This window comes from Cypionkella sinensis, assembly GCF_042646385.1.
Classification (GTDB): domain Bacteria; phylum Pseudomonadota; class Alphaproteobacteria; order Rhodobacterales; family Rhodobacteraceae; genus Cypionkella; species Cypionkella sinensis.
This window is the reverse complement of record NZ_JBHRTO010000001.1, coordinates 452,328-564,873: the sequence shown is the minus strand read 5'-3', so window position 1 is coordinate 564,873 and position 112,546 is coordinate 452,328. Positions and strand designations below refer to the sequence as shown.

Genomic DNA, 112,546 nt, shown 5'->3' with positions numbered 1-112,546 from the left:
AGTCAACATCCTGCGCCCAAGCCGGAGCTGCCATCAGCCCCGCACAACATCCCAGCCAAGCCAACCGCATCCCGTCCTCCTTTGACGAGGCCGCTTCAGCCGCCCGTCACCTTGCGCTGTAGCCGTTTGGCATTGGCGCGAGTTTTCGCCCGCACCGGCTTCATCGCCGCCATTGCCACATCGGAAATGCTACCGCCCGCCATGCCGCTGCGCAACGCGGCATGTGCCGAATCCAATCCCGCCGAAAGCTTTTCCGACATCATGCGGTTGGTTTCAGAGGGGGCCATCGGCCACAGCCCCGCCATCCCGGCAAGCCGCATACCGATCACCATCTGCGATTCTGCCATGATCCGGCTGGCTTCCAGCACCGGCACCATGAAATCAAACGGAGTCATAAACTTCATCGCGCGCTCCTGGACCACTTACCGCCCATCATGTAGTCCTATGCCGCGCCGCAGCAAGAGATTTTGTGCCGTAGGGCTCTGCGCGGCAAGCATAGCGCGCAAATGGTGCCGCAAGCTGTCGCAGGCCTGAGACAGGTTCGCGCGAAACCGCCCCTAGAGAATCATCCGCCCGTAGTCTATCTGGGTCGCCATGACACAAAGCTTCACGCTTCGCCGCCCCGATGACTGGCACCTGCACCTGCGCGATGGCGCGATGCTGCATGGGGTGCTGCCCGAAACCGCCCGGCATTTCGCCCGTGCCATCATCATGCCCAATCTGGTGCCGCCAGTGGTGACAGGTGCGCAGGCTGAGGCCTACCGCGACCGTATTCTTGCGGCTTTGCCAGCTGGATCGGCGTTCGAGCCGCTGATGACGCTGTATCTGACCGAAACCACCGACCCCGCCGATGTGGCAGCCGCAGCCGCCTCGGGCCTGGTCAAAGCAGTCAAACTCTACCCCGCCGGGGCCACCACCAATTCGCACTCGGGTGTGAAGGATTTCGACAAGGTGCAGGGCGTGCTGGAGAAAATGGCCGAAATCGGCCTGCCTTTGTGCCTGCACGGCGAAGTCACCGATCCTTTGGTGGACATCTTCGACCGTGAAGCCGTGTTCATCGACACCGTGCTGGATCCGCTGCGCCGCCGCATCCCCGGTCTGCGGGTGGTGATGGAGCATATCACCACCGAAGACGGCGTGGCCTATGCCCGCAGCGGCGGCGATGATCTGGCGGCGACCATCACCACGCACCATCTGATCATCAACCGCAATCACATCCTCGCCGGGGGTATCAAGCCGCATTACTATTGCCTGCCGGTCGCCAAACGCGAGAAACACCGCCTTGCCCTGCGCGCCGCCGCCACCTCGGGCGATGCGCGGTTTTTCCTTGGCACCGATTCCGCCCCGCATGTCGATGCGCTGAAAGAACATGCCTGCGGCTGCGCGGGCTGTTTCACCGCCACCAACACCATGCCACTCTTGGCACATGTGTTCGAGGAAGAAGCCGCGCTTGACAAGCTTGAGGCATTCACCAGCCTGAACGGTCCCGCCTTTTACCGCCTGCCGGTGAATGAAACCACGCTCACCCTCGTCAAACATGAACTGCCGCAAAGCTTCCCCGAGAAAATCCTCACCGAAGCTGGCCCCGTCACAGTCTTCAACCCTGGCTTTCCCGTGCATTGGCACGTCGAAGCCTGAACCGACGCCAAGCCATTTCATCTGTCGTCAAATATCCCCGCCGGAGGCTCCTGTGGCCTGCTGCAGAAGCCTCCGGCGGGAGTATTTAGGCCAAGATGAAAGCCCCAGAAAGGAACCGTCATGATCCCCACCAGCTTTCCCGCGCGTGAAGAAATCGCCCGCCTCACCGCCCGCGCACTGCTGGAGATCAAGGCGGTGCATTTCAATGCCGAGACGCCCTTCACCCTTGCCTCTGGCCTGCCCAGCCCGACCTATATCGACTGCCGCAAGCTGATCTCTTACCCGCGCATCCGTGCGACGCTGATGGATTTCCTGACCGTCACCGTGATGCGCGACGCCGGGTTCGAGGCGTTTGACAACATCGCGGGCGGTGAGACCGCAGGCATTCCGTTCGGCGCTTGGGTGGCTGAACGGCTGGCGCTGCCGATGACCTATGTGCGCAAAAAGCCGAAAGGCTATGGCCGCAACGCCCGGATTGAGGGCGAGATGCGCGAAGGCCAGCGCGTGCTGCTGGTGGAAGATCTGACCACCGACGGCGGCAGCAAACTGTCCTTTGTCGATGCCATCCGCGAGACTGGGGCCACTTGCGCCCATACCGCCGTGATCTTCTATTACGGCATTTTCCCCGAAACCACCCAGCGCCTTGCCGATCATGGCGTAGCGCTGCATCACCTCTGCACCTGGTGGGATGTGCTGGCCGAGGCGCGGGCACAAGGCGCGTTTGACGCCAAGACCTTGGCCGAGGTGGAGGCTTTCCTAAAAGACCCGCGCGCTTGGCAAGCTGCACGCGGCGCAAAGTAATCCACAGAAATCTTTTGCCCCGCGCAAGGCAGCGGCCTGTGGGTGGGATGTGAATAACTCTGCCGATTCTGGCCTGTGATGGGGGAATCTCCGCTATCACACCGCAAGATGTGGTAGAATGCCCTGTCGCCACGCGACTCAATTCAGACTTATCCACCAACCTATGCCTGCCTATCGCGGCAGGCCAATATGGGGCAAGAACGCCCCCTGCCCGGTTCCTCCGGGTCAGAGCATGAGGCACCCGATGAACGAAATTGCCACCCTGCGCCAGATGCCCCCCGCCGTGGCAGCCGCCGCCCCGGAAACCGAAGCGCTGCCGCATAATATCGAGGCCGAACAGCAGCTTCTGGGCGCGATCCTGACCAACAACGATGTCTATGACCGCATCGCAAGCCTCGTGAAGCCCGAACATTTCTTCGACCCCGTGCATCAGCGCATCTTTGAACGCGCCGCCGCCCGCATCCAGAAAAACGCCCTCGTCTCTCCGGTGACGCTGAAGGTGTATTTCGAGGATGACGACGGGTTGAAAGAGCTTGGCGGCGCCTCTTACCTTGTCCGCCTCGCCGGGGCTGCGATCTCGTCCTATGCCGCGCGCGATTATGCGCAGATGATCTATGATCTGGCGGTGCGGCGCGAGTTGATGTCGCTGGGCCGCGATCTGACCGCCAAGGCCGCCAAGGTCGAGATTGATTCCGAACCCAAGGATCAGATCATCGAGGCCGAACAGCGGCTTTACAAACTCGGCGAACAAGGCGTGGCCGAGCGCGGCTTTCAGTCGTTCCTGAAAGCCGTGACCGAAGCTGTCAACACCGCCAACGCCGCCTATCAGCGCGGCGGCGGCTTGGCGGGGATCTCTACCGGGCTGATTGATCTCGACAAGAAACTTGGCGGCTTGCACGCCTCTGACCTTCTGATCCTCGCTGGCCGTCCGTCGATGGGCAAAACCTCGCTGGCCACCAACATCGCCTTCAACGTCGCCAAAGCCTACAAGCGCGGGCGCACCCATGAGGGCCACGAAGGCGCTGTCGAAGGCGGCGTCGTGGGCTTCTTCAGCCTTGAGATGAGTTCGGAACAACTCGCCGCCCGGATTCTGTCCGAAGCGTCGGAAGTGCCCTCCGAGCAAATCCGCCGTGGCGACATGCAGGAATTCGAGTTCCGCAAATTCGTCGAAGCCGCGAAAGAGCTAGAATCCTGCCCGCTTTACATCGACGACACCCCAGCGCTGCCGATCAGCCAAGTTGCCGCCCGTGCCCGCCGTCTGAAACGCACGCATGGGCTGGATGTGCTGATCATCGACTACCTGCAACTGCTCAAAGGCACTGGCAAGGGCGACAACCGGGTGCAAGAAGTCTCGGAAATCACCCAAGGCCTGAAGGCCATCGCCAAGGAACTCAACATCCCGGTGATCGCCCTCAGCCAGCTTTCGCGTCAGGTGGAAAGCCGCGAAGACAAACGCCCGCAACTGTCCGATCTGCGCGAATCCGGATCGATCGAGCAGGACGCCGATGTGGTGATGTTTGTGTATCGTGATGAATATTACAAAGAACGCGAAAAGCCCGGCGATCACGAGTTGGAAAAGATCGCCCAATGGCAGGTAATCATGGAGCAGGTGCGCGGCAAGGCCGAAGTGATCATCGGCAAGCAGCGCCACGGCCCTATCGGCTCGGTGGAACTGTCGTTCGAAGGTCGCTTCACCCGCTTTGGCAATCTCGCTAAGCAATGGCAAGGCTCTGGCCCCGGCGACGACGTGGGGTTCTGACCCCATGCGCCCTGCGGCTTCATCTTGGCACAAATACTCCCGTCGGAGACGCAGGTCAGCCGCCGCGTGCCGTTGCAAAGGTCTTGCTGCGGCAGCGCGGGCGCGGTCCCCTCGATGGGGACAAGCCTGCACCACCTAGGCCGACTCCCCCCGCAATTGCCAAAATCGCCGGCTTGCCACTTGGCAAGCCCATGCGCAGCGGTCAGCATAACGCGACAATTTGGACAAGAGGCAACGATGGATCTGGGGCTGAGAGACAAAGTGGTGATCGTCACCGGCGGCGGTGCGGGCATTGGCGCTGCGATCAGCGAAACGCTGGCCGAAGAGGGCGCGATCCCGGTGATCTTTGCCCGCAATGCTCCGTCAGACAGCTTTTTGAGGCACCTGGCATCGCTCTGCCCGCAGGCAGGCTGGGTGCAGGCCGATCTTGCGCGCGATGAAGATTGCCGCCGCGCCGTTGCACAAGCGCAGGCGCAATGGGGGCGCATTTATGCTTTGGTGAACAACGCAGGCACGAATGACAGCCTTGGCCTTGATACCCGGCCGGATGAATTCCGCGCCTCGCTCGATCAGAACCTTTTGCACTACTACACCCTCGTCCACCTGTTGCAAGCCGATCTGAAGGCAAACAGCGGGGCGATCGTCAACATCGCCTCGAAAACCGCTGTCACCGGCCAAGGCAGCACCTCGGCGTATGTCGCGGCAAAAGCTGCGCAACTGGGGCTGACGCGGGAATGGGCCGCAGCCCTTGCGCCTTGGGGCGTGCGGGTGAATGCAGTGATCCCCGCCGAAGTGCTGACCCCGATGTATGAGGCTTGGCTACAAAGCTTCCCCGACCCTGCCGCGCAAAAGGCGCAGATCACCGACCGGATCCCGCTGGGCCAGCGCATGACCGAAGCGCGCGAGATCGCCGCCACCACGGTTTTCGCGCTGTCTCCGCGCGCCGCCCATACCACCGGGCAATGGCTGTTCGTCGATGGCGGCTACACGCACCTTGACCGCGCCATCGGCACTTGAGCGCAAAAGCGCCAGCTTTTGCAGGCAAGTTCTGCGGCAGCGGCGATCAATCGAGGCCTCGATGGCCCCCGAGATCGCCGCACTATCGCGCTTGCCCACGAATTCCCCCTTGACCCCGCGCATGGCCCTGTCAAAACCACGCTATGTCTACAGCAACCCTCTCCATCGACCTCGACGCCATCGCCGCCAACTGGCGCGCCTTGGACAAAGCCTCTGCTTCAGGGGTGCAAACCGCTGCTGTGGTGAAAGCCGATGCCTACGGGCTTGGCATCACCCGCGTCGCCCGTGCGCTGGCGCAGGCCGGGGCGCGGCGGTTCTTCGTGGCGGTGGCCGAAGAAGGTGCCACGCTGCGTCAGGTTCTGGGGCCGGGGCCGCAAATCTGCATCCTGTCGGGCCACATGCCCGGCGATACCGACATGATCGGCGATCTTGACCTCACGCCAATGCTGAACAGCCTCGATCAAGTCACCCGCCATCTCGAATCACTGCCCGGCCATGCCTTTGGCGTGCAGCTTGACACCGGCATGAACCGGCTGGGCATGGAAGAACCCGAATGGGAGGCGATTGCCCCCTTCGTGCTGGAGGCCGGGCCAGAACTGCTGATGTCGCATCTGGCCTGTGCCGATGATCCTGACCACGCGCTGAACGAAACCCAGCTGGCGACCTTCCTTGCCATGACCAACGGCACAGGTATTCCGCGCAGTCTGGCCGCTACGGGGGGTATTCTGCTTGGGCCGAAGTATCATTTCGACCTGACCCGCCCCGGCATCGGCCTTTACGGTGGCCGCCCATATGAGGCCGCGCGCCCTGCCGTCACTCTGTCGCTGCCGGTGATCCAGACCCGTGCGGTCGCCGCGGGCGAGGCTGTGGGCTATTCCTGCGCCTGGATTGCGGAGGCCCCATCAATGGTGGCAACGCTATCGGCAGGCTATGCCGATGGCCTGCCGCGCACCCTGTCGAACAACGCCATGCTGTGGGATGGCGACACGCCCTGCCCGCTGATTGGCCGGGTGTCGATGGATCTGATCACCGTCGATATCAGCCATCTGCCGCAGATCCCGCGCTATCTGGATATCATTGGCCCGAACCAGTCCGCGGATGATCTGGCCGATATCGCAGGCACCATCGGCTATGAAATCCTGACAAGCCTCAGCCATCGCTACAACCGCCGCTATTATGAGGGCGCGGTGTGAGCCTGCTTGCCCTGCCCGCATCAGCACTCGCCAGCCTTGGCCGCGCCACCTTCAACGCGCTGGCTGCCTTGGGCCGGGTGGCGATCTACGCCGCCGTCACACTCTATCACCTCGCCCGCCCACCGTTTTACCGGCGCGAGTTCTTCACCGCCTTGCTGCAAGTCGGCTGGCTGTCGCTGCCTGTCGTCGGGCTGACCGCGATCTTCACTGGCGGGGCTTTGGCGTTGCAGATCTATGCTGGCGGACAACGCTTTTCCGCCGAAGCGGTGGTTCCGCAGATCGTCGCCATCGGCATGGTGCGCGAACTTGGGCCGGTGCTGGTCGGCCTCATGATCGCGGCCCGCGTCACCTCGTCCATCGCGGCTGAAATCGCCACGATGAAGGTGACGGAGCAGATCGACGCGCTGACCACTTTGTCCACCAACCCGATGAAATACCTCACCGTTCCGCGCGTGCTGGCAGGCTTTCTGACCGTGCCGCTGTTGGTGGGGGTGGGCGATATCATCGGCATCATGGGCGGCTTTCTGGTGTCCACCGAGCAACTAGGCTTCAACCGCGCCAGCTATATCAAGAACACCGTGGATTTCCTGCAAACCACGGATGTGGTGTCATCGCTTATCAAAGGCGCGGTGTTCGGCTTTATCGCCACGCTGATCGGCTGCTATTACGGCATGAACTCGGGGCGCGGCGCGCAGGGCGTGGGGTCCGCCACCAAAAACGCGGTGGCCACGGCCTCTATCCTGATCCTTGCCGCAAACTTCGTGCTGACTTCGGTGATGTTCGGATCATGATAGAGCTTTCCCGCGTCGCCAAGACCTTCGGCAAGAACCACGTGCTGCGTGGCGTCAATCTGACAATCCCACGCGGTCAAAGCATGGTGGTGATTGGTGGCTCTGGCACCGGAAAATCGGTTCTGTTGAAGTCGATCCTTGGGCTGGTCACGCCCGATTCTGGCCGCATCACCCTTGACGGTGCCGACGTGCGCGAGGCCAATCGCGATGCGTTCCTGGCCCGCTTTGGCATGTTGTTCCAAGGCGGCGCGCTGTTTGACAGCTTGCGTGTCTGGGAGAACGTCGCCTTTCGCCTGATGCGCGGCGCCACCAAGCGCCCAAAGGACGATGCGCGTGCCATCGCCATCGAAAAGCTGCGCCGCGTCGGGCTGAAACCAGAGACCGCCGACCAGTTCCCCGGAGAGCTGTCGGGCGGCATGCAAAAGCGCGTCGGCCTTGCCCGTGCCATCGCTGCCGAGCCCGAGATCATCTTCTTTGACGAACCCACCACCGGGCTGGACCCGATCATGTCGGGCGTGATCAATGCCTTGATCCGAGAGATCGTCACCGAAATGGGCGCGACCGCGATGACGATCACGCATGATATGTCCTCGGTCCGCGCCATCGCCGACCGGGTGGCGATGCTGCACGACGGGCTGATCCGCTGGACCGGGCCTGTCGCCGATATGGATCAGGCCGACGATCCTTACCTGCAACAGTTCATCCATGGCCGTGCCGACGGCCCAATTGAATCAGTGCGATGATCGACCTGCTTGGCCTTGGCGCACAACTGATCGCCTTGACGCAGCGCCCCTTGGTGGCGGTTGCCATCGCCACGCTTCCCGCCGCCATCGCCGTGGCCGGAATCGCCAGCCTGAACGCGCGATCTGATGACCGGATTCTGGCTTGGGTGCAGGTGATCACCTCAATCGCGCTGACGTTGTGGATGCTTGCACCATGGCACCCGACAGACGCAGACCTTCTTGGCATGAACCGCTCGATGACGCTGTTTACCTTTGGCTATGTGCTGCAAGACTGGCTGCGCGAGGCTTGGCGCTCGGGTCTGCATCCCCGCTGGGCGCATCTGTTGGTGATTCTCTCGGGTATCCTGGTGCTGGCAGCTTTCGCCTACAGCGCGCTTTCCGCCTAAGGCTTCCGAATTCCCGCAACGGTTGTGCAACTGTTGCCGTCTCGGAAACAACTCTCGCAATCCTCGGCGATTTGATCGCTAAGATACTGCGATTTCAGCAAAATGTTTGCAAATTTTCGTCAATTCGGAAAGGTATTCTTTGAAAGCAAGTCGCAAAGCGGCGTGGCTGGTCGGGGGTATCATGTCAGTGAATTGGCGCGAGACGGCGCAGACAGCGCGCATCGTGGTGCAAACGGCAGCACAGGGGATGATCGTGGCATTGGCGCTGATCCTGATCGCCGCCAGCGTTGCTGCCGCCCTTGGCCTATTGCCTTGGCCACAGATTGCCTTGTTCTTCGGCGGCACCGCCCTGCCCAATGCCGGGATGTGGCTGCAACTGGGGCTGACGCTGATGGTCGTGTTAATGACCTTCTATCTGCCCGCCAATTCCCGCATGTCCCGGCTAGAGCGCAGCCACCGCAGCTTTGCGATGGGGCGCGAGGATGTTGCGCAAGCCTACCGTCAAGCCCATGCAGCCGACCGCGCCGGGGCCTTCGCGCTGTCAGGCGAGTTTGAGGCAATGCGCGCCCGGATGGAGCATCTGCGCCAGCACCCGGATTTTCAGCATCTGGAACCGGAACTTCTGCAACTCGCCGCACAGATGAGCGTCGAGACCCGCGATCTGGCGCAGGCCTATTCCGATATCAAGGTCGCCCGTGCTAAGAACTTTCTGCAACAGCGACAAGAGGAAGTGCAGCAGTTGACTGACCGTCTGGTCATCGCGCAGCGCACCTGTGACGAACTCCGCCGCTGGATGGGAGATGTGCAGGCCGAAGAAATGCAGGCGCAGGTGCAACTGAAACGGCTTGAGGCAGATCTGAAGGAAATCCTGCCGACCTTGGGCTATGATTTCGATCTGGAGGATCACCGCGACGCCAATGTGGTGGCCCTGCCGAAACCCGGCAAATAGTGCCCTTGCGCCAGAAGTTTGGCGGCGTAACACTGCACGGCGAACCAACCTGAGCCGCACATGCCCCGCCCGCCCCATCGCCAAGCCGATACGCCCACGCCCAGCCGCGCCATCGGCCCCAGATCGCAGGTCCTGCGCCGTGCGCGGCTGATCGCAGCGCATCACCGCGCGGCAAGCTCTGACCGCGCGCTTGCCCTGATCCTTGCCGCCATCGCCGGGTCGGCCAATGCGGGCGGCTTTATTCTCTTGGGCAGCTATACCTCGCATATGACCGGCTATCTTTCGGCGATCGCCGATAACCTTGTGCTGCAAAATCTTGCCCTTGTCGGGCAAAGCCTTTTGGCGATTAGCCTGTTCATCTGCGGCGCGGCCAGTTCGGCCATCGTGATCAACTGGGGTCGTGCTCACAAACCTACGCATCAGTATTCCCTGCCCATCGGCTTGCAAGGCGCGTTGCTGGCAGCCCTTGCCGCCTTGGGGGCGACACCGCTGCCCGAAGCCATCGCCCATCCGCTGAGCCTTGGGCTTTTGTGCTTCATCATGGGCCTGCAAAACGCCACCATCACCAAAATCTCGTACGCCCGCATCCGCACCACCCATGCGACTGGCATGATCACCGATGTCGGCATCGAGCTCGGCCGTGCCGTCTATGGCCGCGCCTTTCATGCCCCGATCCATGCCGACCGCGCCAAACTGGGCATCCTGTTGCAACTGTTGGGCACTTTTCTGCTGGGCGGCATCATCGGCGCGCTGGGATATGGGCTGATCGGATTTGCGTTTTCTCTGCCGCTTGCCGCCATCCTTCTGACGCTGGCCTTGCTGTGAAGTACCTTAACCTCGCGCTGCTGATCCTGTTCCCGGTGGCATGGTTCGCGCCCTTGCTGCGCGCCGCTTTGCTGCCGATCTTTGGCATGGATGAAATCTCGGTGATCACCGGGCTGCAATCCCTTTGGGGCAGCGACCCCGCCTTTGCGCTGCTGGTGACGTTTCTGGCGATCTTTGCCCCCTTCGCCAAAACCCTTGGCCTTGCGCTGATCCACTTTGGCTTGCTGTCGCCGAAAACCCTGCCCGCACTGCATATCCTGGGCAAACTTGCGATGGCCGAAGTCTTCCTGATCGCCCTTTACCTGATCATCGCCAAGGGTGCCGGCTATGTCACGATTGAAACCGGCTGGGGCCTTTACCTGTTCACCGTCTGCATCATTGTGTCGCTGTTCATATCGCACAAAACGGAAACATCTTGAGGCTGGGCCGATTTCCGGGCATGGAAAGCCATGAGCAAGAACTCCCCCACCTTCACCTGCACCACCTGCGGCGCATCCCATCGCAAATGGATCGGCAAATGCGAAGGTTGCGGCAGCTGGAACACCTTGGTCGAGGAAGCCCCGCTGTCGGCTGGCCCGAAAGCCTTGGGCGGCAAGGGCCGCGCCATCCACCTTACCGACCTTGCCACGGTGGGCGAGGCGCCGCCGCGCGCATCCTCGGGCATTGACGAATTAGACCGTGTGCTGGGCGGCGGCCTTGTGCCTGCCTCGGCCATCCTTGTCGGCGGCGATCCGGGCATCGGCAAATCCACCCTGCTTTTGCAAGCCGCCGCATCCTTCTCGCGTCACGGCGTCAAGTGCCTGTATATTTCGGGCGAGGAAGCCACTGCCCAAGTGCAAATGCGCGCCGCCCGTCTGGGCCTTACACAATCGCCCGTTGCCTTGGGTGCGGAAACCAACCTGCGCGACATCCTGACCACGCTTGATAACGAACGCCCCGGCTTGGCGATCATCGATTCGATCCAGACCATGTGGCTCGATACGGTCGATAGCGCCCCAGGCTCGGTCTCCCAAGTCCGTGCTGCCGCACACGAGCTCGTGACCTTCGCCAAACGCCGTGGCGTGGCGGTGATCCTCGTGGGCCATGTCACCAAAGACGGCCAGATCGCTGGCCCGCGCGTCGTCGAACATATGGTCGATACCGTGCTCTATTTCGAAGGCGAGCGTGGCCACCAATTCCGCATCCTGCGCGCGGTGAAAAACCGCTTCGGTCCGGCGGATGAAATCGGTGTGTTCGAGATGACCGGCGACGGGCTGCAACAAGTCCTTAACCCCTCGGCGCTATTCCTGTCAGAGCGCGGCCAGCCCACCCCCGGCTCGGCGGTTTTTGCAGGTATCGAAGGCACCAGACCCGTGTTGACCGAAATTCAGGCCCTTGTCGCGCCCTCGCCGCTTGGCACGCCGCGCCGCACCGTGGTGGGTCTCGACTCAGGCCGCCTCTCAACCATCCTCGCCGTGCTGGAAGCCCGCTGCGGCATCCCGTTTGCGGGGCTTGATGTGTTCCTCAACGTCGCAGGCGGGATGCGCGTGACCGAACCCGCCGCCGATCTTGCCGTCGCCGCTGCGCTGATTTCGGCCCGCGAAGACGTCAGCATCCCGCCGGAAACAGTGTTATTCGGAGAAATCAGCCTTTCCGGGGCACTCCGCCCGGTCAGTCAGACCGAAAACAGGTTGAAAGAAGCCGCAAAACTTGGTTTCTCACAGGCAATCGCGCCCAAGGGGTCTAAACTTGGGCAGGTCGAGGGCATGAAGGTGCGGCAAATGCCGGATCTGACCGCCTTTGTCGGTGAAATGTTCGGGGCCGGCTAACGCCTCGGGGAAATGTTTGGGGCGGGCTAAGCCTTTAGGAGCGGAAGATGGAAGGTTTTACCCTTGTTGATGCAGGCGTCGCGGGCATCATCGTGCTATCGGCGATCCTCGCCTATTCGCGCGGCTTCGTGCGCGAAGTGATGGCGATTGTCGGCTGGGTCGGCGCCGCTGTGCTGGCCTACATGTTCGCGGCGCAGGCGCAGCCGCTGGTCAAGGAAATCCCCGCTGTCGGCAAGTTTCTCGAAAACTGCGAGTTGTCGCTGATCGCAGGCTTTGCCGCCGTCTTTGCCGTCGGCCTGATCATCGCCGCTTTGTTCACGCCGCTGTTCTCTTCGGTGGTGCAACGCTCGGTGCTGGGCGGTCTGGATCAGGGTCTGGGCTTTCTGTTCGGCGTCGTGCGCGGCGTCTTGCTGGTCGGCATCGCCTTTCTGGTATACGACCGCGCCGTCGCCGCAAACACCGTGCCGATGGTGGATAATTCGCGCTCGGCCAAGATCTTCGCCTCGTTCCAAGGCGACATCAACTCGGCCGTGCCGACCGATGCGCCCAACTGGGTGGTAGCGCGCTATAACGAGTTGACCGCCACCTGTGCGCGCGAAACCACTGTAACGCCGCAAATCGCGCCCACGACCGCGCCAGAAACCGCACCGTCGAACTGATTGCACAGCCTCTCTGCCGCAATGCAGCATAAAGACGGGTAACAGGGGGGTGACATTGCCCCCCTTTCGCCCTACATGAGGGGCGCGAACGAACCCGGATTCGGAGGCTCCATGCAACCCTTCTATGCCCATCCTTTCGACGATGATAAGCTGAAGGAGGAGTGCGGGATTTTCGGCGTGATCGGCGTCTCTGATGCCTCGAACTTCGTCGCCCTCGGCCTGCACGCCCTGCAACACCGCGGGCAAGAGGCAGGCGGCATCGTCTCCTACGATCCGAAAACCGGCTTCAACTCGGCCCGCCGCTTTGGCTATGTCCGCGACAATTTCACCAAAGCCGATGTGATGGAAACCCTGCCGGGCAGCTTGGCCATCGGCCATGTCCGCTATTCCACCGCCGGATCAAAAGGCGCCACCGCCATCCGCGACGTGCAGCCGTTCTTTGGTGAGTTTTCCATGGGCGGGGCCGCCATCGCCCACAACGGCAACCTCACCAACGCCGCCGCCCTGCGCCGCGAGTTGATCGAGCGCGGCAGCATTTTCCAATCCTCGTCGGATTCCGAGTGCATCATTCACCTGATGGCGCGCTCGATCCAGAAGAACATCTCGGAACGCATCAAAGACGCGCTGCGCCGGGTCGAAGGCGCGTTCTCGGTGGTGGCGATGACCCGCACCAAGCTGATCGGCGTGCGCGATCCCCTGGGCGTGCGCCCGCTGGTTCTGGGCCGCATCGGCGATTCCGCTTGGGCGCTGTCCTCCGAAACCTGCGGCCTCGACATCATTGGCGCCGAATTCGTGCGTGAGATCGAACCCGGCGAAATGGTGGTGATCGAAGACGGCAAGGTGCAATCCACCCGCCCCTTCACCCCAGCCAAATCGCGGTTCTGCATCTTTGAACATGTCTATTTTAGCCGCCCCGACAGCATCCTCGGCGGTCGCTCGGTCTATGAAACCCGCCGTCAGATCGGTGTGGAATTGGCAAAAGAGGCCCCGGTTGACGCCGATCTCGTTTGCCCCGTGCCCGATTCCGGCACGCCCGCCGCCATCGGCTACAGCCAGCAATCCGGCATCCCCTACGCCATGGGCATCATCCGCAACCAATACATGGGCCGCACCTTTATCGAGCCGTCGGAATCCATCCGCAACATGGGCGTGCGCCTGAAACTCAACGTCAACCGCGCGCTGATCAAAGGCAAACGGGTGATCCTGGTCGACGACTCAGTCGTGCGCGGCACCACAAGCCGCAAAATCAAAGACATGATCCTCGAGGCCGGCGCGGCCGAAGTCCACTTCCGCATCGCAAGCCCGCCCACCGCTTGGCCATGCTTTTACGGCGTCGATACCCCCGAACGCTCCAAACTCCTCGCCGCGACGATGACCGAGGATGAAATGCGCGACTGGATCGGCGTCAACAGCCTCAAGTTCATTACCCTCGACGGCCTCTACCGTGCCGCAGGTGAAGCTGCGGGCCGCGATGCCGCATCGCCGAAATATTGCGACGCCTGCTTCTCGGGCGAATACCCGATCGCCCCTTCGGACAAGATCGAGGAAGGCTTCCAGATGAAAGCGGCAGAATGAGCGCAGAGGTAGACAGCTACCTTTCCGCCCTGCCGCCAAGCTTCCGGGCCGCAGCCGAAGCGCTGCGCGCCCAACTCAAAACCCTGCTGCCCGACCATATCGAATGCATGTCCTACGCCATGCCTGGCTTCCGCGCACCGGGCCCAAAAGGCAAGATGGTCGCAGGCTACGCCGCCTTCACCCACCACCTCGGGCTTTATCCGCACTCTGGCAACATCATCGCCAAGATCGACTGCACCCCCTTCAAAACCTCGAAATCCGGCGTTCTGTTCACCCCGGATCACCCCCTTCCCCCGGCGCTGGTCGCGAAAATCATCCACGCCCGCCAAGCTGAACTGGCCCCATGACCCAAGTATTCGTCCTTTGCACCGGCCGCTGCGGCTCAAAAACCTTCACCCGCGCAGCCGAACATATGACAAACTTCACCGCGAAACACGAATCGCGTACACACCTGCTGGGCACCAACCGTTTCGCCTATCCGGACAACCACATCGAGGTCGACAACCGTCTCGCGTGGTGGACGGGCAAGCTCGATGCCAGCTTCGGCGACACCCCGTTCTATGTCCACCTCACCCGTGACCGTGACGCCGTTATCCAATCCTACGTCGCGCGCAAGAACTACGGCCTTGTGAAAGCCTATCGCGACACCATGCTGTGCAATCTCGTGCTGCGCAAACCCAAGACCGATATCACAGCGATTGCCGAGGATCTGGTCGATACGATCACCAGCAACATCACCTACTTCCTGCGCGACAAGACCAAAGTCATGCAGATGCAGGTCGAAACCATGCAGCAGGATTTCCCGAAATTCTGGGATTGGATCGGTGCCAAAGGCGATCTTGACGCCGCGATGGCCGAATGGAGCGTGCGCCACAACGCCACGGAATAACTTCGCCACCCGGCTATCCCCGCCTCTTGCCCTTTCACATTGGCTCAAATACTCCCGCCGTAGGCATCCAACGCCACCGCCAAACCCGCGCTTGAAGGACAAACCATGACAGACCGCCTCGCCCTGATCACCGGAGCCTCGCGTGGACTGGGTGCCGCTATGGCCGAACAACTCTGTGCGCGGGGCTGGCATGTCGTGGCAGTGGCGCGCACCGTGGGTGGCTTGGAAGACCTAGACGACCGTATCAAGACGCTGGGCTTGCCCGGCATGGGGGCCGTCACACTGGCGCCGATGGATGTCACCAATGACGATGCGATGCGGCATCTTTGCCTGTCGATCCATCAACGCTGGGGTAAACTGGACCTCTGGGCGCATACTGCGGTGCATGCAGCGCCGCTCGCCCCGGCAGGATCGCTGGATGTCAAGGATTGGGACAAAAGCATCGCCACCAACGTCCGCGCCACCGGCACGCTGATCCCGATGATCGAGCCTTTACTGCGCGCAGGCGAAGGTCAGGCGATGTTCTTTGAGGATCCGCGCGCGGGTGAGAAATTCTTTGGCGCTTACGGTGCCAGCAAGGCGGCGCAAATCGCACTTGCCCGCAGTTGGGCTGCTGAAACTGCTGCCATCGGCCCAAAGGTGCGCATCGAAACCCCTGCCCCGATGCCCACCGCCACCCGCGCGCGGTTCTTTCCGGGCGAAGACCGCGCCCCGCTGATCGCACCGCGCGACGAGGCTGCGCGGCTGATCAACCTGCTCTGACGCGCGCGACAGGCTTCGGAATTTTACAAAAATTCCGTGCCGATTTCTGTCCCAGAAATCGCGCGGCGTCAGGCGTTCAGCGCTGCTTCCATCGCGCTCCACAGCGGCTCCAGCGGCTCGATCCCCACCGACAGCCGGATAAAGCCGGGGTCAACTTTATCACCCCAGCGCGCACGCCGCTCGCCCGAAGTATGGGTGCCGCCAAAGCTGGTCGATTGCACGATATAGCGGCAATCCGCCAGAAACCGCTCGGCCCGGGCCTCATCTGCCAGCTCAAAGCCGATTAGAAAGCCAAATCCCTGCATCTGCGCTTTGGAAATCTGGTAAGACGCGTCGCCCTCCAGACCCGGATAGCGCAGATTTCTCACCGCGCCATGCGCCTGCAACCGCTCGGCGATCACGTGGGCAGAGGCGCACATCCGTTCCAGACGGAGTTCCAGCGTCTCGATGCCGCGGTGGACTTGCCATGCCTCGAACGGGCCAGGGACAGCGCCTGACAGGCGGCGCCAATCCTTCACGCGGGCCATCAAGGCCGCATCCCGCCCGGCGACATGGCCGAACAGCACGTCGGAATGGCCTGCGGGGGCTTTGGTATCGGCGGCCACGACCAGATCGGCACCGAGGTCGAGGGGGCGTTGCAGCAACGGGGTCATGGTGGTGTTGTCCACGATCACCACCGCCCCGGCTGCGCGGGCGCGGGCAGAGACGGCGGCGATGTCGATCACGTCGAGACCTGGGTTCGACGGGGTTTCCAGATAGACCACGCTTGCGCCGGTGAAATCATGGGCGGCGTAGGCGGCGGTGGCAATCTCGACCACCTCGACGCCGAACGGGGCGAGAAACCCCTCGGACAGCACGCGGGTCACGTAGTAGCCGTCGGCGGGGATGATCAGCTTGGCCCCGACTTTCAGCGTGGCCATCAGGGCCGCCGAAATCGCGGCCATGCCGGAGGGGAAGCTGATGCAGGGGGCGTCCTCCAGCAAGGCGAGCTGATCTTCGACCGCCTCCCACGTGGTCATGCCGTTGCGGCCGTAGAAATGGCTCGCCCCCGCTACCTCGGGCAGATGGAAGGTCGCGGCGGGGACGATGGGCAGGCTGATTGGATCGCCTTTTTTCAGGCCAGCGCTGCGGTGATGCAGCAGTTGGGCGGCGCGGGTCTGAGAGGCTCTATCCATCGTTCTTTCCATGGTCCCAACTCGGGACCAAAAAACCTTTATCCATTTCCAAGGCTTAGGGTGGTGACTTTAAGACATTTTTAACAGTTTCGCCGAAAAGTCCCCCCGTCTGCAAGCCGCTATTCCAACCGTGCCGGGAAACCTTCGGCGCGCAGATCGGTGCCGAGAAGGTCTTCCAGCAGCTTGGCGATCATCGGCGATTGCGCCTCGCCCCCATAGGCCGCCTTCGCCGCGATATAGGTCTGGTTGGTCATCGAGGCGAGATCCAGCGGCACGCCAAATTCCTTGCCAAAGCCCAAGGCAAAACCCAGATCTTTCAGCGCCAGATCGACGTTGAACGCCACATCATACGACCCGTTCAAAATCAGCGCGCCTTCGGTTTCATGCACGAAACTGTTGCCGGACGAGGCCGCAATCGCATGCCAAGACTGCGCCAGATCAAGCCCGCCGCGCTTGGCCAGCATCAATGCCTCGGATGTGGCTTTCAGATGGATGAAGGCCAGCATGTTGGTGATCACCTTGATAATACAGGCTGATCCCAGCGGCCCCATGTGGAAAATCTTGTCGCCCATGGCCTGCATCGCCGCGTGGTGCAAATCAAACAGGTCTTTGTCGCCCCCTGCCAGCATGGTGATCTTGCCCTGATAGGCCAGATGCACGCCGCCCGTGACGGGAAGTTCCATCATCCGCACACCTGACTCCGCGGCAACGGCTGCAAGTTTCAGCACATCATCGCGGCCCAAGGTGGACATCTCAAGCCACGAAGCCCCCGGCTTCATCTGCGGCAGGATACCCCGCAGCACCCGTTCCGACACGGCGGGCGATGGCAGGCAGGTGATCACATGATCAACCGACGCCGCCAAAGCCTCGGCACTGGTGGCCAGCACCGCGCCTTGCGCGACCAAAGGGGCGGCCAAGGCGGGGTTCAGATCGTAAACCGTGACCTGAAAGCCAGCTTTCAGCAAACAGCCCGCACAGGCGGCCCCGAGGTTGCCGAGGCCGATGTATCCGTAATGCATGGTAAGTCCTATGGAATGGGGGGCGGCAGCACCCGCCCCCGGTTTACGCGCCTCAGTCGCCGTAGCCGACGATGCCCTTGATTTCGCAGAAGTCGTGGATGCCCCAATCGGCATATTCACGGCCGTTGCCCGACTGTTTGTAACCGCCGAAAGGCGCTGACGTGTCCCAATCGGGGTAGTTCAGGTTGACGGTGCCGGCACGCAGACGGCGGGCGACGGGTTTGGCGTCTTCCACCGGGCCTGCGATATAGGCGGCTAGGCCGTAAACCGTGTCATTAGCCATGCGCACGGCATCATCCACAGTGTCATAGGGCAGGATCGACAGCACCGGTCCGAAGATTTCTTCCTTGGAAATCGTCATCTCGTTCTGCACATCGCCGAAGATCGTCGGCTTGGCGAACCAGCCGTGGTTAAGCCCTGCGGGACGGCCCAAGCCGCCTGTGACCAAGGTTGCACCTTCGTCAATCCCGGCCTGGATCAGGCGCTGCACCTTCTCCCACTGGGTTTTCGAGATCAGCGGCCCCATCGTGGTGGTCGTAAGCGTCGGATCGCCGGGGATGATCGCCTCAGCGGTTTCCTTGGCGACGGCCAAGGCTTGCGCCTGCTGATCGCGCTGCACGAACATCCGGGTCGGCGCGTCGCAGGATTGGCCGGTGTTGGACATGATGGCATTGACGCCCGCCGCCACCGCTGCGGCAATATCTGCCGAGGGAAGGATGATGTTGGCAGATTTCCCGCCCAACTCCTGCGCCACACGCTTGACGGTCGGGGCAGCGGCAGCAGCCACAGCAGTGCCTGCGCGGGTCGAGCCGGTGAAAGAGACCATATCCACCTCGGGGTGCGCCGACATCCGCGCGCCAACCTCCGGGCCGGTGCCGTTCACCAAGTTGAAGACGCCCGGTGGCACGCCCGCCTCGTGGCAGACTTCGGCGAACAGCACGCCCGACAGCGGGGCGATTTCCGACGGTTTCAGCACCATGGTACAGCCTGCGATCAGCGCAGGTGCCACTTTGCAGGCGATCTGGTTCATCGGCCAGTTCCACGGCGTGATCAAGGCACAAACGCCGATGCCTTCATGCACGATGCGGGTGGTGCCGCGCGAATATTCCCAAGCCATTTCCTCGGCGGCCTTGATGGTCGCCTCGATATGCACCTGCCCTGCCCAAGCCTGCGCGCCCCGCGCCCATTCAATCGGCGCGCCCATTTCGGTGGACATGGCTTGCGCGAAATCCTCGTAGCGGGAATTGTAGACCTCAAGGATGCGCTTCACGAGGTCGATGCGCTTTTGCACCGGCCAGACGGTATAGGCATCAAACGCGGCGCGGGCGGCGGTGATGGCGGCGTCAATGTCGGCTTGGTTGCCCAAGGCGACTTCGGCCACGATTTCCTCGGTCGCCGGATTTTCCACACCCATCCGCGCGGCAGAGTTCGGCTGAACCCACGCGCCGTTGATGTAGAATTTGGTCATGTTGGCAGAGATCATGGCATCCTCACTGGAAGTAGATGTTGTATTTGGCGCGGATGATGCGGTCGATCTCGGGATCAATCACGTTTCCAGCCTTGGCGAGGATACTATTCTTGCGCGCAATCGCGGCGTCAAGCAGCAGCGGCTTGCCGGCCTCGTTCCACTCTTTCGGCGACATACGGTTGCCGACAGCGGGGTAGATGTATTCGGTCTGCATCAGTTTCAGGGTCTGATCGCTGCCGAGGTAATGGCCGGGGCCGCCAAGGCAGACCTCCTTCATCGCCTCGATGCTGGTGCTGTCGGGGGTGACATCAATGCCGCGCACCAAGCGCATGGCTTGACCAAGCAGGTCATCGCCCAGAACAAGGGATTCAAGGCAGAACCCGAGAAGGCTGGCGTGCATGCCCACCGCTTCGTAGCACATGTTCAGGCCAGCGAGGCCCGCGAGCGAGTTGGTGATGCCCTGCTCCCACCCGGCCTGCATGTCGGGCAGTTTGCTGTCGGAAATGCCGCTGGCAGCGCCGCCGGGCAGGTCGTAGAAATGGTGCATCTGCGCACAGCCAGCGGTCAGCAGCGCCTGTTCGGCAGAACCACCCGACATCGCCCCGGTGCGCAGATCGGACACGAAAGGCCAAGTGCCAAAGATGCAGGGCGCACCTTTCTTGATCGCGTTGGCATAGACCACACCGGCAAGACACTCCGCCATCGCCTGCACTATGGTCAGCGCAATGGGCGCCGGAGAGGTCGCCCCCGCCTGCCCTGCTGACAGCAGCAGCATCGGCATGCCACGGCGGATGCAATCCTCCATCGTGATGCAGGATTCCTCGGCGAATTTCATCGGCGGCACGACGAAGCAGTTGGAATTGCTGACAAAGGGGCGTTCGCGCCATTTGTCTTCGCCACCCGCCACGGTGTAGATCATATCGAAACAAGCCGCGACATGCGACGGGTCAGAGAAGCTGGTGCCGACGTGTTTCTTGGTGCCCGCAAGGCAACCATAAAGCGTGTTCAGGTCCATTTCCTGATTGTCCACCACATCGCGGCAAACCATCGTGCGCTGGTAGAAGTGGATATTGTCAAGGTTATCCACCAGACGCGCCGCGTCATACAGATCCTGTGCGGTGGACTCACGATAATCAAGGCTGACAGGGTCCACGATATGCACCGCCGCCCCGGCTGTGCCGAAATGCACATTGTTGCCGGTCAGGTGCAGGTCATGCTTAGGATCACGGGCGTGCAGGGTGATGCCACGCGCGGCGACGGCCAGCATATCCTCGACCAAGGCGCGCGGGAAGCGAATGCGGCCATCGTCGCCCTGAATCGCCCCGGCTTCGGTCAACAGCTTGACGCCCGAGGGCGGGGCCTGCGAAAGGCCGATCTGCTCCAGCGCGTCAAGCGCTGCGGCGTGGATCTGTTGAATCCCGGCGTCGGTCAGCGGTTTATACTGCCCGCCCGCCATACCGCCGCGCACCGGCCTCACGTCATCGGCCAAAGGTGCAGCCCGCAACGCCACCCGTGCGGTGCGCCCCCCCGAACGCCGCGCGCGCGCGGGTTCACAAACTTCGCCCATCTCTGCCATATCGCTCATCTTATGCCCTTTCACTTTGGCACAAATACTCTGGGGGTCTGGGGGCTAGCCCCCAGCCGTAACCTTTCAAACAGCGCCGCGCGCCAACATCTCATCCACCGCATCACCCGACATCGTTGCGGCCAAGGGCGCAAAAGACCCCTGCCCCAGCATTGCCGCCACCGCATCCCGGATCACCGCATGCGTTGCCCGCGCGATCTGGCTGCCCGTCGAAATCCGCCGCACACCCATCGCAGCCAGTTCGGCCACGCTAAGCGTCTTCAGCGGCCCCGCCGCCAAAGCGTTGACCGGCTTTGACACCGCAGCCAAAACCTGCGCCAGTTCTGCCTTGCCCGGCGGCACCGGCAAATAAAGCAGATCCGCCCCGGCCGCTTCAAACGCCTGCAAACGTCGGATGCCCTCGGCCAGGTCATAGGTGCCGTTCATCACGCCATCGGCGCGGGCGCAGAACACGAAAGGCCGCCCCAGCGCGCGGGTGGCAGCAACGGCCGCGCGCACGCGCTCCAGCGCCAGATCAAAGGCGTAGGATGAGGCATCGGCAGGGTTGGTATCCTCGACAGAACAGCCCGACAGGCCCACTTCGGCGGCAAGCCGAATGGTCTCGGCCACGCCGTCAGGATCATCGGCAAAGCCATTCTCGAAATCGCCCGACACCGGCAGCGGGGTTGCTGCCACCAGTATCTCGGCATGGGCCAAAGCCTCATCCCGGCTGACGCCGCCGATATCGGGGCGGCCCATGGTGAAAGCATGCGCGGCAGAGGAGGTCGCCAAAGCCTTGGCCCCCAGCGCCGCCATCATCCGCGCCGAGCCCACATCCCATGGGTTCGGGATCACGAAGCAGCCGTGCTGGTGCAGATCCCAAAACGCCTGATGCCGTGCGGCCAGCGTCATGCCTTGATCCTTTCCGATTTCGGATCATACATCGGCGCAAGCGAGGCAATCGCCGCGTGCCGCACGCCTGCGACCTCGATTTCGTAGCGGCTGCCAAGGATATCGGCGTCCGATTGCCCTTTGCAGGGCACATAGCCAAGGCCGATGGCACCGCCGAGGAAATGGCCATAGTTGCCACTCGTCACCGGGCCGACGATCTTGCCATCGCGCACCACGGCTTCGTTGTGGAACAGCAAGGGGGCCGGATCAGCCAAGCGGAACTGCACCAGCTTGCGATCCAAGCCCGCCTCGGCCTTGGCCAGCACGGCATCGCGCCCGATGAAGCTTGGCTTTTTCTTCGAGACCGCAAAGCCCAGACCCGCCTCAAGCACATGATCTTCATCGGTAATGTCATGGCCGAAGTGGCGATAGGCTTTCTCGATCCGGCAGGAATCCAGCGTGTGCAGCCCGCACAGCTTCAGCCCCAGTTCGGCCCCGGCCTCTTCCAAAGCCTCAAACACATGCGCGGTCTGATCGGCGGAGACATATAGCTCCCAGCCAAGTTCGCCGACATAAGTGACGCGATGTGCCCGCGCGATCCCCATGCCGACCTCAATCTGGCGCATGGTGCCGAAGGGATGCGCGGCGTTAGAGAAATCGTTCGGGCTGACGCGCTGCATCAGATCGCGCGATTTCGGCCCCATCACGCACAGCACCGATTCCGCAGCCGTCATATCGGTGATCACCGCGAAAGCATCGCCCACATGGCGGCGCAGCCAGGCCAGATCACGCTGCAAGGTCGCCCCCGGCACCACGGCAAGGAAGGCGGTTTCCGACAGCCGGGTGACGGTCAGATCGCTTTCGATGCAGCCCTTCTGGTTCAGCATCTGGGTGTAAACAATGCGGCCCACGGCCACATCCATCTCGGCGGCGCAAACCTTGTTCAGGAAGGCGCAGGCATCGCGGCCCTCAATGCGGATTTTGCCGAACGAGGTCATATCGAAGAAGCCGACGCCATTGCGGACCGCCAGATGCTCGGCCTTCTGGTTTTCGAACCAGTTCTGCCGCTGCCAGCTATAGCGATATTCGCGCTCCTGCCCCTCATTGGCGAACCAGTTTGCACGCTCCCAGCCCGCAACCTCGCCAAACACCGCGCCGCGCGCCTTCAGATGTTCATGCAGCGGCGTGCGCCGCACACCGCGGGCGGTGGCGACTTGGCGGTAGGGGAAGTGATCGGCGTAGAGCAGGCCAAGGGTTTCGGTGACACGTTCTTTCAGATATTTGCGGTTCTTCTGGAACGGCTGGGCGCGGCGAATATCGACCTCCCACAGATCGAAGGGCGCTTCGCCTTCGACAATCCAATGCGCCAGCGCCATGCCCGCGCCGCCAGATCCGGCAATGCCGACCGAATTATAGCCTGCCGCCACCCAGTAGCCACCCAGCTCCGGCGCTTCACCCAGGTAATAGCGGTCGTCGGGGGTAAAGCTTTCCGGGCCGTTGAAGAAGGTGTGGATGCCAGCGGTCTGAAACAGCGGCATCCGGTTCATCGCGTCTTCAAGGATCGGTTGGAAATGGTCCCAATCCTCGGGCAACGTGTCGAACATGAAATCCTCACGGATACCGTTCATGCCCCAAGGCTTCGCCACGGGCTCAAACGCGCCGATCATCATCTTGCCAGCGTCAGATTTGTAATAGGCGCATTCATCCGGCACCCGCAGCACCGGCAGATGGCCCAAGCCCTGAACAGGTTCGGTGATCAGGTAGAAATGCTCGCAGGCGTGCAGCGGCAGGGTGACGCCGCTGGCCTCGGCCAGATCGCGTCCCCACATACCGCCGCAGTTCACCACCACATCGGTCGCGATATGGCCCGGCTCGCCATTGGCATCGACATAATCGACGCCGGTGACTTTGCCATTCGCCTTGGTGACGCCGGTGACTTTTGTATGCTCAAAAATCTGCGCGCCCCGCATACGCGCGCCTTTGGCCAAGGCCATGGCAATATTGGCGGGGTCGCATTGGCCATCCAGCGGCAGATGCACCGCCCCCACCACATCCGACACGTTCAGATGCGGATACATCGCTTTCACCTCTGACGGCGAGATTTCGGTGACATCCACGTCGAAAATCCGCGCCACCGTGGCCTGACGCAGCAACTCCTCGCGCCGCGCTTCGGTCAACGCCACCGAGATGCTGCCGACCTGCCGCATCCCCGTCTCCACCCCGGTCTCTGCGGCAAGCTTCACATACAAATCCGCCGAATATTTCGCCAACCGGGTCATATTGGCGCTGCCACGCAACTGCCCGATCAGCCCTGCCGCGTGCCATGTCGTCCCACTGGTCAACTGCTTGCGCTCCAGCAGCACCACATCGCTCCAGCCCATCTTGGCCAGATGATAGGCCACCGAGCAGCCCGAGACGCCGCCGCCAATCACCACCGCCCGCGCTTTGTTCGGAATCTGAGCCATCACTTGTCTTTCATCTTGGCGAAAATACTCTGGGGGTCGGGGGCTAGCCCCCCGCTTGGGGAGGGTCCGGGGGGGGCTTGCCTCCCCCGGCTTGGGCGCTCACGCGCGGATGCGCTCGTTCTTTGCATCCCACAGCGGCGCGTCGGCCTGCACCACCGCCGGATAGCGTTTGCCGAAAATCTCCACCTCAACCGCTTGCCCCGGCTGGTTCAGATCGGCGCGCAGCATGCCAAGCCCGATGCAGGCGCCGACGCGGTGGCCAAAGTAGCCGCTGGTCAACTCGCCCACCACCTGATCACCCGACCAGATCGTTGACATGTAAGGCGGGTCTTGATCGCCTGCGTCGATCACCAAGGTCGCAAAACGCTTCGCCACGCCGCGTTGCTTTTGCGCCAGAAGCGCTGCCTTGCCGGGGAAATCCTGCGGTTTGTCGAATTTGATGAACCGCTCCAGCCCGCCTTCCAGCAGGGTGTAATCGGTGGAAAGATCGCCCTTCCACGCCCGATAGCCCTTTTCGATGCGCAAGGAATTCAGCGCGAACATGCCAAAGGGCTTGGCCCCCGCCGCCAGAATGGCGTCGTAAATCGCGGGCATCCGGGCGGGGGTGGCGTGGACTTCCCAGCCGAGTTCGCCAGCAAAGCTGACACGGAACAGCGCACAATCCTGCCCTGCCACCACGGCACCCTGCACCGACAGCCACGGCGCGGTCAGATCAGCACCAGTCAAACCTGCCAGCAATTCCCGAGACTTCGGCCCAGTCACGATCAGGCAGGTGAAATCATTGGTGCGGTCACGGAAGCTGAGCCCCGCAGGCAGATCGCGGCGCAGCCAGTCGCCATCGTGGCTTTGCGCCACGGCGGCAGTGATCAGCGTGAACGCATCCTCTTCGCGCCGCACCACCGACATTTCGGTGACAATCCGGCCCTTGTCGTCGGGGAAATAGGCCAGACCCATGCGGCCGACTTTCGGCAAAGCGCCCGAAATCCGGCCGGCAAGCCAATCCGCCGCCCCCGCGCCTTCAACCTCGAATCGCGAGAACCCCGGCAGATCCAGCACGCCCACGCCATCGCGCACGGCTTCACATTCGGCCTTCACCGCATCGAACCACGGGCCCTTGCGCGCCCAAGTGCGCTGCGCAGCCTCGGACGTATCGTCACCCGGGCGGGCATACCACAACGGGCGTTCCCAGCCGTTGAAAGGGCCGAATTGCGCGCCCAAAGCCGCAGTGCGCTCGTGCAGCGGCGACAGTTTTTTGCCCCGCCCTTCGCCCCAGACGTGATGCGGGAAGTGGATGGCGTATTCGTGGCCGTAAACCTCCATCCCCTTGGCGATGCAGTAGTCCTGATCCTCAAACCCGGTGAAGCGGCGCGGATCGCAAGACCACATATCCCATTCCGTCGCGCCTTGGGTGATCCATTCGGCCAAGACCTTGCCCGCGCCACCCGCTTGGCAAATGCCAAAGGTGAATACGCAAGCCTCGAACGCATTCGGCACGCCCGGCATCGGGCCGATCAGCGGGTTGCCGTCGGGGGTGTAGGGGATCGGGCCGTTGATCACCTTGGTCAGGGGTGCTGTCGCCAGCAAGGGCACCCGCGCCATGGCGTCGTTGATGTGCCACTCCAACCGCTCCAGATCATCCGGGAAGAGCTGGAAGCTGAAGTCTTCCGGGAACGGATCATCCTTGCTGATCCAATGCGCCTTGCAGTTGCCCTCATAGGGGCCAAGATTGAAGCCGTTTTTCTCTTGCCGCAGATAGTAGCTGCTGTCGACATCGCGCAACAGCGGCAGCTTGTGGCCAACGGCCTTGGTGCGGGCCTCGACCTCGGGGATGGTGTCGAACAGCATGTATTGGTGGCTCATCACCATCATCGGCACATCGCGGCCAAACCATTTGCCGACCTCGCGCGCATAGTAACCCGCGGCGTTGACGACGATTTCGCAGCGAATGTCGCCCTTGTGGGTTTCCACCACCCATTCATCGCCTTCGCGCCGCACGCCAGTTGCGGGGCAGAAACGTTCAATGCGCGCGCCCATCTGACGCGCGCCTTTCGCGAGGGCCTGCGTCAACTGCGCCGGGTCAATATCACCGTCGTAGGGGTCATAGAGCGCGCCCACCAGATCATGCGTGGCGATGAAGGGGTAAACTTCGGCAATCTGATCCGGCGTCAGGATCTTCAGATCCATGCCCTGATAGCGGCCCATGCCGACAACCCGCTCAAATTCCTGCAGGCGTTCGGGGGTGTGGGCCAAGCGGACAGAGCCGGTGACGTTGTAGTTCATCGGGTAATCCACCGCCTCGCCCAAGCCACGGTAAAGCTCGGCCGAATAGCGCTGCATGTTCATGATCGACCACGACGACGAAAACGTCGGCACATTGCCCGCGGCATGCCAGGTGCTGCCTGCGGTCAACTCGTTCTTTTCCAGCAGAACGCAATCGGTCCAGCCCGCTTTGCACAGATGATAGAGGCTGGATGCCCCAACAGCGCCGCCCCCAATGATGACAACGCGCGCGGTTTTCGGAAAATCTGACATGCTCACTCCGGGGTCTTTGCCGCCCTGTTATCGGGCGGCGGCTTTAGGGTTTCAATTCCCCCAAAGCTGCGCTATTGATCGAATGAACCGATCAGATCATAACTGCGGACGAACGGCGGAGCGGACCCATGCAAATCGAACTTCTTGATACCTTCCTTGACCTTGTGGAAACCCGCAGCTTTCACCGTACCGCCGAGCGGCTGGATGTGACTCAATCCACCGTTTCGGCCCGCGTGCAGACGCTTGAGGCGGCGGTAGGCGTGCGGTTGTTCACAAGGTCACGCGCGGGCACGGACCTGACCACCGAGGGTTTGCGGTTTGAAACCCATGCCCGGATGCTGCGCCGGGATTGGAACGAGGCCAAGCGTGCGGTGGCCCCCACGGGCGAGGCTGCGGCGATCATGCGGATTGGCATCCAGAACGATCTGGCCGATGCCTATATCGGTGATCTTCTGGCCGATTTCCGGCGGATGTTCCCGCAGATGGCATTCTATATCGAGCCGGATTATTCGGCGCAGATGTGCGCCGATATTGTCGCAGGCGTGCATGATTTCGCCGTGCTGTTCACCCCCAAACCGCATCCCGATCTGCATTTCGTCACGCTGGCCGACCTGCCCTATCGGCTGATCAGTTCCGATGCCGAAACCCGCGCTGAGATCAAACCCGAGACCTATATCTCGGGCCATTTCTCGGCGGCGTTTGAGCAGGCGCATCGCACCGCTTTGCCCGAATTGATCGGCGCGCCGTTGTCGGTGGGGCAAAGTTCCACCATCGCCTCGCTGTTGTTGGCGATGGGCGGGTCAGGGTTTGTCATGGCCGAAAAGGCCGCCGAAATGGTGGCGACGGGACGGTTCAAATATGTGGCGGATGTCGATGCGATCGACCAGCCGGTGTTTGCCGCAATGCATCTGCGCCAGCGGGTGTCAAAAGCCCACCGCAAGCTGACGCGGATGCTGGCAAAGCGGTTCCTGCGCAGCGATCCGGCACGCGGCTAAACCATCGCCGCCTCGGACTTGATCCGGGGACTCGTGCTGTGACCGGAGGCCCCGGATCAAGTCCGGTGCGACAGAGTTTATGCGATCAGCCGCGCGATTAACCTGCGACGCGCGGGTTCTTGCCCTGCACAAAGTCCACCCAGATCGGGTTCGACCAGGCGCGTTTGCCCGCCGCATCAATCACCGCCACCCGCACCCAAGGCGAATTGTTCAGCCGCGCCAATGGCACTTCGGCGCGGGTCAGCGATTGGCCATGCACCGCCTTGGCCCCGGTGCCATGGCCAAGTGCCACCACCGAAACCACCGCTGAACATTCGACGACAACATGATCGCCATCGATCCGCACGTCGCGCAATTCCGGCCCTTGGCTGGAATAGAAATGCCCCGCCTTTAGCGCAGCCAGCAAAGCCTCGGGCGTGTTGGCTTGCGATTTCACCATCACCCAGCCGCCGAAATAGTCGGGTTCCGAGAAATGCGCATCATCCGTCGCGACCATCGTCAACCGCCGGCCCTCGGTCAGCAACAGATCGGCAATCGCAAAGCCATCAGGGCGGTCGGCGCCGAAATCGCAGCCGGTGTTGTAAATCTCAACCGCATGGGCAGCGGTGATGCTGCGGGCATCGGCCAGCGTCAGGCCCGACCATTGTGGATGCGCAATCGCCACGAAAGCCCCCGCCGCCACCGCACGCGCTGCAATCTCGGGCCCGGTTTCCTGCCCTGCCATGGGAATGAAGCTGGGGCTGTTCGAGGGCGCAAAATCGGCGGGCAGGCCCACCGCCAAAATATGCCACAACTCACCGTTGGCCATTGCCCCGGAATGCAACTCGGCCCCCAGAATGGTGGTGAAATCGGCATCACGCATCGGCACGGTATCGACAATCGGATAGCCGTAGATTCCCACGAAATGATCGGTCAGCGCGATGAAATCATAGCCCTCGGCCTTGTAGCGGCGGCAGACTTCTTCGGGGGCCAGCACGCCGTCAGACCGGGTGGAATGGGTGTGCAGGTTGCCGCGCCAGAATTGGCCGGGGGCGGTGAAGGCGGGGTCGCGTTGCATCAGAGGCTCCTTGAAAATCTGCGGCGCAGAGTAACCATGCCAGCGCAACAGTCCAGTGACGCCCCCTCGCACAGCCCTGATATTCATGCTAACACTCATCAACAGCGCCGGGGAGGAGCCTTGCATTGGCCGGACTGACCACAGAACTTGCGCATAGCGCCCCCTCGCCGGATGAGATGGCCGCACGCGCGGCCGAGGCTGCGGCCTTTCTCAAGGCCCTGTCGCACGAAGGCCGGTTGATGATCTTGTGCCATCTGTCCTCGGGCGAGAAATCGGTCACGGCGCTTGAGGCTTTGATCGGCGCGCGGCAGGCGGCAGTCAGCCAGCATCTGGCACGCCTACGCAGTGAGGGTCTGGTTGCCGCGCGACGCGATGGCAAGGTGATCTTCTATGCCATCAAAGACCCCAAAGTGCGCGCCATGGTGGCGCTGGTTTATGAGATGTTTTGCGGCGATAAAGCCTGATCGCGTGCCCGGCAATCAGCGCGCGCCAAACCGCGCCTGCGTCAGATCGACAAAATCCTGCACAGTTTGCATCCCCTTGGTCTCTTGCGCCTGCAAGACCCCCAAGGTCAGATGCCGGGTGGCGCGGGCATGATCCAGGTCGTCCAGTCCGTAAGCCACCCCATAACGCGCCAAGGCATGCGATTGCACCCATTCTGCGCGTGACGGATAAAGGCCGGGGATCACCACACTGTCGCAGCCGCAGATCGCGGCATATTGCGAGTAAAGTGTCGCCTCGTCGTAGGAATAGAACGTGGTGCAGCGGTTGAAAACCTCGGCGACTTCGGCATGCGACATGCCATCAATCTGGATCGCCTGCGCGGTTTCAGGGATGCGCGGCTTGGCATCGCCCTTGCGCACAATATAGCAACTTCCCTGCCGATCTACGCGCGCCTCGTCGCGGTAAACCGGATTGATGCGCCAGACGAACAATTCCGGCGCGCCCCCGGTCAACTCGGGCAGATCGGACATTTCGCCTGCGCGAAAGAACATCTCACCGGTGGTAAAGCTGTAGGGCTGGCGCAGACCGGGCCGGTAAAGCAGCCAGCGCGCGATGTGGCGCGCGTTCAGCGGATTGCCGAGCGTGACCTCGGGATAAACCACGATACTGTCAGCCGTCAGATTACCCTGCCGCGCCACAGGCGTGTTCAATGTGGCGTCACGCTCGAACTTTGCGGCTTTCCACAGCCGACTGGGCCGCTGCAAGACCGCCTGCACCTGATCGCCCAGCGTCATGCGCGGCGTGTCCCAATGCCAAAGGTAAGCCTTCTCTCCCAACTGGTTCAACGCATGCACCAGCTGATGCAGAAAGATCGACCCGCCGCTGTCGGGATCATAGCCCGGCGCAAACACGATGTAATTGGGCCGCTTGGTCATGGCTTTTCCTGCGCCAGATATTCCCGCTCCAGCGCCAGCAGATCGCGGCTGCGGTTTTTCAGCTTTCGTGCGGGGCTGCCGGCACAGATCGTCCACGCATCGGTCGCGTGCAGCACAAGGGATGCCGCACCCACCGCCGAGCCCTCACCCAAGGCGACGCCCGGCGCAATCACCGCCCCTGCACCGACGATGCAATGACGCCCAATGCGCACGGCGGCATGACGCTCGACCTTATAGCGCGCGGGCACAGTCGGGTTGGTCATCGTGCCCCCCGAGTAATCATCGGACTGGGCAAAGACACAGACGCGGTAGGCAAGCCCCGAGAAATCCTCAAGCGTGATGCCGGGCACGCCACCTGCCACAAGACAAAACGGCGCGATATGCACGTTGCGCCCGATCATGACTCGCCCCGAGACGACGCAAAAGTCATCAATCCGGCTGTGATCGCCGATTTGCATCTGCTCTGCGCCATAGATCGCGGCCTTGTCGCTGATCTTGACGTTTTGCCCCAGATTGGCAAATCCCATCGCCCGCAACTGGCTGTCGCTCAGATATGCCACGTCGCCCCCGCAGGTTTCGCCATCAGATAATTGCGCGCCACGAAGATCACGCGGTCAATGTCCTGCCCCAGACCGAAATACATCGGCAGCCGCACCAACCGCGCCGAAACGTCATCTGTCACCGGCAGCGCGGCGTCGCTGCGGCCATAGCGCAGGCCTGCGGGGGCAGAGTGCAGCGGCACATAGTGGAACGGCGTAATGATCTCGGCCTGCCGCATATGCGCGATAAAGCCGTCGCGGTCGTCAATGTCGCGCATCATCAGATAGAACATATGGCCGTTGCCGGTGGTATCCGCTGGCGCATGGGGCAGACCGACGCGCCCCGATTGTTCAAGATCGTCAAAGGCTGTGGCGTAGTGATCAAATAGTGCGAGACGCCGGTGCTGGATCATTTCTGCCTGATCCAACTGACCATACAGGAAAGCCGCAATCAACTCGCCCGGCAGGAACGATGACCCAATGTCGACCCAGGTGTATTTGTCGACCTGACCGCGCAAAAAGCGCGAGCGGTTGGTGCCTTTCTCGCGGATGATCTCGGCACGCTCGACCAGATCGCCGCGGTTCAGCGTCAGCGCGCCACCCTCGCCGCTGATGATGTTCTTGGTTTCGTGAAAGCTGAAGGCGGCCAGATCACCCAAAGACCCCGCGAGCCTGCCCTTGTAGGTCGAGCCCAGCGCCTGCGCGGCATCCTCGACCAACAGCAGATCATGCGCGCGGGCAATTTCGGCCAAACGATCCATATCGGCTGGAAAGCCTGCATAATGCACCGCAAAAATCGCACGGGTGCGGCTGGTGACAGCGGCGGCAGTCTTGTCAGGATCGATATTCAGGCTGTCTTGGTCGATATCGACAAACACCGGCACCGCACCCCGCAGGGCCACTGCATTGGCGGTCGAGACGAAGGTGAACGAAGGCATGATCACCTCATCCCCCGGTTTCAGATCGGCCAGAATCGCCGCCATCTCTAGCGCAGCCGTGCAGGAATGGGTCAGCAGGGCGGCGCGCGCCCCGGTCATGGCGACGATCTGTTCCGAACACCGCTTGGTGAACAGCCCATCGCCCGAAAGCTGGCCGCGATCCACCGCCTGTTGCAGAAAGCTGAACTCTTGCCCAACGACAGCTGGTTTATTGAACGGAATCAAGATTTACACCACTTCCCACTTGCACAGCGCTGGCTCTATCGTGGCCCGAACGCCGATGCCGCACTAGCGACTTTTGCCACCCTCGGCAATGCGCAGGCTTAACCGCGCCCGATATAGGGCATGTCGCGCGCCATGATGGTCATGAATGGCACGTTCACCGATAGCGGCAGGCTGGCCATGTGCAGAACGGCTTCGGCCACATGGGTCACATCCATCACCGGCTCGACCGCGATCTGGCCGTTCGCTTGCGGCACGCCTTTGGTGAATTGCGCGGCCATTTCGGTCAGCGCGTTGCCGATGTCGATCTGCCCAGCGGCAATGTCAAAGGCGCGGCCATCCAGCCCCAGCGTTCGGGTTAGCCCCGTGACCGCATGTTTGGACATGGTGTAAGGCACAGAACCCGGCCGCGGCACATGCGCCGAGATGGACCCGTTGTTGATGATCCGCCCGCCCCGCGGCGACTGATTCCGCATCATCCGAAACGCCGCCCGCGCACACAGAAACATGCCCGTGATATTGGTGTTGCTGACCGCAAGCCATTGTTCCACCGAGATTTCGTCAATCGTCGCGGCGGGGGCGGAAATGCCTGCATTGTTGAACAGCACATCCAGCCGAGGCAGCTTGGCAAAGGCGGCCTCCACCTCGGCAGGATTACTGACATCGGCAGGCAGCAACGTGGCCGCATGCGTGCCAGCCGTTTCAGCCAAAGCTTCGGCCCTGCGCCCCATAAGCGCCGCGTTCCAGCCCGCCGCCAAGAACAGCCGCGCCGTCGCCCGGCCAATGCCAGACCCCGCGCCAGTGATCAGAATATGTTTGTTCTCGCTCACGTTCGCCTCCGCCCTATGCCAAGCCTAACGCCGCATCAGAAAAGGGCAAGCAGCACAAACACCCAAGTGGCGATATAGCCCAGCCCCATCACCGCAACGGCGGCCGAGCCGGTATCCTTGGCGGCCTTGGCCAACGGATGCCGCGCGGTGGAAATGTAGTCGATGGTTGCCTCGATGGCCGAATTAACCAGCTCAAACGCCAGCAACAGCAAACCTTGCGCCACGATCAACGCACAGGCCCACAACGGCGGGCGCAGGGCAATCAGGGCAACCCATGCCACAAGGTTCACATAGGCCCATTGCCGCAGGCTTTTCTCGGCTCGCCAGCCATGCTGCCAACCCGCAAGCGAATAGCCCGCCGTTTGCCCGATCCGGCGGATTTCATCGAAAAGCCACATGGCCGCTCCGGGTTGACCTCTGATCAGGCAGGCATGGCACGAAGCCAAACACCGTTCAAGCTGCAACGCCCCCGCCAAAGCGTGCCGGTGAAACTCGAAGGTGCTGCCCAACAAGGTGGCGAAGTTGTTCAACTGCGCCACGATCACCGCAGGCGTCCTGCCACACCAGCGCGCCATGTTCAGCACGTCAAATCCCAGAGCGCCGTCATAGGTGTCTTTGCCCTCCCCCGCGGAAAACGCATTGTTCATCCGCGCGCCTACGAAACTGTAGCCAAAGCGATGCCGCCACGTGCACGAGGTTGATCACCCTATCCAGATTGACCCTGACATTCTGCCGAAGCTGGACGGCGGCCTGTTACCAAGGGTTTCCCAATAATTTTTCGAGGCTGCCCGCCACGCGTGGAGTTTCGCAAACTTCATCACATTCCGCGATGGCCACAATCGGTTAAACGCGGTTCCACCACAGCATGGGGTGAACTGTGATGGAACCATGGCAACTGCAGGCTGGCCGCTCAACCGTCTACCCCAAGCGTCAAACGCACGTGCATGGTGCCGTCACGCAAGGCCAAGCGAAATGCGCCGCTGGCTTGTCGGGTGACGACGCCGTCAACTTCGGCCTGCACAACGCCGCGGCCTGCGCCGCTGGTGTTGACGATCTCGATCTGCACCTGCGACGCCCCATGCCGCACCATGACCGAGACCCCCGGCCATGCCGATGGTATACCGGGGTCAAGCACCAAGACCTCTGCCTCACGTGTCAGCCCGATGATGCCCTCAACCCCGGCACGATACATCCAGCCTGCGGAGCCTGTGTACCAAGTCCAACCCGCGCGGCCCTCATGCGGGGCGGTGGAATAGACATCGGCAGCAATCACATAAGGCTCGCCCTTGTATAGCCCGGCGGCATCGGCAGTCAGCGCATGGTTGATCGGGTTCAACATGCCGAACAATTCTGCCGCCTTGTCGCCCTGACCCAGCCGCGCATAAGCCAGCACGGCCCACATCGCCGCATGGCTGTATTGGCCACCGTTTTCGCGCAAACCCGGCGGATAGCCTTTGATATAGCCGGGATCATGTGGCGCGTGATCAAAGGGCGGGGTGAACAGCAACGCCATGTCAGGATTGCGCCGGATCAGATGCTGGCTGACAGAATCCATCGCCTGCGCGGCGCGCGCTGGGTCTCCGGCGCCAGACAGCACAGACCAGGATTGGGCGATACTGTCGATCTTGCACTCTTCTGAATCGACCGAGCCGAACCAAGTGCCATCATCAAAGGTGCCACGCCGATACCAAGCGCCATCCCAAGCCATATCCTCGATCGCCGCCCGCACAGATTTCGCATGCGCCCGCCACCTTGCCGCACGCGCGGCGTCGCGGGTCTCTGCCAGGGGGGCAAACATTTCCACGGTTGCGATCAGCAGCCAACCCAGCCAGACGCTGGTGCCCATGCCATGCTCACCCACCCGGTTCATGCCGTCATTCCAATCGCCCGTGCCGATCAATGGCAGACCGTTTTCGCCCGTGAGGGCAACGGCCTGATCCAGCCCGCGCGCGCAATGTTCGAACAGGCTTGCAGTCTCTTCCGAGATTGTCGGCTGAAAGAAGTCGTCGTGCTTGCCGTTTGGCACTTGCGGGCCTTCCAGAAACGGCACCTGCTCGTCAAGGATGGCCGTATCCCCCGAGATGCCGATATAGCGCGCAACGCCAAAACCCAGCCAGACCCGGTCATCGGAGATCCGCGTCCGCACGCCTTGCCCGGAATGGGGCAACCACCAGTGCTGCACATCGCCTTCGGGAAACTGCCGCGAGGCTGCCCGCAGCAGGTGTTCGCGCGTCATGTCGGGCCGGCTGAACGTCAGCGCCATGCCATCTTGCAACTGATCACGGAAGCCATAAGCGCCGCTGGCCTGATAGAACCCTGCCCGCGCCCAGATCCGGCAGGCCAAGGTTTGATACAACAACCACCCATTCAGCAGAATATCCATGGATCGGTCAGGCGTTTTCACCTGCACGGCGCCCAGAATACCGTCCCAATGCGCGGCCACATCGGTCTGGAGCACGTCCAGATCAGCCGCTCGGTAGCGGATGATCAGATCACGCGCTTCCTCGATCCGCTTGGCTTGCCCCAGCAGGAAACGCAATTCGATGCTTTCGCCCGGGGCAAGGGTGATGATGCGCTGTTGCGCCGCGCAAGGATCAACGCCTGCGCCAACCCAGTTTGACAAGGTTTGATCTTGCAGACCAAGCGGGGCGGCCAAGCTGCCCGCAACCCCCAGAACCTCGGTGCGATTGCCGGTATAGCCTGCGACATCGGGGCCAATGTCGGCAAAAGCCACACGACCGGGAAACGCCATGCCATAAGGATTGCGCGCCATCAACGCCCCGGTTTCGGGATCGCGCTCGGTCGTCAGCACCGCTGCCGTGGCGGCGCGCGAAGTGCCCATCACCCATTCGGCATAGGTTGTCACTGACAGTCTGCGGGTGCGTTCGGTCTGGTTGCGCAAGGTCAACCGGGTGATCCGCACAGGGTCTTGCAGCGGCACGGTCTGCACCATTTTGGCTGCAATGCCATGACCCGCATATTCAAACTGCGAATAGCCAAAACCATGCCGGGCGATATAGATTCCCGGCCCGCGGATCGGCAGAGCGGTGGGCGTCCAGAGCGTGCCGGTGTCCAGATCGCGCAGATAAACCGCCTCGCCTGATGCATCGGTTACAGGATCATTCGACCATGCCGTAAGCTGGTTTTCACGGCTGTTTTCCGCCCAGACCGGGCCGGATCCTTCAGCCGAAGTGATGAACCCAAAAGAAGGGTTTGCCACAACGTTGATCCAAGGTGCCGGAGTTGTCGCCCCGTCGCGCAGAACCGTCACATATTCGCGGCCATCCGCATCAAACCCGCCGGTGCCATTGAAAAACTCCAGCGCGGGCAGGGGCACATCCGGCACCGCTTCGGCAACCACGCCGGTTTGCGGCACAGCAACAGGCGCAGGCAACGCCGGAACCGCTGGCAGTGCATCCAGCTGTTGCCCAATGTCGCCGCGGCTGGCGATCAGGACCACACGCGCCACCGACAGCAGCAGCGCCCGCGCCTCCGGCGTGATCAGATCGGTGCGCAGCGCATAGATCGCGCCCTGCGCGGTGCCAACCGCACGCGGACGGCTCTGCGCCATGCGCACCGCAGCTTCGATCCCGATCTGCAAGTCCTGCACATAGGAGGATGAGCGTTCATTCAGCACGACCAGATCGACGGCCAACTGCTGCGCGCGCCAATATTCATGCGCCGCCAGAATTTGCCGCACTTGCGCCAGATCATCGGCGTCGTCGATCAGCATCAACACGATGGGGCGATCCCCCGAAATGCCAAACTGCCACAACCCCGATTGCGGACCTGCGCCCGCGATGATCCGGCCCGAGGCCGCGCGCAGTCGCGGATCAGCGCGCAAGATAAAGCCCGCAAGCGACTGCATATCGCTGGCTTCGTTTTTGGAAATCCCCAGATGCCGCAAATGTACCTGTGCCTGCGTCCAAGCCAAAGTGCTGGCACGATCAAAGGCTGACGGGTCACGGTGACGATCCACAAGTTCCAGCAAACCGGTGGGGTTTTCGGCAACCATCGTCCAGAACGTCACCCGCGCCATGCCGCCTGGCGGCACAACCACCCGGCGACGGATCGAAAAGATCGGGTCCAGAACCGTTCCCGTCGTGCCAGACAGCGGACCATCCAGCATTGCCGGCGCGCTCAGATTGCGACCACGGCCAATAAAGCGCGCCCGGTCGGTTTCATGCTGCATAGAGGCCGATTCAGTGCCTTCGACCACCGCGATATGCGCGGCCCATACCTGCGGCTCATCCGGGCCGCGCGGGCGTCGTGTTGCAATCACAACGTCCAATTCGGGCAGATAGTCCGTCACCACAAACAGTTTCGAAAACGCTGGATGCGCAAGATCAGCCGTTGGAGGTGCAAGCACCAATTCATTGTATGAGGTCAGATCAATCTCCCGCGCCTGCCGCCCGGTGTTTGTCAGCGTCACGCGACGGGCCTCGGCATCATCCTCGGCAGAGACCACGATTTCTGTCGTTGTGGTCAGCGTGCCATCACGACACTCAAAGATTGCCTGATGTTCCGAAAACACAGCGCTGTGCCGCGTCGGAATCGCCTTTGTGGGTTGCACGCCTGACGACCATTTATGCCCGCTCTGCACATCTCGCAGATAGAGGAACGAGCCCAAGCCATCGACCGTCGCATCGCTGCGCCAACGGGTCACGGCCATATCGCGCCATTGGCTATAGCCCGCGCCGGTCGGGGTCAGCATGACACCATAGCTGCCATTCGACAGAAGATGCGCCGTCGGAGGCGTGGCGGCGGGGTTGTCAAAGCGCCGCACCTTCGGGGCCTCAATCGTTTCTGTTGCGCCAACCTTGACTTCTTCGGCATGTGGCGGAGCCATCGCCACATCCCTCGGCACGCGTTCTTGCAACAACAGATCAACCGCCTGTACCATCGGCACCGCATGAAAGCGCGCCCGCAGAATGCCATCCCGCACCGCGTTGACGATTGCAGTGATGGTCATCCCCTGATGGTGCGCCATGAAACTGCGCACAATCACCATGGTCTCATCTTCTGGCACCCGCTGCGGCGTGAAATCCAGGGCTTCATAAAAACCATAGCGCCCTTCGGCCCCCATACTGGCAAGCTGGCGATAGTTCGCAAGCGCGCCCTGCGGATCGACCATGGTTGCAAGCCCGGTTGCATAGGGGGCGATGACCTTATGCTCACTCAGCCCGCGCTTTAGCCCCAATCCCGGCAAGCCAAAGTTGGAGTATTGATAAGTCATCTCCAGATCGCGGGCATTATACGCGGATTCAGAAATGCCCCAAGGCATTCCCATGGCGCGGCCATAAGCCTGCTGCCGTGCCACGATCAGCGCATTGGTTTGCGCCAAAACCGATCCCTCGGGGGCACGCATCACCAGCGATGGCATCAGATACTCGAACATCGAGCCTGACCACGAAATCAGCGCCGATCCAGTGCCGATGGCCGTCGCGGCCCGGCCCAATCGGAACCAATGCTTGGTTTTTACATCCTTTTTCGCGATGGCGAACAGGCTGGCCAGACGCGCCTCGGATGCCAGCAGATCATAGCAGTTGATATCCAGCGCGTTGTTGGTGACAGAAAACCCGATGGACAGCAGTTCCTTTTCCGGCACCAGCAGGAAAGCGAAATCCATCTCATTGGCGAACCGATATGCGGCCATGGCGATGCCCAGCAACCGCTCGACCCGCCGTTCGATGGGTGCCGCTGCGCTGACGCGCTGCACCATCGTGCCGGTCCAGAACGCAAGCTCTGACTCTGCACCCTCAAGCCTGATGGCTTCGGCTTGCGCCGCTGTCACGCAGGCCGCCAACTCAGCACGGTTTTCGGCGGCAATCGCTGAAAGCAAGGTCTCCAGCGCCGGAGCCGGCTTTTGAGTGGCCAGTTTTGCCAATTCTGCTGCATCCCGCAAACCTTGCAACAAGGCTGGATCAGACGGCAGTTGTGCCGCCCATTCGCGGCAGGTCTGCGCCACACAAATCAGGTGGCCCGCAAGATTGCCGCTATCGACCGACGAGACATAAAGCGGTTCCAGCACGCGTAGATCGGTCGTCTCGTACCAGTTGTAGAAATGCCCGCGAAAGCGCTGCATCTTGGCCATGGTGGCCAAGGTTTTCTCCATCCGCAGCAAGGCAACGCTTTCAGACACCCAGCCCATGTCCCGCGCTGCAACGGTTGACAGCAGATAGAGGCCAATGTTGGTCGGCGATGTGCGATGCGCCACCACCGGGCGCGGAATTTCCTGAAAGTTGTCGGGCGGCAGATAGTTTTCCGCTTCGGTGACAAAGGTCTCAAAGAACCGCCAGGTCCGCCGCGCAATCAAGCGCAACGCCTGCACATCGGCGCTTGCCATATCCGCCGCGCGTTGTGGCGCATCTGGCCTGCTGATCCACCAGGCCAAAACGGGAGCCACTGCCCAGATCACCCCAAACACGCCCACCAAAGGCGCCGCGTCGGAGTTGATCAGCCCAGCCAGCGCCACCGCTGCAAGCCCCAACCCCACACCGCCCATCATGCTGCGATACTGGCCAAACACCCCAGGCCTGCGCCCCGCCGCTGATTGCGCCGCCGTGACCCATTCCAGCAAGTGCTGACGGCTGACCCGCAAGCGGTAGATGGTGCGGAAAATCGCATCCAGCATCAACCAAGCCTGATCCGCCAGAAACACGATGTTCAGCGCAATCTGCGCAACGGCCGCAACCGCATCCCGCCGCAAGGCCGCATAATGCGCGGCCGCGCTTAGCCCCGCCCGGCGCGGCAAAATCGCATGTGGCAAGCCCAGCAAACGCGGCAGCGCCATCATCGCCACCACACATACCGTCCAAAGCATCGCCAACGGCAGCGGCATCAACCAGCCGACAAACAACGCCGCCAAAGCGGCTGGGGCGACCAAGGATCGGCGCAGGTTGTCGACCATCTTCCAGCGCCCCACGGGCGGCATGGAGCCGTCGCGCAACCACGGCAGCAATTGCCAATCCCCCCGCACCCAACGGTGCTGGCGTTTTGACGCCACATCCATCCGGGCCGGAAAATCTTCGATCACCTCAATATCCGACGCCAGCGCCGCACGGGCGTAAATGCCCTCGAACAGATCATGGCTCAGCATGGTGTTTTCCGGCACGCGGCCTTCCAGCGCCGCCGTGAATGCATCAACCTCGTAGATGCCCTTGCCAGTAAAAGACCCCTCGTCGAACAGATCCTGATAGACTTCCGAGATTGCCGCCGCATAGGGCTCGATCCCGCCCGCGCTGGAATAGATGCGCTGATAGGCCGAGCCTTCGCTGCCGATGGGCAAGGCAGGCGTGACGCGCGGTTGCAAGATCGCATGGCCTTCCACCACACGGCCCTGCGCCTGGTCAAACCGCGCCTTGTTCATCGGATGCGCCATTTTACCCAGCATCGCACGCATGGCATCGCGCGGCAGCCGTGTATCCGCATCCAGCGTGATCACATAGCGGACATCCTGCGGCACCGCATCTTGCCCGGTGACAAAGCTGGTGTCGGTGGCGCCGCGCAGCAAACGGTTCAACTCGTCCAACTTGCCGCGTTTACGCTCCCACCCCATCCATTTCGCCTCGGAAGGGTTCCATAGCCGCCGCCGGTGCAACAACAAGAACCGCGCGCCCCCCTGCATTGGGTAACGGCGGTTCAGCTGTGCAATCGCGTCTTCGGCCAAGGCAATCAGATTGGGATCTATTGCCAGTTTCTCGGTGTCTGCATCAGGGCCATCGGACAACAGCGCGTAATGCACAGCCCCACCGATGCTGGCGAGATAATGCACCTCCAACTGCTCGATCTGGGCAAGCACCGAATCCTCGTTGGCCAGCAGCACCGGCACCGCAACCAGCGTGCGCATGTCTGCCGGAACACCGTCCAGCAGGTCCATTCCTGGCAATACCCGTGGCGCAACCGTTCGGGTGATCGCATGATTGACCAAGGCCGTCGCGGTGTCGCTGGCAGGCAGTATCGCCAGCACCGCCAGCGGCAACAGCAACCAACCCGCAGCGCCAACACCAGCAAGCGCCGCCCAAACCACCAGCGCTGTTACCAAAGCAATGGCTGCCAGATAACTGCCCAAGCCCCAGCCCGCCGCTATGGTGAAAACCCGCCGCCGCAGATTGGGCCGATAGCCGACCCGCGACTCAAGCGTGGCACGCCCCGGCCCGATCAAGCCAAAACCGGGATCGCGGGCGCGATCGGTCTCTCCAGCCGCCGCAAACAGCAGCGCTGCATCCGTAACGGCCAATTCATCCAGCTTTGAATGCCGCGACAAATCCTCAATTGCGGTGCGATAAGCATTGCGGGTGGCAAAATCCATCGCGGCAAAGTTCGACGATGCCCGTAACCGCGCATCAACCAAACTGACGTCTTCAAAGAAATCTGCCCAGTCGAGTTCCAAAATCGTGCGAAGCGAGGTGACAATGTTGCGCATGGTCACATTCGACGCACCTTGCCGCGCAAGCGCATGCGCCACAACAGCGTCAGACGAAGTGCCCTGACGCCGCAGCCGATCCTCAAGCCACCCATAAAGCGGCGTGTCGACGGGATCATATCCCCGCAAACGCCGGGCGATCTGGGCGGCAAAAATCTCATCCAGCGGGGCTTTGTCATATTCCGCTACGGCCAGATGCAAGGGCACACTGCTGCCATCATTGCCGATCACACTGTCAAACAAGCCGTCAGCCGCAGCCCTTTGCCGCTGGCCCTCGACAATCTGAACCGCGAGGCGGCGCATGTTTTCGACCAGAACGATCCGCAGCGAGATGGCAACCGCCCAGATCTCGCCAATCTTCAGTGGCGCAACGCGTTGATATGCCTGAACAAACCGTTGCAAAATAGCACCGGAAATCAAACTGTCACTATGGGCCACATAGGCCCACGCAAGAGAAACAACGCGCGGATAACCTTCCAAATGGCCATCCGCCAGTTTTGGCAACTGGCGGTAAAAACCAGGGGGTAGATCCTCAGTTACCTGCCGCAACTGCAACTCGACCAAATGGAAATTGTCCAACAGCCATTCCGCAGCCGGCGACACGGGCTGGCCACGGTACGACACCTCGGCGCAGTTTCGATATGCATCCAACAGCACCTGCACATTATCAACCAAGCGGTCAGACAAGTTTGGCACTTTTAGCGGTTTGCTGGCGATTTTATGCGCTGCGGCCAACGTTTCCGCATGATGCTCAAGCCGTTCTGTCCCGAACAAATCAGAACGGATCGGCGCTGTATCGGTCCAAGCCGAGGAAAACTGCGCAGGCATCAGATGGCGGCGCGTGCTTTGTTCCCGTCTTTAGCGTAACCTTCGGCGATCTTCATCACCTTGGTTTCCGGCTGGTTCAGCTCGTCTTGGGTCGCATCAGAGTGCGCGCGCGCCTTGGGCTGAAGATTGTGCATACGGCGCGCCATTTCATACCACTTGGCTTCGATCCGGTTCCATTCCATCACGGTCTCCTTTGTCGCTGGGGCAATTGAGCGGCGAGTTTGCCGACCTACCCCGGCAAAACGCCGTGCCACTTCATCTGGTTCCAGCGGCAAGCATCCGCGCAGCGCAATAAGCGGCATTTCGCCACCGAAATACAGCCGAAGGTTGCAGCTACGCGGCGCGCCAAACTCACACGCATAGGTTTATCAGCAGCATCGCATCCGCAATCCGTCCGGCAGCAGCAAAAGCGACTCTGGCCCGCGTAAAGATCGCCAGCGCAATCCATTGTCTTGGTTACAGAAAGATGGTGCCCCCAGCAGGACTTGAACCCGCGACCCCCTGATTACAAATCAGGTGCTCTACCAGCTGAGCTATAAGGGCAGTTGCATCCAAATATCGGCAGGCGCGGTGCGGTGCAAGGGGGTTATCGCGCTGAGTTATCTTGTGGCGCGTACCAGCAGGGCCACGGCCGCCAGCCCCATGGCGGTGACGATCAGCGCAGCGGGGGCGCCTTCGCCGATGCGTTCAAGGCTGGCCAACTCATATACCCGGGTGGCCAAGGTGTTGAAATTGAACGGGCGCAGCAGCAAGGTGGCAGGCAATTCCTTGACGCATTCAACAAACACCAACAGCAGCGCTGTCAGCACCGAGCCGCGCATCAGGGGCAAATAGACATCTCGCAAGGTGCCGCCCTGCCCGCGCCCAAGGCTGCGCGCCGCCAGCGGCAGGGACGGGGAAATCCGCCCAAAGGCCGAATCCACTGCGCCCTGGGCGATCCCAAAGAACCGCACCACATAGGCCAGCACGATCGCGGCGGCGGTGCCTGTCAGCATCAGGCCGGGGTCTTGCCCCGTCACCGCCAGCACCAGATCGGCCACGCGGTGATCGACCGCCGCCAAGGGCACCAGCAGCCCCACCGCCAACACCGCCCCCGGCATCGCATAGCCCAGCGTCGTCACCGGCAGCACGGTACGCGCCAGCGTCCGCCCCGCCATCCGCACGCCGTAAACCAGAAACAACGCCGCCGACACCGTCAGCACCGCAGCAATGCCGCCCACGATCACCGTGTTCAGTGCGGCCTGCAGCAGCCCCGGTGCCAGCCACATCTGCGGCTTGGCGAGGGCATGGCCCAACATCACCCCGGTCGGCAGCGCAAAGCCCAAAAGGAAAGGCACCAGACACAGCGCAGTGGCAGACCACGCCCGCCAACCCACCAGCGCAACCGGGCTGACCGGCCGCGTCGCCCGCGACGGACGGTGAAAGCGCGCATTGCGGCGGCCCAGATGCTCGACGCTCAGCAGCACCAGCACCAGCAACAGGATCACCCCGGCCAACTGCGCTGCCCCCCCGGCATTGCCGCCGTTCAGCCAGGTGGAAAATACGCCGGTCGTCAGCGTCTGCACGCCAAAGGTCGACACTGTGCCGAAATCCGCCACCGTCTCCATCATCGTCAGCGCCACCCCCGCGGCAATAGCCGGACGCACCAAGGGCAAACCCAGCCGCCAGAACATCGCCATCGGCCCCAGCCCCAAGGATCGCGCCACCTCATAGCTTGCCCCCGATTGCTCGCGCAGCGCGGCGCGGGTCATCAAGTAAACGTAAGGATAAAGCGCCGCCGACAGCACCACGATGGCCGCAGGTTCCGAGTTGATTTCCGGAAACCAGTAGTCGCGCGCATTGTGCCAGCCAAAGGTCGCGCGCAAAGCGATCTGCAACGGTCCTGCGTAATCCAGAAAATCCACCAGCGCATAGGCCCCGACATAGGCCGGAATCGCCATCGGGAACAGCAACAGGTAATCCAAGCTGCGGCTGCCCGGAAAGCGATACATCACCACCAGCCACCCAGCCCCCGCCCCCATCGCCGCCGACAGCACACCCACGCCCAGCATCATCCGCAAAGTGGCGGTGAAATAGCGCGGCAAAACGGTCGACAACAAATGCGGCCAGATATTCTCGGTCGGATGAAACGCAATCCACACCACCGCCAGCATCGGCACCAACACGATACCGCCCACCAGCATTGCGCCAAGCGACCAGATATCCAGCCGCAGCGCAGTGATCCGCCGAAGCAGGCCCGATTTCCGACTGTTTTGCAAAGGCATCATCCGCGCCAGATAGCGGAAAGCTATTTCCCTGTAAAGAAAACCCACTATAGTTGCTGCAACAAGAACAAGCAGGCAGGCCACCCCCCAATGCGGATCGTCTATCACCTTGGCGCGCACTTCACCGATGAAGAGCGGCTGTTGAAATGTCTTCTGAAAAACCGCGAAGTGCTGGCCGAACATGGCATCGTGGTGCCGGGACCGAAACGCTACCGCAACCTGCTGCGTGATACGGCAATTCAACTTAAAGGCAGTGCGGCCAGCCGTGACACGCAGGCGTTGATCCTTGACAAGATCATGGAAGAAGATGTCGCCGACCGCATGATCCTGTCATGGGACAGCTTTTTGTCGCTGGCCCCCTGGGCGCTGGACGGCACGCTTTACCCGGCGGCGGGCGAACGTGTGCGGGCCTTCAGCCAGATTTTCCCCGAGATCGAGGCAGAGTTTCATCTGGCCATCCGCAACCCGGCCACCTTCCTGCCCGCTCTGCTGGCCAAGCTGCCGAACAAGACCTATGACGATTTTATCGGCAAGGCTGACATCTATCAGTTGCACTGGTCCGAAGTGGTCCAGCGCATCCTGACACTGAACCCCGGCACGCCGCTGACGATCTGGTGCGATGAAGACACGCCGCTGATCTGGCCCGAAGTGTTGCGCGCGGTGGCGGGTTTGCCGGAAGACGTGGTGCTGGAAGGCGAAAACGAGTTGCTGGCCACGCTGATGTCAGGCGAAGGTCTGTCACGGCTGCAAAGCTATCTTGAAAGCCATCCGCCCGCATCGACGATGCAGTGGCGCAAGATCGTCTCGGCGTTTCTGGATAAGTTTGCACTGCCCGACCGCATCAACACCGAAGTCTCGATGCCCGGCTGGACCGAAGCCACCGTCGAGGAATTGACCGCGCTTTACGAGGAAGATGTCTACCGCATCGCCCATATGCCGGGTGTGCAGTTCATCGCGCCGTAACCACCCGCTGCAGTGCTGCAGGCCAGCAATTTCACGACGCTGGGCGGCAAATCATGCCCCAAATCCGGGGCAGAGCGCCACGCACATCAACATCCTGTGGTGCGTGGCATCTTGGGCACAAGTCATTCCCAGTTGGGAATAGCCAATATGGCCGGTTTTGACCCTGAGGTTACTGCATCCCAAGCGCGGCTTTATACATGTCGATGATCGCTTCTTCTTCGGCAATCTCATCTGGTTTGCGCTTGCGCAGCGCGATCACCTTGCGCATCACCTTGGTGTCATAGCCGCGACCCTTGGCTTCGGCAAACAGCTCTTTCTCCTGCTCGGCGATGTCCTTCTTTTCGGACGCAAGCTGCTCGGCGCGCTCGATGAACTGGCGCAGCTCGTCAGCGGTCACGGAATAGGCGGCGGTTACATCATTCATGGCGGGGGCTCTTCTGATTTGGGTTTGGCTTTTCCTATGGCGCTGGTCCTATAGGGCTGGTCGCGCAGGATCAAGCACAGCGCGTGAAGGCTTGCAAGGCTTTGCCAAGGGCGTTACCGCAGAGCCGGATTTATAGGGGGCAAAGATGCACATCGTGATCTGGATCGGAACCGCGCTGACGCTTTTGGGCATCGTAGGCCTGGGCTGGTGCATCAAACTGGTGCTGGGCATCAAACGGCAGGCACTGCCCGACGATCAGGCCCGCACCGCCATGCAGCGCGTGGTGGCCTGGAACATGGGCGCGCTGGCGGTGTCGTTTCTGGGGCTGATCATGGTGGTGGTCGGGGTTATTCTGGCCTAAGCGGTCAAATCGCTGCGGTTCAGCGCGGCAAGGTCGCGGCCATCCGCGATCAACCGATCAAACAGCGGATCTGGTGCGTAAATCTGCGGCGCAGCCTCGGCCCGCTTGCGCAGATCGGCGCGCAGCACCAGCAGGCCGCGCTTGTCGGCCTGAAACATCGGCCCTCCCTGCCAACGCGGGAAAATGCCATGCAGCACCGCCGCCGCATCAACATCCAGCGGCCTGCGCGCCAAGCCCTCGCTGATCATCCGGGCGCCCTGATTGGCCATCGCCGCAAGGCAAGCGTCCAGCACCCGCTTTGCCTCAGGCGGCGGTGCAGGCAAAGGGCCACGCGGCGACACGCCCATCCCGAACGAGGCGAGCGCGCCCCCGATCACCGGCCGCGACAGCCCCTCGGCTTCAAGCTGCGCGATGGCCGCCGATAGCGAAGCCCGCAGGCGGCGGTCAATCGGGCCACCCGGCCCGGTAAACACCAGCTTCCACCCCAGCCGCCGCGCCAAGGCCAACCCCATCGCCTGCGTGGCCACAGGCGCATCGACGCCCGCCGCCAATTCAGCCACCAATCCGGTGGCAAGGGCGGCACTGATGCCAACCCGCGTGCCCGCCCCGCGCGCTGGCAATGCGCCCAGCGCGATCACCGGAATGCTGGCATCTTCCAGCGCGGGCGGCGCATCGGCGTTGTTCAGCACCAGATCAACCGCACCGCCCAACGTCGAACCCGTGCTCAGCCGCGCCCAATCGGCATCGCGCGCCTCAGGCGTCAAGCGGCCCTCGGCCACGGCGGCCTCTTGCTGGGCCGCGATTTTCTGCAGCGCCGTCACCAACATATCACGGGCAGGCTCAACCAAACTGACGCGCAAACCCGCCGCCAGCGCCTGCAACACCACCGCCGCCGCCGGATCAGCCGCACCCAAAACAGCAAGGCTGTCCAGCTTGCCCGCAGCGCTGCGCGCCAAAGCCACAGGTGGCAGGATCGCGCGCCGTTCGGCCTGAAACGCATGGCGCAAGCCCTGCGCTTGCGGGGTTGCGGACAACGTCTCATAAGCCGCAGCCTCAAACGCAAGCCCCTGCTCCAGCGGCAACAGCTGCGCCGCCTCGACACAGGCAACGACATGCAAAGGTGCGGGCAACGGCGAGACCGCATAGAGCGCGCGCGCCGCCGCAACCGCAGCCTGATAACCCTTGCCATCGCGCAAACCATCGCGGCGATCCGCGGTTTTCAGCGGTGCTGCACCCTTCAAGGCGGCAGCCATCCGCTCGGCCATGGCGCAGGCCGCCGCCCGCAGATCACCCTCAACCACCTCATCCACCAAGCCGATGGTCAGCGCCTGCGCCGCGCTGATCGGTGCAGGCTCCAGCATCAGCTTCAACGCCGCCGCCGCCCCCACCAGACGCGGCAACCGCTGCGTCGCCCCCGCTTCGGGCACCAAGCCCAAGCCAATCTCGGGCAAGCCAAGCTGTGCGGTGGGGGCTGCGATGCGACCATGCGCTGCCAAAGCCAGCTCCAACCCCGGCCCCAAGGTGCTGCCATTCAGCGCCACAATCACCGGCTTTGGGAAGTTCTCGATCTGCAAGCACAGGTCAGACATGCGCGGCGAAGTCGCCCCTTTGCCGAGTTCCGACAAATCCGCCCCAGCCGAAAACGCCGCCAGATCCGAAGCGATCACCACTGCCGCCAGATCGGTTGCGGCCAATTCGGTCAGCGCCGCCGACAACATCGCGCGCAACTGCTGCGACAGCACGTTCACCGGACGATGCGCCAGGATCAGCACCAGCACAGCGCCTCGGCGTTCGACACGCACCGCGTCCGTCAGGGCCTTGCCGTCCATATCTACCGCTCCACCAAACCACTGCTGCATTAAGCGGCGATGTGAACGCATTGGCAATGCCAACCTGCACGCGGTGGCAGATGCCGCGCGCCTTAGACCGGCATATTGTCGAAATCCGCTTCCTCGGTGGCTTCGACATGGGCGCTGACCAAAGGTTTGCCGACGATAACCCCCGGCATAACTTCGCTCAGCGCGCGCATCTCGGCCAACAACAGGGTCAAGCCCATCGACTGCGCCGAAAGGGCCGCCGTCAGCATGTCATTGGGCAGGTCGTGGATCGCATGGGCTTTCATCTTGTTACCTCCTCGGCAGCACAAGTGCTGCAAAACGGTGTGTCAGGCAAAACCTCCAGCCGATCCGCTGCAATGCTGTCGCCACACCGCACACAGACGCCATAGCTGCCCGCCTCAATGCGCGCCAAAGCCGCCTCGATCCGCCGGATTTCCGCCAGACCAGCATTACCAATGCCTTCCAACACCTCATCGCCCTCACGCTCGGTCGCAAGCTCTTCCCAGTCTTGCGAATGTGCGCCGTCCAATTCGGTCGAAATCCCGCTCAGCCGCTGCGTCAAACTTTGCAATCTGCGCTGCAACAAAGCCTTTTGGCCGGTGTCAAACATCACGCGCTGTCCTTTCCTGACTTCAACCACCCTAAGCCGCGCGACGGGGGCGCGCGTTGATGCAAATCAACCCAACGCCCGAAAATACATTCCGTTATTGTGATGCGTGCCCGGCGCGCCTATCTTGGGGGCAACCCGACCGAGGAGATTGCGATGCACCCCGACGTTCACGCCTTTTTCGACGAGGCCACCAACACCATCACGTACCTTTTGCGCGAACCGAACGGACGTGCCTGTGCGGTGATCGATTCCGTGCTGGATTTCGACTATGCCTCGGGGCGCACCGATACGCGCTCGGGCGATGCGGTGATCAGCTATATCCGTGCCGAGGGTCTTGATCTGCAATGGATTCTGGAAACCCATGTCCATGCCGATCATCTCTCGGCAGCCCCCTATATCCAAGAGGCTTTGGGCGGACAAATCGGCATCGGCGATCAGATCAAAGTGGTGCAGGAAACCTTTGGCAAGGTGTTCAACGAAGGCACCCGCTTTGCCCGCGACGGCAGCCAGTTTGACCGGCTGTTCCGCGAGGGCGACAGCCTGATGGTCGGGCAACTGCGCGTCGACGTGATGCACACCCCCGGCCACACGCCTGCTTGCCTCAGCTATGTGGCGGGCGATGCGGCTTTCGTGGGCGACACCCTGTTCATGCCCGATTTCGGCACGGCGCGCTGCGATTTTCCCGGCGGTTCGGCCAGTGTGATGTTCGATTCCGTGCAGCGGATTCTGGCGCTGCCCGATGCCACGCGGATTTTTGTCGGCCACGATTACAAGGCACCGGGACGCGACAGCTATGCCTGGGAATCCACCGTCGGCGCGCAAAAGGCGCTGAACGTGCATATCGGCGCCGGGCGCAGCCGCGAAGATTTCGTGGCCTTGCGCGAAAAACGCGATGCCACCCTTGCGATGCCGCGGCTGATCATCCCGTCATTGCAGATCAACATGCGGGCGGGCCAGATGCCCGAACCCGAGGACAACGGCCTGTCCTATCTTAAAGTGCCGCTGAACGGCCTGTGATGATGCTGGATTGGGTCTGGGGATTTGCGGGCGGGCTGATGATCGGCACGGCTGCGGCGATTTATCTGTTGTTCAATGGCCGCATCATGGGGGCCTCGGGCATTATCGGCGAACTGGTGGACGGAACGGGCTGGGGGAATTGGGCCGAGCGGGTCGCATTTCTGGCCGCATTGATCGGCGTGCCGTTCTTGCTGTCATTCTGGATCGGCGGGACAACGCACCTGACCTCGAACTGGCTCGTGATCCTTTGCGCCGGGGTCTTGGTTGGCATTGGCACCAGACTGGCCAATGGCTGCACCTCCGGGCACGGGGTTTGCGGCATCTCGCGGCTGTCCCCGCGCGGGATCGTGGCGAGCCTTGCCTATGTGCTGGCCGGGGGCGTCACGATGCTGGTGCTGCGGCATCTGTTCGGGTGGATCTGATGCGGCGCTTGGGATTTGCTTTGCTGGCGGGTGGGCTATTTGGCGCAGGTCTGCGGGTTTCGGGCATGACCGACACGCAGAAGGTGCAGAACTGGCTGGATGTGTTTGGCGATTGGGATCCGACGCTGGCCTTTGTGATGGGCGGGGCAATCTTGCCGATGGCTTTGGCTTGGCGGCTCGCGGCCCAGCGGCAGCGGTCGTTTCTGGGCGCCACCCTGCCAGCGCCCCCCCGCCGCGAAATTGACCGCGGCCTGATCCTCGGCTCGATCCTGTTCGGGATGGGCTGGGCCTTGGCGGGCCTCTGCCCCGGTCCTGCAATGGCATCGCTGAGTTTTGGCGGCGCGGGCGGTCTGGTCTTTCTATTGGCGATGCTGGCGGGTATGGTCGCGGCACCCAGCCTGCGCCGCCGTCTTGAGGGTGCAGCCGCCAGCCCGAGGAGCAACATGGATATTCGCGCCCTGACACCCAGCTATGCCGTCTCGCCGCAGATTGATCTGGCTGACCTGCCCGCGATCAAGGCGGCTGGCTTTACCACTGTGATCGACAACCGCCCCGATGGTGAAATCCCGACGCATCTGCACACCCCGCATATGAAAGCGGCAGCCGAGGCTTTGGGGCTGACATTCGTCGCCAACCCGGTGATCGGCGGGGCGTTGACGATGGAAAATCTCGACGTGCAGCGGCAGGCGATGGCGGCAGCGACGGGCCCGGTGTTTGCCTATTGCGCCTCGGGCAATCGCTGTTCGGTGGTCTGGGCTTTGATGAATGCGGGTGAGAGACCGACCGATGAGTTGATCGGAACCCCCGCGCAATTTGGCTATAATCTGGAGCCCTTCCGCAATCAGATCGACGCTTTGGCGGCCGGGGCCAACAAGGGTTGAGTTGACCCTTTCTCGCGCAGATGACGCATCGGCGGCAAAGCAAACCGTGTCGTGCAGGATGTCACTTGCGCGACAGTGAAAATTGCCAGAACTGGGGTTTGGTTCCGCCCGCTATCCGGTCTGGCGCAGCAATTCACTCGATGCGGCAGGCAGCATCGCGCGGGGAACGGCAGCCTCGCCCCCGGTGAGGCGGATGGCGCGCATTCCGCGATTTTGGCCAAGCCGCCCCTCCGCCAGGGCACGTCCATCCAGACCTTCAAAGCTGATCCGGTCAATCGCGGCGCGCGGCAGGGTGATCACCTCGCCCACCCGCAGCCCCATCACCCGCGCCAGTGGCAGCGATACCCGGCTGACCACGGCATCCAGCACGCAACTGACGGCATCGACTTGATCGGCCAAAGCCTGTGCAAAGGCTTGCCCTGCCTGCGCGGCATTCTCTGGACCCGGCGCGGCTGGCATCGGCAGGGTGCCTTTGCCCTCAGCCGGCAGGGCAAGCAGGATCACGCCCTGTCGCGCCCCCAAGCCCAGCGACAGGTCTGCCGTCAGCACGCGGTAGTCAATGTCTTCCAAAAGCAGCCCAAGCGGGCGCGGATCATCGAGGAAACTGGCATAGCGAAATCCGCCCGCCCAATGCAGATCAGCCTCTTGCGCCAAGGCCTGTTCCATCTCTTCCAGCGCTGCATCCAGCGTCGGGGCGACCATCGCGGCATCGGTGCGGGTCGGCTTGCGGCTGGCAAGGGCAGCGGTCGCGACCTTGCCCAAGGTTTGCGCCTCGATCATCGCGGCCAGAACCGGCGGCGACAGGATCAGCAGCCCCATGCCTTCGGCGGGGCCTTGCAGCACCGCGATCAGCGCCTGCGCAGGCGGCAGCTCCAGAAGTTCCGCCAAGGACACCCGCTGCATCGCCAGCGCCGTCACCTCTAGCGGCAGAGAAAGCTTGTCACGCGCCGCGCGGGCCAAGGCCAACCGCCAGCCGCGATCGGCCCCCGGCCCACCTTCGGCCATCTGCGCCCTTGCCATCGCGATCTTGCGCCGGATGACACCGTCTTGCTGTGCTTCTGCCACTTGCTTCCCCTGACCGGACCGCCCTTGCAGCAAACTAGCCACAGCGGCCCTAACAAAGCGTTAGCATCAGGCGGTTTTTTCCATCCGCAGCGGCACGCTGACGCGAAATCCCGCCCCCCGCTGCCCCGGCAAATAGCTGACAGTGCCGCCCAGATTGGCCATGATCTCGCGGCAGATCGCCAGCCCCAGCCCCGCGCCGCCTGCGCGCGCATCATCCGTCAGCCGCGCGAATTTCTCGAAGATCAGCCCGCGCGCGTCTTTGGCGATGCCAGCGCCATTGTCGATGAAATCCACCACCACCCGCCCGCCCTTTTGCCGCACCGCGATACGCAGCACTGGGGCAGAGGCATCGCAATATTTCCGCGCATTCGAGATCAGGTTGATGAACACCTGCACGAGCCGGTCAGCATCGGTGCGCAGAAAAATCTCCTCGGTCGCATAGTCGCGCTGAATGTCAAACGTGCGCTCGGGTCGGGTCTGCGAGGCTGCGGCCAAAGCGCGGTCAATCATCTGCCCCAGATGGGCCAAGCCCAGATCAAGCTGCACCGCGCCATTTTCCAGCACCGACAGATCGAGCAGATCATCCAGCAACCGGGTCAGGCGGCGGGCCTCGGTATGGATGATCTGGCCGTATTCAGCAACGCGCGGGCCGGGAAGATCGCCATCGGCCAGAATCTCGGAAAACGCCCGAATCGAGGTCATCGGGGTGCGCAACTCGTGGCTGATCTGGCTGAGAAAGGCGTCTTTCTGCACCGAAAGCTGGGTCAGCTTCTCGTTCACCTCGCGCAACTGCCGCGCGGTGCGGGAAAGTTCGGTCTGCTGATCTTCCAGCCGGGCGGAATATTCCATGATCTGCGCGGTTTCATTGGCGACGGCCATCAGGTCTTCCACCGTCACCGTGGCGCGACCGAAAAGCTGGCTGATCATGGCATGCGCGGTCGCAGCACCGACCGAGCCTGCCAGATTACGCTCAAGTGCGGCCAGAAAACCGGGGGTCAGATCGGGCAGGAACCCGGCCTTGCCTTGGCTGCGGGCTTCGGCCTCAAAGAACGAAATCGCCGCTTCGTCGCCCAAGATACGCTGCGCCATGTTCAGCAGCGCCTCGGGTTCGGCCTGACCATGCGTCCAGCCCAAACGCTCGGCCTGCAATTCGGCGTCAAAGGCGTTTACGAAGGCCGCGCCCTGAATCCGCTCCACCGGATCGGGGAAGGACAGCAGCGAACCCGCCGCATACCCCGCAACGTTCAACGCGAGCGACCAGAAGATCGCGTGGTTCAGCGGGTCCATGCCTTCGGTGCCGAACAGCGCCTGCGGACGCAGCCAAGCCAACCCAAACAGGCCGTGTTGCAGCACCTCGGCCGAGATCACCGCATCTGCGCCAAACGACGGCAGGAACAGCGTATAGGCCCAGGTGACAAAGCCGATGCTCAGGCCAAGGATTGCGCCCAGCTTTGTGCCCCCGCGCCAGAAGATGCCGCCCAGCATGGCGGGCAGCACCTGCGCCATGCCAGCAAAGGCGATCTGGCCAATCGCCGCCAGCGCGGCAGAGCCGCCGGAAAGGCGGAAATACTCCAGCCCCAGCGCCAGCACACCGATGATCGACACCCGCCGCGAGAGCAGGATGGTGCCGCGCAGATCACCTGTCGCAGCGGCCTGCGGGCGCAGCCGCAGCCAAGCGGGCATCAGGATGTGGTTTGAGACCATCGTGGCCAAGGCAATCGTCTCGACGATCACCATCGAAGTGGCCGAGGAAAACCCACCCAAGAAGGCCAGCAGCGCAAGCCCCCCCTGCCCTTCGCGCAACGGAAGCGTCAGCACCATCATGTCGGGGTTTGATCCGGGCGGCATCCGCTGCATGCCGATCAGGGCGATGGGCAGGATGAACAGGCTGATCAGAAACAGATAGGCCGGAAACGCCCATGAGGCGCGGGCAAGGTGAGTTTCGTCGATATTCTCGACCACCATCACCTGAAACATCCGCGGCAAGGTGATCACGGCAGCAGCCGACAAAAAGATCAAGCCGCCCCAGCGGCCGGGCTGGATCGCCCAGTTCGGATCGGTATAGGCCTCAATCCGCGTGATCATAGCCACGGGGCCACCGCCAAGGCCCCAGACCACGAAAATCCCCACCGCCAGCAGCGCCACCAGCTTGACTACGGCCTCGGCGGCGATGGCCATGACGATGCCGTGGTGCTGTTCCTTGGCATCCAGATTGCGGGTGCCGAACAGGATGGTGAACAGCGCAAGGCCAGCGGCGACCCAGATTGCGGTGGCATCGCGGTCGGGCATCGCCCAAGCTTCCGGTGTGGTCTGCGCAAAAACCGAAAACGACAACGTTACCGATTGCAGTTGCAGCGCGATATAAGGCGTTGCCGCCACCACCGCGATCACCGTGACCAGCACGCCCAAAAGGTTCGATTTGCCGTAGCGGCTGGAGATCAGGTCAGCAATCGAGGTGACGCGCTGCATCCGCCCGATCCGCACCAGTTTGCGCAGCACCCACCACCAGCCGATGAACACCAGCGTCGGGCCAAGGTAGATCGTCAGAAACTCCAGCCCCGTGCGCGCAGCCGACCCCACCGCGCCGTAAAACGTCCAAGCCGTGCAATAGATCGACAACGACAGGGTATAGACCAGAGGCGAGCGCAGAAAGCGCATCTCACCGCGCGAGGCCCGCCGTTCCACCCAGAACGCCACCAGAAACAGCGCCGCCACATAAGCCAGACAGGTCAGCACCAGCACATTGAACGGCATCAGGCGTCCTCGGGCGGCGCATCGGCTTCGGGTTGGGCGAGGCCGGGGGCAAGATAGGCGGCAAGGCCGATCAGCAAGGCCCAGACCGCAAAGACATAAACCGCCAGCCGCCCCGCGCCCGCGGCATCGCTCCACATCAGCGGCAACAGCAGCAGAAACAACCCCACCAGCGGCAGCAGCCGCGCGGCGTCACGCAGGCGGCGCTGGCGGTAAACGGCGCGGGCCAGAAACAACGGGGCACGCGGGCGACGCATCAGGCCCCCAGCAGATCGCGCACCTTGGCGCGGATTTCCGAATTGTCGAACGGCTTACTCATGAAGGCCGACACCCCGGCGCGCTCGGCGGCCTCGCGGTCGCGCAACTGGCCCTTGGCGGTCAGCATCAGGATCGGCAGGGTGGCGTTGGCGGCATCCGCGCGCAGGGCGGTCAAAATCTCCAGCCCACTCATCCCCGGCAGCATCGAATCAAGGATCACCAGATCGGGGCGCAGCCGCTCCACCTCGGCCAGTGCGCGCGCGCCATCCGACACGACCGAGACCTCCCAGCCATCGCGTGACAGGATAAATCGCAACGCCTCGGCGATATTCGCCTCATCCTCGATCAGCAAAACCTTGCGCATCACGTCCCCCCGCAGGCGACTATCGGCGCAAAGCCGCCCCCTGTCAAAAGGAAGCCACCCCCGCGCAACTTCATCTTGGCTTAAATACTCCCGCCGGAGGCTCCGACACCTGCCCCGCTCACCCCGACAAAATCGAAGGCTCCCGCCGCGCCGGGCACTCTACGCGCTGACAGATCCGGCAACTCGACCCGATGGCCAAGGCCTCTCCCACCCTCCCCACTTCGGGCAGGATCAGCATTGCCGCCTCACGCAGTTCCGGGCCGCGAAAGCCTTGCGGGAAATGCGGCTGGCAGAAGGCCCGCACGCGAAACCGCTCTGGCGCGGGGCCTGCGGTTTCGATCACCGTCTCAATCGGGGTCATCGGGCGGGCAAGCGCGCTGAACAAGGGCCAGAGCGGGCAAGCCGCACCAAAGCGCGGCAAGGCAAAGCCTGCAATCGGCTTGCGGAACGTCAAAGTGCCAGAGGCATCGCAAACCACCAGCCCCAGCCGCGCGCCGGGCTGCAGCGCGATGCGGCGAAAGGCGGCCAGCACATCGCCGCCAAAGCGCGCCGCCAGCGCTGCCGGGTCGGGCCCGAGTTCGGCCAGGGCTTGCACAAAACCCACTGCCGGGTAGGCCGCCAGATCACGCGCCGCCTGCGCCAGCCAGCCTGCCGCCATCTGCCGCGCCGCTGCCGAGGCCAGCCCACGCGGGTCCGCCGCCTGCCAATCATTCGAGGCAAGCCACGCTTCCAGTTCTTCTTGCGGCGAGGCGAGGCCCTGTTCATCGGCCTGCCCTGCTGTATCCAGATACCGCACCAGCGCCTCGGCCCCCAAGGCCAGCCGCTTGCTATCGCCTTGCAGGTTGCCCAGAAACCGCGCCTGCCATTCCGGTTCGATATCCTGCGTCTCGGCAAGAATGGCGGCGGTAGAGCGCACCGAAGCCACGGCGGACAGCACCTCATGCAGGCTCGCAGACAGATGCGGGTCGTGGCTCATGCGGTCGTTCATCGCCTCAAGCGCGCGTTCCAGCCCCGCAACACGCTGGTGCAGGCCGATCACGGTGGCGGCCCAGCCGGGAAAGCGGGTGGCAAAATCTTCGCTCCGATCAATCTCTGCCCCAGGCAAGCGGGCGGCGGCGGCGCGCAAATCGTCAATCACAGCGCTGCCGACGCCTTCGTGAAAGCTTTGCAGCGGCTGGCCCAACGCCTCGGCCAGCCGTTGCAGTAACGGCTCGGCGATGCGGCGGCGGTTGTGTTCGATCAGGTTCAGGTAAGAGGCCGAAATGCCCACGGTTTCAGCCAGATCAGCCTGCCGCAAGCCCAAAGCCACGCGCCGCTCACGCAGGCGGCTTCCGGTCAGGGCAGAGATGGGCATGGCGTAACTCCTGCTGTGGGCGCAAGATTTACAGAGAATGGAAAAGTTTACAACCGACAGGCGGCAATCCACTCCTGCGCCGCCCCGGACTTGATCCGGGGACTCAACCTGCCGCCCTGAGGCCCCGGATCAAGTCCGGGGCGGCGGGGTGTGTCGGTGTCAGTTGTGACCATCCTGATTGTGCCATTGCGGAAATGCCGATACGCAAAACAAAACGGGCGCGAGGTTGCCCCCGCGCCCGTTTCTCTCACCAAACCAAAGACTTATTGCAGCGCTTTGTCGGTGATCACATGCGTCCAAGCGCCTTCCGGCTCTTTGGTGATCACCGGGTCCGACCCACCCGACATCAGCGCCGCCACGGTGCGCTTGTAATCAGCCTCGTCCAAAGCACCGTTGCTGCCAGCGGTCAGCTTGCCGATCTCAGCCACCATGCGCTTTTGATGCTCGATGGTCTGTGCGCCGGTCGCATCGTTGTCGATCACGATCTGCGCGGCCTCGTCACCGTTGGCTTCGGCATATTTCCAGCCCTTCATCGAGGCGCGCACGAACCGCACCATCTTGTCTTCAAAGGCCGGATCTTTCAGCTTGTCTTCCATCACGTAAAGACCGTCTTCCAGCGTCGCCACACCTTCATCTTCATATTTGAAGGTCACCAGATCTTCCGGCTTCACACCGGCATCAATCACCTGCCAGTATTCATTATAAGTCATGGTCGAGATGCAAGCCGCCTGCTTTTGCAGCAACGGATCCACGTTGAAACCCTGTTTCAACACGGTGACACCACCGGCAGAGCCATCGGTTTTCAGCCCCAGCTTGTTCATCCAGTTCAGGAACGGATATTCGTTGCCGCCAAACCAGACGCCCAAGGTTTTATCCGGAAAATCCGCCGGGGTGGCAACGCCGGATTCCTTGAGGCAGGTCAGCATCATGCCCGAGGATTTGAACGGCTGTGCGATGTTGACCAGCGCCAGACCCTTTTCGCGTGCAGCCAAAGCCGACGGCATCCAGTCGATCACCACATCCGCACCACCGCCGGCGATGACTTGGGTCGGGGCCACATCGGGGCCACCGGGCAGAATGGTGACGTTCAGGCCCTCTTCTTCGTAATAGCCTTTCGCCGCGGCGACATAATAGCCCGCGAACTGGCCCTGTGTGACCCATTTCAGTTGCAGGGTGACATCATCGGCTGCCTGTGCGCCGCTGGCAAAAGCCAGAAACAGCGCCGACGTCAGTAGCTTTTTCATTCTCAACCTCCAAGTTGCAGCCCGGTTTTGGGCCTGTTTTAAGTTCTTTGTGACGGGTGCCAGAACGTCACCCGTTTCTCAATCAGCGCGACCAGCCCATAGAACGCCGATCCCGCCAAAGCCGCCACCGCAATCTCGGCCCAAACCATATCCGGGTTCGAGCGGCCAACCTCGGCCACGATGCGGAAACCCATGCCCACGATAGGGCTGCCGAAAAATTCAGCAACAATCGCGCCGATTAGCGCCAGAGTTGTCGCAATTTTCAGCCCGTTGAAGATAAACGGCATCGCCGCAGGCAGGCGCAGTTTGAACAGCGTTTGCCAGTAGCTGGCCGAATAAGTCGCCATCAGATCGCGCTGCATCGAGTCGCTGGCCGCAAGCCCTGCAATCGTGTTCACCAGCACCGGAAAGAACACCATCACCACCACAACCGCAGCTTTCGATTGCCAATCAAAGCCAAACCACATCACCAAAATCGGCGCGATCCCGACAATCGGCAGAGCCGCGACGAAATTGCCAACAGGCAACAAGCCTGCTTGCAGGAAGGGCGAGCGGTCAATCGCAATAGCCGTCAGCAGCGCTGCGGTGCAGCCGATGGCATAGCCGCTCAAAGCGCCCTTGAAAAAGGTTTGCACCACATCAGCCCACAGTGTCGGGCCGCTGTTGCCGATCCGCGCGATCACGTCACTGGGCGGCGGCAGGATGATCTTGTTGACGCCAAACGCCGTAACGCCCGCCTGCCACAGCAGCAGCACCGCCAGCCCGAACACCAAGGGCACCGCATAGCGCACCCAAGGCGCGCGCAGCTTCGACAATTCAGCATTGAGCAACCACGCGCCAGCCCAGAACGCCAGCAAACACCACAGCCGAGGGTCCAGAAGCCAGCTCATCGCGCCATCCCCATCTGCCGCAGCACGCCGCGCTCGATCCGGCCTGCCAGCATCACCAGCACCGCCGCCAAGATCGCCGACAGAAACAAAGCCGCCCAGATCTGCGTGGTCTGGCCATAGTAAGACCCCTGCAACAACCGCGCGCCAAGGCCCGCCTGCTGGTTCAACTCGGCCACAATCGCGCCGACAAGGCTGGCGGCAATCGCCACCTTCACGCTGGCGAAGAAATACGGCATCGAGGACGGCAGCCGCAACTTCCAGAACACCGCCTGCCCCGGCGTGGCATAGGTTTGCAGCAGATCAAGCTGCATCGCATCCGGGCTGCGCAACCCCTTCACCATACCCACCACCACCGGGAAGAACGAAAGGTAAGCCGAGATCACCGCCTTGGTCATCAGCGGCGTCGCCCCCACGGCGTTCATCACCACCGCCAGCATCGGCGCCAGTGCGATGATCGGCACCATCTGGCTGGCAATCGCCCAAGGCATCACGCTCATATCCATCGCGCGGGAGTAAACGATACCGACCGCCAACAACACACCCAAAGCCGTGCCAACCGCAAAGCCCAAAAGCGTGCCCGAAAGTGTCACCCAAGCGTGATAGACCAGCGACTTTTTAGAACTCGGCGCCAAGCCAAAGGTCGATTTCGCCAATTCGCTGAAGACCTGATGCGGGCTGGGCAAGACCGGGCGATCCTGATTAAGCGTCAACCCCGGCAACGCAGCCAATGTGGGTGCCGCAGCTTCCGCCCGCGCAGCCTGGTCATAGGCCCATGGCGCGTTCATCTTGATCGCCGCCGCATACCAGACGCCGACGATGATCAGCAGCACGGTGACTATCGGAAGGAATTTACGCACCACGCCCCCGCTTCATCTTGGCAAAAATACTCATCTTGCGCCGCAGGCCACCACTCGCAAGCATTGCCGGAAATCCTCATGCCTGCCCCCCCGGCCATGCGATCATCAGCACCGCCACCACGCCCAAGGCCATCCCCGCCAGTTGCAGCGGGCTGGGTCGCTCGCCAAACACCACCACCGCCATCGCCGTGATCGCCACCAGCTGAAACACCACCGAAAGCGCAATCGCCACGCCCAAGCCATTGCCGCGCATCACCTGCACCATCAGCGTATTGCCAAGGCAGAACAGCGCGAGCGCCCCCGCAAGAACCCACAGCCCGCCTTGCTGGGCATAGGTTTTCAGCACGCCATTGGCAGCCACGAACACGGCGGTCGAGGCCGCAAGCCAAGCCAGAGTTATCAAACTCATCGCGTGCCCCCCTGCCAATCATAGGTGGGCCACAGCGTCACGCCATCCTTGATCACCACGTCATCCACCCGGATCGTCACCGCGCTCGTGCCCGCCGGATCGCTGGCGACTGGACGGAATTTGACATCCAGATCAATCGGTTGAAACTTGCCTGCTGCGTCCGACAGCCGCCCCTTGTAGCAGGGCGCGTTCACCACCGGGTCCGAGCGCGCAGCCTCGGCATCCAGAAACGCCACCTTGCAGGTCAGCGACACATCCCGGTCGGCAGCACCTTCGCGCGCGAAAAATGCAACCTCCAGCCGCAACACCTCGGCACGCTTGACCACATCGGCCAAGGCCCCCGTATTGTTATGGACGACCCGCGCCCGGATCGAGAGGTCTTCGTTGATCTTGGTCCATTGCTCGGGCACCGGCGGATTGCTGCCCAAACCGTAGGCATCCACCTCGGTCTCAGCCAAAGCTGGGCTTGCCAGCGCCGCGCACAACACAAGCAGTTTCACCGCCTCAATCATCGGCATGCCCCGCCCGCAGGCCCTCACGCACGCGATGGGCGATCTCGATGAATTCGCGGCTGTCGCGGATGTCGAGCGGGCGTTCCTTCGGCAAGGGGCTGTCGATCACATCGGTAATCCGGCCGGGGCGCGGTGACATCACCACGATCTTGGTGGAAAGATACACCGCCTCGGGGATGGAATGGGTGACAAAGCCGATGGTCTTGCCGGTGCGCGCCCAAAGCTTCAGCACCTCCTCGTTCAACCGATCCCGCACGATTTCATCCAGCGCACCAAAGGGTTCATCCATCAGCAGAATGTCAGCATCAAACGCCAGCGCGCGGGCGATGCTGGCGCGCTGCTGCATCCCCCCAGAAAGCTGCCATGGGAATTTCTTGCCGAAGCCTTTGAGTTCGACCAGTTCCAGCACGCGATCCACCCGCTCTTGCTGATCCGCCTTGGAAAACCCCATGATTTCAAGCGGCAGCCGGATATTCCCCGCAATCGTGCGCCAAGGATAGAGCCCCGCCGCCTGAAACACATAACCATAAGCGCGGCGTTTGCGGGCCTCGTCCGGCGTCAGGCCGTTGACGGTTAAGGTGCCGCCCGTCGGATGTTCCAAAGCCGCAATCGCGCGCAGGAACGTGGTTTTGCCACAGCCGCTTGGGCCGATGAAGGAAACAAAATCCCCCTTGTTGATGGTCAGGTTCACATCCTTGAGCGCCTGCACCGGGCCGTCATTGGTGGTGAACACCAGTTGCAGGTTGCGGGCTTCGATTACGGGGCTGGCAGGCGCTAGCGTGTCTTTCATTTGGCACTCCTGTCGCGGCCACTAAACCCGACAATTTGGGCTCTGAAACCAGTAACGTCAAACATGCGGGGGGGGATCTTTCTTGAATTCGATGCAATGCCAAACCAACCCGCCCAATCCTCCAGCAAGAGTATAGACGATCAGCAGTCCAAACGGATGGCTTGCAAATGTGAGAGGCGGTGCCATCGCAGGATTCATGATCGGAATCAGCATCCAGCCAATACCTACCCCTGTGACAATCGCAACGTAGAACGGAGGGAACAGTAGTTTCCCCATTAGGTGGCGCAAAAGCAGACCGAAAGGCGCACTGACAAGGCCAAGAATTAGCCAAATCAAGAATCCGCCGACGGATTTGCCAAATCCAGAGAGTAAGCCCATCGGCCCCTGCAAAATCGTCTCAGTGCCCGTCAATATAACGACCCCGGCGACAAAGATTGCGGACATATGGGCGAAGAACCGCATCACACCCCCGTCACAGGCACGCCTGAGCGGGCCACCGGGCGTGGTGCGGTCAAATCCTTCCAGGCACTCAGCGCGCGGTTCACCGCTGGACGCGCCTCGCGGGCGATGAATTTGCCGTGGCCTTCGCGGGTTTTGATCTCGCCATCGTCCACCGACACCACGCCACGCGACAGGGTGTAGCGGGGGAGGCCCTTTACCGTTTTGCCCTCGAACACGTTGTAATCAATCGCGGATTGCTGATTGGCCGCGCCGATGGTTTTCGACTTTTCCGGGTCCCACACCACCAGATCGGCGTCGGCTCCAACCAGAACAGCACCCTTCTGCGGGTAGCAGTTCAGGATTTTCGCGATGTTGGTCGAGGTGACGGCAACAAATTCATTCGGCGTCAGGCGGCCGGTGGCGACGCCGTAAGTCCACAGCATCGGCATCCGATCCTCTAGCCCGCCAGTGCCATTCGGGATTTTGGAGAAATTGCCGACACCGTAGCGCTTCTGTTCGGTGGTAAAGGCGCAATGGTCGGTGGCGACCACCGACAAAGACCCCGATTGCAGGCCCGCCCACAGGCTATCCTGATGCAGTTTGTTGCGGAACGGCGGCGACATCACGCGGCGGGCGGCGTGGTCCCAATCGGGGTTTTGGTATTCGCTTTCGTCCAACGTCAGATGCTGGATCAGCGGCTCGCCCCAGACGCGCTTGCCTGCCAGCCGCGCCCGACGGATCGCCTCGTGCGCATCCTCGCAGGACGTATGGACAACATAAAGCGGCACGCCTGCCATATCGGCGATCATGATGGCGCGGTTGGTGGCCTCACCTTCCACCTGCGGCGGGCGGGAATACGCGTGGGCTTCGGGGCCTACGTTGCCCTCGGCCAGAAGTTTCGCGGTCAGTTCAGCGACGACATCGCCGTTTTCGGCATGGACCATGGCGAGGCCGCCCAAATCGCCAACCCGTTTGAAAGATTGATACATTTCATCATCGTTGACCATCAACGCGCCCTTGTAGGCCATGAAATGCTTGAAGGAGGTCATGCCCGCCTTGACCGACGCCTCCATATCCTCCCACACCTTTTGGCCCCACCAGGTGATCGCCATGTGATAGGAATAGTCGCAATTCGCGCGGGTGGATTTGTTGTGCCACATTTGCGCTGCATCCATCAGCCCCTGCCCCTGCCCCGGCAGCACGAAATCGACCACCATCGTGGTGCCGCCCGCCAGCGCCGCCCGCGTGCCGGATTCGAAATCATCCGCCGAGTAGGTGCCCATGAAGGGCATCTCCAGATGCGTATGCGGATCAATCCCGCCGGGCATCACGTAAGCCCCGGTGGCGTCGAGGGTGCGGTCGCCTTTCAGGTTCGCGCCGATCTCGATGATCTTGCCTTGGTCGATCAGGACATCGGCCTTGTAGGTCAGATCAGCGGTAACGATGGTGCCGTTTTTGATGACTGTGGTCATTTTGCGCAACTCCTCAATCCACCCCACGCCGCCCCGGACTTGATCCGGGGCCTCGCCTCATTGCTTAGAACGGAAAATCGGCAGAAACGTCGCGCCATTCCGGGTTTGCATCCAGTATCAGCTTGTCTTTCCACGCACGCTTCCAGCCCTTGATCCGCAACTCGCGCTCCAAGGCCTCGTGGTAAGTTGGCCATTCTTCGAACCAATAGAGATGGGTGATGTTGTATTTGGCCGTATGACCAACTTGCAGTTTTGCGCGGTGTTCTTCGACGCGGCGGCGCAGGTTGTTGGTGGAGCCGGTGTAAAGCGCTCCGCCGGGGCGCGAGCCCATGATGTAGACGAAATACCCCATCGGATGCGCCCTTCGGGTCGAGGCCCCGGATCAAGTCCGGGGCGGCGTCGGATTTGGGACAATGGCTCACCCCACCACCCCCGCCACTTCCAGCACTGCGTGCAGCAGCACATCCGTCCCGGCTGTCGCCCATTCCGGGGAGATTTCCTCAGCCTCGTTGTGGCTCAAGCCCCCGACGCAGGGGCACATCACCATCACGGTGGGGGCGACGCGGTTGATCCAGCAGGCGTCGTGGCCTGCGCCGCTGATGATGTCCATATGGGAATAGCCCAACTTTTCAGCACTTTGGCGGACAATGTTCACAAGGCCCGGATCAAACGTCACCGGGTCGAAATGGCCGGCTGCCTCGATGGAACAGCCAAGCCCCAACTCGTTCGCAACCGCATAGGCGGCGCGTTCGACTTCGCCGCGCATCAGATCCAGCTTGGTTTGATCGGGAGAGCGGATGTCGACGGTGAAGATCACCTTGCCCGGTATCACGTTGCGGCTATTGGGAAAAACCTTGACCTGCCCCACCGCCCCCACGGCCCCCGGTTGGTGGCCCATGGCGATCTGATGCACGCGCTCGGTGATCCGCGCCATGCCCAGGCCTGCGTTCACCCGCATATTCATCGGCGTCGATCCCGTATGGGCATCGCGGCCCGTCAGGGTGATTTCCAGCCACCACAGGCCTTGGCCATGGGTGACGACGCCGATTTCGCGGCCCTCAGCCTCTAGAATAGGCCCCTGCTCGATGTGCAATTCCAACATCGCGTGCATCTTGCGGGCACCGACCACCTCATCGCCCACCCAGCCGATGCGCGCCAATTCGTCGCCAAAACGCAGACCATCCATATCGGTGCGCGCATAGGCATAGTCCTGCGTGTGCAGGCCAGCGAACACGCCACTCGCCAGCATCGCGGGGGCAAAGCGCGCGCCCTCCTCATTTGTCCAGTTCGTCACCACGATCGGGTGGCGGGTTTGGATGTTCATGTCGTTCAAGCTGCGCACCACCTCCAACGCGCCCAGCACGCCCAACACGCCGTCATAACGGCCCCCGGTGGGTTGGGTATCCAGATGCGAACCCATATAAACCGGCAGCGCATCAGGGTCCGTACCCGCCCGGGTGGCAAACATGTTGCCCATGGTGTCAACGCCCATGGTCATGCCTGCGGCCTTGCACCAATCCGCGAACAAATGGCGTCCCGCGCTGTCAGCATCGGTCAGCGTCTGGCGATTGTTCCCGCCCGCCACGCCTGGGCCGATCTGCGCCATCGCATCAAGGCTGTCCCATAGGCGTGCTGAATTGATCCGCTGATTTGCGCCAATCGTCATCGTGAACTCCCTGTGGGGACGTTGCCCCAGATCTCGCTTGCTGCGAATCTTTTCCTGACCGTATGGTCAAGTCAAAGGCTGATACAACCTGACCAAGCGGTCAACAAAAATCTGAAGGCTCAAGTGCAATGTCCGAAGCCCTTCGCCCATTGCGGCGCAACGAGATACGGCAACAGAACGAAGCGCTGATTTTACAGGCAGCCGAGAAAGTCTTTGCCGAGGCGGGCTTTGGCGGCGCGACCATGCAATTGATTGCCGATGTGGCCGGATTGCCCAAGGCCAACCTGCATTACTACTTCGCCACCAAGGAAGAACTTTACCGCAAGGTGGTGTCGAACATCTTCGACATCTGGCTGCATGCCGCGGAAAGCATGGATAACGCCCCCGGCCCGGTTGAAGGCATCGGCGCCTATATCGACGCCAAGATGGAAATTTCGCGCCGGCATCCTGATGGCTCAAAAGTTTGGGCGTCAGAAGTGATGCACGGTGCGCCGGTTATTCAGGATTATTTGGAAACCACCCTGCGCGATTGGACAGCAGGTCGCGCGGCACTGATCCAAGGCTGGATTGATGCGGGCAAGATGGCCCCGGTGAACCCCGATCACCTGCTCTATATGCTCTGGGCCGCCACCCAGCATTACGCGGATTTCGGTCATCAGATCGAAACCCTGAACGGCGGCCCGCTGACCGACACCCAGTGGCGTGAGGCGAAGGACAGCGTCAAGGCGATGATCCTGCGCGGCATCGGTGCGATCTGAGCGGTTTTTCTTGCCGTCTTAACGTTTCTCGCACATATCGGGGGGATTGTATCCCTATTGGAAACGGTGCGGCGTGATGGACGGACAAGACAGCGAAACTCCGGTGAACACCCTGACTTGGCTGATCGCGGCGCTGGCCCCGGCTCGCAAGACCACGATCGTCGATGTCGGCGCGAACCCGATCAATGCGCCAGACTATGCCGAATTGCTGCGCATCGGCGGCTGCAAGGTGGTGGGGTTTGAGCCACAGGCCGCTGCCTTTGCCGATCTGCAAAAGAACAAAGGCCCGGATGAGACCTATTTTCCCTTCGCCGTCGGCACCGGGGAAACGCTCAAGCTGCGGATCTACAAATCCTCGGGCATGACCTCAATCTTTGACCCATACGTGCCGACCATGGCGATGATCAATGAGATGGGCATGGCGCGCGTGCGCGAAACCACCGCGATGGAGACGGTGGCGCTGGATGACACCCCCGACTTGCCCGAATTCGACCTGCTGAAGATCGACATTCAGGGCGCGGAAAATCTGGTGTTTCAGGGGGCCGAGCGGGTGTTGCAGGGCTGCATCTCGGTCATGGTCGAATTGCGCTACATGCGGCTTTACCACGGCGAGCCGATGCTGGGCGGGGTGGACAATGAACTGCGTCGCCAAGGGTTTTACCTGCACAAATTCATGTTCAACAAAGCCTATATGCTGACCAATTCCCAAGCGCGGCGGCTGAAGGCGAAAAAGCTGCAAGATCAGTTGATTGACGGCGATGGCGTCTATCTGCGCAACATCGCCGAACTGGCGCACTACAGTGATGAGCAGTTGAAGCATCAGGCAATCCTGGGCGCAGGCGTGTTCCACAGCCATTCGCTGGTGTTGTATTGCCTTGATGCGCTGGTGGCGCGTGGGGTGATCTCGGGTGATCTGCCGGGGCAGTATGTCGACAGGATGCCCGAAGCCCTGCGCACGGACGGGCGGCGTTAAGCCATGGAACCGCAGGCCTGCGACATTGCCTTTGCCACGATGGTCGGCGACGAGCCGGTGTTTCTTCCGATCTGGATCAACTACTACGCCCGCATCGTGCCGAAGGCGCAGTTGTTCATTCTGGTCGACGGACTGCACCGCGTGATCCCGCCCGAGGCTGAAGGCTGTCAGGTGATCCGCCTGCCCAGCGTCACCCCCGGTCCCGGCTGGGATGTGGCGCGCTGGCGGATGATTTCGCTGTTCACCAACGCGCTGTTGCAGCGCTTTGGCGTGGTTGTGTTCAACGATGTGGACGAGATTTTGCTGGCCGACCCGGCGCAGGGCGGCAATCTGCTGGGCCATATCGGGCAGGCGCGCGAGGCAGGTGTGCTCTCTCCCTTCGCCATCGAAATGCTGCACCGCATTGATCTGGAACCCGATCCGCTAGACCCTGCCCACCCGATCCTTGCGCAGCGCCGCTTTGGCCGCATCAACGCCAGCTATTGCAAGCCCTGCATCACCGCCCGCCCGATCAACTGGAGCATTGGCGGGCACTATGCCGACTATCCCACGCTGAACCTGGATCCGGCGCTGTTCCTGTTTCATTTGCGCTTTGTCGATCACGACATGCTGCGGGGCCGCCAGGCCAGCCGTCAGGCGATGATGCAGCCGGGGGCCGCCAAAGGGGCCGAAGTGGCGGGCGCGGGCTGGTTAAAGGGCGCGCAGGACATGACCGATTTTCTGCAAAGCTTCGTCGATGCAGGCCCGCCCTTGGAGAATGACTTCAGCTTTGGCTGGCAACGCCGTCGCATCATTGACAGTTGGCACCATGACGCCGAGGCTGGCATCTGGCGGCACGACCGCCTGCACAACCGCAAGACCTACCGGCTGCCCGACCGGATGGCTGATCAATTCTGACCGGAGCCTGACATGACCACCGCCGCAGCACTCGAGGCCGAATACGCCCGCCTGACCTTCCCCCGCTTTGCCGAGGCCGAGGCTTGGGTCTTGGGGCAAAAGCTGGTGGAACTGGCCGGCAGCGCGCCGATTGTGATCAACATCCGCAGCGCAGACCGGGTGTTCTTTCACGCCGCCCTGCCCGGCTCAGCCCCGCTGAACGATCTCTGGGCGCGGCGCAAAAGCAATACCGCGCTGCTGTTTCAACTGCCGTCATTCCTCGTCGGCGCGCGCAACCGCGAGAACGGCCACACTCTGGCCCGCAATGGACTGTCAGAGGCTGATTATGCCGACCACGGCGGCGCTGTGCCAATCCGTGTGACGTGCGTGGGGGTGGTGGCCTGCGCCACTGTCTCGGGCCTGCCGCAGGCCGAAGATCACGCGCTGGTCGTGGCAGCCATGCAGGCGCTGCTGGCGGGCTGACGGCTACTTCAGCTCAATCTCGACAAAGCGCATCACCTGATCGCCATCGTTGATCACGTTATGCTCGACCCCTTCGGTGCGGCGATAAGCCGTGCCTGCGGGCACCATCACCTGCCGCGTGCCACCGCCCGGTTCCTCCAGCAGCATGTGACAATCGGTGATCGCGGTGATCACGTAATCCATGCTGTGCCGATGCCAGCCGGTCTCCGCCCCCGGCGCAAACTCAAACCGCGTGACCCGCACGCGATCATCATCAACCAGTTGGGTGGCGGTGCATTGGGGGCGCATGCGGGTTCCCTTCGCAGCAAGTTTTGCGCTCCAACCCTAAAGCTAATCGACATTCCCGCGCAAGCATGTGCCCAGGTTGTGGCGGAGAGGCGGGCGGAGACAGGAAACGCACCGCGTTTCCCCGCCCGTGCGGACGGTTTGCCACTGAAGTCATGTCACCCAGAAACCGAATAAGGCCAGTGCCCGACCCGGCGGGCGAGAAGCGCCCGCCATTGGCGGGTCGGGCGCTGGCCGGGCCTTTGGGGCCCGGCGGTTTCAGCGACCCCTGCACCGCATGGCGAAGGCGATGGCCTCCGCCAGATTATCAGAGGTGAATGTCGCTTGCCCGAAGACTACCGCGCGCTTGCGTCAAGCCTTGCGCCGATTGGGGTTTACAATCTGCCAAAGAATACGTCACCTGAGCCCCCCAAGATGCAAATGGCGGCCGAGGCAATGAGCAAACCCCGAACCCGGATACAGGCGCGCAACTCGACCACCATTCTGGATGCGGCGCTGGATGTGTTCTCGCAGCAGGGCTTTCGCGGCGCGACACTGGATCAGATTGCCGAAGTGGCGGGGCTGTCAAAGCCCAACCTGCTGTATTATTTCCCGTCCAAAGAGGCTGTGCACAAGGCCCTGCTGAACCAGTTGCTGCACACTTGGCTGGATCCGTTGCGCGCAATGAATCCCGAGGGCGAGCCTGTTGCCGAGATCATGGCCTATGTCCGCCACAAGCTGGAATTGTCGCGCGATTTCCCCCGCGAAAGTCGCTTGTTCGCCAATGAGATGTTGCAAGGCGCACCGCGCATGCGCGAGGTGATCGAGGGCGATCTCAAAACGCTGGTCGATGAAAAAGCGGCGGTGTTGCAGGCATGGATGGATCAGGGCCGTATTGCCAAACTTCCGCCGGTGCATTTGATCTTTTCGATTTGGGCAATGACCCAGCATTACGCTGATTTTGACGTGCAGGTGCGCGCCGTTCTGGGGCCGGGGCATGATCCCTTCCGCGAGGCCGGCGATTTTCTGCAAACCTTGTTCACCAAGCTTCTGGCGCCCTGACCGCCTGCCCCCCTGCCCTTTCAGCCACCAGATGCCGCAGCGTCGCGCCATGCCGCTGCGTCTAGTGCTGGACCTTTAGCCTCAGTCGGTATAGTCAGCAGGTCTGCAAGAGTTTCCGGCGAAGGTTATGAACCCACCAAACGAAACCACCGATCGGGCTGCCAACCCGACGCCAATCCCGCAACACCCCGAGCATCACGCCCCACAAAACCTGGGGAAACTGGTGCTTGGCTGCATTGGCGTCGTCTATGGCGATATCGGCACCTCGCCGCTTTACGCTATGCGAGAATCGCTGCACGCCGCCAGTTACGACGGGCTGACTCGCGACGATGTGATCGGGGTGATCTCGCTGCTGATCTGGACGCTGATCCTGATCGTGACGCTGAAATACGTGGCATTGATCATGCGGGCCGACAACAAAGGCGAAGGCGGCACGCTGTCGCTGGTGGCCTTGGTGCAAACCGCATTGAAAAAGCGCCCCGGCTGGTTGCTGGCGATCGGTGTGGTGGGGATTTCGCTGTTTTTTGGCGATGCGATGATCACACCGGCAATGTCGGTGCTGTCGGCAGTGGAAGGTCTCGATCTTGTCGCCCCCTCGCTGGGGCCGTTCGTGTTGCCGCTGACGTTGGCGATCATCCTGGGGCTGTTCCTGTTCCAAAGCCAAGGCACCGAGCGGGTGTCGATCTTGTTTGGCCCGATCATGGTGGCGTGGTTTGTGGTGATGGCGGTGATGGGGATCTATCATCTCAGCGATGATCTGAGCATCCTGACCGCGTTCAACCCGGTGCATGCCGCTGGCTTCCTGGTCACCAATGGCACTGCGTCGTTCTTCGTGCTGGGCTCGGTGTTTCTGGCGGTGACGGGGGGCGAGGCGCTTTATGCCGATATGGGGCATTTTGGCCGCAAGCCGATCCGTCTGGCTTGGGCGTTTCTGGTGTTTCCGGCGCTGACACTGTCTTATCTTGGCCAAGGCGCACTGGTGCTGTCGCACCCCGAAACCGCTGAAAACCCGTTCTTCCTGATGGCCCCGGATTTCCTGCTGCTGCCCTTGGTGCTGCTGTCGGTGGCTGCCACCATCATCGCCAGCCAAGCCGTGATCTCGGGCGCGTTCTCGATGATGCACCAGGCCGTGCAAATGGGCCTGCTGCCACGGTTTGAAATCCGCCACACCTCGGAAACCCAGTTGGGTCAGATCTATCTGCCCAAGGTCAATTTGATCCTGATGGTGGGTGTGCTTTGTCTGGTTGTGGCCTTTGGGTCGTCGTCGAACCTTGCCTCGGCCTATGGCATCGCGGTGACGGGCGACATGGTGATCACCACGATCCTCGCGTCGATCGTGTTCCGCAAGGCGTGGAAATGGCCGCTCTGGGGCGTTGTGGCCGTGCTGCTGCCGATTTTCAGTATCGAGCTGATGTTCCTGTCGGCCAACCTGATCAAGCTGCCCGATGGCGGTTATGTGCCGGTGCTGATGGCGGCGACCTCGTGTTTCCTGATCTGGACTTGGGTGCGCGGCACGGCGCACGTGCAACGCAAGGCGCATGATTCGGCGGTGGAGTTGACCAAGCTGATCAAGATGCTGGAGAAATCGCATCCGATCGAAGTGCCCGGCACCGCGGTATTCCTGACCCAAGACCCCGACACCGCGCCATCTGCCCTGCTGCACAACCTCAAGCACAATCGGGTGCTGCACAGCCAGAACTTCATCGTCACCGTGGGCGTTGCCACCACACCGAAAGTCAACGACGAAAACCGCATCACGCTCGAGAGGCTTTCCGACAATTTCCTGCGCATCCGGCTGATGTTTGGCTATATGGAAACCCCGAACGTGCCGCGCGCGCTGGCCTTGGCGCGCCGCCGGGGAGAGAAGTTCGACATCATGGCAACCTCGTTCTTCCTGAACCGCCGAACCTTCCGCTCGGCCCGCAACCACGGCCTGCCGTTCTGGCAGGAACGCGTATTCATCTCGATGACCAAATCGGCCTCGGATGCGACGGCGTTCTACTGCCTGCCGTCAAACCGTGTGGTGGAGCTGGGGCAGCAACTGGCGATCTGACCTGCGCTGCGGCCACGCAAGGCAAGCCGTTAAACTTGGTGTCGCGCGATCTGGCGAAGGCCATCGCCTTCGCCATGCGGTTCAAGTTCCGCTGAAACCGCCGGGCCTCAAAGGCCCGGCCAGCGCCCGACCCGCCGATGGCGGGCGCTTCTCGCCCGCCGGGTCGGGCGCTGGCCTCACAGGGTTTATCACGACACTGTTTACAGGGTCACACCGCCCACGCGGGCGGGGAAACGCGATGCGTTTCCTGTTTCCGCCCGACTTCACCCCAGCAGCCTTTGGCCTTCCTGCAACGCGAACCGATCCGTCATCCCCGCCACATAATCGGCCACCAACCGCGCGAGTTCGGTTTCCGACTGCGCAGCCGCAATATCGGCGCGCCATTCGTCGGGCAGCATTTCGGGCTGCGCCAGATACAGCGGGAACAACCCGTTCACCACCTCTGTCACCTCTTTGCGCATCACCACCACTGAGGGCGCGCGATACATCCGGTGAAACAGAAAGCTGCGGATGGCTTTCAGTTCCTGATAAAGCGGTTTGGAAAACCGGATGATCGTCATCCCCATCGCGCGAATTTCTTCGACCGACTGCGGATTGGCGGCATCCAGCCGGTTCTTTGCCACCGCGATCACATCCTCGACCATGCGGCCAAACACCCGGCGCAGCGCCTCATGACGGCGGCGCATCTTTTCCAGCCCCGGATACAGCGCATCCACCTCGGCAAACGCAGGGCCAGTGACGGGCAACTCCATCAAATCATTCTCGTCGAACAGACCGGATCGCAGCCCATCATGCAGATCATGGTGCGAATAGGCCACGTCATCGGCAATCGCCGCCACCTGTGCCTCAGCCGAGGCATGGGTGTGCAACTCCAGATCCCACTGCGCATTCACTTCGGCCAGCGCGTAGGGCAACGGCCCTGCGTGTTTCTCATCCGCGTTCGGCCCGGTGACGGGGCCGTTATGCTTGGCAATGCCCTCAAGGCTTTCCCACGTCAGGTTCAGCCCGTCAAAATCGGCATAGTGCCGCTCCAACCGTGTCACGATCCGCAAAGCCTGCGCATTGTGATCAAACCCACCGTAAGGCGCCATCAGCAGCGCCAAGGCATCCTCACCCGTGTGGCCAAACGGCGTGTGGCCCAGATCATGCGCCAGCGCAATCGCCTCGGCGAGATCAGTGTTCAGCCCCAGCACGCCCGAAATCGTCCGTGCCACCTGCGCGACCTCAATCGAGTGGGTCAACCGCGTGCGGTAATAATCGCCCTCATGTTCGACAAACACCTGCGTCTTGTGCTTCAGCCGCCGGAACGCGCTGGAATGGATGATCCGGTCGCGATCCCGCTGAAACGGCGAGCGGAACGACGACATACGCTCGGGATGCAGGCGGCCACGGGATTGGTCGGGTTGGCAGGCGAAAGGGGCAAGCATAGGTGTCAATCTCGTTTGGGCCGTTCTTGTTCAATGCACTCGCTTCCCCTATATTCGGATTCAACCGCCAATGGACAGAGAAATGCCATGGAATTGAACCTGCCCCCCCGCGTCACCGCCCGTGCTTTCGCGCGTTTGGCGGAAATTGCCGAAATGACCGGCGAAAAGAAGGCGTTGCGCGTGGCGGTCGAAGGCGGCGGCTGCTCGGGCTTTCAGTACGACATCAAACTGGATGAGGCCGCAGCCGATGATCTGGTGATCGAAGGCGATGGCCAGGCGGTGCTGGTCGATCAAATCTCGCTGCCGTTTCTGGCCAATGCGGTGATTGATTTTTCCGAAGAGCTGATCGGCGCGCGCTTTGTGATCGAAAACCCGAACGTCGCCAGCGCCTGCGGCTGTGGCACGTCGTTTTCGATTTAACGCTGGATTATCGGCTCGGCTGATCTAACTTTCGCCCCTGACCTTGGGGGTAAGATGACAACTGTGCTGATGCTGGGCTCCGCCCCGATGGCTGTCGAAGCGGCAAGCTGGCCGCGTGGCTTTGACAAGGTTCTGGCCATCAACAACGCATGGCGTGTGCGCTCCGATTGGGATTACGCGATCTACCCGTGGGATTTTGATGCCGCCCGCGTGCCCGTGCCTGCGCCGGGTCAGACGCTGGTGACAGAGGCCGATTTTGTCCCCGCCCAGAATCGCTACGGCGGCTTTGTCTACGCAGGCGCCACCATGGCCTACACCGCCGCCTACTGGGCCTTGGATGCGCTGAAGCCCCGCGTGCTGGCTGCCTTCGGCTGCGACATGCACTACCCGCCCGGTCAAACGCATTTCTACGGGCAGGGCACCCCAGACCCCCTCCGCCCCGACATCACCCTGCGCAGTCTCGAGGCCAAATCGGTCCGCCTGATGGTGCTGGCAGCGCAGCAGGGCTGCGCTGTGGTCAACCTCTCCTCCGGCCCCTCGCGCCTGCTCTGCCCGCGCGTGACCCTCACTGACATGCCCACCGCACGCCCGCTGACCTTCGATCCCGCCCGCGTCGCCGCCGCCCAATCGCGCGAGGCGGAACTGGCCTATTTCGCCCCCTCTGGCCGCTATTGGGAAGATCTCTCGGCCTATGACACCGCCGAAATAGACGCGCTGGATGCGCTTTGGCTGGCTTGTTTGCCGTGACCGCTCGGCCTAAGACTGGGGCATGAACCCGGAGGCCACCATGAAAATCGCCACCTTCAACATCAACGGCATCAAGGCCCGGATCGAGGCTTTGCCCGCTTGGCTGCAAGCGGCCGAACCCGATGTGGTCTGCCTGCAGGAAATCAAATCGGTGGATGAAGGCTTCCCGCGCGAGCTGTTCGAAAGCATGGGCTACCGCGTGGAAACCCACGGCCAGAAAAGCTTTAACGGCGTGGCGATCCTGTCGAAACTCCCGCTCGAGGATGTCACGCGCGGCTTGCCCGGCGACGATACCGATGAACACGCCCGCTGGATCGAAGCCACGGTGATCGGGCAGAAGGCGGTGCGGGTCTGCGGCCTCTATCTGCCCAACGGAAACCCCGCGCCGGGGCCGAAGTATGATTACAAACTGGCATGGATGGCGCGAATGCAGGCGCGCGTTGAAAGCTTGCTGCCGCTGGAAGAACCCTTGGTGTTCTGCGGCGATTACAACGTGATCCCGCAAGCCATTGACGCCGCCCGGCCCGAACTGTGGACAGAGGACGCGCTCTATCTGCCACAAAGCCGCGCCGCCTTCCGCCGTCTGTTGAACCTCGGCCTGACCGAAGCCTTCCGCACCCGCAACCAATCGCCCGGCCAATATTCGTTCTGGGATTATCAGGCCGGCGCGTGGGAGCGGAACAACGGCATCCGCATCGACCATCTGCTGCTGTCACCGCAAGCCGCCGATCTGCTGCAAGATACCCAGATCGACAAACAGGTGCGCGCAGGGGAAAAGCCGTCCGATCACGTGCCAGTCTGGATCGAGCTTGCGGCCTGACGCACGCCAAGGCCAATCGACGCTCATTTTGGACGATCTGGCGAAGGCCACCGCCTTCGCCAAGCGGTGCAGGGGCCGCTGATACCGCCGGGCCTCAAAGGCCCGGCCAGCGCCCGACGCAGCCATGGCGGGCGCTTCTCGCCCGCCGGGTCGGGCATTGTCCTCAGTGGGTTTCTCGGTGAAACGACTACAGAAACAAACCGTCCAAGCGGGCGGAAAAACGCGATGCTTTTTCTATCTCCGCCGGAAGCCTAAGCGCATCAAACAGCGCGCATGTCGCCCCCCTACGGCGGGCCAAAGTCAATCACCTGCACCACCTGCGCCACCGGCCCGCCCGCACCGCGCTGAACCATCCGCGCACGTGCAGGCGCGGCCAGCGCGCGCTTGATCATCTCCTGATGTGCCTCGCTGACCACAGCGGCCGCACACGCCCCCTTCTGGTTCCACCGCTCTCGCGCAATCGGCCCCGCCACTGCCGACGTAATCAACCCCGGCGCCACATCATTCGGGGCCACTGTGTTGGTGTTGATCAGCGTCTTGATCACCTCTGCCGCCACATCAGCAGATTCGGCAAACGGCATCTGCGCCACCTTGGCCTGCTCCGGGTCAGCCATCCCGTCATTGACGCATTTGCGCGCCACAAACAGCCAGTCATGCACGATATAGGCAGGCGCATAGCCCCAGGGCGAAAAGCCCTTGAACACCTGCGCCATCGCCGGGATCGAGCCGCCATCGGTATACATCATCTCAGGCGTGATCGTGGTCAGCGTGGCATCCGCATTAGTGCGATGAAACTGTAATGGCGTCGCCGACGGCACATAAACGAACCGGCCATCGCCCTCACCACCCTGCGTCTCCCCCACCCACATCACCAGCACCGTGCCGCTCAGCCTGCCCGCAGGGGCGTCGGCGTAGCGAGCAGCACCACAGCCTGCCAATGCGATCAAAGCCAGGAAACGCAACATCGGATTGCCTTTGCAACTTGGGTGAAATGGCAGGCGAAGAATGGCAGAGCATCAAAAACCAATGGCAAAACGCTACCGCATGCCCGCCTGAAAGCAACAGAAATCATAGCGCCGACGCCACCCGCTTTAACCTGACATTTTGCCCAAGGCATTGGCAATATTGCTGCATCAACCCCGATTGACACCCCCAAGCAGCGGCGCAACAACCAATCCAGCCTGAAGGAACCTGCCATGCCCCTGCCCTACCCCGCGACCTACTACGCCCAAACCCTGACCGAAACCCGCGCCCGCCCGGCGCTGCAGGGCGTCGTCGAGGCCGATGTGATCGTGGTCGGCGCTGGCCTCGCGGGCCTTGTCACCGCACTGGAACTCGCGCGCGGTGGCCTGAAACCCGTGGTGATCGAGGCGCGCGCGGTCGGCTGGGGCGCATCGGGGCGCAACGGCGGCATCGTCTCGCCCGCCTTCGCCTGCGGCAGTGACGCCATCGCCGCACGCGTCGGCCACGACAAGGCCCGCGCCCTGCACAAGCTGACCATCGAAGGTGTGGCGCGCGTGCGCGGCTACATAAACGATCTCGGCATCACTGGGGCCGACCCGATTTCAGGCCTGTTGAACCTGCGCCGCTTTGACCGCGCCGACGATCTGCACGCCTATGCCGCCGAATTTGCCGAGGATTTCGGCTACGAACTGACCTACCTCGACCGTGCCGCCATCCGCGAACGGCTGGTCAGCACCCGCTATTTTCACGGCCTCGCCGATGCACAAGCCTTCCACATCCACCCTTTGAATTACGTTCGCGGTCTGGCTGCCGAATTTGAACGCCGCGGCGGGCGCATCTTTGAAAACTCCCCCGCCACCCAAGCCCAGTTCACGGCGGCGGAAAAACGCATCAAGACCGCACAGGGCGAGGCCCGCGCCCCGCGCGTGGTCTTTGCCACCGGCGGCTACACCGATGGCCTCGTGCCGCGCCTGAAACGCGCCGTGCTGCCGATTGCCACCTATATGATGGTCTCCGAAGTCGCCCCCGATCTGATCGCCTCGGCGATCCGCACGACCGAGGCGATCCTCGATGACCGCCGCGCCTCGGATTACTACCGCGTGATCGAGGGCGGCAACCGCCTGCTCTGGGGCGGCCGCATCACCACCCGCGCCGCTTCCTCGGAAGGGGTCGCGCAAGAGTTGCGGCGTGAGATGATCGGGGCCTATCCGCAACTGGCAAGCCTGAAAACCGAACTCAGCTGGTCAGGCCAGATGGGCTACGCCCGCCACCTGATGCCACAGGTCGGCGCGATGGCCCCGCAGACTTGGCACATCACGGCGTTTGGCGGCCACGGCCTGAACACCACCGCGATTGCCGGCAAGGTGCTGGCCGAAAGCATCCTTGGCGAAACCGACCGACTGAATCTGTTCTCAGGCTTCGGCCTCGACTGGGCCGGCGGCCCCCTCGGCCTTGCCGCCGCACAGGCGACCTATTGGAAACTGCAACTGCAAGATTGGTGGCGCGAGCGCTAGGCTTCATCTTGGCCTAAATACTCCCGCCGGAGGCTTCCGACAACTGTCACAGAAAGCCCCGGCCACAGAGCCTGCCTCGGCATTCAACGCCTCAGCCCTGCGTCACATCGAAATCATAAAGCCAATCAAACCGCTTCAGCGCCAGATTGGGCGCAATCATGCCGCCCAAACGCAAACCCGCATGGGCGATACTGCGCTGCAGGCCTGACAGATGGTAGGCGCGCGCATTGCCATTGGCGGCAGCCACGATCCGCGCACAGCGCGGCGCGCGCGCGGTTTGGTAGGCCGACAGCGCCTCTGCCACCGGCAGCTTGGCCAGCCGGTCAGCCAGCAGCCACGCATCCTCCAGCGCCATCGAGGCACCTTGCGCAAGGAATGGCAGCGTCGTATGCGCCGCATCGCCCAGAATGGCGACAGCCCCCTCGGGCAGCACCTTGCCCCAGACCTCGGCAACCGGATGGCGGAACAGACCCCAGACATAAACATCCTGCGCCTGCTCCAGCCAGCCCTGCACACGCGGGCTGAAATCGGCGAAGGCCAACTTCATCTCCATCGAATCGTCGCGCAACGACCAGCTTTCCTCGACCCAAGCGCTGCGTTCTTCAATGGCAACAATGTTGCGCAAACTGCCCCCGCGCAAAGGATAGCTGACCAGATGCCGCCCCGCGCCCATATGCACTTCAGCCACGGGCCGCGCACCCGCCTCCGCCGGAATAAGACAGCGCCACGCAACATGGCGGGTAAAGAACGGCGCGGTCCTGCCATTCAGCGCCGCACGCGTGTGCGAATGCAACCCATCCGCCCCGATCAGCAAAGCGGGCTGGCTTTCCGCCCCCAATGCGCTGACAAGGCGCGGGCGCGCGCCGGACAGATCAACGCTGTCGATCTTTTGCAGCAGGCGGATCTGCACCCCCGCCGCCCGCGCGGCCTTGGCCAACAGATCAATCAGATCGGCGCGATGCAGGAAATGATAGCCCTGCCCCGGCCGCAGCCGCGCCAGATCCAGCCGCAGCACCAGCCCGCCGTCGCGCCCGTCGCGCAACTCCACCGCGGCTGCCCGCAAGGATGCCGCCTCCAACGCAGGCCCTAACCCCAAGTCCCGCAGCACCGCCGCACCATTGGGCGAGATTTGCAGCCCCGCGCCAATTTCGCGAATGGCATCAGCCTGCTCCAGCACAGTGACCTCCGCCCCCTGCCGCGCCAGTGCCAGTGCAGCCGCCAACCCGCCCACACCCGCGCCCAACACCGTGATCTGCTGCCCCGCGATGGCCATGCTGTTCCCCCAAACGAAAACGCCAGACCCAAAGGCCCGGCGCTATCTGTTTCGTATTGCTGTCTGGGCCGCAAGCGGCTCAATCGTCGCGGTGAACCTTCTCGCGGCGCTCGTGCTTTTCCTGCGCTTCCAGCGTCATCGTCGCGATGGGGCGCGCATCCAGCCGCTTGAGGCTGATCGGCTCGCCGGTCATTTCGCAGTAACCAAACTCGCCCGCATCAATCCGGCGCAAAGCCGCGTCGATCTTGGACACCAGCTTGCGCTGACGGTCGCGGGTGCGCAGTTCCAGCGCGCGGTCGGTTTCCTCCGAAGCCCGGTCGGCGATGTCAGGCACATTGCGGCCCGAGTCTTGCAGATTGTCGATGGTCTCGGCGGATTGGCCCAGCAGTTCTTGCTTCCAGGTGATCAACTTGCGGCGGAAATACTCCAACTGCCGGTCGTTCATGAAAGGCTCATCCTCGGCAGGACGATAATCGTCTGGCAAGAAGGTTTCGGCTTTCATCGCAGCACTCTCCCTTTTCTCAGGATGCGCTGCCAGGTGGGCTGTGGTCATGGCGCGCTCCTGCATGGGCGTGCATCTAAAGGAATCGGAAAGGATTGTCACTAGCGGTTGCGACAAATTCGCGTGGGCTTTAGGGTTTGTCTGACCTTTCTGCATTGGCTTGGGATTCCTATGAAATTTGCAACAACCGACCGCTATGTCGTGGCCGATGATCTGCGTATCGCGGTCAATGCAGCGGTGACATTGCAGCGCCCGCTGCTGGTAAAAGGCGAGCCTGGCACCGGCAAGACAGAACTCGCGCGGCAGGTGGCGCAGGCATTGGACATGCCGCTGATTGAGTGGCACGTGAAGTCCACAACCAAGGCGCAGCAGGGCCTTTACGAATACGATGCCGTCAGCCGCCTGCGCGACAGCCAGCTTGGCGAGGCGCGGGTGCATGATGTCTCGAACTACATCCGCCGCGGCAAGCTGTGGCAGGCGTTCGAGGCTCCTGCCCGCGTGGTCTTGCTGATTGATGAGATCGACAAGGCCGACATCGAATTTCCCAACGACCTTCTGCAAGAACTCGACCGGATGGAGTTTCATGTCTACGAAACCGGCGAAACCGTGCGCGCCGCGCATCGCCCGGTGGTGATCATCACCTCGAACAACGAAAAAGAGCTGCCCGACGCCTTCCTGCGCCGCTGTTTCTTTCACTACATCCGCTTTCCCGACGCCGATGTTCTGGCCGCCATCGTGCGCGTGCATTTCCCGGATATCAAACCCGCGCTGCTGACCACTGCGCTGACGCAATTCTTCGAAATTCGCGAAACGCCGGGTCTGAAGAAAAAGCCATCCACCAGTGAAGTGCTGGATTGGCTCAAGCTGCTGCTGGCCGAAGACCTTGCCCCCGAGGATCTCAAGCGCGACGGCAAGCACGCTTTGCCAAAACTGCACGGCGCACTTTTGAAGAACGAACAGGACGTGCATCTGTTCGAACGCCTCGCCTTCATGGCGCGCGGCCAGCGTTAAGTTAGGTCAATAGTCACGCGCTTGGATGCGCCGTGATCCGGGCGGAAACCGGAAACGCACCGCGTTTCCCCGCCCGCGTGTGCGGTTTCACCCTGTAGTCAGTGTCGCAAAAAACCCGGTGAGGCCAGCACCGGAACCGCATGGCGAAGGCGATGGCCTTCGCCAGATCGTCCCAACCGAATTTCGATCCATCCGAACGGCGGGCGGCAGGCTGATTGGGGCAAGCCCCGCACCCAATCGGAAACAATCACGGGTGGATCGCCAGATTGTGTAGCGAGAATCGAGAATCGGGCGATTCTGCCGTGGTTTAGCCATAGTCTTGACACAATCTAGTAACGCCAACCTTATAAATTGAAATATATTGAAACATTTCGCGATCCATTTGGGGATAATCTGGCGTTTCCAGCTTGGCAACCATCCATAGGTAGATTGGGCGATTTTGTTCAGATTCCTAAAGATTGACACGATCATGCCCGAAAACCGACACTGCAGACCTGTTGTCTCGCCTTTAGAGTGAGCTTCCTAACTGCAATGAGTTCCATGACTTACGCCTTGCCTTCGCAACCCGATCAAACCGCCTGCAAGGGTGGAATGGCTGGGGGCAACGGGCCTGCGGCTTTGGTGATCTGCCACCAACAGTCTGCAGTCGGGCGCGGTGGATCTGCCCCTGCGCTGCTGCGGCGCAAAGTGGCAATCATTGCAGCAGCGAGGCCCATGACTGGAGGCAGAGGTGCGACGGGACGCGCGCTCTGCTTGCCAAACCGGGCTTCTCATCCCGCCACAACCGTCGGTCTGCTCCGGCGCGCGTGGTGTGGGATGGGAAGTGACGGCGCGGGGAACGCGCAAGCATTGTGCCGGTCAGGCACGGCTTTGGCGGTGGATGCGGGGGCATCTGCCATCAAAGGTCTGACCGGAGTTTTGCGCGCGTCCCGCCGCGCTTCGCCAACAAAGACGGGGCCGCTGCGGCCTCGAAAACCCTGTATGAATGGTCTGCCAGCCCATGCGCCTGTTACCCCTTATCGCCGTTCTCGGCCTGACCGCCTGCTCACCCGCCCAACATGCACAGGTGTCCAAGAGCTACACTGACGCCGCCAGCACCGGGCTGGGATTACCCGCGATGCAGAATTTCGGCTCTGTCGCAACTTCGGCTGCGATGCGTCCGAATGCCGAGATTGCACGCGATTTCCTTGATCTGGAATTCCGCATGGAAAGCGGGCGTGCCATCCCCAGCTTTTCGCGGTTCGAAGGCCCGATCACCGTGCGGCTGACCGGCGATGTGCCTCCGACCGCCACAACCGAAATGTCGCGCCTTATCAGCCGCTTCCGCACCGAAGCTGGTCTGCCCGTCAGTTTTGCGCAACCCGCCGATAACGCCTCGATCACCGTCGAATTCCAGCCACGCGCCCAAATGGCCCGCGTGGTGCCGATGGCCGCCTGCTTTGTCGTGCCGCGCGTGCAGTCCTGGGCCGAATACAAGGCCGAGCGCAACGGCCCCAAGGTCGATTGGACCACGATGACCAAGCGCGAACATGTCGCGATCTTCGTGCCATCCGATGCCGCCCCGCAGGAAATCCGCGATTGCCTGAACGAAGAAACCGCGCAGGCGATGGGGCCGCTGAACGACCTCTACCACCTGCCCGATTCCGTGTTCAACGACGACAACTTCAACTCGGTGCTGACTGGCTTCGACATGCTGATGCTGCGGATGCACTACGCCCCCGCCCTGCGCAACGGCATGAACGAGGCCGAGGCCGCCAAACATGTGCCCGCCCTGCTGGCCCAGATGAACCCGCGCGGCGCAGGTGGCGTGCCTGACATCAAATCCATCGCTCCGCGGTCTTGGGTGGCGGCGGTCGAAGGGGCATTTGGTCCGCGTGGCGGCAATGCCGCGCGTCTGCGGGCGGCTGAAATGATGCGCTCGATTGCGATGGCGCAGGGCTGGCATGATGGTCGCCTTGCGTTCAGCAACTACGCCGTAGGCCGCTCATTGGCCAGCACCGATCCGGCACAGGCGGTGGCGGCCTTGTCCGAGGCCGGGCGGATCTACCGCAGCATTCCGGGCGCACAGGTGCATGTGGCGCATGTCGATATGCAACTGGCCGCGATTGCGCTGGCAGCGGGCCAGTCGGATCAGGCGATTGCCTTTGCCGACCGCGCCATTCCGGTGGTCAAGCGGGCCGAAAACGCCTCAATGCTGGCCACGCTGATGCTGATCAAGGCCGAAGCGCTTGAGAATGAAGGCCGCGCCGCAGAAGCCCGGAGCCTGCGTCTCGACAGTCTCGGCTGGGCGCGCTATGGCTTCGGCTCGGAACGTCAGGTGCGCGCCCGGATGGCAGAGATCGCCAATCTTGGGTCGCGCGGGCGTCGGGGATAACTTCGGGACATCGGTCTGTTGCGGCCTGTCCCAGCAAAGGGGCAGGCCGTGATCGTTTTGGCTGGGTTACTGATCGGGGCGGCTTATGGCGCACTCAGCGCAAAGCGCCGGGGCGGGCGCGGCTTGGATATGCTGCAATATGGCGCGGCCTATGCGATCCTGCTGGCGCTGATCGGGCTGTTTCTGACGATCTATCTGCACCGGACATTGGCGGGATAAGCGATGTTCCTGCCCTTCTTTCAAGCGTTGCGGAAAGAAGGCGTGCCCGTCAGTTTGCGCGAATATCTGGCGTTTCTGGAAGGGCTGGCGGCGGGTCTTGTCACCTATGACGCGGATGGGTTTTACCATCTGGGCCGTCTGACCATGGTGAAGGACGAGCGCCACATCGACCGCTATGATCGCGCTTTTTCGCGTAGTTTCAGCGGCTTGGACGCTGTTTCTGAAGCAGAGGTGTTGCAGGCGCTCGACCTGCCCGCCGCATGGCTGGAAAAGCTGGCGGAAAAGCATCTGACCCCCGAAGAACGCGAAAGCATCAAGGCCTTGGGCGGTTTCGACAAGCTGATGGAAACCCTCAAGCAACGTCTGGCCGAACAGAAAGGCCGCCATCAGGGCGGCAACAAATGGATCGGCACCGCAGGCACCTCGCCCTTTGGCGCCTACGGGTACAACCCCGAAGGCGTGCGCATCGGGCAGGATCAAAGCCGCCATCAACGCGCGGTCAAGGTCTGGGACAAGCGCGAGTTTCGCAATCTCGACGATCAGGTGGAACTTGGCACCCGCAACATCAAGGTGGCGCTGCGGCGCTTACGCAAATGGGCGCGCACGGGGGCTGCCGACGAGTTGGACCTTGACGGCACCATCCGCGCCACTGCCGAACATGGCTGGCTCGATGTGCAAACCCGCCCCGAACGCCGAAACGCCGTCAAGGTGTTGATCTTCTTCGATATCGGCGGCTCGATGGACCCTTACATCAAGGTGATGGAGGAATTGTTCTCTGCCGCCCGCGCCGAATTCAAGCATCTGGTGCCGTTCTACTTTCACAACTGCCTGTATGAAGGCGTGTGGCGCGACAACGCGCGGCGCTGGGATGCGCAGACGCCGACAGCGGAAGTGCTGCGCACCTATGGCGCTGATTACAAATGCATTTTCATAGGCGACGCCTCGATGAGCCCCTGCGAAATCCTGCATCCCGGCGGCGCGAACGAGCATTGGAACCCCGAATCCGGCCAAACCTGGCTGCAACGCGCCTGCGATCGCTGGCCGAACCACCTCTGGATCAACCCGGTGCCCGAGCCGCATTGGGGCTACACCCAATCCATCCGCCTGATCGCGCAGATTTTCGCAGGCCGCATGGTGCCGATGACGCTGGACGGCATCGCGCGCGGCATCAAGGAATTGCGCTAGGCTGGCTTGATGTTCACACGCCTGCCTCCGCCCAAGTCCGGGTGGAAACGGGAAGTCCGGGCGGAAACCGGAAACGCATCGCGTTTCCCCGCCCGCGTGAATGGTTTGGCCCTGTCATCAGTTCAACGCGCATCTCGCTAAGGCCAGTGCCCGACCCGGCGGGCGAGAAGCGCCCGCCATCGGCGGGTCGGGCGCTGGCCGGGCCTTTGAGGCCCGGCGGCTCAAGCGGCACTTGCACCGCTTGGCGAAGGCGATGGCCTTCGCCAGATTATCCGGGATGGCAGATTGTCCAATGTGGATGTCGACTGGCAAAAGCCCTCGCCTTGGCCAGAACGGGGCACTTGCCTGCACGCCCACATACCCCATATTGGGGGCATGTTGAAACTCCTCCCCGTCCTGCTGGCGATTGGCTACGCGCTTCTGATGTGGCGCTTTTCGGTCTGGCGCACCAAAACCATGCTGGCCCAGCAAAGCACGCCGCTGCGCGACCCTGCGCTGCAGGCGATGGCGCAAAAGATGGCAGCGGCGCTGGAGCTGCCGCAGATCAAGGTCAACGTCTATCAGATCGAAGCGGTCAACGGCCTTGCTGCCCCCGACGGCCAGATTTACCTGACCCAAGGCTTTCTCGACCGCAAAGCGCGCGGAGAGGTCTCGGATGCCGAACTCGCCTCGGTGATCGCGCACGAACTGGGCCACGTCGCCTTGGGTCACACCCGGCGGCGGATGATTGATTTCACCGGGCAGAACGCGGTTTTCGTGATGCTTTCTGCCCTGCTGAACCGCTTTCTGCCGGGGCTTGGCGTCTGGATCGCCAATCTGATCTCGGGTGCCTTGATGGCGCATATGTCGCGGCGTGATGAATTTGAGGCCGATGCTTATGCCGCAGCCCTGCTGATCAAATCCGGCATCGGTGTCGCCCCGCAAATCTCGCTGTTTCGCAAACTGTCTCGCCTCACGGGTGCCACAGGTGCCGGCACCCCCGCCTGGCTGCTCAGCCACCCCAAAACCGACGACCGCATCGCCGCGATCGAGGCGATGGCCGCCCGCTGGAACGCCTGATCAGGCGCTTGCCCGACTCCCCCCGATTTGCCATGCTCGGCCCAGCAAAAGGGATTCCCGCATGTCGCTCGACACTCCGCCCGTCCAATACCTGAACCTTGATCCGCAGCTTTACATCCGCGACGATATCTTCCAGCAGGAACGCCGCGAGATTTTTGCCCGCACATGGCAATTCATGGGGCCAGCACAATCGGTCGCAGCCCCCGGCCAATACCTTGCCATCGACATCGCCGGAACCCCGGTTTTCGCCATCCGCGGTCGCGACGGCAGCTTGCGCGGTTTCAAGAACGTCTGCCGCCACCGCGGCGCGAAACTGCTGGCCGATGGTCATGGGGAATGTGGCCTGATCGTCTGCCCCTACCACAAATGGAGCTTTGCCGACACCGGGCGGCTGGTGCAGGCACCGTGGTATGGCAAAGACCCCGCCATCATCCCCGAAGATTGGCCGCTGGAGCCTGTGCAGATCGCCGAATGGCGCGGCCTGCTGTTTGCCAGCCTCGACCCCGCCGAAAGCCTGCTCGATCAGTTGGGCGATCTGCCCGCCGAACTGGCAGATGAGCCGATGGAAAGCTACACCGCCACAGACAGCGCCAGCGTCCACTTCGATGCCAACTGGAAGATTTACACCGACAATTTTGTCGAGGGCTACCACATCCCCGGCACCCACCCCAGCTTTTACGCCGCCATCGAGTTTGAAGCGTTCGAGACCACCGCGCACAACGGTTTTGTCAAAATGACCGCGCCGCCGAAACAGGGGCTGTTCTATCGCGGCAAATGGCTGTGGATGTGGCCGAACTGGACGCTGTCGCTGTTTGACGGCGGCATGAACGTCAGCCGGATCAACCCGACCTCGCCGCATCACACCGACCAGCACTATCATTTCTTCTTTGCCGACACCGCGCCCGAGGCCGCCGAGGCACGCGCCAAATCGGTGGATGGCACCTTGGCGGTGGTGAAAGAAGATTACACCGTCTGCACCGAAACCCACCGCAACTATGCAGCCGGGGCCTACACTTCTGGGCCGCTCAGCGGGCGGCATGAAAAGGGTGTGCAGTATTTTCAGGAACATGTGGCGCGGGCATTGGCGCGCTGAACCGCGCCACGAAAACCCGCCTCTGCAGGGCAATCCAGCATCAAACCACAACATCTTGTGGTTTTTTCTGAAAACCTGCCAGAAAAACACAAGTCATTCCCATCTGGGAATGACCGCTGACGCAAGGCCCGCCTCAGATCAGACCGGATCGGCTGTCGGCCTCAGCCACCAGCGCCTTGGCCAGTTTCGGCAGTTGCGCCCGCTTCAACAGCTTGCGCAGCGGGATCGGCCCGCCATGCATCGCCTCCGCCGTGGCATGGACACGCGCCACCACTGCCGCCACCTGATCGGGGTGAAATGACCACAACTGCCACAGAAAGCCATCAGGGTCGCGCCGCTCGATGCCCTCTTCGGCCAGCACATGCCGCGGAAAATCCTGCGCGTTAAAGGTCACGATGCAATCGGCATGGCCGGCAATCGCCACCGCCAGCACATGCACATCGTTCGGGTCGGGCAGCAGCAACCGCGCCTCAATTGCCGGGGCTTCCCGCACCAGCGCGCGCGGGAAAGCCGCACGCGCCAGCGCCGCCTCGGTCTCGGCCTGCACCTGAGCAGCAGTCCCCAGCTTGGCCGTCGCCCGCGTCCATTCCCGCAAGATGCGGTCAGACCACAGCGCCTCAAACCGCCCCTCTGCCGCCACCCCCAGCAGGATTTCCCGCAGCACCGTCGGGTAAAGCACGCAGGCGTCGAGAACGGCTTTCATAGCGGTTTGTGTTTAAGTTGCATCGAAAAGCCCCCGTAGACTGGGGCGCTTTTCGATGCAGATTTCCACGGAAAAACACAAACCACTTCAGTCAAGCCGGAAGAACAAGGCCTTCAGATAACCGCTTTCCGCCAGTTGCGGCAGCATCGGATGATCGGGGCCGGCAAAGCCGGTGTGCAGCAACTGCCCCCGCCGACCACCCCGCCCAATCCCCCGCGCACTGGCATTGCGGAACGAGGCAAGGTCAGCGGCATGGCTGCACGAACACAAAACCAGATAGCCACCCGGTGCCACCAAAGGTGCCGCCAGTCGCGCGATCCGCTCATAAGCGCGCAAGCCAGCCTCCAACGCCGGTTTGGCCGGGGCAAAAGCCGGTGGATCGCAGATCACCAGATCAAACTGCGCCCCCTCCGCGCCCAGCGCCTCAAGAACCTCAAACGCATCGCCCTGACGCGTGCTGAAACGGTCGGCAAAGCCCGAAGCCTCTGCCCCCTGCCCCGCCAGCGCCAGCGCAGGCGCCGAGGCATCCACCGCGAGGGTCGAAGCCGCCCCACCCGCCAGCGCCGCAAGGCCAAAGCCGCCGACATGCGCAAACACATCCAGCACCCGCGCGCCTTTGGCAAGGCTGGCCGCAAAGGCATGGTTCGGGCGTTGGTCAAAGAACAAGCCGGTTTTCTGACCGCCGGTGACATCCGCCAGATAGGTGGCCCCGTTCATCGGCACCTGAATGGGGGCTGAAACCGCGCCCACCAGCACCAGATTTTCCTCGTTCAGTCCCTCCAGCCCGCGCGAACGCCCAGTGGCGTTTTTCACCACGGTCGTGACACCCGTCACCACCTGCAAGGCCGACACCAGAACATCCAGATGCGCCTCGGCCCAAACCGCATTGGGCTGAATAACCGCCACATCGCCAAAACGGTCAATCACGATGCCCGGCAGGCCATCGGCCTCGGCATGCACGAGCCGGTAGAACGGCTGGGCATAAAGGCGGTCGCGCAGGCTGAACGCCCGCGCAAGCTTGGCCTCAAACCACGCCTGATCCAGCACCGCGTCGGGGTTGCGGTCCAACATCCGCGCGATGATCTTGGATTTGGTGTTCACTGTGACCAGCCCCAGATCGCGCCGCTCGCCATCCACCAGAATGGCCAGCGCGCCGGGGGCCAGATTGCCCGTGCGGCGGTCCGTCACCAGCTCATCGGCATAGACCCACGGAAAGCCATGCCGCAAAGCGCGGGCTTCAGCCTTGGGGCGCAAGCGCACCACCGGATAGCGGCGGACGTTGGGTTCAGCGGAACCGTCTTCGGGGTCTTGCGGGGCGGGGGAATGGGAAATGGGGGCGCTCATGCCCCCCCATACTAAGATATCGGCGCTGTGAAAAGGCCCGAGGTTACTCCACCTGCGCCAGTTGTGCCGGGGTGCCATCAAACCGCGTCACCACTGCATCCGCAGGCAACACCGCCACCGGGGCAGACAATTCACGGCGGATCACTTCGGTCAGACGCTCGGTCACGACAACCTTCTGCGTCCGGCCAGCCTGTTCTTCGGCCACCGCACGATTACCGCCAGCGCCTTTGACATCGGCCACCACCAGACGCGGCCCTTGCAGGATCGCCCCCGAGGTCGCATCGCGCACCGTCATCATGAAGTGCATCGAATGGACGCCCCCAATGGTGTAGCGGGTCTTCTCGGTCAGGCAGTGAAACCGCACCACTTCCAGATCCACCATCACCGGCTCACCCGAATGCATGGTCGCCGTGCTGCGCGCTGCCGCGGTATCGAAGATCGCCTTGATCTGCGCATAGCGGTTGCCGGGTGCGTCGCCGCGCCAGACGATATCGGCCGAGGGGTGGAAGGTGTTGGCTTCCGACACTTTCAGCGTCTGCGGCACGATCACATTCACCGCCTTCACATCATATTCCGACTGCAGCATCACCGGCCCGCGCTGCGCTGGCCCCTGCGGCAAGCGCGAGGCCTGCGACAGATCCGACGAGACCTGGTTCTGCGTCGACATCGAAGTGGTTTGTGCACAGGCCGACAGACCCAAGGTCAGCACCAATGCGGAAATCAAAGCCTTCTTCATTGCATCACCCTTTGGTTGCCCCGCAGCCTTTAGACTAATCGGGCGTTAAGCAGATAAAGCCCCGCGATTGTGTCGGGTTTTGGGTGAACTTGGCGCGAAACCAAGGTATGATGGCGGTGCTTTCACGACCATGCCGCGCCAGCATCCTCTCCCACCGCCAGAACTTGTCCAAATTGCCACGCAAGCGGGTTGTTAGCGCTAACGGTATCTGATATACAATCGCCACGCAGCTTCCTTGCCATGCCTGAGGTGCCCGATGTCGCTAAACTCCACCATTGATCGCGTGACCGACCGCATCCGCGAGCGGTCTCTCAAGACGCGCGGGGATTATCTGGCAAGGCTGGCGGCAGCGGTGCAGCAGGGTCCGGCACGCGGGCATCTGGCTTGCGGCAATCAGGCCCATGCTTATGCGGCGATGGGGGATGACAAGGCGGCACTGGCGGCGGGGCGCAGCCCGAATATCGGCATCATCACCGCCTATAACGATATGCTCTCGGCGCATCAGCCCTATGAGGATTACCCCAAACTGATCCGCGAGGCTGCCCGCAAAGTCGGGGCTACGGCGCAGGTTGCGGGTGGCGTGCCTGCGATGTGTGACGGTGTGACCCAAGGGCAGGCCGGGATGGAGTTGTCGCTGTTCTCCCGCGATGTGATTGCCTTGGCCGCGGGCGTAGGCCTGTCGCACAACACTTTCGACGCGGCGCTGTTTCTGGGGGTCTGCGACAAGATCGTGCCCGGTCTGGTGATGGCGGCTGCGGCCTTTGGCCATATTCCGGTGGTGTTCGTGCCCGCGGGGCCGATGACCAGTGGCTTGCCGAATGACGAAAAATCACGCGTGCGCAATGCGTTCGCCACCGGGGCCGTGGGGCGCGAAGAACTGATGGCGGCCGAAATGGCCAGCTATCATGGCCCCGGCACCTGCACCTTCTACGGCACCGCCAACACCAATCAGATGCTGATGGAATTCATGGGCCTGCATCTGCCAGGCGCCTCTTTCGTCAACCCCAATACCCCCCTGCGCGAGGCCTTGACCACCCATGCGGTCGAGCGTGCGGTGGCGATCACCGCCCTTGGCAACGATTTCCGCCCCGCGGGTGAGGTGTTGGACGAACGCGCTTATGTGAACGGCCTTGTCGGTCTGATGGCGACGGGGGGGTCGACCAATCTGGTGCTGCACCTGCCTGCGATGGCGCGGGCCTCGGGCGTGCTGCTGGATCTGGAAGATTTCGACGATATCAGCCAAGCCGTACCGCTGATGGCAAAGGTCTACCCCAATGGTCTGGCCGATGTGAACCATTTCCACGCGGCAGGTGGGCTGTCATACATGATCGGGCAGTTGCTGGATCATGGCCTCCTGCATGGCGATGCCAAAACGGTGGCAGGCGATGGGTTGCGGCATTACCGATCCGAGCCGAAGCTGATTGACGGGCGGCTGACATGGGAGGCGGGCGCAAATCACACGTTGAACGACAAGATCCTGCGGCCTGCCGCCGATCCGTTCCAGCCCACCGGGGGCTTGCGGCAGTTGTCGGGCAATCTTGGCCGTGGCGTGATCAAGGTATCGGCCGTGGCACCCGAACGGCACATCATCGAAGCACCCTGCCGGATTTTCCACGACCAGAACGATGTGAAAGCCGCGTTCAAGGCCGGAGAGTTCACCTCTGACACTGTGGTTGTCGTGCGCTTCCAAGGCCCGCAAGCCAATGGGATGCCAGAATTGCACTCGCTGACGCCGATGTTGTCGGTCTGTCAGGATCGCGGGCTGAAAATGGCGCTGGTCACGGATGGCCGCATGTCAGGGGCCAGCGGCAAGGTGCCTGCGGCGATCCATGTCTCGCCCGAGGCGGCCAAGGGGGGGCCGCTGGCGCGGCTGCGCGACGGCGATATCGTGCGGCTGGATGCGGTGGCAGGCACGCTGTCGGTGCTGGCTGCCGATTTCGATGCCCGCGAGCCCGTGACCGCTGATCTGTCAGCCAACCGCCATGGCATTGGCCGCGAGTTGTTCGAAGCGTTCCGCCGCACGGTGGGCACTTCGGAAACCGGCGCGGCGGTGGTGATCTGAGTTTTGCCTCCGGCAGGAGTATTTAAGCCAAGATGAAGCCGCTTCACATTGGCCCAAATACTCCCGCCGGAGGCTTCTGCACTTGCAAACTGCCCCAGGCTTGGGGATGGAGAATCCGATGAACCCGACTGAACAATCCCGCCTTGCCGCTGAAATCTGCCGCCTTGCTCCGGTGGTGCCGGTGTTGGTGATCGACGATCTGGCCCATGCCAAACCATTGGCCGAGGCTTTGGTGAAGGGCGGTCTGCCCGCACTGGAAGTCACCCTGCGCACCGCTTGCGCGCTGGATGCGATCCGCGCCATGGCCGAAGTGCCGGGCGGCGTGGTGGGGGCTGGCACCTTGCTGACGCCTGCGGATGTGAAGGCCGCAAAGGCGGCGGGCGCGAAATTCGGCGTCTCGCCGGGGGCGACTGATCGCTTGTTGGATGCCTGCGCCGAATATGAGTTGCCGCTGCTGCCGGGGGCTGCCACGGCATCCGAGATCATGGCGCTGCTGGAAAAGGGCTATACGGTGCAAAAGTTCTTCCCTGCCGAACAGGCCGGGGGCGCGCCCTATCTGAAATCCATCGGCTCGCCGATCCCGCAGGTGTCGTTCTGCCCAACGGGCGGCATCAGCCTGAAGAATGCGCGCAATTATCTGGGGCTGAAGAACATTCTCTGCGTCGGCGGGTCTTGGGTAGCCCCGAAAGATGCGATGGCCAAGGGCGATTGGGCTGCGATCACCACGCTCGCCGCCGAGGCTGCAAGCTTGCGCTGATCTTCCCATCTGGGAATGACTTGTGGAAAATCGTCGAATTTTTGGCAAAATCTACCATATGTGGTAGGTTTTGCCGAATTGCGCTGTGCGAGGGCGTTTGAACCTGAGTGGGAATTGAAACCCACGCCACCCCGGACTTGATCCGGGGCCTCTTTTCATCACACATGAGGCCCCGGATCAAGTCCGGGGCGGCAGACCACGTCAGGGGGCCGAGGCAAAACGCCCGGCGCGGCCACCGCGGCGTTTCGGGTGTTCGGGGGCTGTCAGCGCCTCAGTCAGCACGCGGGTCATCGGGTGATCGGGGTTTGGCGTGCCGTAATGCGCAATCAGCGCGCGGATGCAATCGGTGGTGTTGACCACTACGGGCAAGCTGAGCACCCAGTCGATGAAGATCTGGCCGCATTCGCCGTAACTGATGCCTTCGATATTATAGCTTTCGCGCACCAGCCCTTTCGGGTCTGCTTCTGACAAATCCACTGCGCGTCTCCCCATAGATCACCCGTTCAGATGGGCTGAAATCACCCATTCTGCAAGTGCCGCCTTGCGCGCCAGCCGTTCGGTCAGGGCAGCAGAGCCTGCCTCGGTTTCCACCGCACCCACTTCGCGCAACAGAAACGCCCGCCCGCCCAGACCCAAAGTGTCAGGGTCAAGCGGTTTGTCTGACAGCAGTTTGCTGGCTGCCTGCACTTGCCAGAACAGCCTGTAGGCTTCCAGCAGCGCCGTCTGATCTGAATGCGACAGTTTGCCCTTGGATTCGCCCGCAGCGATCTGGCGTTCGACCCCGCGGGCGGGGCTGGCGGTTTGCAGCGCCAGCGTTTGCGCCAGAAGTTCGATGTCCATCATCCGCCCCGGCCCGAATTTCGCATCCCACCCGCCTGCGCCGGGTTTGGCATCGGCAAGCCGGGCGCGCATCTCGGCCACGTCTTTGCACACCGATGCGCCCTGCCCTTTCAGCGCGATGATCTCACGCCGCAGGGTTTCCACCTCGGTCGCGAGATCGGGCGCACCGGCCAGCACGCGGGCACGGGTCAGCGCCAGATGCTCCCATGTCCAGGCCTCGGTCATCTGGTAATCGCGGAACGAGGTGATCGAGGTGGCGACCGGCCCCTGCCGCCCCGACGGGCGAAGCCGCACATCGACCTCGTAAAGCCGGCCTTCCGCCATTTGCGCCGACAGCGCCGTCACCATCGCCTGCGTCAGCCGCGCGTAATAGGCGCGCGCGGCAAGGGGGCGTTTGCCATCCGAGTTTTCCACCCCTGCCGCATCATAGATCATGATCAGATCAAGATCCGAGCCCGCATTCAGCCGCCCCGCCCCCATGCTGCCCATGCCTAGCACCACCGCGCCGCGCCCCGGTGGGGGGCCATGGCGGGTGGCAAAATCGGCGACGACCACCGGCCAGAGTGCGGCAATCACCGCCTCGGCGAGGTCAGCGTATTGCTTGCCCGCCTCGAACCCGTCGATCAGCCCGCGCAGGTGATGCACGCCGATGCGGAAATGCCATTCCTTCATCCAGCGCCGCGCGGCATCGAGTTTACGCTCGTAGTCGGCGTTTTCGGTCAGCCTGCGCGCCAGTTCCGCGCCCAGCGCCGCCACTCCGGGCCAGGCGGCAAAGAACGACCCGCCGATCACCGCATCCAGCACGCTGGCGTTGCGCGACAGATAGCGGGCCAAGGCGGGCGAGGTGCCTGCGATGTCGATGATCAGATCAACCAGTTGCGGATTGGCCTCGAACAGTGAGAAAATCTGCACGCCCGAAGGCAGCCCCGCCAGAAAGCCATCCAGCGCCACCAGCGCCTCATCCGGATTGGCAGCGCGGGCGAGGCGTTTCAGCAGCACCGGGCGCAGGCGCTGAAAGATCGCCTGTGCGCGGTCGGATCGCAGCGCGGGGTAGCTGGCCCAGCCCTTGACGATGGCTTTGGCATGGTCAGAAAGCTCTGGCCCGGTCTCGACCGCGCTGGGGGCGAAGAAGCCTTCGGTCAGACGATCGGTGCTGGCGAGGCGTGCCAGCAGATCGCGGCGGAAGCTGGCCTCATCCTGACCGCAGAAGGCGGCAATGCGGGCGATACCCTCGGCGGTGACGGGCAGGTTATGGGTTTGCTCGTCATTCACCATCTGGATGCGGTGTTCCAGATCGCGGTGCTGGGTGTAAAGCTGCGACAGATCGGTGGCGACATGGGCAGGCAGCCAGTCTTTCGCCGCCAGTGCCGCCAGCCCGCCCAAGGTGGTGCGGTCGCGCAGCGATGGATCGCGGCCACCGGCAATCAACTGCCGGGTCTGGGTGAAGAACTCGATCTCGCGGATGCCGCCTTGGCCGAGTTTCATGTTGTGGCCCTCGACCACCACAGCGCCGTTCAGGCCGCGGTGTTCGCGAATGCGCAGGCGCATGTCATGCGCATCCTGAATCGCGGCGAAATCCAGATGCTTGCGCCAGACGAACGGCGTCAGTGCCGACAGAAACCGATTGCCCGCCGCGATGTCGCCGCCACAGGGGCGCGCCTTGATATAGGCGGCACGCTCCCATGTGCGGCCTTGCGCCTCGTAATAGGCTTCGGCGGCGGCCATCGACAGGCAGACCGGCATTACAGAGGCATCCGGGCGCAGGCGCAGATCGGTGCGGAACACATAGCCCTCGGCGGTGATGTCCGACAGCATGGCCGCCATCTTGCGGGTGACGCGGATGAAGGCGGCGCGGGCCTCTTGCCAATCGGCGCCGTAGCGATCCTGATCGAACAGGCAGATCAGGTCGATATCCGAGGAATAGTTCAACTCGCCCGCGCCCATCTTGCCCATGGCAAGGCTGACCATGCCAGCCGAGGTGGCGGCATCATCAGGCGTGGCACCGGGCAACTTGCCGCGGCGGATTTCCTCGGCCACCAGACGCTGCATCGCCAGATCAACCGCGCGGTCGGCCAGATCGGTCAGCGCGCCTGTCACCTGCATCAGCGACCACACCCCGCCCAGATCGGCCAGCGCCGTCAGCAAGGCCACCCGGCGCTTGGCTTGGCGCAGGGCGTTTGGCAAAGCATCCAGCGCCACCTCGTTCAGCGCCACCATGACGCCGGTAAAGACGGTTTCCGGCGCAAGGCTGAGTGCCACGCGCAGCCAAGGTGCCTCGCGCAACATCAGCGCCTTCAAGTAAGGGCTGCATCCAGCGGTATTGGCCAGCAGATCGCGCAATTCGGGCGCAAGATCGGCGAAGCTGGCGGCAATATCGGTCGCCTGATCGCGGTCATAGGCGATGGGCTGGCGGGTCAGGCGGGCGGCGAAATTCTGGCTCATCCGCGCAGTTTGCGGTCAGCTTGGCGCAGGGTCAACGGGCGATCCGATCAGGGTGTGCAAAACCGCGGTCTGACCGGATGGGGTTGAGCATGGGGCGCGAATGGCTTTCTATGCCGCCCAACCCCAAAGGCATGAGGATAACATGAGCAAAAGTTTGGCGCGGGTGGTGGCGGCAATGCAGGCGCATGGCGTGGCGGGTGCGCCGCTGGAGATGCCGGGAGAGACCCGCACCGCAGAGCAAGCGGCGCAGGCGGCGGGTTGCGCGTTGGATCAGATCGTGAAGTCGATCATTTTTGGCGGGCAGCGCGGCATGTATCTGTTTCTGACGGCGGGCGGCAATCAGGTGGATGCCGTCCGCGCAAGTGCTTTGGCGGGTGAGACGCTGGGGCGGGCCGATGCCGCACAGGTGCGGGCGGTGACGGGTTTTGCCATTGGCGGCGTTTCGCCCTTGGGGCATCTGACCGCCCTGCCGATCTGGATGGACCCCACCCTACTGCGCTTTCCGGTGGTTTGGGCGGCAGCCGGGACGCCGCGACACATCTTTGCCGTGCCGCCCTTGCAGTTGCAGCAGATCACCGAGGCGGTTGTGGCCGCGTTCGCGGCCTGACGGTTCAACCCCACACCACCGCATTTCCAAAGCCGCCCCGGACTTGATCCGGGGCCTCCTCGCCGCAAAGCAGAGGCCCCGGATCAAGTCCGGGGCGGCGTGGGAATAGGGTTCGGCGGGTTTTCGCGCGGATTTGCGCTGCGCAGCCGGTTTATGTAAATATCTTTCACATAACCCTTGAAAGCGGGGCGATGGCTGCGCATCTTGGCTCATGTGAAAGACATTCACATACACTTCAACCGGGAGACCGCCGATGAACACCAGCTCGACCACCGCCCCTTCCTCCGGCGGACTCTTTTCCTTCCTGCGCCGCGCCGAGGCTTGGCTGGATGATCGGGGCAGATTTGCCTGGATCGCCGCCATGGTGCTTGGCTTTATCTTCATCTGGCCCGTGGGCCTGGCCTTGCTGGCCTATATGATCTGGAGCAAACGCATGTTCAGAGGTTCTTCTTGTGCCGAGCGCCGTGGGCGCCATTTTGAACGTCACGGCAACCCTTGGGGCGGCCATGCGGCGATGCGCACCTCGGGCAATGCGGCGTTTGACGCCTACAAAACCGACATGCTGCGTCGGCTGGAAGATGAGCAGGTGGCATTTGAGTCGTTCCTGCAGCGCCTGCGTGAAGCCAAGGACAAGTCCGAGTTCGACAGCTTTATGGAAGATCGCGCCCGTGCGGCTTCGGCTCCGGCAAACCCGACTGAAGTGGCGCGTCCGGGCGAATACTGATCGCCGCACTGCATTGAGCAAATTGCCCCCCGGTTCAGGCCGGGGGGCTTTTTTTGGCGCAGTTGCCGCAGGTTCCGCCCTCTGATTGCGCTTGGCGGCGGCGATTGGCCTTGCTAGGGTGACGCATCCAAAACCGTGCAGTCCGAGATAATGCGCCACACCCTTCCGATTGCGCCACAATTCTATGTCACGGCCCCGCAGCCCTGCCCCTATCTGGATGGCCGGATGGAGCGGAAGCTGTTCACCGCGCTGCAAGGCGATCAGGCGCAAAGGCTGAATGACTCGCTGTCGAAACAGGGATTCCGGCGGTCGCAGAATGTGCTGTATCGGCCGTCTTGTGCGGAATGTTCGGCCTGTTTGTCGGCGCGTATCCGCGTGGCGGATTTCAAGCCCAGCCGCACCCAGCGCCGGATTTTGAAAAACGCCGCGCATTTGCGCCGCAACGCGACCAGCCCCTGGGCGACCGAGGATCAGTTCGCGCTGTTCCGCCGCTATCTGGATGCCCGCCACGCTGATGGCGGGATGGCGGATATGGATGTGTTCGAATTTGCCGCGATGATCGAGGAAACCCCGATCAAAAGCCGGGTGATCGAATATACCCGCGCCGCAGGCCCCGGTGAACGTGGGCGGCCCTTGGCCTGTGTGGCGCTGACGGATGTGTTCGATGACGGGCTGTCGATGGTTTACAGCTTTTACGACCCCGACATGATTGATCTGTCGCTTGGCACCTTTGCCATTCTGGACCATATCGCCATCGCGCAAGAAGCCGGGCTGCCTTACGTCTACTTGGGCTATTGGGTGCCGGGCAGCCGCAAGATGGGCTACAAGGCCGGGTTCAACGCGCTGGAGATTTTCAAGCACGGCGCGTGGCAGGATATTGGCGACCCTGCCGATCACCGGGCCGAGTTGCATCCGCTGTCGGTTGACCCGATTGCCGAGCAGGTGGCGCGGATCTCGCTGCCCGAGGCGCGGTCTGTGCCGCGCGAATGATAGGGGCATTGGCACTCGTTGTGCCCGACTATGACAGTGCGATCCGGTTTTTCTGCGATGGCCTGGGCTTTCGGCTGACAGCAGACATTGATCAAGGCGACAAGCGTTGGGTGACGGTGCAGCCTGCGGGCGGTGGCGTGCAGATCGTGTTGGCGCAGGCGGTTGGTGCGCGGCAGCAGGCGGCGGTGGGCGATCAGGCCGGGGGCCGGGTCTGGCTGTTCTTGCACAGCGATGATTTTGGCCGTGACGCGGCCCGGATCACCGCGGCGGGTGGCGTGTTTGAAGAAGCACCGCGGCATGAGGACTATGGCATCGTCGCGGTATGGCGTGATCCTTGGGGCAACCGTTGGGATTTGCTGCAACCGGCATAAGCCGCGCGTTGAGCGGATTTCGGGCCTATCCCAGCTGGGAATGACTTGTGGCTATCGCCACGCTGGACCACAAGATATAGCAACTTGCATCAGGCGGGCGTTTCGCAGCGCAGCCATCTGGTGATGTGTTCAGCGGCGTCCGATGACCTCGAATCGCCAGAGTCTTGCGGCCAATACCCAGTTTCATTGCTAAAATTACTTCTAAGCATGTCTTTTCGTAATTTAAGTTCAAAAATCTTGCCTCAAGCGACACTTTCCGTGTCGATTTGCAGTTGACGCCCCTGCCCCGCCGCCATAGTTTCCCGGCGAAGCTGATGGAGGTTGGAATGCTGAGCATTCTCGTAGTCGTAGGGATAAAGCGCATGGGCCGGTAACGGTTAGACCATCAGGTTTCCCATGCGCCCCCGAGTAACCTCCGGGGGCTTTTTGTTGAACAAAGGCCAGTGGGCCGAACGTAGGAAAAGATCATGACTCGTCAGATGACCGGAGCACAGATGGTGGTTCAAGCCCTGAAGGATCAGGGTGTTGAAGTCGTATTCGGCTATCCCGGTGGCGCGGTGCTTCCGATCTATGACGAGATTTTCCAGCAGAATGACATCCGCCACATTCTGGTGCGCCACGAACAAGGTGCCATCCATATGGCAGAGGGTTACGCGCGATCCACCGGCAAGGTGGGCGTGGCCTTGGTGACATCTGGCCCCGGTGCGACCAATGCGGTGACGGGGCTGACCGATGCGCTGCTGGATAGCATCCCGCTGGTGGTGTTGTCGGGGCAAGTGCCGACCTTCATGATCGGCACCGATGCGTTCCAAGAGGCCGATACCATTGGCATCACCCGGCCCTGCACCAAGCATAACTGGCTGGTGAAGGACACCGACAAGCTGTCGGAAACCATCCATCAGGCGTTTCATGTCGCCAGCCACGGCCGCCCCGGCCCGGTGCTGATCGACATTCCGAAAGATGTGCAGTTTGCGACCGGCACCTATACCCCGATCGAAACCTCGCGCGTGTCGCATTACGTGCCGAAAACCAAAGGCGACCCGGAAGCCATCGCGGCCATGGTCGAGATGATGGAAACCGCCGAGCGCCCGGTGTTCTACACCGGCGGCGGCGTGATCAACTCGGGCGTCAAGGCCAGCCAACTGCTGCGTGAATTCGTGGCGGCGACCGGCTTTCCGATCACCTCGACCCTGATGGGTCTGGGCGCTTATCCGGCATCGGGCAAGAACTGGTTGGGCATGTTGGGGATGCACGGGCTGTATGAGGCCAATCTGGCGATGCATGGCTGCGATCTGATGATCAACATTGGCGCGCGGTTTGACGACCGGATTACCGGGCGGATTGCCGATTTCTCGCCAAAGTCAAAGAAGGTGCATGTCGATATTGACCCGTCCTCGATCAACAAGGTGATCCGGGTGAATGTGGGCATCGTGGGCGACGTGGGCGAGGTTCTGGCCGAGGCTTTGGCCTTGTGGAAGTCGCGCGGATCGAAGGTGAACAAGGAAGGGCTGGCGAAGTGGTGGGCGCAGATCGCGCAGTGGCAGGCGGTGAAGTGTCTGGGCTACAAAGGCTCGACCAAGGTGATCAAGCCGCAATACGCGCTGGAGCGCCTGGAAGCGCTGACCAAGGGGATGGATCGCTACATCACCACCGAAGTCGGCCAGCATCAGATGTGGGCCGCGCAGTATATGGGCTTTGAAGAGCCGAACCGTTGGATGACCTCTGGGGGCCTCGGGACGATGGGTTATGGCTTGCCTGCATCGGTGGGCGTGCAGATAGCGCATCCTGACAGCCTGGTGATCAACGTCGCCGGGGAAGCCTCGTGGTTGATGAACATGCAGGAAATGGGCACGGCGATGCAGTTCCGTGCCCCAGTGAAGCAGTTCATCCTGAACAACGAGCGGTTGGGGATGGTGCGGCAGTGGCAGGAATTGCTGCATGGCGAGCGCTATTCGCAAAGCTGGTCGGAAAGCTTGCCGGATTTCGTCAAGCTGGCCGAGGCTTTTGGCTGCAAGGGTATTCAGGTGTCTGACCCCGCCGATCTGGATGATGCGATCATGGAGATGATCCGCTATGACGGCCCGTTCATCTTTGATTGCCGGGTGGAAAAGCACGAGAATTGCTTCCCAATGATCCCGTCAGGCAAGCCGCATAACGAGATGCTTTTGGGCGATGCCGATACCCAAGGGGTGATCAAGGCGGCTGGCGCGGTGCTGGTGTGAGATGTCGAACCGGGGGTTTCACACCCCCGGACCCCCGTGGGATATTTTTACAGAGAGGATGACCAAGATGTCTCCGCTAAACATCAAGAAAAGCGCGTCCAGCCATTCGGCTTATGAGTTGCGCGACCCGAATGCGCCGGTGATCGAGACGCATACTCTGGCCGTGATCGTGGAAAACGAGCCGGGGGTTCTGGCCCGCGTGATCGGGCTGTTCACCGCGCGCGGCTATAACATCGACAGCCTGACGGTGGCCGAGGTCGATCACAACTCGCACCGCAGCCGGATCACCGTGGTGACGACCGGCACGCCGGAAGTGATCGTGCAGATCAAGGCGCAGCTGGCGCGGATGGTGCCGGTTTATGAAGTGCATGATCTGACGGTTGAAGGGCCTTCGGTGCAGCGGGAACTGGCGCTGCTGAAGGTGGCAGGCAAGGGCGAGGCGCGGATCGAGGCTTTGCGCTTGGCCGAGATTTTCCGTGCGCATGTGGTGGACAGCACGCTGGAGAGTTTCGTGTTCGAGATGACCGGCACGCCGGAAAAGATCGACAGTTTTGCCGAATTGATGCGGCCCTTGGGCCTGCGGGAAATGGCGCGGACGGGCGTTGCGGCGCTGGCGCGCGGGGTTTGAGAGTAACGGCTGCGCGACATTGCCGCGCAGCCCATTTCCGCGCCGCCGGTTGTCCTCTATACAAGGGCTAACCGGGAGGCCGCGATGATCATTGAATTCGGACATTTCTGCTTGGTGCTGGCCTTTGTGGTGGCGCTGGTGCAGACCACCCTGCCGCTGTGGGGGGCGCATCGCGGCGATGCGCGGCTGATGGCAGTGGCGGACCCGGCGGCGGTGGTGCAGTTCTTGCTGATCGCCACCAGTTTTGCGGCGCTGACTTACGGCTTTGTCACCTCGGACTTTTCCCTGAAGCTGGTGGTGGAAAATTCGCATACCGCGAAGCCGATGCTTTACAAGGTTGCGGGGGTCTGGGGCAACCATGAGGGATCGTTGCTGCTGTGGGTGCTTATTTTGGCGACCTTTGGCGCTTGTGCGGTGTGGTTTGGCGGCAATCTTCCGGCGCGGTTGAAGGCGCGGGTGCTGGCGGTGCAAGGCTCGATAGGCGTCGCGTTCATGGCCTTCATGCTGTGGACATCGAACCCGTTCCTGCGGCTGGAAAATCCGCCACTGAATGGCAATGACCTGAACCCCTTGCTGCAAGACCCCGGTTTGGCGTTTCACCCGCCGTTTTTGTATCTGGGTTATGTCGGGCTTTCGATGAGCTTTTCCTTCGCCATCGCGGCGCTGCTGGAGGGCCGTGTTGATGCGGCCTGGGGGCGCTGGGTGCGGCCCTGGACCCTCGCCGCATGGATCTTTTTGACCATTGGCATCGCAATGGGCTCGTGGTGGGCGTATTACGAACTCGGCTGGGGCGGGTTCTGGTTCTGGGACCCGGTGGAGAACGCAAGCTTCATGCCGTGGCTGATCTCGGCCGCGCTGCTGCACTCGGCCATCGTGGTGGAAAAGCGCGAAAGTCTGAAGGCTTGGACGATTCTGCTGGCGATTTTGGCGTTTGGCTTCAGCCTGACCGGCACGTTCATCGTGCGCTCGGGCGTGATCACATCTGTGCACGCCTTTGCCAATGATCCGGCGCGGGGGGTGTTTATCCTCGGGATTCTGGGCATCTTCATGGGCGGGGCGCTGACGCTGTTTGCTGCCCGCGCGAGCGTGCTGGAGGCCAAGGGCGTGTTTGCCGTGGTCAGCCGCGAAACCGCGCTGGTGGCGAACAATCTGCTTTTGGCGGTGTCGGCCTTTGTGGTGTTCACCGGCACGATCTGGCCGCTGATTGCGGAGTTGGTGTTCGCACGCAAGCTGTCGGTCGGCCCGCCGTTCTTTGACGCGGCCTTCACGCCGTTCATGGTGGTGCTGGCGATCATTCTGCCCGTGGGGGCGATGCTGCCGTGGAAACGCGCCGAAATCCGCCGCGCGATCCGGCCTTTGCGCGGGGCTTTGGTGCTGGCTGTGGCGGTCGGCCTGCTGGTTTATGCGGTGCAAACCGGCAAATCTGCGCTGGGTCCAATCGGGGCGGCTTTGGGTGCCTGGGTGGTGATGGGCGCGTTGGTCGATCTGTGGACACGGCTGGGGCGCGGCAGCCTGGGCGAGCGGTTGGGGCGGCTGACCCGCCTGCCCCGCGCCGATCTGGGCAAGATGCTGGCGCATTCCGGCATGGGGGTGACGATCTTTGCCGTCGCCGCGATGACGGCTTGGGTGACGGAAGACATTCGCACAGTGAAGATCGGCGAAAGCTTTGCCTTGGGCGGTTATGAAGTAACTTTGGCTGCGGTGAACAAGGTAGAGGGGCCGAATTACCATTCCACCATGGCGGATATGATCGTGCGCAAGGGTGGCGTTCAGGTCGCCAGCCTGCATCCCGAAAAGCGGATGTATCCGGTGGCGGGGATGCCGACGACCGAGGCTGCGATTGACCAAGGCGTGTTCCGCGATCTCTATCTGGTGATTGGCGACGCGCAGGATGATGGCGGCTATGCGGTGCGCAGCTATATCAAGCCATTTGCCAACTGGATCTGGGGCGGCGCGTTGCTGATGGCCCTGGGCGGCATCCTGAGCCTGTCGGATCGGCGGTTCCGGGTGGCGGCGGGTGCGCGGCGGACTGCCCCTGTGGCGGTGGCGGCAGAATGATGCGCGGGCTGGTTCTGGCGCTGGCGCTGCTGGCCTCGCCCGCCTTTGCGGTGCAGCCGGGGGAAATGCTGACCGATCCGGGGCTTGAGGCGCGGGCGCGGGAGATTTCGCGCAACCTGCGTTGCCCGGTGTGTCAGGGCGAGGATATTGACGATTCCAACGCGCCGATCAGCCGGGATTTGCGGCTTGCCGTGCGCGAGCGGTTGGTTGCGGGCGATACCGATGCGCAGGTGGTCGATTACATCGTGGCGCGCTACGGCGAGTTTGTGCTGTTCCAGCCGCGCGCCGAGGGGGCCAATCTGATCTTGTGGCTGGCGGGGCCGGCGATGCTGCTGGCGGGGGCTGCGATTGCCTTTGCGATGACGCGCAGGCGGGCGGTGGCGGCTGAGGCCGAGGCGCTGAGCGAGGCTGACAAGGCGCGGCTGGCCGAACTGACCCAGAAGTGACGCGGGGTTTCGCTGGCCCCCTGCCCCTGCCCTGATAGTCTGACGGGCATCAGGGGGGCTTTGATGTATCAGCAGATTACGTATCAGGTGGACGCAGGCGTGGCGGTGATCACGCTCAATCGGCCCGAAGTGATGAACGCTTTGTCGGCACGGTTGCGGGCTGAAATGCTGGAGACAGTGCTGCGCGCCGGGTCCGAGGCGCGGGTGCTGGTGATCACTGGCGCGGGGCGGGCGTTTTGTTCGGGGCAGGATCTGGGCGATGCGGGAGCGGCGCTGGATCTGGAAAAGGTGCTGAACGAGGAATACGTGCCGCTGCTGAAGGCGATCACCGATTGCCCGGTGCCGACAATTTCGGCGGTGCAAGGGGCGGCGGCGGGGGCTGGCGCCAATCTGGCGCTGGCGGCGGATGTGGTGATCGCGGCGGAAAGCGCCAGTTTCATTCAGGCGTTCACACGGATCGGCCTCGTGCCCGATGCCGGGGGCAGCTACTGGCTGCCGCGTCAGATCGGGCTTGCGCGCGCGATGGGGTCGGTTCTGTTCGCCGATAAGGTGAGCGCGCGGCAGGCGGCGGAGTGGGGCATGATCTATGAATGCGTGCCAGATCAGGATTTTGCGGCGCACTGGCAAGCGCGGGCGCTGCGCTTGGCGCAGGGGCCGACGCTGGCCTATCGCGGGGTGAAAACCGCACTGCGGGCGTCATTTGGCAATGATCTGGACGCGCAACTGGCGCTGGAGGCACGGTTGCAGGGGGAATGTGGTGCGACCGCCGATTTCCGCGAGGGTGTCGCGGCGTTTTTGGAAAAGCGCGCGGCAAAGTTCCGCGGGATCTGAACCCAACAAGCGGCTTCATCTTGGCTCAAATACTCCCGCCGGAGGCATCCGACGCTGGCCGCAGGAGCCTCCGGCGGGAGTATTTGAGCCAAGATGAAGCCATGGGCGCTGTTCGCATGCGTGGGGCGCAAATTTTAATCAAATTGCCGGGATTTCGGGGCTAACGCCGCCCGGCCTTGCGGGTGGAGAGCAACAGGTTGGTTTCCGAGGTCAGCACGCCGTCGATGTTGCGGATGCGGTTGATCACCTCGTCCAGCTCGATCAGGGTCTGGGTGGAGATCTCGGCGATCAGGCTCCATTTGCCATTGGTCGAATGCACGGCCATCACCGCGGGGATACCGGCGAGGCGCGCCATCACCTTTTCGCCGCCCTTGCCCTCGATGATGATCATCATCAGGCCGCGCACCGGAGCTTCGGCGACATCCGAGCGGGTGAGCACGGTAAAGCCTGCGATTTCGCCCTTGGCGGTCAACCGCTCCATCCGCGTGCGCACGGTGGCGCGCGAGAGGCCCAGACGGTCTGACAGATCGGACAAAGCAGCGCGGCCATCGCGGCGCAGTTCGGCGATCAGCCGTGTATCGGTTTCGTCCAACATGGGCAATTTTCCTGCCAATTTGCAAAGGGGATTGTGCGGATTGCCATAAATATCTGTATGATTCGCCGCAAGATGGAAAGAGTGTCGCGCAAAAGGAGTTTGACCATGCCCAACACCATTCTGATCGGCGCGCCGATCGACGAAGGCCAGCGCCGCCCCGGTTGCGTGATGGGGCCTGCGGCCTATCGTGTGGCGGGGATTGCGCAGGCGATCCACGATCTGGGGCATGGGGTGGAGGATTGGGGCGATCTGGCGCTGCCTGCGTTGCAGGCGGCCACCTGCCCCAACCCGGCGGTGCACAGTCTGGCCGAGGTGCTGGGTTGGACCGAGGTTCTCGCCGACCGCGTCGATGATGCGCTGAGCCAAGGCGGGTTGCCGATTGTTCTGGGTGGCGATCATTCATTGGCGCTGGGGTCGGTCGCGGGGGCTGCGGCTTATGCGGCGCGGGTGGATCGGCCGTTGTTTTTGCTGTGGCTGGATGCGCATTCGGATTTCCACACGCCGCTGACCACGCAGAGCGGCAATCTACACGGCACCCCGGTGGCCTATATCGCCGGACGTGAGGGGTTTGAGGCGTTTCCGGCGTTCCCCAAGCCGATCCCGGCGGAACGGATTTGCCTTTACGGCATCCGCTCGGTCGATCCGGCGGAACATGCGGCGCTGTTGAAACATGACATTGCGATCAATGACATGCGGGTGCTGGATGAGCGCGGCATCGTCGCCCCCCTGCGCGAGTTTCTGGATTTGGTGCGCGATGCGGGCGGGATGCTGCATGTGTCGCTTGACGTCGATTTCCTCGACCCCTCGATTGCGCCGGCGGTGGGCACCACGGTTCCGGGCGGCACGACGTTCCGCGAGGCGCATCTGGTGATGGAGCTTTTGCACGAATCCGCGCTGGTTACGTCGCTGGATCTGGTCGAGTTGAACCCGTTTCTGGATGAGCGCAGCCGCACCGCCAAGCTGATGGTCGAACTTGTGGGCTCGCTGATGGGCCGCAAGGTGTTCGACCGCCCCACCCGCAGTTTCTGAGGATCCCATGAACACCCCGTCGCATCAGGCCTTTGTGCCGTTTGTCTCTGTCGATCACATGTTGAAATTGGTGCTGCATCTGGGGGTGGAACGGGTGCTTTCCGATCTGGCCGCCGAGATTGAGGCCGATTTCAAACGCTGGCCGCTGTTTGACAAGACCCCGCGCGTGGCGTCACATTCTGATGTGGGCGTGATCGAGTTGATGCCGACTTCGGACGGGGAAACCTATGGCTTTAAGTATGTGAACGGCCATCCGTCCAACATGAAGCAAGGCCTGCAAACCGTGACAGCGTTTGGGCTTTTGGCCGAAGTGGCGACGGGCTATCCGGTGCTGTTGTCGGAAATGACCATCCTGACGGCACTGCGCACGGCGGCGACATCGGCGATGGCGGCGAAGTGGTTGGCGCCTGCGGGCGCGACCACCATGGCGCTGATCGGCAACGGCGCGCAGGCGGAGTTTCAGGCGCTGGGATTCAAGGCAATCTGCGGCATTTCCGAGGTGCGGCTTTACGATATCGACCCGGCTGCGACGGCGAAATGTGCGGCCAATCTGGCCGGGCGGGGCTTGCGCGTGGTGTCTTGCACCACGGCGGATGAGGCGATTTTGGGCGCGCAGATCATCACAACTGTCACCGCCGACAAACAATATGCCACGATCCTGACCGACAACATGGTCGGCGCGGGCGTGCATATCAACGCGGTAGGCGGCGATTGCCCCGGCAAGACCGAGTTGCACAAGGATATTCTGCTGCGGTCGTCGATCTTTGTCGAATACCCTGAGCAGACCCGGATTGAGGGGGAAATTCAACAGCTTGCCCCCGATCATCCGGTGGTGGAGTTGTGGCAGGTGATCAACGGGCAGGCGTCGGGCCGCCGTGATGCGCGCGAAATCACGCTGTTTGATTCCGTGGGCTTCGCGGTCGAGGATTTCAGCGCGTTGCGTTATATCCGCAGCAAGCTGGACGAGACCGGGCTGTTCACCCAGTTGGACATGATCGCAGACCCGGATGATCCGCGCGATTTGTTCGGGATGATTTTGCGGGCGGCCTAGGCCGATCTGCAGGCAGTGATCGGGCACGCCCATGTCCGGGCGGAAACAGGAAACGCACCGCGTTTCCCCGCCCGCGTGTGCGGTATCACGCTGTAAACAGTGCCACGAGAAACGCGCTGAGGCCAGCGCCTGACCCGGCGGGCGAGAAGCGCCCGCCGAGGGCGGGGCGGGCGCTGGCCGGGCCTTGGGGGCCCGGCGGTTTCAGCGGCATCTGGCCCGCATGCCGAAGGCGGTGGCCTTCGCCAGATTGCCCGTGATGAGTGTCGACGCAGGCTAAGCCGGGTCGCGATAGGCGTGCCGCCTGCCCTGCCAATCGGTGATTTGGTAGGCGTCGCCATCGGCCTCGATATAACCGGGGCCGATCGGCACCTTTCCAAAGCCGCCGGGAATATCAATCACATAGGTCGGAACGCCGATGCCCGACAGGCGGCCACGCAGTTGCGTCATGATCGCCTGCCCTGCGGCGATGGTCGTACGGAAATGGCTGGTGCCGCGGGCAAGGTCGCAGTGGTGCAGGTAATAGGGCGTCACGCGGTGGCGCAGCAGGGTGCGGAACAGGGTTTCGAGCGTGGCGGCATCGTCATTGATGCCGCGCAGCAGCACGGTTTGTGACAGCAGCGGGATGCCGGCATCGGCGAGTTTCGCCAAGGCGGCCTGCGCGGCAGGGGTGATTTCCTGCGCGTGGTTGCTGTGCAGAACGAGGTAAGTGGTTGGGCCAGCGGTTGATTGGGCTCGCAAAGCGGCGATCATCTCATCGCTGATCCGCGCCGGGGCCACGACAGGCACGCGGGTGTGAAAGCGCACGATCTGCACATGTGGGATCGCCGACAGTCGCTGCATCAGCGCCGAGAGGCGGCGCGGCGACAGCACCAAGGGGTCGCCGCCGGTCAGGATCACCTCCCATATCGCGGGGGTGGCGGCGATGTAGTTGAGGCTTGCGTCAAGATCGGCGTCGGGCAATGCGGCCTCTTCGCCGACGGCTTCGCGACGGAAACAGAAGCGGCAGTAAACCTCGCAGGTGTGGGTGGCGGCAAGGATGACGCGGTCGGGGTAGCGGTGCGTCAGGCCCGGCGTCGGGCTGTGGGTGAGGTCGCCGATGGGGTCGTAGAGTTCTTCCGGGCGGATGGTCAACTCGGCAGCGTCCGGCACGAATTGGCGGGCAATCGGATCATCTGTGGCCGTGATGGCGCCGTGCATTTCCGACGAGATGCGGATGCGAAACGCCTCGGCCACTTGCTGCAAGGCCCGCGCCTGATCGGCCGGAGCAAGCCCGGTGGCCAGCAAATCTTCAACCCGCGTCAGCGCGCGCTGTGGCAGAATTGTCATGTCGATGCCTTCAAAACCCGGCACGCTTATCCGCGCGCCAGCGGTGAAAGGCAAGGCAGGGCTAGTGCAGCCGGAATTCCCCCACAACATTGCGCCATTCGCCCGGTGCGATCAGCTTGCGATGGGTGAAGCGCACCGAATGCAGCGGGCCTTCGATCTTGGCCTGCCAGAATTCGATAAAGCCGAAAAGCTGCGGATAATCGGGGGCAAGATCATAGTCCTGCCAGACGAAGCTATTGAGAACATTGCGATAATCCGGCATTCGGTAGTAAAGCTCTGCCGTGGTCAACCCATAGCCTTTCAGCATCAGTTCCGTCTCGGATGTGTGCATGTGCAACCTGCCTTTCCAAAGCCCACAGTTTGATTCTGCACCAGATTTATTAATTTTCAACAAAAACAGCATGTTATCACTCATGCAGCACGGCTGACAAAGCCATTTGCCTGCCCGCCTTGCACCCCAAATGCGGGATGGTGTAAGGTAGTGCCAACCATATCTAGACCCTATACAGGAAGGCGCGGCCCAAGTGACCGACACTCCGGAAACCCCTGAAACTGCAGACGAAAAGCCCAGCCGTATGGTGCATGACGGCCCGCAGATCGACATCTCGGCCGAGATGAAAACCGCCTATCTCGATTACGCGATGAGTGTGATCGTCAGCCGCGCCATTCCTGACCTGCGCGACGGGCTGAAACCGGTGCATCGCCGCATCCTGTTTGCGATGCACGAAACCGGCAACACCCACGACAAACCCTACCGCAAATCGGCGCGTCCGGTGGGCGATACGATGGGGAAATACCACCCGCATGGCGATAGCGCGATCTATGACGCGCTGGTGCGGATGGCGCAGCCGTTCTCGATGAGCCTGCCGCTGCTGGATGGCCAAGGCAATTTCGGCAGCATGGACGGCGATACAGCGGCGGCGATGCGCTATACCGAAGTGCGGATGGACAAGCCTGCGGCGTTTCTTTTGGCGGATATCGACAAGGAAACCGTTGATTTCCAAGACAATTACGATGGCAAAGACCGCGAGCCCACGGTGCTGCCCGCACGTTTCCCGAATATGCTGGTCAATGGTGCGGGCGGTATTGCGGTGGGGATGGCCACCAACATTCCGCCGCATAACCTGGGCGAAGTGATCGACGGCACTTTGGCGATGATCGCCAACCCCGACATCAGCCTTGAGCAGTTGATGGAGATCATTCCCGCCCCGGATTTCCCGACGGGGGCGACGATTCTGGGCCGGGCTGGCGCGCGCAAGGCCTATCTTGAGGGGCGCGGCAGCGTCATCATCCGGGCGAAAACCCGTGTGGAAGAAATCCGCAAGGACCGCTGGGCGATCATCATTGATGAGGTGCCCTATCAGGTCAACAAGGCGCGGATGATCGAGATCATCGCCGAACAGGTGCGCGAGAAGAAGATCGAGGGCATCGCCCATGTGCAGGACGAATCCGACCGGATCGGCGTGCGGGTGGTGATCGAGCTGAAGCGCGACGCGACGGCGGATGTGGTTTTGAACCAGCTTTACCGCTTTACGCCGATGCAGACATCGTTTGGCTGCAACATGCTGGCGCTGAACGGCGGGCGGCCCGAGCAGTTGACGCTGGCCGATTTCCTGCGGCATTTCATCAGCTTCCGCGAAGAAGTTGTGGCACGGCGCACCGCCTATGAGTTGCGCAAAGCGCGTGAGCGCAGCCATATCCTGTGCGGTCTGGCGGTGGCGGTTTCCAACGTCGATGAGGTGGTGGCGACCATCAGATCCTCGGCTGATCCGGCAGAAGCGCGCGAGCGGCTGATGACGCGGCGCTGGCCTGCGGGGGAAATCATCCCCTATATCAAGCTGATCGACGACCCCAGCCACCCGATCAACGATGATGGCACCTATAACCTGTCGGAACTGCAAGCCCGCGCGATCCTGGATTTGCGCCTGCAACGTCTGACGGCGATGGGTGTCAAGGAAATCACCGACGAATTGCAAGAACTGGCCGGGAAAATTCAGGATTATCTGGAGATTCTGGGCAGCCGCGACCGCATCATGGCGATCATTTCGAACGAACTCAGCGAAGTGAAGCAGATGTTCGCCGTGCCGCGTCGCACCGAAATCGTCGACTGGGCCGGCGATATGGAAGACGAGGATCTGATCGAACGCGAGGATATGGTCGTCACCATCACCAGCGGAGGCTATATCAAGCGCACGCCGCTGATCGAATTCCGTGCCCAGAACCGGGGCGGTAAGGGTCTGGCCTCGATGGCGACCAAGGAAGACGACGTTGTGACGACGCTTTTCGTCGCCAACACCCACACCAACCTTTTGTTTTTCACCACCGACGGCATGGTTTACAAGTTGAAAACTTGGCGGTTGCCCCTGGCAGGGCGGACGGCGAAGGGCAAGGCGATGGTGAACATTCTGCCGATTGCGCAAGGGGTTAGCATTGCAGCGCTGATGCCTGTGGATGCGCCCGAAGCCGAATGGGATGATCTGCAGATCGTATTTGCCACCAGCGACGGCGATGTGCGGCAGAACGATCTGTCGGATTTCACCAATGTGATGCGCAACGGCAAGATCGCGATGAAGCTGCCTGAAGGCGTGTTCCTGGTGAATGCGGCGATTGCCGATGAGAATGACGATATCATGCTGGTCACGGCGGGCGGGCGGGCGATCCGGTTCTCGACGCAGGAAATCCGCGTGTTCAAATCGCGCGGCTCGACCGGCGTTCGCGGCGTGCGGCTTGGTAAGGATGACAAGGTCGTGTCGATGTCGATCATCCGGCACTTTGAGGCTGATCCGGCAGAACGGGCGGCTTACCTGAAACAGCGCCGCCTGATGGCCGGTGCGGTGGATGAGGTTGAGGCCGATGAGGATGAGGCCGAGGTCGAGATTGGCCAGCTTTCACCAGAACGCTATGCCGAAATGTCTGCCGCCGAGGATCTGATCCTGACCATTACCACCTCGGGCTCGGGTAAGCTCAGCTCCAGCCATGATTATCCGGTGCGCGGGCGTGGCGGCATGGGGGTGAAGGCGATGGATGGCGCAATGCGTGGCGGGCCGTTGGTGGCATCGTTCCCGGTGGAACTGTCTGACCAGATCATGCTGGCAACCTCGACCGGGCAATCCATCCGGGTGCCGGTTGACCAAATCTCTTTCCGCTCACGCTCGGCGGGCGGGGTGAAGGTATTCAACACCGGAAAAGGTGAAGAAGTGGTTTCCGTGGCTCGCGTTGCCGAACAAGGTGATGAATGAACTTGCTGCGCGGCTGGCGTTGCTGGCCGCGCAGAACCAGACGATCAGCTATGGTGCGCTGGCCCGCGATCTGGGCATCCCCGGCCCCGGTGCGATTGCCAAGTTAACGGCGGCGCTTGAGGTGCTGATGGAAGAAGACGCGGCGCTTGGCCTGCCCTTGCGGGCGGCTTTGTGCGCAGCACGGCTGGCGAACGGGATGCCCGCACAGGGTTTTTTCAGCAAGGCGCAGGCGCTGGGGCGGTTTGCGGATACTGATCCGCAAGAGTTCGTGATAACGGAACGCGAACGGCTTTGCGCCCGATATGCGGAAAATTAGCCATTCGACTTGCGCAATTTTGCACAGGGGCCGCGCCGCTACGGGTATTTCCTGCAAATTGAGCCTGAGCTATGGCTAACGCACGCAAGATCGCAAAGACGGTCTGGCGCTGGGAAACGGAAGAACAGGAAAAATCATGGATAAACTTGCTCTCTACGCGCCGCTGATCGCGCGCATCATCATCGGTGGCTTCTTCCTTCTTGCTGGTATTGGCAAGATTGGCGACGTGGCTGGCACGGCTGGCTATATGCAAAGCGTCGGCCTGCCGGGCTTTCTGGTTTGGCCGGCGATCATTTTTGAAATCGGCGTCGGGCTGTGCATGATCCTGGGCTTCAAGACCCGGATCGTGGCATTGGCGGCTGCAGCGTTCTGCGTGGTGACGGCTGTGCTGTTCCACAACAACTTTGCTGATCAGACCCAAATGATCATGTTCCTCAAGAACTTCTCGATTGCCGGTGGCTTCCTGATGTTCTTCGCCCATGGCGCGGGCGCTGTGGCTTTGGATAAAGCCTGAAGTCTGGGCCTGAGATCTGGGCCTTAGTTATTTTTCCTTGCCGGGTTAAACACTTGGCAAGGAATCTCTGCTGTCCTGTGGCAACAGGAGGCAGCATGAACATCTATCATTGCATGATCGAATTGCGCGACGATGCGCGGGCTTTGGCCTTTGCGGCGGCGGTTGACGCATGGATGCGCTATCTGCAGGCGCAGGGGCTGATCTTGGGCTGGCGCTTGATGCGGCGCAAGTTTCGGCTGGCCTCTGGGGGCCACACTGACTTTCTGCTGGAGATTGAGGTTGGCAGCCTGGCCGATCTGGATGCGACTTTTGCGGCGCTGTCTGCGTCGGACGAAGCGGCCGAGCGACGATATGATCACATGCACCAGATGATCGCGCAGATCGAAATCGGCCTTTATCGCCCCTTCCCCGACCCGGCACAGCGCGAACGCATTGCTTTGATTTAGGGCTGGCTTGATCTAAGCGGCGCGCGGGGCTACATCGCCCCCATGACACAAGAATTGCACATCATCGGCGGCGGCATGGCCGGATCAGAAGCGGCTTGGCAAGCGGCGGAACAGGGCGTGCGCGTGGTGATCCACGAGATGCGGCCGAAAGTGGCGACGTTTGCCCATCGCACTGGGCATTTTGCCGAGATGGTCTGCTCGAATTCGTTCCGCTCGGA

At 62.3% G+C, this 112,546-nt stretch carries 109 protein-coding genes, 1 tRNA gene and 1 pseudogene (2 of these 111 only partly in view); 60 read left to right on the top strand and 51 right to left on the bottom strand.

The annotated features are described in order from the left end of the window. Together ACFOGH_RS02785 and ACFOGH_RS02780 are read right to left on the bottom strand one after the other, a co-directional pair. A protein-coding gene (locus ACFOGH_RS02785) for a lysozyme inhibitor LprI family protein (RefSeq protein WP_380071522.1) crosses the window boundary here: on the bottom strand, positions 1 to 70 show its beginning. The gene continues 326 nt to the left of window position 1, outside the view; 70 of the gene's 396 nt are visible here — the first part of the coding sequence; it begins with the start codon at positions 68 to 70; its stop codon lies beyond the left edge, outside the window. 25 nt (positions 71 to 95) lie between these two features. After that, complete coding sequence (locus tag ACFOGH_RS02780; RefSeq protein ID WP_380071521.1) at positions 96 to 404, bottom strand: antibiotic ABC transporter; 309 nt, start codon at positions 402 to 404, stop codon at positions 96 to 98. 190 nt (positions 405 to 594) lie between these two features. Here ACFOGH_RS02780 and pyrC point away from each other — a divergent pair, with 190 nt between their 5' ends. From pyrC to ACFOGH_RS02695, 17 genes are all read left to right on the top strand, one after another. Next, on the top strand, positions 595 to 1,638 hold the full coding sequence (pyrC, locus tag ACFOGH_RS02775) for a dihydroorotase (protein WP_380071520.1): 1,044 nt from the start codon (positions 595 to 597) through the stop codon (positions 1,636 to 1,638). Positions 1,639 to 1,758: 120 nt separating this feature from the next. Further along, on the top strand, positions 1,759 to 2,439 hold the full coding sequence (locus ACFOGH_RS02770) for an orotate phosphoribosyltransferase (protein ID WP_380071519.1): 681 nt from the start codon (positions 1,759 to 1,761) through the stop codon (positions 2,437 to 2,439). 244 nt (positions 2,440 to 2,683) lie between these two features. Beyond that, positions 2,684 to 4,198, top strand: a complete 1,515-nt coding sequence (locus tag ACFOGH_RS02765) for a replicative DNA helicase (protein ID WP_380071518.1) — start codon at positions 2,684 to 2,686, stop codon at positions 4,196 to 4,198. 237 nt (positions 4,199 to 4,435) lie between these two features. Then, positions 4,436 to 5,215, top strand: a complete 780-nt coding sequence (locus tag ACFOGH_RS02760; RefSeq protein ID WP_380071517.1) for an SDR family oxidoreductase — start codon at positions 4,436 to 4,438, stop codon at positions 5,213 to 5,215. Between the two features lie 143 nt (positions 5,216 to 5,358). Further along, positions 5,359 to 6,408 carry an alanine racemase gene (gene alr / locus ACFOGH_RS02755; protein ID WP_380071516.1) on the top strand — a complete coding sequence of 350 codons (1,050 nt, stop codon included), beginning with the start codon at positions 5,359 to 5,361 and terminating at the stop codon, positions 6,406 to 6,408. Then, on the top strand, positions 6,405 to 7,199 hold the full coding sequence (locus ACFOGH_RS02750; RefSeq protein WP_380071515.1) for an MlaE family ABC transporter permease: 795 nt from the start codon (positions 6,405 to 6,407) through the stop codon (positions 7,197 to 7,199). Before alr ends, ACFOGH_RS02750 begins: the two co-directional genes overlap by 4 nt. Further along, on the top strand, positions 7,196 to 7,942 hold the full coding sequence (locus ACFOGH_RS02745; RefSeq protein WP_380071514.1) for an ABC transporter ATP-binding protein: 747 nt from the start codon (positions 7,196 to 7,198) through the stop codon (positions 7,940 to 7,942). The genes ACFOGH_RS02750 and ACFOGH_RS02745 overlap by 4 nt, the downstream gene beginning before the upstream one ends. After that, positions 7,939 to 8,328, top strand: a complete 390-nt coding sequence (locus tag ACFOGH_RS02740) for a hypothetical protein (RefSeq protein ID WP_380071513.1) — start codon at positions 7,939 to 7,941, stop codon at positions 8,326 to 8,328. The genes ACFOGH_RS02745 and ACFOGH_RS02740 overlap by 4 nt, the downstream gene beginning before the upstream one ends. 181 nt (positions 8,329 to 8,509) lie before the next feature. Continuing rightward, on the top strand, positions 8,510 to 9,277 hold the full coding sequence (locus tag ACFOGH_RS02735; RefSeq protein WP_380071512.1) for a DNA repair protein: 768 nt from the start codon (positions 8,510 to 8,512) through the stop codon (positions 9,275 to 9,277). 60 nt (positions 9,278 to 9,337) lie between these two features. Next, positions 9,338 to 10,102 (top strand): YoaK family protein, encoded by a 765-nt coding sequence (locus ACFOGH_RS02730; protein WP_380071511.1) that lies wholly within the window; start codon positions 9,338 to 9,340, stop codon positions 10,100 to 10,102. Continuing rightward, complete coding sequence (locus ACFOGH_RS02725) at positions 10,099 to 10,521, top strand: paraquat-inducible protein A (protein WP_380071510.1); 423 nt, start codon at positions 10,099 to 10,101, stop codon at positions 10,519 to 10,521. The genes ACFOGH_RS02730 and ACFOGH_RS02725 overlap by 4 nt, the downstream gene beginning before the upstream one ends. Positions 10,522 to 10,551: 30 nt before the next feature. Beyond that, the gene (gene radA, locus ACFOGH_RS02720; protein ID WP_380071509.1) at positions 10,552 to 11,910 is read left to right on the top strand and encodes a DNA repair protein RadA; all 1,359 of its coding nucleotides are present in this window, start codon (positions 10,552 to 10,554) and stop codon (positions 11,908 to 11,910) included. A gap of 47 nt (positions 11,911 to 11,957) precedes the next feature. Next, a complete protein-coding gene (locus tag ACFOGH_RS02715) occupies positions 11,958 to 12,569 on the top strand; it encodes a CvpA family protein (RefSeq protein ID WP_380071508.1) in 612 nt (203 codons plus the stop codon). 111 nt (positions 12,570 to 12,680) lie between these two features. Next, positions 12,681 to 14,144, top strand: coding sequence for an amidophosphoribosyltransferase (gene purF / locus ACFOGH_RS02710; RefSeq protein ID WP_380071507.1), 1,464 nt, complete (start codon positions 12,681 to 12,683; stop codon positions 14,142 to 14,144). Further along, the gene (locus ACFOGH_RS02705; protein WP_380071506.1) at positions 14,141 to 14,491 is read left to right on the top strand and encodes an iron chaperone; all 351 of its coding nucleotides are present in this window, start codon (positions 14,141 to 14,143) and stop codon (positions 14,489 to 14,491) included. The genes purF and ACFOGH_RS02705 overlap by 4 nt, the downstream gene beginning before the upstream one ends. Further along, a complete protein-coding gene (locus ACFOGH_RS02700; RefSeq protein WP_380071505.1) occupies positions 14,488 to 15,033 on the top strand; it encodes a hypothetical protein in 546 nt (181 codons plus the stop codon). The genes ACFOGH_RS02705 and ACFOGH_RS02700 overlap by 4 nt, the downstream gene beginning before the upstream one ends. A 105-nt stretch (positions 15,034 to 15,138) precedes the next feature. Further along, positions 15,139 to 15,795, top strand: a complete 657-nt coding sequence (locus ACFOGH_RS02695; RefSeq protein WP_380071504.1) for an SDR family NAD(P)-dependent oxidoreductase — start codon at positions 15,139 to 15,141, stop codon at positions 15,793 to 15,795. Between the two features lie 68 nt (positions 15,796 to 15,863). On the opposite strand, the gene ACFOGH_RS02690 is transcribed toward ACFOGH_RS02695, so the two are convergent. The 7 genes from ACFOGH_RS02690 to ACFOGH_RS02660 all read right to left on the bottom strand — a co-directional run bounded on the left by ACFOGH_RS02690 (position 15,864) and on the right by ACFOGH_RS02660 (position 26,909). Continuing rightward, on the bottom strand, positions 15,864 to 16,970 hold the full coding sequence (locus ACFOGH_RS02690; protein ID WP_380071503.1) for a cystathionine gamma-lyase: 1,107 nt from the start codon (positions 16,968 to 16,970) through the stop codon (positions 15,864 to 15,866). 119 nt (positions 16,971 to 17,089) lie between these two features. Continuing rightward, positions 17,090 to 17,989 (bottom strand): NAD(P)-dependent oxidoreductase, encoded by a 900-nt coding sequence (locus ACFOGH_RS02685; RefSeq protein ID WP_380071502.1) that lies wholly within the window; start codon positions 17,987 to 17,989, stop codon positions 17,090 to 17,092. Positions 17,990 to 18,041: 52 nt separating this feature from the next. Then, entirely contained in the window at positions 18,042 to 19,472 is a 1,431-nt protein-coding gene (locus ACFOGH_RS02680; protein ID WP_380071501.1) for an aldehyde dehydrogenase family protein, read from the bottom strand. A gap of 7 nt (positions 19,473 to 19,479) precedes the next feature. Further along, positions 19,480 to 21,033: a trimethylamine methyltransferase family protein gene (locus ACFOGH_RS02675; RefSeq protein WP_380073957.1), complete on the bottom strand. Its 1,554-nt coding sequence runs from the start codon at positions 21,031 to 21,033 to the stop codon at positions 19,480 to 19,482. Between the two features lie 75 nt (positions 21,034 to 21,108). After that, positions 21,109 to 21,933, bottom strand: a complete 825-nt coding sequence (locus ACFOGH_RS02670; protein WP_380071500.1) for an isocitrate lyase/PEP mutase family protein — start codon at positions 21,931 to 21,933, stop codon at positions 21,109 to 21,111. Beyond that, on the bottom strand, positions 21,930 to 24,377 hold the full coding sequence (locus ACFOGH_RS02665; RefSeq protein WP_380071499.1) for a GcvT family protein: 2,448 nt from the start codon (positions 24,375 to 24,377) through the stop codon (positions 21,930 to 21,932). Before ACFOGH_RS02665 ends, ACFOGH_RS02670 begins: the two co-directional genes overlap by 4 nt. 99 nt (positions 24,378 to 24,476) lie before the next feature. Beyond that, positions 24,477 to 26,909, bottom strand: a complete 2,433-nt coding sequence (locus ACFOGH_RS02660; protein WP_380071498.1) for a GcvT family protein — start codon at positions 26,907 to 26,909, stop codon at positions 24,477 to 24,479. Positions 26,910 to 27,037: 128 nt separating this feature from the next. Here ACFOGH_RS02660 and ACFOGH_RS02655 point away from each other — a divergent pair, with 128 nt between their 5' ends. After that, positions 27,038 to 27,904: a LysR family transcriptional regulator gene (locus ACFOGH_RS02655; protein WP_380071497.1), complete on the top strand. Its 867-nt coding sequence runs from the start codon at positions 27,038 to 27,040 to the stop codon at positions 27,902 to 27,904. Positions 27,905 to 28,001: 97 nt separating this feature from the next. On the opposite strand, the gene ACFOGH_RS02650 is transcribed toward ACFOGH_RS02655, so the two are convergent. Continuing rightward, on the bottom strand, positions 28,002 to 28,961 hold the full coding sequence (locus ACFOGH_RS02650) for a CehA/McbA family metallohydrolase (protein ID WP_380071496.1): 960 nt from the start codon (positions 28,959 to 28,961) through the stop codon (positions 28,002 to 28,004). A 176-nt stretch (positions 28,962 to 29,137) separates the two neighbouring features. Here ACFOGH_RS02650 and ACFOGH_RS02645 point away from each other — a divergent pair, with 176 nt between their 5' ends. After that, complete coding sequence (locus ACFOGH_RS02645; protein ID WP_380073956.1) at positions 29,138 to 29,425, top strand: ArsR/SmtB family transcription factor; 288 nt, start codon at positions 29,138 to 29,140, stop codon at positions 29,423 to 29,425. Positions 29,426 to 29,440: 15 nt separating this feature from the next. On the opposite strand, the gene ACFOGH_RS02640 is transcribed toward ACFOGH_RS02645, so the two are convergent. The 6 genes from ACFOGH_RS02640 to ACFOGH_RS02615 all read right to left on the bottom strand — a co-directional run bounded on the left by ACFOGH_RS02640 (position 29,441) and on the right by ACFOGH_RS02615 (position 41,501). After that, positions 29,441 to 30,340: a hypothetical protein gene (locus ACFOGH_RS02640; RefSeq protein ID WP_380071495.1), complete on the bottom strand. Its 900-nt coding sequence runs from the start codon at positions 30,338 to 30,340 to the stop codon at positions 29,441 to 29,443. Further along, positions 30,337 to 30,900: an acyltransferase gene (locus tag ACFOGH_RS02635; protein ID WP_380071494.1), complete on the bottom strand. Its 564-nt coding sequence runs from the start codon at positions 30,898 to 30,900 to the stop codon at positions 30,337 to 30,339. The genes ACFOGH_RS02640 and ACFOGH_RS02635 overlap by 4 nt, the downstream gene beginning before the upstream one ends. After that, positions 30,888 to 32,042, bottom strand: a complete 1,155-nt coding sequence (gene rffA / locus ACFOGH_RS02630) for a dTDP-4-amino-4,6-dideoxygalactose transaminase (RefSeq protein WP_380071493.1) — start codon at positions 32,040 to 32,042, stop codon at positions 30,888 to 30,890. Before rffA ends, ACFOGH_RS02635 begins: the two co-directional genes overlap by 13 nt. 98 nt (positions 32,043 to 32,140) lie before the next feature. Further along, the gene (locus tag ACFOGH_RS02625) at positions 32,141 to 32,869 is read right to left on the bottom strand and encodes an SDR family oxidoreductase (RefSeq protein ID WP_380071492.1); all 729 of its coding nucleotides are present in this window, start codon (positions 32,867 to 32,869) and stop codon (positions 32,141 to 32,143) included. Between the two features lie 35 nt (positions 32,870 to 32,904). Continuing rightward, on the bottom strand, positions 32,905 to 33,516 hold the full coding sequence (locus ACFOGH_RS02620; protein ID WP_380071491.1) for a diacylglycerol kinase: 612 nt from the start codon (positions 33,514 to 33,516) through the stop codon (positions 32,905 to 32,907). Positions 33,517 to 33,779: 263 nt separating this feature from the next. Then, entirely contained in the window at positions 33,780 to 41,501 is a 7,722-nt protein-coding gene (locus tag ACFOGH_RS02615; RefSeq protein ID WP_380073955.1) for a GH36-type glycosyl hydrolase domain-containing protein, read from the bottom strand. Here ACFOGH_RS02615 and ACFOGH_RS02610 point away from each other — a divergent pair. Beyond that, on the top strand, positions 41,490 to 41,822 hold the full coding sequence (locus tag ACFOGH_RS02610) for a hypothetical protein (protein WP_380074019.1): 333 nt from the start codon (positions 41,490 to 41,492) through the stop codon (positions 41,820 to 41,822). The genes ACFOGH_RS02615 and ACFOGH_RS02610 overlap by 12 nt on opposite strands. A gap of 299 nt (positions 41,823 to 42,121) precedes the next feature. On the opposite strand, the gene ACFOGH_RS02605 is transcribed toward ACFOGH_RS02610, so the two are convergent. The 3 genes from ACFOGH_RS02605 to ACFOGH_RS02595 all read right to left on the bottom strand — a co-directional run bounded on the left by ACFOGH_RS02605 (position 42,122) and on the right by ACFOGH_RS02595 (position 44,389). Continuing rightward, on the bottom strand, positions 42,122 to 42,424 hold the full coding sequence (locus ACFOGH_RS02605) for a hypothetical protein (protein ID WP_380071490.1): 303 nt from the start codon (positions 42,422 to 42,424) through the stop codon (positions 42,122 to 42,124). Positions 42,425 to 42,589: 165 nt separating this feature from the next. Then, positions 42,590 to 42,665 (bottom strand) — tRNA-Thr (locus ACFOGH_RS02600). A gap of 56 nt (positions 42,666 to 42,721) precedes the next feature. Beyond that, positions 42,722 to 44,389 carry an ABC transporter permease gene (locus ACFOGH_RS02595; RefSeq protein ID WP_380071489.1) on the bottom strand — a complete coding sequence of 556 codons (1,668 nt, stop codon included), beginning with the start codon at positions 44,387 to 44,389 and terminating at the stop codon, positions 42,722 to 42,724. 87 nt (positions 44,390 to 44,476) lie between these two features. Between ACFOGH_RS02595 and ACFOGH_RS02590 the strand changes: the two genes are divergently transcribed. Next, on the top strand, positions 44,477 to 45,349 hold the full coding sequence (locus ACFOGH_RS02590) for a hypothetical protein (protein WP_380071488.1): 873 nt from the start codon (positions 44,477 to 44,479) through the stop codon (positions 45,347 to 45,349). A gap of 169 nt (positions 45,350 to 45,518) precedes the next feature. Here ACFOGH_RS02590 and ACFOGH_RS02585 read toward each other — a convergent pair whose 3' ends face one another. Continuing rightward, entirely contained in the window at positions 45,519 to 45,773 is a 255-nt protein-coding gene (locus ACFOGH_RS02585) for a DUF2312 domain-containing protein (protein WP_380071487.1), read from the bottom strand. Positions 45,774 to 45,918: 145 nt separating this feature from the next. On the opposite strand from ACFOGH_RS02585, the gene ACFOGH_RS02580 reads away from it, so the two are divergent. Continuing rightward, positions 45,919 to 46,134, top strand: a complete 216-nt coding sequence (locus tag ACFOGH_RS02580) for a hypothetical protein (RefSeq protein WP_380071486.1) — start codon at positions 45,919 to 45,921, stop codon at positions 46,132 to 46,134. Here the strand turns inward: ACFOGH_RS02580 and ACFOGH_RS02575 are convergent. The 3 genes from ACFOGH_RS02575 to ACFOGH_RS02565 form a co-directional block, all read right to left on the bottom strand. Then, entirely contained in the window at positions 46,131 to 47,993 is a 1,863-nt protein-coding gene (locus ACFOGH_RS02575) for an enoyl-CoA hydratase-related protein (RefSeq protein ID WP_380071485.1), read from the bottom strand. The two genes, ACFOGH_RS02580 and ACFOGH_RS02575, sit on opposite strands and share 4 nt — an antisense overlap. A gap of 62 nt (positions 47,994 to 48,055) precedes the next feature. Continuing rightward, complete coding sequence (locus ACFOGH_RS02570; protein WP_380071484.1) at positions 48,056 to 48,256, bottom strand: hypothetical protein; 201 nt, start codon at positions 48,254 to 48,256, stop codon at positions 48,056 to 48,058. Next, on the bottom strand, positions 48,253 to 48,582 hold the full coding sequence (locus ACFOGH_RS02565) for a TraR/DksA family transcriptional regulator (RefSeq protein ID WP_380071483.1): 330 nt from the start codon (positions 48,580 to 48,582) through the stop codon (positions 48,253 to 48,255). The genes ACFOGH_RS02570 and ACFOGH_RS02565 overlap by 4 nt, the downstream gene beginning before the upstream one ends. A 153-nt stretch (positions 48,583 to 48,735) precedes the next feature. Between ACFOGH_RS02565 and ACFOGH_RS02560 the strand changes: the two genes are divergently transcribed. The 4 genes and pseudogenes from ACFOGH_RS02560 (at position 48,736) to ACFOGH_RS02545 (ending at position 50,902) form a co-directional block, all read left to right on the top strand. Beyond that, positions 48,736 to 49,599 (top strand): MBL fold metallo-hydrolase, encoded by an 864-nt coding sequence (locus tag ACFOGH_RS02560; RefSeq protein ID WP_380071482.1) that lies wholly within the window; start codon positions 48,736 to 48,738, stop codon positions 49,597 to 49,599. Next, positions 49,599 to 50,021 (top strand): YeeE/YedE family protein, encoded by a 423-nt coding sequence (locus ACFOGH_RS02555; protein WP_380071481.1) that lies wholly within the window; start codon positions 49,599 to 49,601, stop codon positions 50,019 to 50,021. The genes ACFOGH_RS02560 and ACFOGH_RS02555 overlap by 1 nt, the downstream gene beginning before the upstream one ends. Then, positions 50,021 to 50,449, top strand: a pseudogene (locus ACFOGH_RS02550) (DUF6691 family protein); the annotation flags it as partial. The gene ACFOGH_RS02555 and the pseudogene ACFOGH_RS02550, both read left to right, overlap by 1 nt. Positions 50,450 to 50,464: 15 nt before the next feature. Beyond that, complete coding sequence (locus ACFOGH_RS02545; protein WP_380073954.1) at positions 50,465 to 50,902, top strand: TIGR01244 family sulfur transferase; 438 nt, start codon at positions 50,465 to 50,467, stop codon at positions 50,900 to 50,902. Positions 50,903 to 51,013: 111 nt separating this feature from the next. Here ACFOGH_RS02545 and ACFOGH_RS02540 read toward each other — a convergent pair whose 3' ends face one another. The 15 genes from ACFOGH_RS02540 to ACFOGH_RS02470 all read right to left on the bottom strand — a co-directional run bounded on the left by ACFOGH_RS02540 (position 51,014) and on the right by ACFOGH_RS02470 (position 64,975). Beyond that, the gene (locus ACFOGH_RS02540; protein ID WP_380071480.1) at positions 51,014 to 51,967 is read right to left on the bottom strand and encodes a FliM/FliN family flagellar motor switch protein; all 954 of its coding nucleotides are present in this window, start codon (positions 51,965 to 51,967) and stop codon (positions 51,014 to 51,016) included. 66 nt (positions 51,968 to 52,033) lie between these two features. Further along, entirely contained in the window at positions 52,034 to 54,721 is a 2,688-nt protein-coding gene (locus tag ACFOGH_RS02535) for an ATP-binding protein (protein WP_380071479.1), read from the bottom strand. Beyond that, entirely contained in the window at positions 54,721 to 54,975 is a 255-nt protein-coding gene (locus ACFOGH_RS02530) for a hypothetical protein (RefSeq protein WP_380071478.1), read from the bottom strand. Before ACFOGH_RS02530 ends, ACFOGH_RS02535 begins: the two co-directional genes overlap by 1 nt. Continuing rightward, positions 54,975 to 55,340 carry a response regulator transcription factor gene (locus ACFOGH_RS02525; protein WP_380071477.1) on the bottom strand — a complete coding sequence of 122 codons (366 nt, stop codon included), beginning with the start codon at positions 55,338 to 55,340 and terminating at the stop codon, positions 54,975 to 54,977. The genes ACFOGH_RS02530 and ACFOGH_RS02525 overlap by 1 nt, the downstream gene beginning before the upstream one ends. Before the next feature lie 118 nt (positions 55,341 to 55,458). Then, positions 55,459 to 56,694 carry a helix-turn-helix domain-containing protein gene (locus ACFOGH_RS02520; RefSeq protein WP_380071476.1) on the bottom strand — a complete coding sequence of 412 codons (1,236 nt, stop codon included), beginning with the start codon at positions 56,692 to 56,694 and terminating at the stop codon, positions 55,459 to 55,461. 263 nt (positions 56,695 to 56,957) lie between these two features. Beyond that, on the bottom strand, positions 56,958 to 57,938 hold the full coding sequence (locus tag ACFOGH_RS02515) for an ABC transporter substrate-binding protein (RefSeq protein WP_380071475.1): 981 nt from the start codon (positions 57,936 to 57,938) through the stop codon (positions 56,958 to 56,960). A gap of 38 nt (positions 57,939 to 57,976) precedes the next feature. Then, complete coding sequence (locus tag ACFOGH_RS02510) at positions 57,977 to 58,828, bottom strand: ABC transporter permease (protein WP_380071474.1); 852 nt, start codon at positions 58,826 to 58,828, stop codon at positions 57,977 to 57,979. Next, positions 58,825 to 59,685: an ABC transporter permease gene (locus ACFOGH_RS02505; RefSeq protein WP_380071473.1), complete on the bottom strand. Its 861-nt coding sequence runs from the start codon at positions 59,683 to 59,685 to the stop codon at positions 58,825 to 58,827. Before ACFOGH_RS02505 ends, ACFOGH_RS02510 begins: the two co-directional genes overlap by 4 nt. Positions 59,686 to 59,761: 76 nt before the next feature. Beyond that, entirely contained in the window at positions 59,762 to 60,094 is a 333-nt protein-coding gene (locus ACFOGH_RS02500) for a hypothetical protein (protein ID WP_380071472.1), read from the bottom strand. Continuing rightward, positions 60,091 to 60,612, bottom strand: a complete 522-nt coding sequence (locus tag ACFOGH_RS02495; protein ID WP_380071471.1) for a hypothetical protein — start codon at positions 60,610 to 60,612, stop codon at positions 60,091 to 60,093. The genes ACFOGH_RS02500 and ACFOGH_RS02495 overlap by 4 nt, the downstream gene beginning before the upstream one ends. Continuing rightward, the gene (locus ACFOGH_RS02490) at positions 60,599 to 61,396 is read right to left on the bottom strand and encodes an ABC transporter ATP-binding protein (protein ID WP_380071470.1); all 798 of its coding nucleotides are present in this window, start codon (positions 61,394 to 61,396) and stop codon (positions 60,599 to 60,601) included. The genes ACFOGH_RS02495 and ACFOGH_RS02490 overlap by 14 nt, the downstream gene beginning before the upstream one ends. 57 nt (positions 61,397 to 61,453) lie before the next feature. Further along, positions 61,454 to 61,858 (bottom strand): hypothetical protein, encoded by a 405-nt coding sequence (locus tag ACFOGH_RS02485; protein ID WP_380071469.1) that lies wholly within the window; start codon positions 61,856 to 61,858, stop codon positions 61,454 to 61,456. Next, positions 61,858 to 63,309 (bottom strand): dihydropyrimidinase, encoded by a 1,452-nt coding sequence (gene hydA / locus ACFOGH_RS02480; protein ID WP_380071468.1) that lies wholly within the window; start codon positions 63,307 to 63,309, stop codon positions 61,858 to 61,860. The genes ACFOGH_RS02485 and hydA overlap by 1 nt, the downstream gene beginning before the upstream one ends. A 64-nt stretch (positions 63,310 to 63,373) precedes the next feature. Then, a complete protein-coding gene (locus ACFOGH_RS02475) occupies positions 63,374 to 63,661 on the bottom strand; it encodes a GIY-YIG nuclease family protein (RefSeq protein ID WP_380071467.1) in 288 nt (95 codons plus the stop codon). A 66-nt stretch (positions 63,662 to 63,727) separates the two neighbouring features. Then, on the bottom strand, positions 63,728 to 64,975 hold the full coding sequence (locus tag ACFOGH_RS02470; RefSeq protein ID WP_380071466.1) for a Zn-dependent hydrolase: 1,248 nt from the start codon (positions 64,973 to 64,975) through the stop codon (positions 63,728 to 63,730). Between the two features lie 128 nt (positions 64,976 to 65,103). On the opposite strand from ACFOGH_RS02470, the gene ACFOGH_RS02465 reads away from it, so the two are divergent. The 4 genes from ACFOGH_RS02465 (at position 65,104) to ACFOGH_RS02450 (ending at position 68,065) form a co-directional block, all read left to right on the top strand. After that, positions 65,104 to 65,733 carry a TetR/AcrR family transcriptional regulator gene (locus ACFOGH_RS02465; protein ID WP_380071465.1) on the top strand — a complete coding sequence of 210 codons (630 nt, stop codon included), beginning with the start codon at positions 65,104 to 65,106 and terminating at the stop codon, positions 65,731 to 65,733. A gap of 76 nt (positions 65,734 to 65,809) precedes the next feature. Continuing rightward, positions 65,810 to 66,706, top strand: coding sequence for an FkbM family methyltransferase (locus tag ACFOGH_RS02460; RefSeq protein ID WP_380071464.1), 897 nt, complete (start codon positions 65,810 to 65,812; stop codon positions 66,704 to 66,706). A gap of 3 nt (positions 66,707 to 66,709) precedes the next feature. Beyond that, a complete protein-coding gene (locus ACFOGH_RS02455; protein WP_380071463.1) occupies positions 66,710 to 67,603 on the top strand; it encodes a hypothetical protein in 894 nt (297 codons plus the stop codon). A 12-nt stretch (positions 67,604 to 67,615) separates the two neighbouring features. Continuing rightward, positions 67,616 to 68,065 (top strand): heme-degrading domain-containing protein, encoded by a 450-nt coding sequence (locus tag ACFOGH_RS02450; RefSeq protein ID WP_380071462.1) that lies wholly within the window; start codon positions 67,616 to 67,618, stop codon positions 68,063 to 68,065. Positions 68,066 to 68,068: 3 nt separating this feature from the next. Here the strand turns inward: ACFOGH_RS02450 and ACFOGH_RS02445 are convergent, their stop codons facing one another. Continuing rightward, positions 68,069 to 68,353, bottom strand: coding sequence for a cupin domain-containing protein (locus ACFOGH_RS02445; protein ID WP_380071461.1), 285 nt, complete (start codon positions 68,351 to 68,353; stop codon positions 68,069 to 68,071). Positions 68,354 to 68,785: 432 nt separating this feature from the next. Here ACFOGH_RS02445 and ACFOGH_RS02440 point away from each other — a divergent pair, with 432 nt between their 5' ends. Both ACFOGH_RS02440 and ACFOGH_RS02435 read left to right on the top strand, forming a co-directional pair. Beyond that, positions 68,786 to 69,391 carry a TetR family transcriptional regulator C-terminal domain-containing protein gene (locus ACFOGH_RS02440; protein ID WP_380071460.1) on the top strand — a complete coding sequence of 202 codons (606 nt, stop codon included), beginning with the start codon at positions 68,786 to 68,788 and terminating at the stop codon, positions 69,389 to 69,391. A gap of 127 nt (positions 69,392 to 69,518) precedes the next feature. Beyond that, the gene (locus ACFOGH_RS02435) at positions 69,519 to 71,444 is read left to right on the top strand and encodes a potassium transporter Kup (RefSeq protein WP_380071459.1); all 1,926 of its coding nucleotides are present in this window, start codon (positions 69,519 to 69,521) and stop codon (positions 71,442 to 71,444) included. A 263-nt stretch (positions 71,445 to 71,707) separates the two neighbouring features. Here the strand turns inward: ACFOGH_RS02435 and ACFOGH_RS02430 are convergent, their stop codons facing one another. Further along, positions 71,708 to 72,871: a deoxyguanosinetriphosphate triphosphohydrolase gene (locus ACFOGH_RS02430; RefSeq protein ID WP_380071458.1), complete on the bottom strand. Its 1,164-nt coding sequence runs from the start codon at positions 72,869 to 72,871 to the stop codon at positions 71,708 to 71,710. Between the two features lie 93 nt (positions 72,872 to 72,964). Between ACFOGH_RS02430 and ACFOGH_RS02425 the strand changes: the two genes are divergently transcribed. From ACFOGH_RS02425 to xth, 3 genes are read left to right on the top strand one after another with little or no spacing between them, the layout of a single operon-like run. Then, positions 72,965 to 73,291, top strand: a complete 327-nt coding sequence (locus tag ACFOGH_RS02425) for a HesB/IscA family protein (protein ID WP_380073953.1) — start codon at positions 72,965 to 72,967, stop codon at positions 73,289 to 73,291. A 54-nt stretch (positions 73,292 to 73,345) separates the two neighbouring features. After that, a complete protein-coding gene (locus ACFOGH_RS02420; protein WP_380071457.1) occupies positions 73,346 to 74,038 on the top strand; it encodes a hypothetical protein in 693 nt (230 codons plus the stop codon). A gap of 40 nt (positions 74,039 to 74,078) precedes the next feature. Further along, on the top strand, positions 74,079 to 74,858 hold the full coding sequence (xth, locus tag ACFOGH_RS02415) for an exodeoxyribonuclease III (protein ID WP_380071456.1): 780 nt from the start codon (positions 74,079 to 74,081) through the stop codon (positions 74,856 to 74,858). A 284-nt stretch (positions 74,859 to 75,142) separates the two neighbouring features. On the opposite strand, the gene ACFOGH_RS02410 is transcribed toward xth, so the two are convergent. Next, entirely contained in the window at positions 75,143 to 75,823 is a 681-nt protein-coding gene (locus tag ACFOGH_RS02410) for a hypothetical protein (RefSeq protein WP_380071455.1), read from the bottom strand. A gap of 231 nt (positions 75,824 to 76,054) precedes the next feature. Between ACFOGH_RS02410 and ACFOGH_RS02405 the strand changes: the two genes are divergently transcribed. Next, the gene (locus ACFOGH_RS02405) at positions 76,055 to 77,335 is read left to right on the top strand and encodes an NAD(P)/FAD-dependent oxidoreductase (protein ID WP_380071454.1); all 1,281 of its coding nucleotides are present in this window, start codon (positions 76,055 to 76,057) and stop codon (positions 77,333 to 77,335) included. 91 nt (positions 77,336 to 77,426) lie between these two features. Here the strand turns inward: ACFOGH_RS02405 and ACFOGH_RS02400 are convergent, their stop codons facing one another. Then, complete coding sequence (locus tag ACFOGH_RS02400) at positions 77,427 to 78,608, bottom strand: FAD-dependent monooxygenase (protein ID WP_380071453.1); 1,182 nt, start codon at positions 78,606 to 78,608, stop codon at positions 77,427 to 77,429. 79 nt (positions 78,609 to 78,687) lie between these two features. Next, positions 78,688 to 79,110, bottom strand: a complete 423-nt coding sequence (dksA, locus tag ACFOGH_RS02395) for an RNA polymerase-binding protein DksA (RefSeq protein WP_380073952.1) — start codon at positions 79,108 to 79,110, stop codon at positions 78,688 to 78,690. Between the two features lie 171 nt (positions 79,111 to 79,281). On the opposite strand from dksA, the gene ACFOGH_RS02390 reads away from it, so the two are divergent. From ACFOGH_RS02390 to ACFOGH_RS02365, 6 genes are all read left to right on the top strand, one after another. Then, on the top strand, positions 79,282 to 80,121 hold the full coding sequence (locus ACFOGH_RS02390; RefSeq protein WP_380071452.1) for an AAA family ATPase: 840 nt from the start codon (positions 79,282 to 79,284) through the stop codon (positions 80,119 to 80,121). A 1,000-nt stretch (positions 80,122 to 81,121) separates the two neighbouring features. Then, positions 81,122 to 82,495, top strand: a complete 1,374-nt coding sequence (locus ACFOGH_RS02385; protein ID WP_380071451.1) for a DUF2927 domain-containing protein — start codon at positions 81,122 to 81,124, stop codon at positions 82,493 to 82,495. A 48-nt stretch (positions 82,496 to 82,543) separates the two neighbouring features. Further along, complete coding sequence (locus tag ACFOGH_RS02380; protein ID WP_380071450.1) at positions 82,544 to 82,714, top strand: hypothetical protein; 171 nt, start codon at positions 82,544 to 82,546, stop codon at positions 82,712 to 82,714. 3 nt (positions 82,715 to 82,717) lie between these two features. Continuing rightward, the gene (locus ACFOGH_RS02375; RefSeq protein ID WP_380071449.1) at positions 82,718 to 83,899 is read left to right on the top strand and encodes a vWA domain-containing protein; all 1,182 of its coding nucleotides are present in this window, start codon (positions 82,718 to 82,720) and stop codon (positions 83,897 to 83,899) included. Positions 83,900 to 84,274: 375 nt separating this feature from the next. Continuing rightward, positions 84,275 to 84,958: a M48 family metallopeptidase gene (locus ACFOGH_RS02370; protein ID WP_380071448.1), complete on the top strand. Its 684-nt coding sequence runs from the start codon at positions 84,275 to 84,277 to the stop codon at positions 84,956 to 84,958. Positions 84,959 to 85,019: 61 nt separating this feature from the next. Further along, positions 85,020 to 86,051 carry an aromatic ring-hydroxylating oxygenase subunit alpha gene (locus ACFOGH_RS02365; protein ID WP_380071447.1) on the top strand — a complete coding sequence of 344 codons (1,032 nt, stop codon included), beginning with the start codon at positions 85,020 to 85,022 and terminating at the stop codon, positions 86,049 to 86,051. Positions 86,052 to 86,184: 133 nt separating this feature from the next. On the opposite strand, the gene ACFOGH_RS02360 is transcribed toward ACFOGH_RS02365, so the two are convergent. From ACFOGH_RS02360 to ACFOGH_RS02350, 3 genes are all read right to left on the bottom strand, one after another. Further along, positions 86,185 to 86,754, bottom strand: coding sequence for an RSP_2648 family PIN domain-containing protein (locus ACFOGH_RS02360; protein WP_380071446.1), 570 nt, complete (start codon positions 86,752 to 86,754; stop codon positions 86,185 to 86,187). Between the two features lie 87 nt (positions 86,755 to 86,841). Next, entirely contained in the window at positions 86,842 to 88,098 is a 1,257-nt protein-coding gene (locus ACFOGH_RS02355; RefSeq protein ID WP_380071445.1) for an RSP_2647 family RNA methyltransferase, read from the bottom strand. Positions 88,099 to 88,141: 43 nt separating this feature from the next. After that, a complete protein-coding gene (locus ACFOGH_RS02350; protein WP_380071444.1) occupies positions 88,142 to 88,834 on the bottom strand; it encodes a DUF6778 family protein in 693 nt (230 codons plus the stop codon). Between the two features lie 256 nt (positions 88,835 to 89,090). On the opposite strand from ACFOGH_RS02350, the gene edd reads away from it, so the two are divergent. Together edd and eda are read left to right on the top strand one after the other, a co-directional pair. After that, positions 89,091 to 90,896 (top strand): phosphogluconate dehydratase, encoded by a 1,806-nt coding sequence (edd, locus tag ACFOGH_RS02345; protein ID WP_380071443.1) that lies wholly within the window; start codon positions 89,091 to 89,093, stop codon positions 90,894 to 90,896. 118 nt (positions 90,897 to 91,014) lie between these two features. After that, complete coding sequence (gene eda / locus ACFOGH_RS02340) at positions 91,015 to 91,653, top strand: bifunctional 4-hydroxy-2-oxoglutarate aldolase/2-dehydro-3-deoxy-phosphogluconate aldolase (RefSeq protein ID WP_380071442.1); 639 nt, start codon at positions 91,015 to 91,017, stop codon at positions 91,651 to 91,653. A gap of 201 nt (positions 91,654 to 91,854) precedes the next feature. On the opposite strand, the gene ACFOGH_RS02335 is transcribed toward eda, so the two are convergent. Both ACFOGH_RS02335 and ACFOGH_RS02330 read right to left on the bottom strand, forming a co-directional pair. After that, the gene (locus tag ACFOGH_RS02335; RefSeq protein ID WP_380071441.1) at positions 91,855 to 92,130 is read right to left on the bottom strand and encodes a hypothetical protein; all 276 of its coding nucleotides are present in this window, start codon (positions 92,128 to 92,130) and stop codon (positions 91,855 to 91,857) included. An 18-nt stretch (positions 92,131 to 92,148) separates the two neighbouring features. Further along, positions 92,149 to 94,935, bottom strand: coding sequence for a [protein-PII] uridylyltransferase family protein (locus ACFOGH_RS02330; RefSeq protein ID WP_380071440.1), 2,787 nt, complete (start codon positions 94,933 to 94,935; stop codon positions 92,149 to 92,151). Positions 94,936 to 95,077: 142 nt separating this feature from the next. Here ACFOGH_RS02330 and ACFOGH_RS02325 point away from each other — a divergent pair, with 142 nt between their 5' ends. From ACFOGH_RS02325 to ACFOGH_RS02285, 9 genes are all read left to right on the top strand, one after another. Further along, a complete protein-coding gene (locus ACFOGH_RS02325) occupies positions 95,078 to 95,542 on the top strand; it encodes a YbaK/EbsC family protein (RefSeq protein ID WP_380071439.1) in 465 nt (154 codons plus the stop codon). 253 nt (positions 95,543 to 95,795) lie between these two features. Next, positions 95,796 to 96,266: a DUF2852 domain-containing protein gene (locus ACFOGH_RS02320; protein WP_380071438.1), complete on the top strand. Its 471-nt coding sequence runs from the start codon at positions 95,796 to 95,798 to the stop codon at positions 96,264 to 96,266. A 150-nt stretch (positions 96,267 to 96,416) separates the two neighbouring features. Then, entirely contained in the window at positions 96,417 to 97,256 is an 840-nt protein-coding gene (locus ACFOGH_RS02315) for an arginyltransferase (RefSeq protein ID WP_380071437.1), read from the top strand. Further along, the gene (locus tag ACFOGH_RS02310) at positions 97,253 to 97,627 is read left to right on the top strand and encodes a VOC family protein (protein ID WP_380071436.1); all 375 of its coding nucleotides are present in this window, start codon (positions 97,253 to 97,255) and stop codon (positions 97,625 to 97,627) included. Before ACFOGH_RS02315 ends, ACFOGH_RS02310 begins: the two co-directional genes overlap by 4 nt. A gap of 467 nt (positions 97,628 to 98,094) precedes the next feature. After that, complete coding sequence (locus tag ACFOGH_RS02305) at positions 98,095 to 99,849, top strand: acetolactate synthase 3 large subunit (RefSeq protein WP_380071435.1); 1,755 nt, start codon at positions 98,095 to 98,097, stop codon at positions 99,847 to 99,849. Between the two features lie 67 nt (positions 99,850 to 99,916). Next, positions 99,917 to 100,477 carry an acetolactate synthase small subunit gene (gene ilvN, locus ACFOGH_RS02300; RefSeq protein ID WP_380071434.1) on the top strand — a complete coding sequence of 187 codons (561 nt, stop codon included), beginning with the start codon at positions 99,917 to 99,919 and terminating at the stop codon, positions 100,475 to 100,477. A gap of 84 nt (positions 100,478 to 100,561) precedes the next feature. Beyond that, complete coding sequence (locus ACFOGH_RS02295) at positions 100,562 to 102,535, top strand: heme lyase CcmF/NrfE family subunit (protein ID WP_380071433.1); 1,974 nt, start codon at positions 100,562 to 100,564, stop codon at positions 102,533 to 102,535. Beyond that, complete coding sequence (locus ACFOGH_RS02290; RefSeq protein ID WP_380071432.1) at positions 102,532 to 102,981, top strand: cytochrome c-type biogenesis protein; 450 nt, start codon at positions 102,532 to 102,534, stop codon at positions 102,979 to 102,981. The genes ACFOGH_RS02295 and ACFOGH_RS02290 overlap by 4 nt, the downstream gene beginning before the upstream one ends. Positions 102,982 to 103,044: 63 nt before the next feature. Further along, positions 103,045 to 103,812: an enoyl-CoA hydratase-related protein gene (locus tag ACFOGH_RS02285; RefSeq protein WP_380071431.1), complete on the top strand. Its 768-nt coding sequence runs from the start codon at positions 103,045 to 103,047 to the stop codon at positions 103,810 to 103,812. A gap of 160 nt (positions 103,813 to 103,972) precedes the next feature. Here ACFOGH_RS02285 and ACFOGH_RS02280 read toward each other — a convergent pair whose 3' ends face one another. Next, complete coding sequence (locus tag ACFOGH_RS02280; RefSeq protein WP_380073951.1) at positions 103,973 to 104,404, bottom strand: Lrp/AsnC family transcriptional regulator; 432 nt, start codon at positions 104,402 to 104,404, stop codon at positions 103,973 to 103,975. 108 nt (positions 104,405 to 104,512) lie between these two features. Here ACFOGH_RS02280 and rocF point away from each other — a divergent pair, with 108 nt between their 5' ends. After that, positions 104,513 to 105,436: an arginase gene (gene rocF / locus ACFOGH_RS02275; RefSeq protein WP_380071430.1), complete on the top strand. Its 924-nt coding sequence runs from the start codon at positions 104,513 to 104,515 to the stop codon at positions 105,434 to 105,436. A 7-nt stretch (positions 105,437 to 105,443) separates the two neighbouring features. After that, complete coding sequence (locus ACFOGH_RS02270; protein ID WP_380071429.1) at positions 105,444 to 106,487, top strand: ornithine cyclodeaminase; 1,044 nt, start codon at positions 105,444 to 105,446, stop codon at positions 106,485 to 106,487. A 273-nt stretch (positions 106,488 to 106,760) separates the two neighbouring features. Here ACFOGH_RS02270 and ACFOGH_RS02265 read toward each other — a convergent pair whose 3' ends face one another. Both ACFOGH_RS02265 and ACFOGH_RS02260 read right to left on the bottom strand, forming a co-directional pair. Continuing rightward, positions 106,761 to 107,813 carry a lysine-2,3-aminomutase-like protein gene (locus ACFOGH_RS02265; protein ID WP_380071428.1) on the bottom strand — a complete coding sequence of 351 codons (1,053 nt, stop codon included), beginning with the start codon at positions 107,811 to 107,813 and terminating at the stop codon, positions 106,761 to 106,763. A gap of 61 nt (positions 107,814 to 107,874) precedes the next feature. Continuing rightward, positions 107,875 to 108,144, bottom strand: coding sequence for an usg protein (locus ACFOGH_RS02260; protein ID WP_380071427.1), 270 nt, complete (start codon positions 108,142 to 108,144; stop codon positions 107,875 to 107,877). A gap of 193 nt (positions 108,145 to 108,337) precedes the next feature. On the opposite strand from ACFOGH_RS02260, the gene gyrA reads away from it, so the two are divergent. From gyrA to trmFO, 5 genes are all read left to right on the top strand, one after another. Next, positions 108,338 to 111,052 carry a DNA gyrase subunit A gene (gyrA, locus tag ACFOGH_RS02255; RefSeq protein WP_380071426.1) on the top strand — a complete coding sequence of 905 codons (2,715 nt, stop codon included), beginning with the start codon at positions 108,338 to 108,340 and terminating at the stop codon, positions 111,050 to 111,052. Next, the gene (locus ACFOGH_RS02250; protein WP_380071425.1) at positions 111,045 to 111,368 is read left to right on the top strand and encodes a hypothetical protein; all 324 of its coding nucleotides are present in this window, start codon (positions 111,045 to 111,047) and stop codon (positions 111,366 to 111,368) included. Before gyrA ends, ACFOGH_RS02250 begins: the two co-directional genes overlap by 8 nt. Positions 111,369 to 111,504: 136 nt before the next feature. Continuing rightward, a complete protein-coding gene (locus tag ACFOGH_RS02245; protein ID WP_380071424.1) occupies positions 111,505 to 111,882 on the top strand; it encodes a DoxX family protein in 378 nt (125 codons plus the stop codon). A gap of 95 nt (positions 111,883 to 111,977) precedes the next feature. Continuing rightward, entirely contained in the window at positions 111,978 to 112,328 is a 351-nt protein-coding gene (locus ACFOGH_RS02240; RefSeq protein ID WP_380071423.1) for a DUF6614 family protein, read from the top strand. Between the two features lie 42 nt (positions 112,329 to 112,370). Then, positions 112,371 to 112,546, top strand: partial view of a methylenetetrahydrofolate--tRNA-(uracil(54)-C(5))-methyltransferase (FADH(2)-oxidizing) TrmFO gene (trmFO, locus tag ACFOGH_RS02235; RefSeq protein ID WP_380071422.1) — the beginning only. 1,153 nt of this gene lie beyond the right edge of the window; 176 of the gene's 1,329 nt are visible here — the first part of the coding sequence; its start codon is at positions 112,371 to 112,373; its stop codon lies off the right edge, out of view.

Bases quoted from the DNA above. Each gene is read 5' to 3' on its own strand.
- ACFOGH_RS02780 (WP_380071521.1), bottom strand. From the start codon at position 404: ATGAAGTTTATGACTCCGTTTGATTTCATGGTGCCGGTGCTGGAAGCC.
- pyrC (WP_380071520.1), top strand. From the start codon at position 595: ATGACACAAAGCTTCACGCTTCGCCGCCCCGATGACTGGCACCTGCAC.
- ACFOGH_RS02770 (WP_380071519.1), top strand. From the start codon at position 1,759: ATGATCCCCACCAGCTTTCCCGCGCGTGAAGAAATCGCCCGCCTCACC.
- ACFOGH_RS02765 (WP_380071518.1), top strand. From the start codon at position 2,684: ATGAACGAAATTGCCACCCTGCGCCAGATGCCCCCCGCCGTGGCAGCC.
- ACFOGH_RS02760 (WP_380071517.1), top strand. From the start codon at position 4,436: ATGGATCTGGGGCTGAGAGACAAAGTGGTGATCGTCACCGGCGGCGGT.
- alr (WP_380071516.1), top strand. From the start codon at position 5,359: ATGTCTACAGCAACCCTCTCCATCGACCTCGACGCCATCGCCGCCAAC.
- ACFOGH_RS02745 (WP_380071514.1), top strand. From the start codon at position 7,196: ATGATAGAGCTTTCCCGCGTCGCCAAGACCTTCGGCAAGAACCACGTG.
- ACFOGH_RS02740 (WP_380071513.1), top strand. From the start codon at position 7,939: ATGATCGACCTGCTTGGCCTTGGCGCACAACTGATCGCCTTGACGCAG.
- ACFOGH_RS02735 (WP_380071512.1), top strand. From the start codon at position 8,510: ATGTCAGTGAATTGGCGCGAGACGGCGCAGACAGCGCGCATCGTGGTG.
- ACFOGH_RS02730 (WP_380071511.1), top strand. From the start codon at position 9,338: ATGCCCCGCCCGCCCCATCGCCAAGCCGATACGCCCACGCCCAGCCGC.
- radA (WP_380071509.1), top strand. From the start codon at position 10,552: ATGAGCAAGAACTCCCCCACCTTCACCTGCACCACCTGCGGCGCATCC.
- ACFOGH_RS02715 (WP_380071508.1), top strand. From the start codon at position 11,958: ATGGAAGGTTTTACCCTTGTTGATGCAGGCGTCGCGGGCATCATCGTG.
- purF (WP_380071507.1), top strand. From the start codon at position 12,681: ATGCAACCCTTCTATGCCCATCCTTTCGACGATGATAAGCTGAAGGAG.
- ACFOGH_RS02705 (WP_380071506.1), top strand. From the start codon at position 14,141: ATGAGCGCAGAGGTAGACAGCTACCTTTCCGCCCTGCCGCCAAGCTTC.
- ACFOGH_RS02700 (WP_380071505.1), top strand. From the start codon at position 14,488: ATGACCCAAGTATTCGTCCTTTGCACCGGCCGCTGCGGCTCAAAAACC.
- ACFOGH_RS02695 (WP_380071504.1), top strand. From the start codon at position 15,139: ATGACAGACCGCCTCGCCCTGATCACCGGAGCCTCGCGTGGACTGGGT.
- ACFOGH_RS02690 (WP_380071503.1), bottom strand. From the start codon at position 16,970: ATGGATAGAGCCTCTCAGACCCGCGCCGCCCAACTGCTGCATCACCGC.
- ACFOGH_RS02685 (WP_380071502.1), bottom strand. From the start codon at position 17,989: ATGCATTACGGATACATCGGCCTCGGCAACCTCGGGGCCGCCTGTGCG.
- ACFOGH_RS02680 (WP_380071501.1), bottom strand. From the start codon at position 19,472: ATGATCTCTGCCAACATGACCAAATTCTACATCAACGGCGCGTGGGTT.
- ACFOGH_RS02675 (WP_380073957.1), bottom strand. From the start codon at position 21,033: ATGGCAGAGATGGGCGAAGTTTGTGAACCCGCGCGCGCGCGGCGTTCG.
- ACFOGH_RS02670 (WP_380071500.1), bottom strand. From the start codon at position 21,933: ATGACGCTGGCCGCACGGCATCAGGCGTTTTGGGATCTGCACCAGCAC.
- ACFOGH_RS02665 (WP_380071499.1), bottom strand. From the start codon at position 24,377: ATGGCTCAGATTCCGAACAAAGCGCGGGCGGTGGTGATTGGCGGCGGC.
- ACFOGH_RS02660 (WP_380071498.1), bottom strand. From the start codon at position 26,909: ATGTCAGATTTTCCGAAAACCGCGCGCGTTGTCATCATTGGGGGCGGC.
- ACFOGH_RS02655 (WP_380071497.1), top strand. From the start codon at position 27,038: ATGCAAATCGAACTTCTTGATACCTTCCTTGACCTTGTGGAAACCCGC.
- ACFOGH_RS02650 (WP_380071496.1), bottom strand. From the start codon at position 28,961: ATGCAACGCGACCCCGCCTTCACCGCCCCCGGCCAATTCTGGCGCGGC.
- ACFOGH_RS02645 (WP_380073956.1), top strand. From the start codon at position 29,138: ATGGCCGCACGCGCGGCCGAGGCTGCGGCCTTTCTCAAGGCCCTGTCG.
- ACFOGH_RS02640 (WP_380071495.1), bottom strand. From the start codon at position 30,340: ATGACCAAGCGGCCCAATTACATCGTGTTTGCGCCGGGCTATGATCCC.
- ACFOGH_RS02620 (WP_380071491.1), bottom strand. From the start codon at position 33,516: ATGAACAATGCGTTTTCCGCGGGGGAGGGCAAAGACACCTATGACGGC.
- ACFOGH_RS02610 (WP_380074019.1), top strand. From the start codon at position 41,490: ATGCAAGGGCACACTGCTGCCATCATTGCCGATCACACTGTCAAACAA.
- ACFOGH_RS02605 (WP_380071490.1), bottom strand. From the start codon at position 42,424: ATGCCGCTTATTGCGCTGCGCGGATGCTTGCCGCTGGAACCAGATGAA.
- ACFOGH_RS02595 (WP_380071489.1), bottom strand. From the start codon at position 44,389: ATGATGCCTTTGCAAAACAGTCGGAAATCGGGCCTGCTTCGGCGGATC.
- ACFOGH_RS02590 (WP_380071488.1), top strand. From the start codon at position 44,477: ATGCGGATCGTCTATCACCTTGGCGCGCACTTCACCGATGAAGAGCGG.
- ACFOGH_RS02585 (WP_380071487.1), bottom strand. From the start codon at position 45,773: ATGAATGATGTAACCGCCGCCTATTCCGTGACCGCTGACGAGCTGCGC.
- ACFOGH_RS02580 (WP_380071486.1), top strand. From the start codon at position 45,919: ATGCACATCGTGATCTGGATCGGAACCGCGCTGACGCTTTTGGGCATC.
- ACFOGH_RS02575 (WP_380071485.1), bottom strand. From the start codon at position 47,993: ATGCAGCAGTGGTTTGGTGGAGCGGTAGATATGGACGGCAAGGCCCTG.
- ACFOGH_RS02570 (WP_380071484.1), bottom strand. From the start codon at position 48,256: ATGAAAGCCCATGCGATCCACGACCTGCCCAATGACATGCTGACGGCG.
- ACFOGH_RS02565 (WP_380071483.1), bottom strand. From the start codon at position 48,582: ATGTTTGACACCGGCCAAAAGGCTTTGTTGCAGCGCAGATTGCAAAGT.
- ACFOGH_RS02560 (WP_380071482.1), top strand. From the start codon at position 48,736: ATGCACCCCGACGTTCACGCCTTTTTCGACGAGGCCACCAACACCATC.
- ACFOGH_RS02555 (WP_380071481.1), top strand. From the start codon at position 49,599: ATGATGCTGGATTGGGTCTGGGGATTTGCGGGCGGGCTGATGATCGGC.
- ACFOGH_RS02545 (WP_380073954.1), top strand. From the start codon at position 50,465: ATGGATATTCGCGCCCTGACACCCAGCTATGCCGTCTCGCCGCAGATT.
- ACFOGH_RS02535 (WP_380071479.1), bottom strand. From the start codon at position 54,721: ATGCCGTTCAATGTGCTGGTGCTGACCTGTCTGGCTTATGTGGCGGCG.
- ACFOGH_RS02530 (WP_380071478.1), bottom strand. From the start codon at position 54,975: ATGCGTCGCCCGCGTGCCCCGTTGTTTCTGGCCCGCGCCGTTTACCGC.
- ACFOGH_RS02525 (WP_380071477.1), bottom strand. From the start codon at position 55,340: ATGCGCAAGGTTTTGCTGATCGAGGATGAGGCGAATATCGCCGAGGCG.
- ACFOGH_RS02520 (WP_380071476.1), bottom strand. From the start codon at position 56,694: ATGCCCATCTCTGCCCTGACCGGAAGCCGCCTGCGTGAGCGGCGCGTG.
- ACFOGH_RS02515 (WP_380071475.1), bottom strand. From the start codon at position 57,938: ATGAAAAAGCTACTGACGTCGGCGCTGTTTCTGGCTTTTGCCAGCGGC.
- ACFOGH_RS02510 (WP_380071474.1), bottom strand. From the start codon at position 58,828: ATGAGCTGGCTTCTGGACCCTCGGCTGTGGTGTTTGCTGGCGTTCTGG.
- ACFOGH_RS02500 (WP_380071472.1), bottom strand. From the start codon at position 60,094: ATGAGTTTGATAACTCTGGCTTGGCTTGCGGCCTCGACCGCCGTGTTC.
- ACFOGH_RS02495 (WP_380071471.1), bottom strand. From the start codon at position 60,612: ATGCCGATGATTGAGGCGGTGAAACTGCTTGTGTTGTGCGCGGCGCTG.
- ACFOGH_RS02490 (WP_380071470.1), bottom strand. From the start codon at position 61,396: ATGAAAGACACGCTAGCGCCTGCCAGCCCCGTAATCGAAGCCCGCAAC.
- ACFOGH_RS02485 (WP_380071469.1), bottom strand. From the start codon at position 61,858: ATGCGGTTCTTCGCCCATATGTCCGCAATCTTTGTCGCCGGGGTCGTT.
- hydA (WP_380071468.1), bottom strand. From the start codon at position 63,309: ATGACCACAGTCATCAAAAACGGCACCATCGTTACCGCTGATCTGACC.
- ACFOGH_RS02475 (WP_380071467.1), bottom strand. From the start codon at position 63,661: ATGGGGTATTTCGTCTACATCATGGGCTCGCGCCCCGGCGGAGCGCTT.
- ACFOGH_RS02470 (WP_380071466.1), bottom strand. From the start codon at position 64,975: ATGACGATTGGCGCAAATCAGCGGATCAATTCAGCACGCCTATGGGAC.
- ACFOGH_RS02465 (WP_380071465.1), top strand. From the start codon at position 65,104: ATGTCCGAAGCCCTTCGCCCATTGCGGCGCAACGAGATACGGCAACAG.
- ACFOGH_RS02460 (WP_380071464.1), top strand. From the start codon at position 65,810: ATGGACGGACAAGACAGCGAAACTCCGGTGAACACCCTGACTTGGCTG.
- ACFOGH_RS02455 (WP_380071463.1), top strand. From the start codon at position 66,710: ATGGAACCGCAGGCCTGCGACATTGCCTTTGCCACGATGGTCGGCGAC.
- ACFOGH_RS02450 (WP_380071462.1), top strand. From the start codon at position 67,616: ATGACCACCGCCGCAGCACTCGAGGCCGAATACGCCCGCCTGACCTTC.
- ACFOGH_RS02445 (WP_380071461.1), bottom strand. From the start codon at position 68,353: ATGCGCCCCCAATGCACCGCCACCCAACTGGTTGATGATGATCGCGTG.
- ACFOGH_RS02440 (WP_380071460.1), top strand. From the start codon at position 68,786: ATGAGCAAACCCCGAACCCGGATACAGGCGCGCAACTCGACCACCATT.
- ACFOGH_RS02435 (WP_380071459.1), top strand. From the start codon at position 69,519: ATGAACCCACCAAACGAAACCACCGATCGGGCTGCCAACCCGACGCCA.
- ACFOGH_RS02430 (WP_380071458.1), bottom strand. From the start codon at position 72,871: ATGCTTGCCCCTTTCGCCTGCCAACCCGACCAATCCCGTGGCCGCCTG.
- ACFOGH_RS02420 (WP_380071457.1), top strand. From the start codon at position 73,346: ATGACAACTGTGCTGATGCTGGGCTCCGCCCCGATGGCTGTCGAAGCG.
- xth (WP_380071456.1), top strand. From the start codon at position 74,079: ATGAAAATCGCCACCTTCAACATCAACGGCATCAAGGCCCGGATCGAG.
- ACFOGH_RS02410 (WP_380071455.1), bottom strand. From the start codon at position 75,823: ATGTTGCGTTTCCTGGCTTTGATCGCATTGGCAGGCTGTGGTGCTGCT.
- ACFOGH_RS02405 (WP_380071454.1), top strand. From the start codon at position 76,055: ATGCCCCTGCCCTACCCCGCGACCTACTACGCCCAAACCCTGACCGAA.
- ACFOGH_RS02400 (WP_380071453.1), bottom strand. From the start codon at position 78,608: ATGGCCATCGCGGGGCAGCAGATCACGGTGTTGGGCGCGGGTGTGGGC.
- dksA (WP_380073952.1), bottom strand. From the start codon at position 79,110: ATGAAAGCCGAAACCTTCTTGCCAGACGATTATCGTCCTGCCGAGGAT.
- ACFOGH_RS02390 (WP_380071452.1), top strand. From the start codon at position 79,282: ATGAAATTTGCAACAACCGACCGCTATGTCGTGGCCGATGATCTGCGT.
- ACFOGH_RS02385 (WP_380071451.1), top strand. From the start codon at position 81,122: ATGCGCCTGTTACCCCTTATCGCCGTTCTCGGCCTGACCGCCTGCTCA.
- ACFOGH_RS02375 (WP_380071449.1), top strand. From the start codon at position 82,718: ATGTTCCTGCCCTTCTTTCAAGCGTTGCGGAAAGAAGGCGTGCCCGTC.
- ACFOGH_RS02370 (WP_380071448.1), top strand. From the start codon at position 84,275: ATGTTGAAACTCCTCCCCGTCCTGCTGGCGATTGGCTACGCGCTTCTG.
- ACFOGH_RS02365 (WP_380071447.1), top strand. From the start codon at position 85,020: ATGTCGCTCGACACTCCGCCCGTCCAATACCTGAACCTTGATCCGCAG.
- ACFOGH_RS02360 (WP_380071446.1), bottom strand. From the start codon at position 86,754: ATGAAAGCCGTTCTCGACGCCTGCGTGCTTTACCCGACGGTGCTGCGG.
- ACFOGH_RS02355 (WP_380071445.1), bottom strand. From the start codon at position 88,098: ATGAGCGCCCCCATTTCCCATTCCCCCGCCCCGCAAGACCCCGAAGAC.
- ACFOGH_RS02350 (WP_380071444.1), bottom strand. From the start codon at position 88,834: ATGAAGAAGGCTTTGATTTCCGCATTGGTGCTGACCTTGGGTCTGTCG.
- edd (WP_380071443.1), top strand. From the start codon at position 89,091: ATGTCGCTAAACTCCACCATTGATCGCGTGACCGACCGCATCCGCGAG.
- eda (WP_380071442.1), top strand. From the start codon at position 91,015: ATGAACCCGACTGAACAATCCCGCCTTGCCGCTGAAATCTGCCGCCTT.
- ACFOGH_RS02330 (WP_380071440.1), bottom strand. From the start codon at position 94,935: ATGAGCCAGAATTTCGCCGCCCGCCTGACCCGCCAGCCCATCGCCTAT.
- ACFOGH_RS02325 (WP_380071439.1), top strand. From the start codon at position 95,078: ATGAGCAAAAGTTTGGCGCGGGTGGTGGCGGCAATGCAGGCGCATGGC.
- ACFOGH_RS02320 (WP_380071438.1), top strand. From the start codon at position 95,796: ATGAACACCAGCTCGACCACCGCCCCTTCCTCCGGCGGACTCTTTTCC.
- ACFOGH_RS02315 (WP_380071437.1), top strand. From the start codon at position 96,417: ATGCGCCACACCCTTCCGATTGCGCCACAATTCTATGTCACGGCCCCG.
- ACFOGH_RS02310 (WP_380071436.1), top strand. From the start codon at position 97,253: ATGATAGGGGCATTGGCACTCGTTGTGCCCGACTATGACAGTGCGATC.
- ACFOGH_RS02305 (WP_380071435.1), top strand. From the start codon at position 98,095: ATGACTCGTCAGATGACCGGAGCACAGATGGTGGTTCAAGCCCTGAAG.
- ilvN (WP_380071434.1), top strand. From the start codon at position 99,917: ATGTCTCCGCTAAACATCAAGAAAAGCGCGTCCAGCCATTCGGCTTAT.
- ACFOGH_RS02295 (WP_380071433.1), top strand. From the start codon at position 100,562: ATGATCATTGAATTCGGACATTTCTGCTTGGTGCTGGCCTTTGTGGTG.
- ACFOGH_RS02290 (WP_380071432.1), top strand. From the start codon at position 102,532: ATGATGCGCGGGCTGGTTCTGGCGCTGGCGCTGCTGGCCTCGCCCGCC.
- ACFOGH_RS02285 (WP_380071431.1), top strand. From the start codon at position 103,045: ATGTATCAGCAGATTACGTATCAGGTGGACGCAGGCGTGGCGGTGATC.
- rocF (WP_380071430.1), top strand. From the start codon at position 104,513: ATGCCCAACACCATTCTGATCGGCGCGCCGATCGACGAAGGCCAGCGC.
- ACFOGH_RS02270 (WP_380071429.1), top strand. From the start codon at position 105,444: ATGAACACCCCGTCGCATCAGGCCTTTGTGCCGTTTGTCTCTGTCGAT.
- ACFOGH_RS02265 (WP_380071428.1), bottom strand. From the start codon at position 107,813: ATGACAATTCTGCCACAGCGCGCGCTGACGCGGGTTGAAGATTTGCTG.
- ACFOGH_RS02260 (WP_380071427.1), bottom strand. From the start codon at position 108,144: ATGCACACATCCGAGACGGAACTGATGCTGAAAGGCTATGGGTTGACC.
- ACFOGH_RS02250 (WP_380071425.1), top strand. From the start codon at position 111,045: ATGAATGAACTTGCTGCGCGGCTGGCGTTGCTGGCCGCGCAGAACCAG.
- ACFOGH_RS02245 (WP_380071424.1), top strand. From the start codon at position 111,505: ATGGATAAACTTGCTCTCTACGCGCCGCTGATCGCGCGCATCATCATC.
- ACFOGH_RS02240 (WP_380071423.1), top strand. From the start codon at position 111,978: ATGAACATCTATCATTGCATGATCGAATTGCGCGACGATGCGCGGGCT.